This window comes from Pseudomonas sp. (assembly GCF_049653025.1).
In the GTDB taxonomy this organism is placed as follows: Bacteria; Pseudomonadota; Gammaproteobacteria; order Pseudomonadales; family Pseudomonadaceae; genus Aquipseudomonas.
In genome coordinates, this window is the sequence record NZ_JBASFM010000019.1 from 1 (window position 1) to 112221 (window position 112221).

Here is a 112221-nt window from a genome sequence, read left to right on the forward strand (position 1 = left end):
CGCCGATGGTAGTGTGGGGTTTCCCCATGTGAGAGTAGGTCATCGTCAAGCACCTATACCAAAACCCCCGATCAGGAAACTGGTCGGGGGTTTTACTTTGTGCCGCGAAAAACAAACCCCGCACAGATGAGCCTTTGATAGGCAACTAAAGAACGCGTGGCTATCATGCATAGGTGCGCTTATAGCAGAGTCCTTCGAAATGGCCGGTCCACCACGAACATCCTCAGAGTCATTATCCTCACTTGAGATTGAGCAGCTGATCGCCTGTCACGAATGTGATTTGCTGATGCGCAAGCCATCGGCCGGGGCTGGCGAGCGAGTGGAATGCCCGCGCTGCGGTTATGAGCTCTATACCCATCGGCATCAGGTGGTGCGCCGTAGCCTGGCGTTGGTCATAGCCGCCTTACTGCTTTATGTCCCCGCGAATTTCTTGCCGATCATGCAGCTCAATCTGCTCGGTCAGGGCAGCAAGGATACGGTCTGGAGCGGCGTGCTAGGGCTCTACGACAGCGGTATGCAAGGCATCGCCGTGGTGGTGTTTCTCTGCAGCATGGCCGTGCCGTTACTCAAGCTGCTTTGTCAGCTGGCGGTGCTGCTGACGATCCGCTTTGACATTGGCCGTAGCTATGGCCTGCTGCTCTATCGGATTTATCAGCATCTGCGCGAGTGGGGAATGCTTGAGGTGTACTTGATGGGCATCCTGGTGGCGATCGTTAAGTTGATCGAGCTGGCGGATCTCAGTCTGGGTATTGGTTTGTTGTGTTTTATTGCGTTGCTTTTGGTGCAGGTTTGGTTGGAGGTGACGATGTCGCCTCATCAAATATGGGAAGCACTGTCAGGGGAGGGCGTGCATGCGGGCGATTGATGCGGGATTGCTGATTTGCCATGAGTGCCACCAACTCAATGCGCAGCAAATGGATGCCGGGAAGCAGTTCTGCACGCGTTGTGGTGGTCATCTGCATGACCGTCGACCGAACAGCTTGGTGCGCACTTGGGCGCTGTTGCTGACGGCGGCAATTCTGTACATCCCGGCGAATATGCTGCCGATCATGACGGTCAACTCCCTGGGCAAGGGGCAGTCCGACACCATCATGTCGGGCGTTATCGAGTTGGTGAACTACGGAATGCTGCCGATTGCCATTGTGGTATTCGTCGCCAGTATCCTGGTGCCGACCTTCAAGCTGATCGGTATTACCTTGCTGTTGTATTCGGTGCAGCGGCATCAACCGATGTCGGCGCGCCAGCGCATTCTGATGTACCGCTTTATTGAATGGATTGGGCGTTGGTCGATGCTCGATATCTTCGTCATTGCGATTCTGGTGGCTGTGGTCAACTTCGGTAGCTTGGCGAGTATTGAGCCAGGCTATGGAGCGACGGCATTTGCCAGTGTGGTGGTGCTGACGATGTTGGCGGCTTTGACCTTCGACCCGCGCTTGATTTGGGATAACACGGAACCGGATAACGACCATGAATGATTTGCCGATGGCCAAAACGCGTCCAGCTTCAAACTGGTCTGCTATCTGGGTGCTGCCGCTGATTGCCTTGTTGATCGGCGGCTGGTTGGGCTGGCGTGCCTACAACGATGCCGGGATTGTTATTGAAGTGAACTTCGCCAGTGGTGAAGGGCTCCAGGCGGGGAAGACGGAGGTGATCTTCAAGGGCATGCCGATCGGCAAGGTCACTGCTCTGGAGCTGGATGAGACGGGCTCGAAGCGTGGTGTGCGCGCTACCATCGAGATGGATAAGCGGGTCGCGCCGCACCTGCTCAGTAATACCCGTTTCTGGCTGGTCAAGCCCAGCGTGTCACTGGCTGGTATTACCGGGCTGGAGACATTGGTTTCTGGCAACTACATCAGTGCCAGCCCAGGCGATGGTGAGCCGACGCTGAAGTTCACGGCACTGACCGAGCCACCGCCGATGGCTGATGACACTCCGGGCCTGCACCTGACGCTCAAGGCCGAGCGTCTGGGCTCGTTGAACCGTGACAGTCCGGTGTTCTACAAGCAGATTCAGGTTGGCCGGGTAAAAAGTTATGCCCTGATGGAGGGGCAGAACCAGATTGAGGTCAAGGTGTTCATTCAGCCTGAGTTTGCCTCTCTGGTGCGCAAGCACACGCGTTTCTGGAATGCCAGCGGCGTGTCGATTGATGCCGGCCTGTCGGGGGTCAAGGTGCGTACCGAGTCGCTGGCCAGCATTGTTGCGGGGGGCATTGCGTTTGCCACCCCGGAGCACCGCCAAGACAGCCCTCCGACTGACCCGAGCTTGCCGTTCCGTTTATATGAAGATTTTGATGCGGCGCAAGCCGGTATCCGGATAACGCTGCAGTTGCAGGACTTCGAGGGGCTTGAGCCTGGCCGTACCCCGGTGATGTACAAGGGGATTCAGGTCGGACAGATGAAAACCTTCAAGGTCAGCGAGGATTTGAGCAGTGCCCGTATCGAGCTGATGCTGGATCCGCGTACCGAGGATTATCTGGTCGAGGGTACTGATTTCTGGATGGTCAAACCATCGATCTCCCTGGCCGGAATTACCGGTTTGGAGGCATTGGTCAAAGGCAATTACATTGCGCTTCGGCCTGGCGATAAGGGTAATGCCCCACTGCGTGACTTTGTTGCCAGGGCCAAGGCACCTCCGCTTGACCTCGGCGCTCCGGGTTTGCATCTGGTGTTGTTCAGCGATGCGCGCGGCTCGCTTGAGGTGGGTAGCCCGGTGCTGTTCCGTCAGGTCAAAGTGGGTTCGGTGCAGAGCTTCCAGCTGTCGCGCGATGATAAGCAGGTGGCTTTTGGTGTGCATATCGATCCTGAGTACGTCCATCTGGTGAACAGCAGCACGCGCTTCTGGAATGCCAGTGGCGTTACCTTCAAGGGTGGCTTGTCGGGTGTCGAGGTGAAGAGCGAGTCGCTGCAGACCTTGCTGTCGGGTGGTATCGCCTTTGAAACACCAAATCCCAATGCGCCCAAAGGCAGTAAGCGGGTCGAGCGCTTTACCCTCTATGGCAGCCAGGAAGTGGCCCTGCAGAAAGGTGTGGAGCTGACCATTCGCGTGCCCAGCGGCGATGGTTTGAGTCCGGGCACGGCGATTCGCTACAAGGGCCTGGATGTTGGCAAGATCGAAAACATCGAGCTGACGGATGATCTGCAAGCCGTGATCCTGCATGCCCGGGTGACCCAGGCTACTCAGCAGATCGCCCGGGTTGGCACGCAGTTCTGGGTGGTCAAGCCGGAGGTCAGCCTGACCCGTGCGGCCAACCTGGAGACCCTGGTCAGTGGCCAGTATCTGGATGTGCGGCCTTCGAGTAAGCCGGGGGCCGTACAACTCAGCTTTACCGCCAGCGAGTCGCCGCCCAAGGTCAATGTCAGCGAGCAAGGTTTGCGCCTGGTGTTGAGTGCAGCGCGGCGTGGCTCGATCAAGCCCGGCGTAGTGGTCAGTTACCGAGAAGTACCGGTGGGCAAGGTCACCGATTTCGAGCTCGGGCCTACCTCTGATCGCGTATTGATCCATATCCTGATCGAGCCTCGGTATGCCCCGCTGATACGTACGGGCAGCCGCTTCTGGAATGCCAGTGGCATCGGTGTGGATGCCGGGCTGTTCAGCGGGGTGAAGGTGCGTACCGAGTCGCTGGAGGCCTTGCTGGAAGGCGGCATCGCCTTCGCTTCACCGGACAACCCGCAGATGGGCGGGCCGGCGCAGCCGGGGCAGACCTTCGCCTTGTATGACGAGGTGAAGGAAGAGTGGTTGCACTGGGCGCCGAAGATCGCGCTGGAGAAATAACCAACAAGGGCCGCAATTGCGGCCCTTGTGCTTTGTGGCTGGGGTGATGCCAGCCTTAGGCGGGCTCTGCCGCTGCGGTTGTGGTTTCAGTCCTGCTCTTGGCACTGTCGCGGCGCTGGATATATTTCCAATCCGCTTCATCGATATAGATGCCATTCGGCCCGCTGCCACCTTCCAGGTCGATGGCTACATGGGCCGAGACCTGCGGCTTCACCGAGGCCAGGATCGGCACGAAGCCCAGCTGCAGGCTGGTTTCGATCAGCGCCTGCTGGTTCTTCTCGTCGATATCCGCCGCCTCGTCCAGGTAGTAGGGCAGGCGCACCTTGCCGGCCTGGTCGCGGTCCATCAGGTGCAGCAACAGGTACATATTGGTCAGCGCCTTGATGGTCATGGTGGTGCCGTTGGAGGCCGCGCCATCGATGTCGGTGTGGATCACCGGTTGGCCGTGCACCTTGGTGATCTCGAAGGCCAGTTCGAACAAGTCCTTCAATCCCAGCTGGTTGTGGTTGGCCGCCACCAGGCGTGCCAGGTACTCCTTGGCTTCCTCGTTCTTGCTGTCCTGCTCACCGCTCTGCTGCAGGTCGAACACCGACAGGGTTTCGCCTTCCTCGTACTGGCCGGCGCTGTGGATGATCTGATCAATATGCTTGAGCGCGTCCTTGTTCGGCGCGAGAACGATGCGGAAGCTCTCCAGGTTGGACACCTGGCGCTTGTTGATCTCGCGGTTGAACAGCGCCAACTGGTGTTCCAGGTTGTCGTAGTCGCTGCGGATATTGCGCAGGGTGCGAGCGATGTCGGTGACCGCCGCACGGCGCGCCTTGGCCAGGGTGATGGCTTCGTCCTGGCGGTGCGCGTAGGCGTTGACCAGCAGGTGCAGGCGGCGCTCGACATCATCTTCGCTGTCGAACTTGGCCACGCCTTTCAGGCGCACCTGGGCGTACAGCGCCTCGATCTGCCCGTCGATGCGTTGCAGGCCTTGCCAGGCATCCTGATAGTCATTGAGCAGCGGCAACAGGTTGTCCAGCGAGTCGTCGACTGGGTCGGTAAACGGCGTGCCAAACGGCAGGTCGGCCGGCAGCAGTTGCCGGCGACGCAGGGCGTCTTCCAGGGTGCGCTGTTTGGCTTCCAGATCGGCCAGTTGCCGGCCGACCAGTTGCAGCTTGGCGGAGAGTTGCTGCACGCGCTCGGTAAAGGCATCGGAGGCACGCTTGAGTTCATCCTGGGCGGCTTCCAGCTGTGCCAGCTGCTCCAGTTTGTCGCTCTCTTCCACGGCCAGGGTCTGGCTGCGGCGGAAATCTTCCAGGGCCTTCTGCGCATCCAGTACGGCCTGGTACAACTGCTCTGCCTGGGCTTTGCTCGCGGCGCGGTCGGAAGCCACGCTCTGCTGGGTTTTCAGCTGTTTGTATTCGCGGTCGAGGCGGTCCTTCTGGTCACGCAGCGCGGCGCGGTCGGCCAGGGCCTGCAGGGCCGGCGGCTCGATATGGCTGAGGTCGATGGTCAGCCCCGGCACCTCGAAGTGTTCGCCCTTGAATCCATCGAGAATGGCCTCCAGGGATTTGACCCAGGCATCGCCCTCGGCGACCTGAATGCCTTTTTCACCCAATGGTAGGCTGAACAGCTGGCCGTTAAACAGGCGCATCAGGCGGTCGACATCGGCCTGGGAAAACTCCTCGCGCAGGCGCGAGTAGCTGTTGTTGTCGGCGTGTTCGAGCTGTTGCTTGACCGATTTCAGGCGTTTTTCCAGATCGCGCAGGCGCTCATCGAGGTCTTCGGCGGAGAACTGCCGCGACTGCGCCAGGGCACCGGCCAATTCATCGTGGGCGTCCTTGGCCGCGAGCAGTTGCGCTTCCAGCACGCGTACGTCATCGACCAGGGCAAAGCGATTCTTCAATACGGACAGCTCGCCGAGCCAGCGCTGAATCTCGCTGATCTGGCGCTCCATACGCATCAGTTCGGCGGTGCCGCCGCGTTGTTCCTGTTGCAGGCCATCCTGCTCGCCCTGGTAATGCTCGGCCTGGATCACCAGTTCCTCGCGGCGCGCGCCGGCGTAGTCCTGCCAGGTGCCGAGCAGCGAGTCGAGCAGCGGCGAGAGGCGATGCAGCTTGCCGCGCAGTTGTTCGCGCTGGGCCACGCCGGCGGCCAGTGCCTCGATCAGCGGGCCGGCGGTAACCAGCGCCTGGTAGTCCTGCTCCATGCGCCGCACATCGCGGAAGGCTTCTTCGGTGGCGGCGATATAGTCGACGCTGCCGGAGCGCAGGCTGTGCTCGAAGGCATCGAGGAACAGCTGCTTAAGCTTGGCCGCGGTGATCTCGCGCATATGCAGCAGGTTGATAAACAGCGCGCGGAAGGTCTTCAGGCTCTGCTCGCTGGTGGAGCGCAACGGAATCAGGGTCAGGTCCAGCGGAATGCTGGTATGCCCGCCGACCAGCAGGCGGCGCAGCTCTTCGGGTTTCAGCTCGTAGGCCTTGATGCCCTCGCGCTCCAGGTTGTTGAACAGCTCGCGCTGACGCAGGCAGGTGCCGTTCTTCTGGTAGTGCTCAAGATCCAGGGTGCCCTGGTAGGCGAAGAACTGGTGGCCGAAGCCGCCGCCCGGGCCGCGCCCGGCTACGCCAATTACATGCGGGCCGTGGGGCAGGGCGACTTCGACGAGGATATAGCTGGTGTCGCTGGCGAAGTAGAACTTGCGCGACTGCTCCAGGCTGTACTTGCCGAAGCTCATATCCGACATGCGCGCCAGGATCGGGAACTGCAGGGCGTTGATCGAGGCGGATTTACCGAGGTTGTTGGCCCCGTAGACCGACAGCGGGTTCTCCAACGGGAACAGGCCGAGGCTGTAGCCGGCGGTATTCAATAGGGCGAAGCGGCGGATGCCGTAGCGTTCCTGGCTCATACGTCCATCTCCTGGGCGTCGCGTTCTTCGGCCATGGCGCGGGCCAGGGCGTCTTCTTCGGATTCGTCGGTGTCCGTTTCGGCGAGGCTGATGATTTCGTCTTCGGCCTCATCGTTGAGCAGTACCGGTGTCGGCAGCGGCAGGGCGCTGTGCAGCGTGGCGGCCAGATCGCGGTCCTGTTGCACGGAGAGGCACACATCGAGGAAGCGGTGCATCGGCGCGAGGAAGCGGTAGATGCCGTTGTCCTCGCTGGCAAAACCCAGCTGGGTCAGGCGGCGCATAACCTTTTCTTCCAGCTCATCCTGGGTGGTGACTTCGGCCTGGAGGAACAGGTCGCGGTACTTGTCCAGTAGCGCCGGCAGCTCATCGCGGCCGAGGCTGCCGCCATCCAGCACGGCCAGCGGGTCACGACCCTGGTCGGCGAGGTGTTCGACCAGGATAAAGGTGAACAACGCCAGGCGCTGGGCGGTCTTGTTGACCTGCGCGCCCATCTGCTCGGGGACGAAGTAGTAGAAACCACGGCTGTCGCACACCAACTCATAGCCGAGCGCCTTGAACAGCGCGCGATACGGATCCTGCAGATTGGACAGTTGCGCGTACAGCTCCGGGTCGCGGCGGCTGACGTGGTAGCCCTTGAACAGCTCGCGGAAGATCGGGGCCAGGAGGCTCAGTTCGGAAAGATCAAGATGCATGGGATTGGGTCTTCAGCAGGGTGAAGGAACTCAGGCTGAGCTGGTGTTCGGCGGTCAAATAATCACGGCGCTGCAAGCGCTCGCGCTGGAAGCGGGCGTCGCGCGACAGGCGCGAGAACCAGTAGAGCAATTCGTCGGTGGCACCCTCGGGTTCCTGTTCCAGCAGCCAGGCCATCAGGTCCGGCAGTGGCAGCGCCTGTTCGCAGCGCTCGAGCATCTCCCGCGCGGTGCGTGGTGCGCGCGGTGCTTCGCCCTTGCGTGTGGCGTGGGCCTTGGGAAATTGCGCTGGCTTGGGCTGGAAGCGTGCCAGGGCATAGACATAGGCCTCGACCTGGGAGGCGCTACCGAGAAAGGTGCTTTGCGGGCGGCTGAACAGCGGTAGCGAGGCTTGTGGCACCGCGTCCAGGCCTTTACGGCGGATCGCCGCCAGGGCCAGCGCCGCGCCACGGGTCACGGCGTTGTGTCGGCGCGCTTCTTCGCGCAGTGGCAGCAGCAGCTCGCGGGCCTTGCGCAGGGTCAGCTGGGCGGTGGTCTGCATTTCCAGGATGCGTGCGTGGGTACGTAGTAACAGGTCGTCGTCGACCAGTTGGCCGAGGCGCTGCTGTTCACCGAGCAGGCGCAGCAGCACGTGTTCGACGCGGTACACGCCCTGTTCGAAGGCACCGTCGGCGGCCACCAGCTGGATCATCGGCTCGACGTATTCGTCCCAGGTCGCCAGCACTTCGGCGTAGCGCTGGCGCAGCGGAATCTGCCGGTCGCTGGTCTTGGCCCGCTCTGCCACGGCGACCAGTGCCTGTTCGTCGTTGGCCAGCTTCTTCAGCACGTCGCGCACGCGCATATCCAGCAACCGCAGCTGGCGCGCCAAGTCGGCGGCGTCGCGCACCTCGAAGGCGTCCTTGATATAGCCGGCCAGGCGCTCCAGATGGCGCAGGTAGGCCTCGATCTCCAGGCACAGGCCCAGGCGGTGTTCACGGCGCAGGTAGGCGAGAAAATCGTGGATCTGCGCATTCAGCTCGAATCGATTCGGGCTCTTGGCCACCGGCACCAGGATATCCAGGCGAATCCACTGGTCGAGCAGGGCGGTGATGTCCACCGGGGTACTGTCCGGCAGCTGCGCGACGAGCTGGTTGCGCAGCTCGACCAGGCTCAGGGTGCCGGCATCGAAGCGCTCGCACAGCGGCTCGAGCAACGTCCAGTGTTCGGCAAGGGCGCGCAGTACGCGCTTGGGGTCAATCATCGGGGCATCCGCTCCGCGAGCTTTTCGCAAAAAACGCCGATTGTACTGCATGACACGGCCAAGGCTTGAGTGTCAGTCATCGTCTGCCCAGGCCCGCTCGGCGGTGTAACCCCTGGTGTGGTGATGGGTAACAGCGCCGGGCGGTTCGGGGCCGCGAGTGGGGCTGTTTCCAGGGTTTTTCTCGACTATGGGTCGGCCCGCTCAAGCGCTGGGCTTTTTATAGTGCTAATCAAGGCGTGGAGTCCGCAGGGCTCCGCCATTCCAATAAGAAAGACGGGGAATCAGCCATGCGTTCGACCCTTGGTTTTGCCAAAACTGCGCTTGCATTGATCTGTGCTGGGTTACTCAGCAGCACTGCTCACGCCAGGATGGTCGAACTGGAGGATCGCGAACTGTCGGAGGTGACCGGTCAGGCCTTTATCAACCTGACCACCGACAGCAATGCCGGGATCAACTACACCCGAGTTAATTTCGGCATGAATGTCGATACCCAGCTGAATATGAAGAAGCTGCAGCTGGGGCAGTACAACGACTCGGCTACCCGCCCGGGCGAGGCACTGGGTACCTCAGACCTGCTGATCAACAACTTCGCCTTGGGCACGGTTAACGCCGACGACACCATCAACCCGTTCAAGATCGCCAATCCTTTTTTGGAACTGGCTTATTCGGGCAACAAGGTGGTGGGGGTGCGTATAGGTTTTGGTGAGGCCAAGGGGATCCTGTCCGGGGATATCCAGAGTCTGACCGGGAATATTCCCATCAAAATCCAAGGTACAGCTGCGCCGGTATTCGATCAGGCCAGTGGCTGGGAGCAGTTTCTGCTAGGGATCGCCGGTGTCACGCGCAACACACGCCTAGAGGCTGATGCCACGCTGGTGCAGGGCAATGGCACGGCCGATCCGGTGCGCGCCACGTCCGCAGGTATGGTCAATGGGCAGACGCTGGGGTGTGTCAGTGGCTGCAATCTTGGCGGCCTGTCTGATGCATTACTTAGCCTGTTCGCTTCCAATGGTTGCCAGGTTCTGTCGCTGGCAACCTGTTTTCCACTGAGCAACTTCCAGTCCCTGCCTGTGGGCAATATGGCGGTTAATGACTCTGCCGCTACAGCTGCCATCGAGGGCGCGGCTAAGGGCTTCTTTATTTCCATGCAGACCCAGGATGTTGCCTGGCGTGACATGGATAACGCCACGCTGATCAATACCTTGAAAGGGGCCTTTATGAACCTGCCCAAGTACCGCGATGCCAACGGCAATATGGTGGCACCGATCAATATCGACTTCGATCAGGCATTCAATGGTATTCCCCGGCAGGACACCTGCCTGGGCACCGCCACGGCGGGGTGCTGAACATGCGTACGCTGAGTGCTGTTATCTCGTTGCTGCTGCTTTCGGGTGCTGTCCAGGCAGAGCTGCAAGCGTTGGATGATCAGGAGCTGTCAGCTGTTCAGGGGGCCGGTTTTGGCTTTGTACTGGACGGCATTCTGTTGGATGCCTCGGGTTCCACCATCACGGTCAATGACATCAATAACGGTTCCGGGCAGAACGTGCCGATCTCGGTGAAGGAGTTCTACCTGGGGGCGACCGGCAGTAATAAAGGCGCGAACCTCAATCCAGTGAATATCGGTCGTCTGGATCATCCATTCGAGGTGACCCTGGCTACCGGCGAGACCCTGCGCACCCTGCGTGATGACGGCCAGTGGGTGCAGACCACGCCGAACAATGTCACCGTGCTGGAGCTGAAGTTTCCTGAACGTTTGACTGGCGCGGGTGGACAGGCCTGCATCAATGGTTATGCCGGCGCGGGAAGCAACTGTTCCAGTCGGGTGTCTGAACGGGTCGATCTGGGTATTCGCTTCGACTTCCAGGTGGCCGCCGGGCGCACCGACATCATCAATCTCGATATCAGCGAGCTGGTCATGGACGGAACCTACCTGCGTCTGTGGGGCGATGACCCGCGCGGCCAGTTGGTCGGTGAGGCGCGGGTGAATATCTTCGCCAAGAGCCTGCAACTGATGTCCTGTGCCGCCGGTACGGCCAACTGCACCAGCGAGCAAGAGCAGGTGGCGCGCACCCTGACGCTGAGCAATGCCTACGCCAATATTTCCCTGGGTTATGGCAAAAGCCAACCACTGTTGTTCGATGTCAGCAGCAACGGTCAGTTCGTGCTGGAGTTGCCCAATCCGATCACCCGTGCAGCCAATGGCAGCGCGCGCCCGGCTGCCGAGCGCAATGCAATTGCAGCGGATTTCTACACCAATGCGCCGCGCACCAATATCGTCATCGATAACCTCAAGGCCGGCAGCGGCAGTTTCGCTACCGGTGGCTACAACTTTGGCTACAACGCTATCCAGGGTCTCAGCATCAACTACCTGAAGGTGACCAGCCGTGATCTCTAAACTCGGGTTGATAGTCGCAGTCGCGCTTGCTCTGCCGGCGCATGCCGAGATGCAGGCGCTGGATGATGCCACCCTGAGCAGCATGAACGGGCAGGGCGGGGTGTACCTGTCCGGCGAGCTCAGTATCAACAAGGATGGCGGGGTTCTGTGGAGCAAACCCGCCAGCAATGTGCCGAGTACCTGGACCGCCGGGCAACGCAGCTGCGCCACGGCCGGTGCCAGTACCGCGGAAAACTGCGGCATGCGCATGGCGATTCGCTCTGAAGCGGCGGGCGGTTGGTATGTGCTGGATAACCTCAAGGGCGTGTTCAGCTTTGAAGGGCTGACCCTACGTACTCGCACCATCAACAGCGGCTTCAATGGTGACGGTGCGACCTTCAATCAGGACGTGCTCGAGTTCGGCCTGCCCAAGGAAGTGAAGTTCAAGGAAGGCAGTTTTGCCTTCGGCGTGGCGAACCAGGGCGGCTGGCAGAACAAGGCGCTGAGCGTGGCCAATGGCGGTGATCCGACCTACCAGCAGACCAATATCTTCTCGGCGAAGATCGACGGCAGCATCCGCATGCAAGGCAACGTACTGATCTTTCCGCAGAATTGAGGAGCAGGGCCATGCACCGTCCGTCGCTGTTGTTGCTCGCACTCCTGAGTCCATTGGCGCAGGCCATGCAAGCCCTGGATGACCAGACCCTGTCGTCGGTCAGTGGGCGGGATGGCATCAGCCTGCAAACCAGTGGCGGCGGTTGGTCGGCCAGCAGCATCGATTACGGCCAGGACGGTCAGACCCTCAGCCTCAAGGGCGTCAAAAATACCCCGCAAACCGCTGGTAGTAGTTCGACCACCACTATCGATGTAGTGGGCGATCAGCTACAGGTGCAACACAGCGGTGCAGCGCAGATGCTGTCCATCGACAATATCGAGTTGGCCGGCAGCAGCAAGAGCTTCGGTGCTTTTCGCGCCTTCTACACCCTGGGTGGCAGCCTCAAGCTGAGTGGCGGCGGGGCCAGTGGCGTCAGTGGTTTCTCCGTGGATGACAGTCAGCTGTCGCTGAGCGCCGCCACCTTCTATTACCGCGACAATGGCTTCGATTTGATCGTTAACGGCCTGTCCTTCGACACCTACCTGAACAACGCTTACGTCGATATCGTCAGCGGTGGCAGTGGCCAGGAAATAAAACTGGATCTGGGTACTTCGCGCTTTGTCGGTGCGATTGCCGGCATCGGCCTCGACCTCGCACATGGCGACCCCACGCCAGGCGTGGCGGTTACCCCAGGCACCCCGGACCTGCGTGACGCCGATGCCGCGCGCAGTTTTGGCAAGCTCAATATGGACCTGCGCCTGGGCGGCAGTATCAGTATCGGCAGCGGTGGCGCGAGCGGCGAAGGGCTGCGCATCAAGCCCAATATCAGCATCGCCAACAGCCTGTTCCAGTATCGGGACGAAGGCGTGCTGCGTGCCGAGAACTTTGCCGGCAGCCTGATCAGCAACGCCGGCCTGACGTTGGACCTGGAACAGGACGGCGGTGGCAGCTATGCCAAGGTGGCGTTTCAGGACCTCAAGCTCAGCGCCACCCTGGGCGGCCTGATCATGGGCAACCCGACTAACCAGAAGCTCGGCAGCCTGGCCGTGGAGCTGAACTTTCTCGACCAGGGCGCGCGGCAGAACTGGTTGAAGCTGCGTCCGGGCGGCGATCCCAATTCGGGCCTGAAGGGCATCAGTGCGGACCTCAGCTGGAATATGCTCGACAGCTCGCTGTCGCTCACCGATAACGGCAACAGCATGTGGTTCAGCGGTTTGCGCACCCACGGTACAGGGCAGTTCAGTTTCGATCTGACCAAGAGCTGCGCGGCTGGAGCCAGTGCCAGTTGCTATGCCGGTACTAACAGCGACATGAACAGCGGTGGCTACAACGGCCACTTCGATGGCATCCGCCTGGGGCTGAAGAATGTCGTCGGCAGTTACAGCTTCGACGGCCTGCGCGTGGGCAATGCCAACTCGCCGCTGCAGGGCGGCACCGAGTTGCTGGTGCTGATGGAAATTTTCCCGGCCTACGATTTCACCCTCAATGGCCAGATCACCCTCAAGGCCGGTGGTGCGGTGGGCGATGGCCTGCGCTACAACGCCGACTTCTATGTCACCGAAGCCAATGCGGCGGTGACCGTGGATGAGAACGGCCGGGGCCTGTGGCTGTCCGGCAGCAGCTACGACATGCACTTTCGTGAAGGTTCGCTGGATATCAGCAACAACGGCGTTGAGCTGCGCAAGGGCACCTACTGGTCGAAACTGGATGTCGGCAATGTGCGCTGGGGCGATCGGCACACCGGCAGCAGCATCGGCCGCCTGGTGCTCAAGCGCTATGAGCAAGGCTCGACCATGGCAATCAGTTCGGGTGGGGCCGGCGCGCTCTGTGTCGGTGGCAGCGGTGCTTCGGCGGGAGCCTGTACGGCCAGCGGCGGGCGCTGGGAAAACCGGGGCGACGAAGGCATCTCGGTCAAGCTGAAGAACGTCTTCGTGCGTGACACCTCGGGCAACCCGGCCAATGCGGTGTCGAGCAACGAGAAGCGTAACCAGATCATTATCGAAACGGACCGGGTCAATGGTGTGAACGGCACCGGCAGCCAGCTGGTGGTGGATAACTTCCACACCTCGGACGGTAATGCGGCCAACCCGAATGCCAACAGCTATGGCTTCAACGTCGACCTCAACCTCGATGTAGCCCCGACCAAGGTCTGCACCAAAACCGCCTCCGGCTGCACGCCGGTGAGTCCCGACCCGCTGGGATTTGCGGTCAACGGTCGGGTGCATTTCAAGGAAGTGAATATCGACCGGATTCAGCACGTGCACCCCACCGGCGGTGCGGTGACCTCGATGTACGGGGTCAAGCTGCAGAACGCCGATATCCGCGCCAACCTCACCGCGACGCCCATCAACTAGCCGTCATGCCGCTGTAACCCCGGTCCGCCATCCTGCCGGCGGCTGGGTTGCTGCTGCGCGGGTTGCAGCAAGGCGTCGCCAGCGGTCGCTCGGCCGACGAAATATCCCCGTAGCTCTTTCGATATGCACCGGTTGTCGGCACAATTCGCCTCCACTTTTTGGGGGGAGCAGCCTTTGCTCTCCGTTGGCCGACCTTGCATGGGGCACCGAAATGATCAAAACGCCGTACTACCTGATCGACAAACAGAAGCTGCTGGGTAATCTCGAGAAGATCGCCTACGTGCGTGAACATTCCGGTGCCAAGGCGCTGCTGGCGCTCAAGTGCTTCGCCACCTGGTCGGTATTCGACCTGATGCAGCAGTACATGGACGGCACCACCTCATCGTCGCTCTACGAGCTGAAGCTCGGCCGGCAGAAGTTCGCTGGCGAGACTCACGCCTACAGCGTGGCCTGGGCCGATGACGAAATCGAAGAAATGGTCGCCAACTGCGACAAGATCATCTTCAACTCCATCGGCCAGCTTGAGCGCTTTGCCGCCGGTACCGAAGGCACCATTCGCGGCCTGCGCGTCAACCCGCAGGTGAGCAGCTCCGACTACCTGTTGGCCGACCCGGCCCGGCCGTTCAGCCGCCTGGGCGAGTGGGACCCGGTCAAGATCGCCGGGGTGATGGATAAGATTTCCGGCTTTATGTTCCACAACAACTGCGAGAACGGCAGCTTCGAGCTGTTCGACCAGATGCTGACCACCATCGAGGAGCGCTTCGGCCACCTGCTGGAGCAGGTCGAGTGGGTCAGCCTGGGTGGCGGCATTCATTTCACCGGCGAAGGCTACCCGCTGGATCAGTTCTGCGCGCGGCTCAAGGCGTTCTCCGAACGCTTTGGCGTGCAGGTGTATCTGGAGCCGGGCGAAGCCGCGATCACCCTGAGCTCCTCGCTGGAAGTCACGGTGCTCGACACCCTGTTCAATGGCAAGAATCTGGCCGTGGTCGACAGCTCCATCGAAGCGCACATGCTCGATCTGCTGATCTACCGGCTCAACGCCAAGATGGAACCCTCAGGCGGCGAACACACCTACATGGTGTGCGGTAAATCGTGCCTGGCCGGCGACATCTTCGGTGAGTACCAATTCGACCGTCCGCTGACCATCGGCGATCGTCTGTCGTTTATCGACGCAGCGGGTTACACCATGGTCAAGAAGAACTGGTTTAACGGCCTGAAAATGCCGTCCATCGTGGTGAAACAGCTCGACGGCAGCGTCGAGGTGGTTCGCGAATTTGGCTTTGACGACTACCTGTCCAGCCTCTCGTAGGCGGCAGAAAGGAGAGATAAAGAAATTGAAGAAGAATGTTCTGATCATTGGTGCAGGAGGTGTCGCCAAGGTGGTGGCCCACAAGTGCGCGCAGCACAACGACGAACTCGGTCGTATTGCTATCGCGTCGCGCAACATCTCCAAATGCCAGGCCATCATCGACAGCGTTCAAGCCAAAGGCAGCCTCAAGCAGCCGGCTGAAATCAAGGCCTATGCCCTGAATGCGCTGGATATTGAAGCAACCAAGGCGCTGATTCGCGAAACCGAATCGCAGATCGTCATCAACGTGGGTTCGTCCTTCCTCAATATGTCGGTGCTACGCGCCTGCATCGAGACCGGCGTGGCCTACCTCGACACCGCCATCCACGAAGAACCGGGCAAGGTCTGCGAAACGCCGCCTTGGTACGGTAACTACGAGTGGCAGCACCTGGCCGAATGCCAGGATAAAGGCATCACCGCGATCCTCGGCGTCGGTTTCGACCCAGGTGTGGTCAATGCCTACGCTGCGCTGGCGCAACAGCAGTACTTCGACACGATCGAGTCGATCGATATCCTCGACGTCAACGCCGGTTCCCACGGCAAGTACTTCGCCACCAATTTCGATCCGGAAATCAATTTCCGTGAATTCACCGGCCAAGTCTGGAGCTGGCAGAACAGTCAGTGGACCAGCAACAGCATGTTCGAGGTCAAGCGCACCGACGACCTGCCAGTGGTCGGCGAGCAGAACCTCTACCTGACCGGGCATGACGAAGTGCATTCCCTGTCCCAGCACCTGAACGTGCCCAACGTGCGTTTCTGGATGAGCTTCGGCGAGCACTACATCAACGTGTTTACCGTGCTGAACAGCCTCGGCCTGCTCTCCGAGCAACCGGTGAAAACCGCCGAAGGCCTCGACGTCGTGCCGCTGAAAGTGGTCAAGGCCGTGCTGCCTGATCCGAGTTCACTGGCCCCAGGCTACAGCGGCAAAACCTGCATTGGTGATCTGGTCAAAGGCACCAAGGACGGCAAGCCGGCCGAGCTGTTTATCTACAACGTTGCCGACCACAAGGACGCCTTTGTCGAGACCGACAGCCAGGGCATTTCCTACACTGCTGGTGTGCCGCCGGTCGCTGCTGCACTGCTGGTCGCCCGTGGTGATTGGGATGTGGCGCGCATGGCCAACGTTGAAGAGCTGCCGGCCGAGCCGTTCCTCAAACTGCTCGATGTAATGGGCCTGCCGACCCGCATCAAGGACGCCAATGGCGACCGTCCCTGGGATCAAGCCCTCTGATTGGCTGCGCGTCGGCCCTGCTGCGTTAAAAACAGGCTCAGAATGCTCATGTACAAAAGTACACTCCGCTTCTTCGCCTGTTTTTGCCTTGCAGGACTCTAGCTCGCTCAATCAGCCTAACGCCCGCCATTTTGGTGGGCGTTTTGCTTTCTGGCCCGTGGGAGGGGCTTTAGCCGCGACGTGGCATCGATGTGCGCCGCGCTTCCCGCCCGTGGCTTTTCACGCGACAATCAACCCCTATCGACACGCCCCCCAACGTCGGGTGCGTGCTACGGCGACTCCGTGAGGAAACCAGCATGAGCAGCAACGATCGCGTCATTATTTTCGATACCACCCTGCGTGACGGCGAGCAGAGCCCCGGCGCGTCCATGACCGGTGAAGAAAAGCTGCGCATCGCCAAGGCTCTGGAGCGCCTCAAGGTCGATGTGATCGAGGCTGGTTTTGCCATCGCCAGCCCGGGCGACTTTGCCGCGGTCAAGGCGATTGCCGACAGCATCAAGGACAGCACCGTGTGCAGCCTGTCGCGAGCGCTGGATGCCGATATCGACCGCGCCGCCGAAGCGCTCAAGGGCGCCAACTCCGGGCGTATCCACACTTTTATCGCCACCAGCCCGATTCATATGCAGTACAAGCTGCGCATGCAGCCGGATCAGGTGGTCGAGCAGGCCGTGCACGCGGTCAAGCGCGCGCGCAATCTGTGCAGCGATGTCGAGTTCTCCTGCGAGGACGCCGGCCGTTCGGAAATCGATTTCCTCTGCCGCATCATCGAAGCGGCCATCGATGCTGGCGCGCGCACCATCAATATCCCCGATACCGTCGGCTACGCGATTCCGCACCAGTACGCCGAGACCATTCGTCAGCTGCTCAACCGCGTACCCAACGCCGACAAGGCGGTGTTCTCCGTGCATTGCCACAACGACCTGGGCCTGGCCGTGGCCAACTCCCTGGCGGCGGTGGTCGCTGGTGCCCGTCAGGTCGAGTGCACCATCAACGGCCTCGGTGAGCGCGCCGGTAACGCCGCGCTGGAAGAGATCGTCATGGCGATCAAGACCCGCGAAGATCTGCTCGGCGTGCACACCCGCATCGACACCCCGCATATCCTCAGTACCTCGCGCATGGTCTCCGGCATCACCGGTTTTCCGGTGCAACCGAACAAGGCCATCGTCGGCGCCAACGCCTTTGCCCACGAGTCGGGCATTCACCAGGACGGCGTGCTCAAGCACCGCGAAACCTACGAGATCATGTCGGCGCAGTCGGTCGGCTGGCACACCAACAAGCTGTCGCTGGGCAAATTGAGCGGGCGTAACGCCTTCCGTTCGCGCCTGGACGAGCTGGGCATCACCCTGGCCGGCGAGGCTGAACTGAACGCCGCGTTCGCCCGCTTCAAGGACCTGGCCGACAAGAAGCACGAAATCTTCGACGAAGACCTGCAGGCGCTGGTCTCCGACACCCTGGCCACGGATGCGCCGGAGCACTTCAAGCTGGTCACCCTGGAAGTGGCGAGCAAGACCGGTGAAGTGCCGCAGGCCAAACTGGTGGTCAGTGTCGACGGCGTCGAGCAGCATGCCGAGGCCCAGGGTTCCGGCCCGGTGGATGCGACCTTCAAGGCCATCGAGTCGATTGCCAGCTCGGATTCTAGCCTGCAGCTGTACTCGGTGAATGCCATCACCCAGGGCACCGACTCCCAGGGCGAGGTGACCGTGCGCCTGGAGAAGGCCGGGCGCATCGTCAATGGCAATGGGGCCGACACCGATATCCTGGTGGCGTCCGCCAAGGCCTATATCAATGCCTTGAACCTGATGCAGGCCGGGCAGAAGGCGCATCCACAGGTGGCTGACGTTTGATCAACGAGCAGCTACGGCGCGCCTACCTGAGCGCCATGCAGGTCACCAGCTGGTTGCCGCGAGTGGAGCTGCCTTTCGCCGCACCGTCGCGGCCGCAGTTGTTACAGCCACTTAGCGCGTCAGAACCGCCAGCTCCGCCGCCTGCGCTTGCACCTGTGCAGGTCGCTGAAGTCGCGCCGGCCTATGCGGCACCGAACCCTGTGCCGGCTCCCGTGCCACTGGAAGCACGGCCGAAAATCGAAGTGCCACGACCCGCTGCCGTGCAACGCAACGCCAGCCCTGCGCCGACCGAGGCTGCCGATGAACGCGTAGTGACCAAGGTCGCCGCCGTGGCACCGCCACGCTTTGCCCTGCAACTGCTGCGCGCCGGTGCCTGCGCGGTGCTGGTCGAGTTGCCCACCGGCGAGGCGTTGCAAGGGCGCGACCCGGCTTATCTGCTACTCAAGGATTTGCTGCGCGCCGCCGGCCTGCCCGATAGCCCGCAACTGGTCGGCGAACCCGTGCGTTGGCCGCTGCTGGTGCGTGGGCAGATGGATCAGGGGCCACAGGCGGCGCTGGAGTTCGTGCAGAGCTTTGTCAGCGCGCGCCTGGAAGACCAGCCGCCGTGCAGTTGTTTGTGGCTGGTCGGCTTGCCGGCGATTCGCTTTGCCGGTGACGCCGATGCCGATGCCTACAACCGCGAATTGCAGGTGGAAGGCCTGGGGGCCGCCTGGGCGCTGCCTGGCCTGGAATTACTGATGGACGAGCCGCAGCGCAAGCGCGAGCTGTGGCAGGCCATGCGCCGCGTGCGGCAACGCTGGCTAGCAGGCTCTTGAAAACTACCTGCGTTGTCGACACTGCGTTAAAAGTGACCTCGAAGTGCTCATTTACTGCAGTAAACTCCGCCTTCTCGGCCACTTTGACCAGCCTTAGGCTGTTAGTGCCTTGCGCCTTGTCTCGGCTACCTCGCCTACGTTTTCAACAGCCTGCTGAGTCAACCTGAATGAGTGATGCGATCAGTTTTCGCCCGATGACCGAGGCGGATATCGATACCGTGCTGAAGATCGAATACGCCGCCTTCAGCCACCCCTGGACCCGTGGCATCTTTACCGACAGCCTGAAGTCCTACAAATGCTGGGTGATGTTCGAAGGCCAGCAGCAGGTCGGTCATGGCGTGATCCAGGTGATCATGGACGAGGCCCATCTGCTCAATATCACCGTCAAGGCCGAAAGCCAGGGCCGAGGTTTGGGCTTGAAACTGCTCGAGCACCTGATGCAGCAGGCTCAGCAGCAGGGGGCCAATGACTGCTTTCTGGAAGTGCGCGCGAGCAACCAGGTGGCTTACCGTCTGTACGAGCGCTACGGCTTCAACGAAGTCGGCCGCCGCCGCGATTACTACCCGGCTGTCGGTGGGCGCGAGGATGCGCTGGTGATGGTCTGCCCGTTGTTCGATTGAACCCGGCCCGCGCCTCAGGCTAACCCTACGCCCGCCAACCAGCGGCCGGAGTGTCGGTGATTCTGGCGCGTTTGGCTTTGAGTATCCCCGCTGTGATCACGTACCCTCTGTGGCATAACAACAAGAGGGGCGACCATGCACGATGTGATAGTGGTGGGGGCGGGGATCTCCGGGTTGACCGCGGCCTGGCGGCTGGCGCAGGCCGGCAAGCAGGTCAAAGTACTGGAGGCCAACGCGCGAGTGGGTGGGCGCACCCTTAATCATCGGTTCGCCTCAGGTGATGTGGTCGAGGTGGGCGGGCAGTGGGTTGGCCCGACTCAGGATCGTATTCTCGGGTTGCTCGCTGAGCTGAACCTGCAAACCTTCCCGCTGTGGAACCAGGGCGACAACCTGACCCTGTTCGGCGGCGTGCTGAAACCCTACCGCGGCACCATCCCGCGCTTCGCCCCGCATGTACTGTTGGATGTCGCCCAGGCGCAGTGGCGGCTGGACCGCTTAGCGCAACATATCCCCCTCGATGATCCCGCCCAGCATGCCAAGGCTGCGCAGTGGGACCGCATCAGCTTTGCCCAGTGGATCGACCGCAACCTGCACACCGCCCATGGCCGCAAGGTGTTCGAGTTGCTCAGCGGCGCGGTGTTTGCCGCCAGCGCGCAGGAGCTGTCGTTTCTGCATGTGCTGTTTTACATCAAGAGCGGCACCGACCTGGACACCCTGCTCGGTGTTGATAAAGGCGCGCAGCAGGATCGCATTGTCGGCGGTAGCCAGCGCATCTGTGAGGAACTGGCCGCGCGCCTGGGCGATGCCGTGCAACTGGCGCAACCGGTGCGCGCCCTGCGTCAGCATGCCGAGCATGTCGATTTGCTCACTGACAGCGGCAGCCATTCGGCGCGGCGGGTGATCTTTGCCGTACCGCCGACCCTGCTGCTACGCATCACCCAGGAGCCGCTGTTGCCGGGTTGGCGCGACCAGTTGCTGCAACGCCAACCGCAGGGCGCGGTGATCAAATGCATGGCGCACTACGCCACGCCGTTCTGGCGTGAGCGCGGCTTGTCCGGCCAAGCCACCAGCGAAAGCGGGCCGGTGCGCCTGACCTTTGACAACAGCCTGCCGGGCTCACCGCGCGGCGTGCTGATGGGCTTTATCGAAGGCGATGAGGCGCGCCACTGGAGTGCGCAACCGGCCGCGCAACGCCAGGCGGTGGTGCTGGAATGTTTCGCCCGTTATTTCGGCAGCCGCGCGTTGCAGCCCATCGACTATGTCGACAAAAGCTGGATGGACGAGCCGTTTGCCCGTGGCTGTTACGCGGCGCTGTTTCCACCGGGTTTGTGGGGCAATGGCGCGGCGCGTTTGCGTGAGCCGTTGGGGCGTCTGCATTTTGCCGGCACGGAAACCGCCACGCGCTGGATGGGCTACTTCGATGGCGCGGTGCAGGCGGGCGAGCGCGCCGCCCGTGAGGTGTTGGACTGTTGACCCGATTGGCGAGTGGCGGCGGCCTTATCGGTCGCTGCACTGGCTGATCTGCGCGGCCATACTGCCGCATCGTTTGCCCAAGGATGTTGTGATGCGTGTGCTCTGTAGCCTGTTTGCCCTCTGCCTGTGCAGCTCCAGCCTGACCCTGGCCGCCGAGCGCAGCTTTACCATTCTGCACACCAATGACTGGCAGTCGCGGCTGCTCGGCTTTGGCCCGAATAACGAATACACCCCGGCCACTGTCGGCGATGACGACACGGTCGGCGGCGTGGCGCGTCTGGCCACCTTGCTTGAGCAGCGCCGCGCCGCCGCCGGCGAGCAAGCGGTATTGCTGCTCGATGGCGGTGATTTCAGCATGGGCACACTGTTTCATACCGTGACCCGCGAAACCGGCGGCGAGCTGCGCCTGATGAGCGAGCTGGGTTATGACGCCGCGACCCTGGGCAACCACGAATTCGATTTTCGCCCAGCCGGCCTGGCCGCGATGATCAGCTCGGCGCACCAGGTCAAGGGCGAGGCGCTGCTGCCATTGCTGTCGAGCAACCTGGGCTTCGATCCGACGCGCAAGGAAGACGACAGCCTGCAGGCCCACTACGAAGCCGGGCGCATTGCGCCGTACAAGTTGATCGACAAGGGCGGCATCCGCTTCGGCCTGTTCGGTTTGCTCGGCAACAATGCGGTAGCGGTCAGCCCGATGATCAAACCGGCGACCTTTGCCGATCCGCAGGCAACCGCCAAGGCCATGGTCGCCAAGTTGCGCGCGGAGGGTGCCGAGGTGGTCATCCTGCTTTCGCACATGGGTGTGGTGCAGCAGGAGGACGGCAGCTGGCGCGGCGAGGAGGTCGAGCTGGTCGAACAGGTGCCGGGTATCGATATCGTTGTTGGCGGCCATTCGCACACCGCGCTGGCCCAGCCGGTGCTGGTCAACGGGCGCACGCCGGTGATGCAGGCCGGTTCGGAAATCCAGCACCTGGGCGAGTTGCGCATGCGCCTGAGTGACGACGGCAAGCCACAGGTGATCGACTACCAACTGCACCCGATCAACGACCAGATTGCCGGCAAGGCCGCCATCACTGCTCAGGTCGAGGACTTCAAGCAGGTGGTCAGCGAACAGATGCTGGCGCCCAAGGGCTATGCCTTCGATCAGCCGCTGGCCAAGGTCGACAAGACCCTGACCCGTGCGTATGACGATCCGATTCTCGCCAACCTGGTCACCGACGCCCTGCGCCAGGCTACCGGCAGCGATGTGTCGTTTACCGGCAATGGCACCATCCGCGACAACATGATCAAGGGCCGCAATGGTGTGCAGGCGGTGTCCGACCTGTTTCGCATTGCGCCGCTGGGTGTGGGCGAGCTGGACAACGCGCCGGGCTACCCACTGATCAAGGTGTACGTTACCGGCCAGGAGCTGAAGAACCTGCTTGAAGTGCTGTTGCTGGCGTATCAGCTGCGTGAAAGCAAAAGCTATTACCCGCGCGTGTCGGGCCTGCGCTTTGCCTATAACCCCTGGCGCGTGCCGTTTGACCGGGTCAGCCGCATCGAACTCGGCGACCCCAGCAAGGGCTATCAGGCACTGGACCTGCAGGACGAGCGGCTCTACAGCATCGGCGCGACCAGTTATGTCGGCAGCTTTACCTGGCTGGTCAGCGACCTGACCAAGGGCGTGCTCAGTGTGCAGCCCAAGGATGCCCAGGGCCGGCCGCTGGCGGCGATCAAGGACGCGATCATTGACGCCGACTCCGCGCAAGCCGGTGTACAGGAGTACAAGGAGTGGCAAGGCCTGCTCGCGCATATCCGCAGCCTGCCGGACACCGATGGCGATGGCCTGGCCGATATCCCCACCACGGGCGCGGCCGCCGAGCAGCGCATGTTGCGCGAGCCCAGCCTGCACCCGCGGGCCTTGTATCGCTATGCCGGGCCGTTGCAGTGGGGCGTCAGCCTGGTGCTGCTGGCAGGTGTGCTGCTGATGCTCTGGCTGCTGCGCCGCCGCCGTGCCTGAGCGGGCTACTGTGATTGAGAGCCGCGCGTGCTTGTCAAAAGCCCGCAGCGCTCCTATGGTGCGCATCGACGAATCAGGAGCCGGGTGGCCTGTGTGGCTAGTTCAGCTAGCCCATTTCGGTGTCTGCGGCGCTGATACTGCGTTGCCGCTCCTCGCCATAGCCCGCTATGACTCGTCGCGTCGCCTTGTCTGAGCGCCTCAGTCATCCGAACTTGGGCTACCCAACTAACCGTACAGGCCACTAGCCATGAGCGATCTACAACACCTCTTCGACAACAACGCACGTTGGGCCGAGGCGATTAAAGAGGAAGATCCGGAGTTCTTCGCCAAACTGGCCAAGCAACAGGTGCCGGAATACTTGTGGATCGGCTGCTCCGATGCGCGGGTGCCGGCCAACGAGATTGTTGGCCTGCTGCCGGGCGATCTGTTCGTCCATCGCAATGTCGCCAACGTGGTGCTGCACACCGACCTCAACTGCCTGTCGGTGATCCAGTACGCGGTCGATGTGCTCAAGGTCAAACACATCCTGGTCACTGGCCACTATGGCTGCGGCGGCGTGCGCGCCTCGATGCAGGACGGCCAGCTCGGTTTGATCGACGGCTGGCTGCGCAGCATTCGTGACTTGTACTACGAGCACCGCGAGCACCTGGCGCTATTGCCCACTGAAGAAGAGCAGGTTGATCGGCTCTGCGAACTCAACGTGATCCAGCAGGTGGCCAACGTCAGCCACACCACCATCATCCAGAACGCCTGGCATCGCGGTCAGCCGTTGGCGGTGCATGGCTGCATCTACGGGATCAAGGACGGCCGCTGGAAGAGCCTCAACGTCACCGTCAGCGGTATGGAACAACTGCCGCCGCAATACCGCCTGCGGCCACTCGACCAGAGTTGAGGCATGCGCGACTCTGCCCGTTTCGCGATTATCGGCCTGCTGCTGGCGACCCTCTGCTGGTCTGGCAATGCCCTGGTGGCGCGGGCCTTCGCCGGAGAGATACCGCCGTTTGCCCTGTCGTTCTGGCGTTGGAGCCTGGCTTTGGTGCTGTTGCTGCCTTTCGTGGCCAGGCCGCTGTGGCGGCATCGCGCGCAGGTTCGCACGGCCGGCTGGCGGCTGCTGGTGCTCGCCGGGGTCGGCATCGCTGGCTATAACAGCCTGCTCTACAGCGCGGCGCAAAGCACCGCGGCGATCAATCTCACCCTGGTCAATACCTGCCTGCCGCTGATGACGTTTATCGGCGCTGGCCTGCTGCTCGGTGAGTGGCCGCAGCGAAGCGCCTGGTGGGGTATGGGCCTGGCGGCGGTGGGGCTGCTGGTGCTGATCAGCAAGGGCAGCTGGGCTAGCGTCAGCGCCCTGGCCTTTAATAAGGGTGATCTGATCATGCTGCTGGCGGTGGCGGATTGGGCGCTGTATTCGCTGCTGCTCAGGCGCTGGGCGACACATCTGCTGCCGATCCCGCCGCTGGCCTTGCTCGGCATGCTGATGCTGCTCGGCGTGCCGCTGATTCTGCCGTTTTATCTGTATGAGCTGGCCCAGGGCGCGCACTTCAGCCTGACGCCGCGCAACCTCGCCGCCATTGGTTACACGGCGGTGTTTGCCTCGCTGGTCGCTTATCTGGCCTGGAACCACGCCATCCGTGTGCTGGGTGCTGCCAAGGCGGCGCTGTCCAACTACCTGATGCCGGTATTTACTGCGGTATTGGGATGGCTGTTGCTGGGGGAGGGTTTGCAGGGCTATCACTGGCTGGGCGCGTTGCTGATCTTCGCCGGCTTGCTATTAGCTAGCCGCAAGGCGCTCAAGGCTGCCTAGCAGCGGCGCAGGACGGCGTTACGGCGCGATAAGTTGCAGATTGCTCAGCATAAACTTCGTGGCGACAGTCCAGGCAATAAAGCCCAGTACGCCGAGCGCGGTATAGCCGATCACGATGCCCAGGGCGATCTGCTTCCACAGCCCAGCGTATTGCGCCCGCGGATTGCCGCTCTGCAGCGGCCGTTCGCGTTCAGCGCGGATTTCTTCGAAAGCGTTTTTCACCTGTTCTCTCCGCTGTTGGTGGGCTTACTGCGCAGTCTTGTAAGGCTTGAGCGAATCAAACCAGACGGGATCCAGTTGCTGAACGTCGGTGTCCATGCCGAGGGCCAGCATGGCTTCCTGGTGCTGGTTGATCTCCGCGACTAGCTGGATAAGCTCACCGGAATTACCGTCCAGCTGGTGCATCTGCGTGAGGCCCAGGTGATAGAAACGCAGCAGCTTCATCGCCGCCTGATCCTGCGCCGCTATAGCGGTTTTGACGTGGTGCATGACGTTGGTGATGCTCATCAGCCGGCGCTTCAGTTGCCAGCCATAGACGGCCGCCGCCATCCAGGGACGCCGCCAGAACTGCCCGCGCACCAGAGCGATGGTCAGCAACAGCGCGCTAAGAACGCCGCCGAGGTTCCAGCGAAAGTTATCGCCCCCCGGCTCGCCGAACAGCATCACGCTGCCAGTCGACAGCAGCATGGCCAGCAGCAGAAAGAGCAACACAATGATCACGCTGCTGCGGCGCGTTTGCCGTCGGTACTCTTGCGGGTTCAACTGCGTGATCTCGAACATCACGGCCACGGGACTCCTCTGCGAAACGGGTAAAAATCTGCGGCGCATTATCACCCGTCGGCGGCACGCTGGCGCGATTAACTGGGCCGAGGTCAGTGGCTGTAAAAACAGCAGGCAACAAAAAAGGGCTTAGCTTTCGGTAAACCCTTGTTTTGTTTGGTGGCTACGCAGGGACTTGAACCCCGGACCCCAGCATTATGAATGCTATGCTCTAACCAGCTGAGCTACGTAGCCGAGTGGCGCGCATTATTCGCGTCTTGGGGTTGGCTGTCAACCCTGTTGAGTGAAAATTTCTGCGCGCGATCAAGCGCTTAGACGTTAAAGCGGAAATGCATGACGTCGCCGTCTTTAACGATGTAGTCCTTGCCTTCCAGGCGCCATTTGCCGGCTTCCTTGGTGCCGGCTTCGCCCTTGTACTGGATGAAATCGTTGTAGGCGATGACTTCGGCGCGGATAAAGCCTTTTTCGAAGTCGGTGTGGATCACGCCAGCAGCCTGCGGGGCGGTGGCACCGACGCGGACGGTCCAGGCGCGGACTTCTTCGACACCGGCGGTGAAGTAGGTCTGCAGGTGAAGCATTTCGTAGCCGGCGCGGATTACGCGATTGAGGCCGGGCTCTTCGAGGCCCAGGGCTTCGAGGAACATGTCCTTCTCTTCACCATCATCGAGCTCGGCGATTTCCGCTTCGATCTTGTTGCACACCGGCACCACGACGGCACCTTCTTCGTCGGCAATGGCGCGTACGACGTCGAGCAGCGGGTTGTTGTCGAAGCCGTCTTCGGCGACGTTGGCGATGTACATCACCGGCTTGGTGGTGAGCAGGTGGAAGCCGCGGATCACCGCTTTCTCGTCGCTGCTCATGTTCTTCATCAGGCTGCGCGCGGGCTTGCCTTCGGTGAAGTGAGCGATCAACTGCTCCAGCAGACCTTTCTGTACGACTGCGTCCTTGTCACCGCCCTTGGCGTTGCGGCTGACTTTCTGCAGCTGCTTCTCGCAGCTGTCGAGGTCGGCGAAGATCAGTTCCAGGTCGATGATCTCGATATCGCGCTTGGGATCGACGCTGTTGGACACGTGAATCACGTTTTCGTCTTCGAAGCAGCGCACCACGTGGGCGATGGCGTCGGTCTCGCGGATATTGGCGAGGAACTTGTTGCCCAGGCCTTCACCTTTCGATGCGCCAGCAACCAGGCCGGCGATATCGACGAATTCCATGGTGGTCGGTAGGATGCGCTTGGGATTGACGATGGCCGCCAGCGCCGCGAGGCGCGGGTCGGGCATCGGCACGATGCCGCTGTTCGGCTCGATGGTGCAGAACGGGAAGTTCTCTGCCGCAATACCGGATTTGGTGAGGGCGTTGAACAGGGTGGACTTGCCGACGTTGGGTAGGCCGACGATGCCGCAGTTGAATCCCATGATGTGTCCCTCGCGCGAATGGCGGTAAAGAGTTAAGAGGTGGCTTTCTGGCTGTGCAGCTTGTGCATCGCCTTGCTCCAGTCGCCTGCGAGCATTTCCGGCAGTACGCTGAGGGCGAAGTCGATGCTGGTATCCAGCAGCTCCTGTTCGCTGCGCGGGGCGCGGCCGAGGACAAAGTTGGAGACCATGCTGCTGTGCCCGGGATGGCCGATGCCAAGCCGCAGGCGGTAAAAATTATTCTGATTGCCGAGCTGGGCGATGATGTCGCGCAGTCCGTTATGTCCGCCGTGCCCGCCACCCTGTTTGAGTTTGGCGACGCCGGGGGGCATGTCGAGTTCGTCGTGGGCCACCAGAATGGCTTCTGCGGGAATGCGGAAGAAATTCGCCAATGTCGCTACGGCCTGGCCGCTGCGATTCATAAAGGTGGTGGGGATCAGCAAGCGAACATCGCGGCCCTGATGGCTGAATTTGCCAACCAGGCCAAAATACTTTTTGTCGAGGCTCAGGTTGATACGCTGGCTGTCGGCCAGGCGCTCAACGAAAAGGGCCCCTGCATTATGCCGGGTCTGGTCGTATTCAGGGCCGGGGTTACCCAGGCCAACGATCAGTTGTACGGCAGTCATGTCAGGAGCCCTTTGCTGGAAATAGCCCGGCAGAATCGCATGCCGGGCTGGTTTCCGACGCTGCGAGGATTACTCGGCAGCGCCTTCGTCTTTAGCAACGCGGGAGGCGTGGATGTTAGCCACTGCCAGGTCGTTACCGTGAGCCAGTGCAACCAGCTCAACGCCTTTCGGCAGTTTCAGGTCGGCCAGGTGAACGATCTGACCGACTTCAACGGCAGCCATGTCGACTTCGATGAATTCCGGCAGGTCTTTCGGCAGGCAGGAAACTTCTACTTCAGCCAGTACGTGGGAAACTTCGCCACCTTGCTGCTTCACGCCAACCGAGGTTTCCTGGTTGATGAAGTGCAGAGGTACGTGAGCGGTCAGTTTCTGGCCAGCGACAACGCGAACGAAGTCAGCATGCAGCACATAGCCTTTGGCCGGGTGACGCTGCAGGGCTTTGATGATCACGCTTTCGTTGCTGCCGGCGACGTTCAGGCTCAGCACGTGGCTGTAAGCTGCGTCGTTTTCCAGCAGTTTGGCCAGTTCTTTGGCCAGCAGGCTGATCGATTGTGGAGCTTTTTCGCCACCGTAGATTACGGCAGGAACCATGGCAACGTTACGACGCAGGCGGCGGCTCGCACCTTTCCCCAGGTCGGAACGCACTTCGGCATTCAGGGCAAATTCAGTCATTTCACTTCTCCAAAATAACCAAACCGTCCGTTACGCTTGCGACCAGCGACGGGACGGTTGGTTGAAAAGCCTTGCCGTCAGGGCAGGGCGTTTGCGCTCAGGGCGTATTCCGAATTAACGGAACATCGCGCTGATCGATTCTTCATTGCTGATGCGGCGTACCGCTTCAGCGACTACCGGGGCGATATCCAGTTGGCGAATACGCGAACAGGATTGCGCGGCGGCGGACAGCGGGATGGTGTTGGTCACCACCAGCTCGTCGAGTACGGATTTCTCGATGTTTTCGATCGCGCGGCCAGACAGTACAGCGTGCGTGGCATAGGCGAAGACTTTGGACGCGCCGTGTTCTTTCAGCGCTTTGGCCGCGTGGCACAAGGTGCCGGCAGTATCGACCATGTCGTCGACCAGGATGCAGGTGCGGCCTTCCACGTCACCGATGATGTGCATCACTTCGGAGTGGTTGGCTTTCTCGCGGCGCTTGTCGATGATCGCCAGGTCAACACCCAAGGACTTGGCCACGGCGCGAGCACGCACCACGCCGCCGATGTCTGGGGAGACGATCATCAGGTTTTCAAAGCGCTGGTCTTCGATATCGTCCACCAGTACTGGGGAGCCGTAGATGTTGTCTACCGGGATATCGAAGAAGCCTTGGATCTGATCCGCGTGCAGGTCGACGGTCAAAACCCGGTCGATACCTACTACGGTGAGCATGTCAGCCACGACTTTGGCGCTAATGGCCACGCGAGCGGAGCGCGGACGGCGATCCTGGCGGGCATAGCCGAAGTAGGGGATGACTGCAGTAATTCGGGTCGCTGAGGAGCGGCGGAAGGCGTCGGCCATCACTACCAGTTCCATCAGGTTGTCGTTGGTTGGCGCGCACGTCGGTTGAATCAGGAAGACGTCTTTACCGCGGACGTTTTCGTTGATTTCAATCATGATCTCGCCGTCGGAGAATTTACCGACAGAAGCATCACCGAGGGGAATATGCAGCTGACGTACGATACGTCGCGCCAGATCGGGGTTAGCGTTCCCCGTAAAGACCATCATCTTGGACACGCGCAGTACCTGCCGGCTGAGGGTATACCTGGATGGGTACAGAAAATGGCAGGGGCGGCTGGATTCGAACCAACGCATGGCAGGATCAAAACCTGCTGCCTTACCGCTTGGCGACGCCCCTGTATCCTGTGTAACCGAATGCTTTGAGTTGTGTATCCGCTCCAGGACGGAAATGGCAGGGGCGGCTGGATTCGAACCAACGCATGGCAGGATCAAAACCTGCTGCCTTACCGCTTGGCGACGCCCCTACTACCGTACAACTCTGTGCGCTTAATAACTAAGCGCTTGCATTCACTTCCTGACCAATGTTTCGAGCTTGCGGTGCAACATCGAAATGTTACGGCCTTGGGCGATAAAACTTGGCAAAGTGGCTGGAAGTTGGCGGGCGACTTTATCAGCATCGTCCTGGTTTGGGAAGCTCCCAAACACACAAGCTCCAGTGCCGGTTAATCTTGCGGGAACAAATTTGTTCAACAAGATCAAAGCGTTACGAACTTCTGGGTAACGCTTCTGGACCACCGGCTGGCAGTCGTTACGACCACCCCCCTCAAGAAGGCTGCGAACTTTAATGGGCGGCGTATCCCGTGTCAACTCAGGGTCGGAGAAAATTTCCGCTGTACTGACAAGCACTTGCGGAATGGCGACGAGAAACCAGGGTTCTGCCAGTTGCACCGGTTGCAGCTTTTCGCCGACACCTTCGGCAAAGGCCGCGCGGCCGCGCACGAACACGGGCACGTCGGCGCCCAGGCTCAAACCAAGGCTGGCCAGCTGGTCTTCATCGCAATCGAGTTGCCACAAGTGGGCGAGGCCGAGCAGGGTGGTCGCGGCATCCGAGCTGCCGCCGCCAATGCCGCCGCCCATGGGTAGGCGTTTATCCAACCAGATATCGGCACCTAGCGCGCAGTTTGCGTGCTGTTGCAGCAGACGGGCGGCGCGCACGATCAGGTTGCTGTCGTGGGGTACGCCATCGATGGGGCTGTGCAGGCGTATTTCGCCGTCCTGGCGCAGGGCAAAGCCCAGTTCGTCGGCGAAATCGAGAAACTGAAACAGGGTTTGCAGTTCGTGATAACCATCGGCGCGGCGGCCGAGGATATGCAGCATCAGGTTGAGCTTGGCCGGTGCCGGCAGAATCAGTTCGGCAGCGGCGGGGATTGCTGGTGCGGTCATTGGCCGAGCTGGCGCGGTTGCCAGTCCTTGATCACCAGGGTGACTTGCAGGTCGAAGCCGGTCAGCTTGATGCGCTCAGGCAGCCAGAAACCATTCTGCTCGGCGTAGCTCAGGTACTCGACGTACCAGCCGTCCTGGCTCAGTTGCGCCAGGTGGCTTTCGGCATCCAGATTCAGGCGGCTTTTGCTGTCCGGTGAAGGCAGGCCGCGAATCCACCAGAGCAGGTGTGAAACCGGTAGATTCAGGCCTAGCTGCTCTTGTAGTAGCTGTTCCGGCGAGGCGGCTTGGTAGCGGCCCTGGTTGGCTACTTCCAGGAGGATTTCCCCCGGTCGGCCGGTCAGGCGCGCTGCGCCGCGACCCAGTGGGCCAGACAAACGGATGTCGTAGTAGTCCTGGCGTTGCAGCCAGAACAGGGTGCCGCTGCCGGAATCCTTAGGGGCACGGATACCGACCTTGCCGTTGATCTGCCAGGCGTCGAGGCTGCTGATCTGCTGTTTGTGAGCCTGCCAGCGTTGCGGGTCGCCTTTGCCCTCGAGTGATTCGCGAGAGGTCAGGCCGGCGCAACCGGCCAGCAGAGTAATCAGGCTGAAAACGATCAGGTGGCGCGCAAGCATCAAAGCGTCTCTGCTCCGGTCAGGCGCAGCAAGGTGCTGCGCAGAATGGCACTGTCGGGTTGCTGTTTCAGGGCTTCGCGCCAGAGTTTGCGTGCTTCCTTCTGCTTGCCCTGGGCCCACAGCACTTCGCCCAAGTGGGCGGCGACTTCATGATCGGGGAATTCCTGCATGGCCCGGCGCAGCAGGCGCTCGGCTTCATCCAGGTTGCCCAGGCGGAAATTCACCCAGCCGAGGCTGTCGAGAATCGCCGGGTCTTCCGGGTTGAGCTGGTGGGCCTGCTCGATCAGCTGCTTGGCTTCGCTATAGCGGGTGGTGCGGTCGGCCAGGGTGTAGCCCAAGGCATTGAGGGCCATGGCGTTGTCCGGCTCGCGCTCCAGGATAAAACGCAGATCCTGTTCCAGTAGGGCCAGGTCGCCACGCTTCTCCGCCAGCATGGCGCGGGTGTAGAGCAGGTTGAGGTCTTCTGGGAACTGCTCCAGTGCCTGCTTGATCAGTTGCCAGGCGTGTTCGACGTCATTCTGGGTTGACCAGGCTTCCGCCTCGATCAGGTACAGCTGGATGGCGTAGTCGGGCTGGACTTCGCGCGCCTGGCTCAGGCGTTTGGCCGCTTCGGCACCGCGTTGCTGTTTGAACAGCAGCTCGGTTTGCCGCGCCTGGGCCGGTAGGTAGTCGTTGCCGGGGCCGACCATGGCGTATTCGATCAATGCGCTGGGTTGGTCGCCGAGCTCTTCATAGGCGCGCGCCAGGTTGTAGTGCGCCGCCTCGACATGGCTGCCGCGCTCGACCAGTTCTTCCAGGTAGACAATTGCCTCTTCCCAGGCTTCGGCTTCCAGGCAGACCAGGGCCAGGGAGAAGCGCAGGTCGTCGTCAGTGGGGTATTGCTGCAGCAATGAGGCAAACTCGCCCTTGGCGTCATTCAGGCGCTCTTCTGCCACCAGCAGGCGCGCGTAACTCAGGCGCAGGCGCTTGTCGTCGGGGTGTTGCTCGATGCCCTTTTCCAGCAGGGACAGGGCGTCGTCGTTGCGCTCAAGGCTTTGCAGCAGGCGCGCGTGCAGCAGAATCGAGGCGATAGGGCGGTCTTTGCGGGGTTGTTGCTCCAGCAGCTCAAGCGCTTCTTGCGAGCGACCATCCTGTTGCAGCAGCAGGGCTTTGCCGAACAGCAGCTGGCTGTTGTCCGGGTACTTGGCTTGCAGGCGATCGAAGCTTTGCAGCAGGCCGGCGCGGGTGTCCGGGTCGGTCTCGGCGGCAGACAGGGCGAGGAAGTCGAAATGGGTGTCGCCCTGACGCTGCAGCACGCTCTCCATAAAGGTCATGGATTCGTCATAGCGCCCGGCGCGGGCCAGTTGCACGGCGGCGGCGCGCTGGGCATCGATGTTCTCCGGCGCGTTCTTTGCCCACAGCAGGCTGGTTTCCAGCGCCGGCTGCTCGGCCCCCAGGTATTCGGCGATGCGAAAGCCGCGCTCGGCGACGCCAGCATCCTGGGTGGCATTGGCCTGTTGCACGTAGTTGCCCAGGGCAATGTCGAAGCGGTTGCGTTGCCCGGCCAGTTCGGCGATCAGCAGCGACAGCAGGGTTTCCTCGCTGAAGGTGCGATAAACCTTGGGCTGTTCCTTTTGCGCGAGAACGGCAGGGTCTTCCACCGGTGGCGTGCCATCCGGGGCAGTCGGAGCAAATGTCTGGCAACCGCTCAACAAGGCAGCGGCAGTCAGCAACGCGAAGGATCTATTCATAGGGGGAGTATGTGGCCAACCTGCGGTCAGGGCATCATGACACAAGCGCTGGGGCAAGCCCATGGGCTGCAATGATGCGGATTGAGAGATAAATCTGGCTATTGGGACAATCGGCCGCAGTGGTTGTTCTCGCTTTGCCGAAGTAGGACAATTGCCGGCTTCCACTCCCTGTCAGCGATCGTGCATGGCCTTTATTGCCCTCGGTATCAACCATAAGACCGCCTCGGTGGACGTCCGCGAACGCGTGGCTTTCACTCCAGAGCAGTTGGTTGAGGCATTGCAGCAGCTGTGCGAACGCACCAGTAGCCGCGAAGCGGCGATTCTCTCGACCTGCAATCGCAGCGAGTTGTACCTTGAGCAGGACAGCCTGAGCGCCGATGAGGTGTTGGCCTGGCTGGCCAATTATCACCGGCTAAGCCTAGAAGAGCTGCGCGCCTGTGCCTATGTTCATGCCGACGACGAGGCGGTGCGGCACATGATGCGCGTGGCATCCGGGCTGGACTCCATGGTCCTCGGCGAGCCGCAGATTCTCGGCCAGATGAAGTCGGCCTTTGCCGTGGCCCGCGAGGCCGGCACCCTTGGTCCACTGCTCGGGCGCTTGTTTCAGGCCACCTTCAGCACCGCCAAGACGGTGCGCACCGATACCGCAATTGGCGAGAATCCGGTGTCCGTGGCCTTTGCCGCGGTCAGCCTGGCCAAGCAGATCTTCGCCGATCTGCACCGCAGTCAGGCGCTGCTGATCGGTGCCGGCGAGACCATCAGCCTGGTCGCCCGCCATCTGCACGACCAGGGCATCAAGCGCATCGTGGTGGCCAACCGCACTCTGGAACGCGCCAGCAGCCTGGCTGAACAATTCGGCGCGCACGCGGTGCTGCTGTCGGAGATTCCCGACGAGCTGATCAACAGCGATATCGTCATCAGCTCCACGGCCAGCCAGCTGCCGATTCTCGGCAAGGGCGCGGTGGAGCGTGCGCTGAAGCAGCGCAAGCACAAGCCGATCTTTATGGTCGATATCGCCGTGCCGCGGGATATCGAGCCGCAAGTCGGTGAGCTGGATGACGTCTACCTGTATACCGTCGATGACCTGCATGAGGTGATCGCGGAAAACCTCAAGAGTCGCCAGGGCGCGGCCCAGGCCGCCGAAGAGCTGGTCAGCGTCGGCGCGCAGGAGTTTATGCAGCGCCTGCGTGAGCTGGCGGCGGTGGACGTGCTCAAGGCCTATCGACAGCAGGCCGAGCGCTTGCGCGACGAGGAGCTAAACAAGGCCCTGCGTCTGCTCAGTAACGGCAGTTCGGCCGAGGATGTGCTGGCGCAGATGGCCCGTGGCCTGACCAACAAACTGTTGCATGCGCCCAGCGTGCAGCTGAAAAAATTCTCTGCTGACGGCCGCGTCGATGCGCTGGGCGTGGCCCAAGAACTGTTTGCCCTCGACGAGGGCGCGCCGCCGGCTTCGACCCATAGCGGCTCGGCCAATAAATAAAGGTCTGCAATGAAAGCGTCACTGATCAATAAACTCGACCTGTTGCAGGATCGTTTCGAAGAGCTGACCGCGCTGCTCGGCGATGCCGAAGTGATCAGCAACCAGCCGCAGTTCCGCGCCTATTCCAAGGAGTACGCCGAGATCGAGCCGGTGTACCAGGCGTTCAGTGCGTTCCGCAAAGTCCAGGCCGACCTTGAAGGCGCGCAGGCGCTGCTGAAAGACAGCGACCCGGATATGCGCGAGATGGCCGAAGAAGAAGTCGCCGAGGCCAAGGAACAGCTGATCGAGCTGGAAGCCAGGCTGCAGCGCATGCTGCTGCCCAAGGACCCGAATGACGGCCGCAACGTGTTCCTCGAAGTGCGCGCCGGTACCGGTGGCGACGAGGCGGCGATCTTCTCCGGCGACCTGTTCCGTATGTATTCGCGTTATGCCGAGAAGCAGGGCTGGCGCGTTGAAGTGTTGTCGGCCAGCGAAGGCGAGCACGGCGGTTATAAAGAAGTGATTGCCCGGGTCGAGGGCGATAATGTCTACGGCAAGCTCAAGTTCGAGTCAGGCGCGCACCGCGTGCAGCGCGTGCCGGAGACCGAATCCCAGGGCCGCATCCACACCTCGGCCTGCACCGTCGCCGTGCTGCCTGAGCCGGATGAGCAGATGGCCATCGACATCAACCCGGCCGATTTGCGCGTGGACACCTACCGCAGCTCCGGTGCCGGCGGCCAGCACGTCAACACCACCGACTCGGCGATCCGCATCACCCACATTCCCACCGGTACCGTGGTGGAATGTCAGGAAGAGCGTTCACAGCACAAGAACCGCGCCAAGGCCATGGCCTGGCTGGCGGCGAAATTGAAAGACCAACAGGAAGCCGCCGCGCACAAGGAAATTTCCGACTCGCGCAAGCTGCTGGTGGGCTCTGGCGACCGTTCCGAGCGCATCCGCACCTACAACTTCCCGCAAGGGCGGGTCACCGATCACCGCATCAACCTGACCCTGTATTCGCTCAACGAAGTGATTGCAGGCGGCGTTGAGGCGATCATCGAACCGCTGCTGGTCGAGTACCAGGCCGATCAGTTGGCCGCGCTGGGCGATTGAGTCCTGCGGTGCGCCACGTAGGGTGGATGACGCTTTTTTCATCCACCAGAAGTCTGCGGTGGATCGATAAAGCGCGATCCACCCTACGAGAAAAATATGGTCACCATCGAAACCCTGCTTAACACCGCCGAACTGCCCGACTCGCCGACCCCACGGCTGGACGCTGAGTTGTTGCTCGCCCACGTCCTGGGCAAGTCGCGCAGCTATCTGCACACCTGGCCGGAGCGCGAACTTGAGACCGAGCAGCTTGAGCGTTATCAGACCGCAATCGTTCGGCGTCAGGCCGGCGAGCCGGTGGCCTATATCCTCGGTCAGCAAGGTTTCTGGAGCCTGGATCTGGAGGTCGCGGCGCATACCCTGATTCCGCGCCCGGATACCGAGCTGCTGGTGGAAACTGTTCTCGCGCTGCTGCCAGCTACGCCTGCTGCGCTGCTGGATCTCGGTACCGGCACCGGTGCGATTGCCCTGGCCCTGGCCAGCGAGCGCCCAGCCTGGCGACTAACCGGTGTGGATCGTGTACCCGATGCGGTGGTCCTGGCCGAGCGCAATCGCATACGGCTCAAGTTGGATAACTCGGCTTTCGTCGAAAGCCACTGGTTTAGTGCCCTGGCCGGCCAGCGTTATCAGCTGATCGTCAGCAACCCGCCTTATATCGCCGCCGATGATCGCCATCTGGCTGAGGGCGATGTGCGCTTCGAGCCGAGCAGTGCCCTAGTCGCAGGCGCGGACGGGTTGGATGATATTCGCCTGATCATTGTCCAGGCACCGGACTATCTTGAAGCGGGCGGCTGGCTGCTGCTGGAGCATGGCTTCGATCAGGCGGCGGCGGTGCGCGAGCTGCTTAGCACGCGTGGCTTTAGCGCGGTGGAAAGCCGCCGTGACCTGGGCGGCCATGAGCGCATCAGTCTGGGACGCTTCGATAATGAGTGACGCCATGAGTGCGCAGGACATGCTGAATGACGAGGAGCTGCTGCGCTATAGCCGGCAGATCCTCCTGCAACAGATCGACATCGACGGCCAGCTGCGCCTGAAAAACAGCCGCGCGTTGATCATCGGCCTCGGCGGCTTGGGCTCGCCGGTGGCGCTCTATCTGGCGGCCGCGGGGGTTGGCGAGTTGCACCTAGCGGACTTCGATACGGTCGATTTGACCAATCTGCAGCGGCAGATCGCTCACGACACGGCGAGCATCGGCCTGAGTAAGGTCGACTCTGCAAGCAAACGCCTGCTGGCGATCAACCCGCAGCTGCGCCTGCAAACTCACCGCCAGGGCCTGGACAGCGATTCTTTGGCCGCCGCCGTGGCAGCGGTGGACCTGGTGCTGGACTGCTCGGACAACTTCGGCACCCGCGAGGCGGTCAATGCCGCCTGTGTAGCGGCCAAGGTGCCGCTGGTCAGCGGCGCGGCGATTCGCCTGGAAGGCCAGCTCTCGGTGTTCGACCCGCGCCGTGACGACAGCCCCTGCTACCACTGCATCTACGGCCACGGCAGTGAGGCCGAGCTGACCTGCAGCGAAGCCGGGGTGGTTGGTCCGCTGGTAGGACTGGTCGGTAGTCTGCAGGCACTGGAAGCTTTGAAGCTGCTGGCGCAGTTCGGCGAACCGCTGGTCGGTCGCTTGCTATTGATCGATGCCTTGGGCAGTCGTTTCCGTGAGCTGCGGGTCAAGCGCGATCCGGGCTGCAGCGTGTGTGGAGTGGCCAGCGGTGAGTAATGCGCCGATTGGCGTATTCGATTCCGGCGTCGGCGGCCTGTCGGTGCTACGCGAGATTCGCACGCTGCTACCGAATGAGTCGCTGCTGTATGTGGCCGACAGCGGCCATGTGCCCTACGGCGAGAAGAGCCCGGAATTTATCCGCGAGCGCTGCCGGGTATTGGCTGAGTTTCTTTTGGCCCAGGGCACCAAGGCGCTGGTGCTGGCCTGCAATACCGCCACGGTGGCGGGAGTGGCCGAGTTGCGTGAGCTGTATCCGCAGCTGCCATTGGTGGGCATGGAGCCGGCGGTCAAGCCTGCGGCGGCAGCGACCCAGAGCGGCGTGGTTGGCGTGCTGGCCACCACCGGCACACTGAAAAGCGCCAAGTTCGCCGCACTGCTGGACCGGTTCGCCAGCGATGTGCGGGTGATTACTCAGCCCTGTCCGGGGCTGGTCGAGCGTATCGAGGCCGGTGAGCTGGACAGCGCTGCTACCCGCGAATTGCTGCAGGGCTTGGTCGCACCGCTGTTGGCCGAAGGCTGCGACACGCTGATTCTCGGTTGCACCCATTACCCCTTTATCAAGCCGCTGCTGCGCACCCTGGTGCCCGAGTCGGTCAGCCTGATCGATACCGGCGCTGCGGTTGCCCGGCAGTTGCAGCGGCTGCTGGAGGCGCGTGATCTGCGCGCCGCTGGGCCAGCGCAACCGACGCAATTCTGGTCAAGTGCTGCGCCATTGGCGATGCAGCAGGTGCTGCCGTTGCTCTGGGGTGAGGCGGCCACGGTCAGTGGCCTGCCCGACACGACTTAGCAGTAAGTCGGCTTTCGTAACGGCTAAATATTTCTATACTCTGCCTTAGCGTCATGTCGCTTTAAATGGGTGGATAAGGATTATTACCATGAGCAAAATCGTTACCTTGGCTGCGTTTGCGGCCTTAGCGTTGGGGCAAGTGAGTGCATTGCAGGCAGCAGATCTGAGTGTCGCGGTTGGCCAGACAGGCGACTCGACCATGACCTATCGCCTGGGCACGCAGTTCGATTTCAACCGCAGCTGGTTTGCCAGTGATGTCGGTCGCCTGACCGGTTACTGGGATGCTGCGTATACCTACTGGGACGGTGACGAAACCGCCAGCAATCACAGCCTGTCACTGACCCCGGTGTTCGTCTACGAATTTGCCGGTGAGCGCTTTAAGCCCTATATCGAGGCGGGCATCGGTGTGGCCGCATTTTCCAGCACCGAGCTGGAAGACAACGACCTGGCTTCGTCCTTCCAGTTTGAAGACCGCATCGGGTTCGGCGTGCGTTTCTCTGGCCAGGAAGTGGGCGTGCGCGCACTGCACTATTCAAACGCCGGGATTAAGCAGCCCAATGATGGGGTTGAGAGTTACAGCCTGCATTACCGCATAAGCTTCTAGCGGTTTGTGGCGTTAACAAGAAACCGGATTGCGATCCGGTTTTTTTATGGCCTGCCATCCATGGCGGCCACCCCTTTGGGGCCGTCGCTACGCGACGTTAAAAATCGTTCCTGACGATTTTTGATGGCCCGCCACTCCTTGCCTCCACCCTCCGGGCCGTTGCCGTGCGATGTTAAAAGCCGTTCCCGACGATTTTTTGTATCGGCAGTAAGGCGCGCTTAGCGGTAGATGCTGCTCATGCCTTTGCGTTCTTCCAGGCATTCGGGCGAGGCGGTTTCGAATTCGCGGCAGATCAGTGGGCGCACCTCGTAGATGGTGCAGCGCATGCTGTTGCGGTCCAGCGCCGCGCACCAACCGTCGTCCAGGCGCAGCATGACTTCGCCGCCCCAGTCGTCGGTGTCGATATAGCGTGGCGGCACGCCGGTGTCGGTGATCAGCATGACTTCCAGCTGGCAGCAGCAGGCCGCGCAGTTGGAGCAACTGACGGCTTCTTCGCTGGGTAACTGGATATGGGGAATGCTTTCGCTCATGCCGCGCAGTGTACGCCATCACTGCTTTGGCGAGGCCTGCTGCCGACGTAGGGCGTTCTGCTTAGGTCGATTCGGGTGTGCGCAGGTTCTGCTCGTATTGCGCACGATAGAGCTTGGCAAAGCCGTGCAGCACCGGCATTACCAGCGCCCAGAGTGCACCGAGTAGCAGCAGGCTGGGCCAGGTGCCGTAGGGCAGGCTGACGCCGGCCAGTTGCGCGCCGGCGTAGTAGGACAGCGGCGCGCCGATCAAGCCCAGCAGGCTGGCGCGCCACCAGGGCTGCGCGGTCCAGGCCAGGCAGTGGTTGAGCGTGGTGGCCAGCAGCAGCCACAGGCAGGCCAGCCACAGCGGGATCAGGCTGCGCGGTTGGCCAAAGTCGAACACGCCGAGGTTGAGCAGAAGGCTGTCCAGGGTGCTGCCAACGATCAGCACGCTGACCAGCAGCCTGCCTTCCGCCACCCAGCTACTGACCCACAGCAGATGCACCGCGAGTATTGCGGCAACCACGATCAGCAGCAGCCACAGGCGCTCGCCGGCGAAGATGCAGGAGAACCAGCCGAGCTGGAACAGCAGGGTGTTGGCGATCAGCTTAGCCATCGAACCGGGCCAGTAACGGGGCGGGGCGCGCCGCAGGTTTGGCCAGCAGCAGTTGCGCGGTGCCGATGGTGCGCTCGATAAAACCGCCCTCGCAGTAGCACAGGTAGAACTCCCACAGCCGGTAGAAGTAGTCGTCGTAGCCGCGTTGTTCGAGGTTGTGCCGCGCCTGGCGCAGGTTGTTGTGCCACAGGCGCAGGGTGCGCGCGTAGTGCAGGCCGAAATCCTCCATATGGTGCAGGGTCATGTCGGTCTTGGCGGTGACGATTCCCAGCATCTTGTTCACCGAGGGCAGCGCACCGCCGGGGAAGATATAGCGCTGGATAAAGTCCACAGCCGATTTCGCCTGCTCATAGCGCTGGTCGCGGATGGTGATGGCCTGCAGCAGCATCAGCCCGTCGGGTTTGAGCAGGCTGGCGCATTGCTCGAAATAGGTGGGCAGGAATCGATGGCCGACTGCCTCGATCATCTCGATCGACACCAGCTTGTCGAACTGACCGGCGAGGTCGCGGTAATCCTCCAGCAGCAGGGTGATCTGCCCTTGCAGACCCTGCTCGGCAATGCGCTGCTGGGTGTAGACGAACTGCTCCTTGGACAACGTGGTGGTGGTGACCTTGCAGCCGTAATGAGTAGCGGCGTAGATCGCCATGCTGCCCCAGCCGGTGCCGATTTCCAGCAGGTGGTCGCTGGGCTTGAGGGCGAGCTTCTGGCAGATGCGTTCGAGCTTGTGCAGCTGCGCCTGCTCCAGGCTGTCGTCGGCGCTTTGGAACATCGCCGCCGAGTACATCATGGTCGGGTCGAGGAACTGCTCGAACAGGTCGTTGCCCAGGTCGTAATGTGCCGAGATGTTCTTGCGTGAGCCCTTGCGGGTGTTGCGGTTGAGCCAGTGCAGGCCCTGGATCAGCGGCCGCCCAAGCTGGGCCAGGCCGCGCTCCATGGCGTCCAGCACGTCGAGGTTGCTGACAAACACGCGGATCACCGCGGTCAGGTCCGGGGTCGTCCAGTAACCATGGATATAGGCCTCGCCCGAGCCGATCGAGCCATTGCCCGCCACCAGGCCCCAGACTGCGCAATCCTGCACCTGGATCTCGGCGCACAGGCTGGAGTGGGCATCGCCGAACTCCAGGCGTTCGTCACCTTCAACGATCACCAGTTGGCCGTGGCGCAGCTGTTTGAGCTGACGCAGCACCGCGCGGCGCAACAGGCTGGCACCGATGCCGCTGCCGGCGCGCACGCTTTCCTTGGCTGAAACAAGGTTAGGACTCTTCATGGGGGACTTCCTTTGCTGCGGTGCGGGCGACGCGGAAATCACCTTCAGCGGCCCGGTGGGTGAACAGGGGGATACGTTTGAGCAGCAGGCGCAGCGCCTGCCAGTAGATGGCGACAACGGTTTTGCCGGTCATCCAGGGGAAATCGATCAGGTAGCGGTGCAGACTGGCGCGGGTAAGCGGGGTGCGCTGCAGGCTGAGGCTGGCGTCGAAGACCTTTTCGTCCGCCTGCCAGTCGGCCATATGAATGCCCAGGCGCTCGCCGGCCGGGCTGAAACTCATGCGGTATTCCAGGTCGCGCGGCAGAAACGGCGAGACGTGAAACGCCTTGGCCATAGCCACATGCTGATGGCCCGTGCCTTCGGCTGGCAGCACGTAGTGGTAACGCTCACGGAACGGCGTGTTGCTGACTTCGCAGAGAATCGCCGCCAGGCTGCCGTCGGCCTTATGGCAGTAGAAGAAACTCGCCGGGTTGAACGCCAGGCCCCAGCTGCGCGGCTGGGTCAGCAAACAGATAGGCCCCAGCGGCGTGCGCCCCAGTGCCTCGCCGACGCGCTGGCGTACCGCGTCGATCAAACGCATGCCCGTGTGGGTGAACTGCGGCAGGTAATCGCTCTCGCGAAAGGCAAAGGGCGCGAAACGGCCACTGCCAGCCAGCGGCGACAGTGCGAGCACGGCCTCCTGCTCGCTCAGGTCGAGGTAGAGCAGGCCCATGCGGTAGCGGAAGTTGTGCAGACGCGGCGCAAAACGCCGGTGCTGCACCCAGCCGCTGTACAGGGCGCTGTTCATTACCGTTGGGCTGTTCACTACAGCGCCTCACCGAATTCACGGGCCACGCGCAGCGCGCTGACCACGCCGTCTTCGTGGAAGCCATTGGCCCAGTACGCGCCGCAGAAGTAGCTGTGATTGAGCCCCAGCAACTCTTCCCAGCGCGTCTGCGCGGCCATGCCGGCCAGGCTGTATTGCGGGTGGGCGTAGGTATAGCGGGCGAGAATCTTGCTCGGGTCGATGGCGGCGGTCTGGTTCAGGCTGACGCAGAAGGTGGTGTCGCTCTGAATGCCCTGCAGGATATTCATGTTGTAAGTCACCGCTGCCGACTGGTCGGCATGCTGCTGCAGCGCTACTGCGCTCGGCCTGGCGGAGTTGAAATCAGGCTCTGAATGCTCATTTACACCCAGTAAACTGCGCTTCCTCGCCTGATTTCGCCTTGCCAGTCCTTCGCTCGCTACGCCCTGCAGCGGCATGCCTGGCCCGCCCAGGCGGTAGTTCCAGCTGGCCCAGGCCAGTGGCCGTTGCGGCAGCAGGCGGGTGTCGGTGTGCAGCACCACATCGTTGTCGGCATAGGGCAGCGCGCCGAGGATTTCCTTCTCGATGCGCGTGGGTTCGGCCAGCAGCGCCAGGGCCTGGTCGCTGTGACAGGCGAAGATCACCTTGTCGAAGCGCTCGGCTCCGGCGGCGCTGTGCAGGGTCACACCGTCGGCATCACGTTCGACCCGGCTAACCGCGCAGTTGAGGCGGATGTGTTGCTTGAAGGATTCGATCAGCGGCGCAACGTAGCTGCTGGAACCACCCTCAATCACGCACCACTGCGGGCGATCACTGACCGAGAGCAGGCCGTGGTTCTTGAAGAAGCGTACGAAGAATTGCAGCGGGAAACCGATCATGTCCTGCAGCGACATCGACCAGATCGCCGCGCCCATGGGCACGATGTAATGCTGGGTGAAGCGCTCGCTGTAGCCGTTGCTGCGCAGGTAGTCGCCGAGGGTGACGTTGGCGGCGATGCGCTGGTTATTGAGGTCGTCCAGGGCTTCACGGTTGAAGCGCAGGATGTCGCGCAGCATGCCCCAGAACTTCGGTGAAATCAGGTTGCGGCGCTGGGCGAACAGGCTGTTGAGGTTGTGCCCGTTGTACTCCACGCCACTGCGCGGGTCGCTGACCGAGAAGCTCATCTCGGTGTCCTTGAAACCCACGCCAAGCTGTTTCAGCAGGCGGATAAAGTTCGGGTAGGTCCAGTCGTTGAACACGATAAACCCGGTGTCCACGGCATAGTGCTGGCCGCCCACCTCGACATCCACGGTGTGGGTGTGGCCGCCGATCCAGTCACTGGCCTCGAAGACGGTGATGTCGTGGCGGCGGTTGAGCAGGTAGGCGCTGGTCAAACCGGCGATACCGCTGCCGATAATGGCAGTCTTCATGGCGCGTCCTTGGTCTTGGCTTCGCTGCGGGCCATGCGTGCGCCCAGCGCCACTTGCAGGCGCTTGGGCAGGTGGCCGAGCAGTTTCAGAATGGCGATAAAAGCGCCGGGGAAGCTTATTTCAAACGGCTGCTGGTGCAGGCGCTCGGCGATATAACGGGCGGCTTTGTCCACCGGCCAGCGCATGGGCATGGGGAAGTCGTTTTTCTGTGTCAGTGGGGTGTCGACAAAGCCCGGGCTGACCAGGGTCACGGCAATCCCTTCGGCGTGCAGGTCGATGCGCAGGGTTTCCAGCAGGTAGCGCATGGCTGCCTTGGACGCGCCATAGGCTTCGGCGCGCGGCAGCGGCAGGTAGGTCACCGAACTGCCTACGCCGACCAATTGCGCCTGTTTGCCTAGAAGCAGCAAGGGCAGGGCGGCTTCGATGCAGTAGCTGGCGGAGAACAGATTGGCGCGCATCACCCGTTCGACCATGGCCGCCTCGAAGGCGCTGACTTCAACGTATTCGCAGGTGCCGGCATTGAGGATGGCGCAATCCAGCGCGCCCCAGACCTCGGCGATATGGCTGCCGATGGCGCGCACTTGAGTCGCGTCGCTGAGGTCGCCGGGTAGCACCAGCACCTGAGTGGGAAAGCGCTTGGCCAGCGCCTCCAGTGGTGCCACCGTGCGCGCGCTCAAGGCCAGGCGATGGCCCTGCTGCAACAACTGCTCGGCCAGTGCCGCGCCGATCCCGCTGCTGGCGCCGGTGAGCCAGATCCGCCGTGCGCTTGCGTTCATGCGAGCCTCCGTTTCAGCCAGCGAATCGCCTGGCCGAGCAAGGGCAGATGCTCATAGAGCAGGCTGCCGGCGTCGAAATAGTCGCGGTGTTGGTAAACCTTGCCGTGCCAGAGCAGGTGCGAGCAGCCTTCCACGCGAATCAGCTGGCCTGCCGCCAGGCGCGGGTGGCGGTAGCTCATGGTCCAGCGCAGGTAGCCTTCACCGTCGCGCACCTGGTCAAAGCCATGGAAGTCGAAGCGCAGCTCACTGACGTTGGCGTACAGCTCGGCGAAGTAGCGCTGCATATTGGCCAGGCCGCGCACCTCATGCAGCGGGTCGCGGAACAGCGCGTCGTCGCTGTACAGCAGGCTCAGGCGGTCGAGGTTGTGCGTGTTCAGCCCGGTAAAGTCCTGGGCGAACTGGCGCAGAAAGTCGCTCACAGCACCTCCTCGCCGGCAAAGTGCGGCAGGCTCTTGAATGCCGCTAGGGCGCGGGTGCGGCTCTTGCTCAGGTCGACGATCGGCGCGGGGTAATCGGCGATGCCAAACAACCCGCCGATGGCCGCCGGGTTATGGATATTGGTTTTATTCAGGCCGACCAGCTCGGGCAGCCACTGGCGGATAAAGCGGCCGTCCGGGTCGAATTTCTGCGACTGACTCAGCGGGTTGAAAATACGGAAGTAGGGGGCCGAATCGGTGCCGGTGGAGGAGCTCCACTGCCAGCCGCCGTTGTTCGCCGCCAGGTCGCCATCGATTAGGTGGCGCATAAAGAAGCGCTCGCCTTCGCGCCAGTCGATCAGCAGGTTCTTGGTCAGGAACATCGCCACGATCATGCGCAGGCGGTTGTGCATCCAGCCGGTGGCCAGCAACTGGCGCATGGCCGCATCGATGATCGGGAAGCCGGTGCGGCCTTGCTGCCAGGCTTTCAGCTCCTGCGGGGCATCACGCCAGGCCACAGCCTCGGTTTCCGCGCGGAAGGCGCGGTGCATCGAAACGCGCGGGTAGCCGACCAGAATATGTTTGTAGAACTCGCGCCAGAGCAGCTCGTTGATCCAGGTGATGGCCCCGATATTGCCGCTGTCGAACTCGCCCTGGTTGGCCTGCAAGGCCGCATGCAGGCACTGGCGCGGCGAAATTACCCCGGCGGCCAGGTAGGCGGACAGCTGGCTGGTGCCGGGCTGGGCGGGGAAGTCGCGGGCGCTTTGGTAGAATTCGATTTGCTGCGCGGCAAAATCATCCAAACGCCGCGCCGCCTCGGCTTCCCCGGCCGGCCACAGCTCACGCAGCTCGGCGCTGGGCAGAGCAAAGCCTGCGACCTGCTCAGGAATGGCATCGCTTTGGATGGCCAGCGGCGCCTGCGCCTTGGGCGTGGCGATCCGCGCCGGTAAGGCGGTGTGCAGGCGCTGGTAGCAGACCTTGCGGAACTGGCTATAGACCTGGAAGTAGTTGCCGGCCTGGGTCAGCACGCTGCCAGGTTTGAAGAACAGCTGATCGAGGTGGCTGTGGAAGTTCACGCCAAGGCCGTCGAGTGCCTGTGCCACCGCCTGATCGCGACGGCTTTCGTGCACGCCGTATTCTTCGTTGACCTGCACGCAGCGCACCTGCAGCTGCTGGCACAGCTCGCCAATCACCTGTGGCGCGGCGCTCCAATCATCGGCTTCGCGCACCAGCAGCGGCACATTGAGTTTGCCCAGCTCAGTGGCCAGCTCCTTGAGGTTGCGCAGCCAGAAGTCGACCTTGCTCGGCGCGTCATCGTGCATCAGCCACTGGCCGGGGCTGAGCAGGTACAGCGCCACGGTCGGGCCGCTGCTCATGGCGGCGGCCAGGGCGTTGTTGTCCTGCACGCGCAGGTCGGTACGAAACCAGATCAATTGCAGCATGTTCAATTCCGTCAGCTGTGCAGCAGGTTGAGGTCGGTAAGGTTGTGCAGCGCGGCCAGTGGGTCGGCGGCCAGGCTCAGTTCGGCGTTCTGCGCGGTGATGGCGACTAATTCTTCGGCGTGGATCTGCACCACCTGACCGACCAGCAGGCAGGGGCAGTCGTAACCGGCGAGCAGGCGTTGCAGCTGTGTGCTGTTCAGCGCCTGGCTGGAATACAGCAGCACTGCACGCGGCTGGATATGCTCGACCGCCAGGGCCAGCTCGGTGGGTGGTAGTGGCCAATCGAACACCTCCACCGCGCAGCCGGCGCTGCTCGCCAGCCAGGCGGTCAGCCACAGGCCGGCGGCCATCGGCAGCTCGGAGACGTTGATCAGCAGCAGTGGTGCGCCGCTGCATTGGCGGTTGTTGTGGTACAGCCGCGCGCCGAGCTTGCTGCGCAGCCAGGAATAGAAGAACACCCGCTCGGCCTGGGCACCGAACTGGTTGCGCCAGCGTAGCTCCAGTTCTTCGAGCAGCGGCAGCAGCAACTGTTGGCACAGGGTAGGCGGCGGGTAGAGCGCCAGTGCAGTGTTGAAACAGTCGTCCAGACGGCGCTCGTTGAGGTTGCAGATGGCTTCCAGCAAGTGCTGGCGCGTCTCCTCCCACTGCGAGCTGGTTTCGGTCAGCGCCGGTTGGTCAGCGCGCAGCAGGCCCTTGACTTGGCTGACCGCAACGCCGCGATTAAGCCAGGTGAGAATCGCCTGAATACGCGCGACATGTTCATCCGCATACAGGCGATGACCCTTGGGCGTGCGATGCGGCAGGATCAGTCCGTAACGCCGCTCCCAGGCGCGCAGGGTCACGGCGTTGACCCCGGTGATGCGCGCCACATCGCGGATCGGCATAAATCCTTGGGCAATCGCCGCCTGGTAGTCGTCGGTGGCCGCGCCTGCGCTGATTGGCTCAAGACTCATAGGGCATTACGCAGGCTGAGGTTTTCCGGGTGCGGTTGCAGGTAAACCTGCTGCGCGATGTAGTGGTCCGGATGGCGGCGGAAGTGATGCTTGAGCAGGGTCATGGGCACCACCAACGGCACCACGCCATGGCGGTACTGGCCGATCAGCTGCTGCATTTCCTGCTTCTCTTCACTGCTTAGCGATTGCTTGAGGTAGCCGCTGAGGTGCTGCAGCACGTTGCTGTGGGTGCGGCGGGTGGCGCAGCTTTTCAGCGCACTCATCAGCTCACTGAAATAGTGCGGGGCCAGCTCTTTGATGTCGTGCTGGTTGAGGTTGCCGAGCATGCGCCCGAGCAGCTTGTACTGCGCGGGGTGGGTGGCCATCAGCAGGTATTTGTAGCGCGAGTGGAAGTCGATCAGGCGCTTGCGCGTTAGGCCGTCACGCAGCAGCTGTTGCCACTCGGCGTAGGCGAACACGCGGGTGATAAAGTTCTCGCGCAGGATCGGGTCGTTGAGGCGACCATCTTCTTCCACCGGCAGGTTCGGCTGCCTGGCGCAGAACGCCTGGGCAAACAGGCCGCGACCCGGTTCGCTGGGGCGGCCATTGTCCTGGTAGACCTTGACCCGGTGCAGCCCGCAGGACGGCGACTGCTGCATAAAGATGTAGCCGCAGATATCCGTCAGCTCGCCGGCCATGCGCTCGCCGTAGGCGGTCAGAGGCGCGCTGACATCCACTTCGCGGCTGACCGTACCGACGGCGCGCGGCGCGAGCGGGTCGCCCACCAGGCGGATCGGCTCGCGCGGGATACCCATGCCAATGGCCACTTCGGGGCACAGCGGCACGAAATCGAAATACTCATTCAGGGTCCGGCTGCACAGCCGCGACTCCTTGTGGCCGCCGTTGTAGCGCACCTCTGCCCCCAGCAGGCAGGCGCTGATGCCCAGTTTGGGTTTGCCGCCGAGGGTTTCGCTTGGATGCATGGGGCGACCTCTGATGATTACTTGTACAGATTTCGTGATCTGTACAATGTGTATGCATCATAGGACTGTAGTTGTACAAGTCAATTTGTTTGTACAGTTTGTGTATGGGTCTATGCGCGGGGAGGTCGGTTATTTCCAGCCCATAAGCCAGCGTTCGCCGTCTTCCAGCACGCGCCAGTCCAGGCACTGGTTGCGCTTGCTGAGGATGGCCTGCAGTTCGATCTGCAGCACAGCGCCGTCTTCGTCACAGAGCAGTTCGGTAACCAGGAAATGCTTTTCGCGGTTCTGTGGCTGCGCTGCTGTCCATTTCGACAGCAGCAGCTTGCGCGGGTTAAGGCGGTGCTTGCTCTTGATCTGGCTGGCGTGGGCGTTCACTGCAAGTGTTCCAGCAAACGCCGCGCGGCTTCCTGGCCGCTGAGCCAGGCACCTTCAACGCGGCCGGACAGGCACCAGTCGCCGCAGGCATACAGGCCCAGGTCGGCATCGGCCAGCACGCCCCACTCATGTGCGCTGGCGGGCCGTGCATACAGCCAGCGGTGCGCCAGGCTCAGGGCTGGGGCCGGCACGGCGCAGCCGATCAGCTCGGCAAAGGCCCCGTGCAGGTGCTCGATCACCGCTTCCTTGGGCAGGTCCAGATGCTGTTTGCTCCAGGCGCTGCTGGCGTGCAGTACCCAGGTGTCCAGGGCGGTTTCCCGGCCGGGTTTGCTGCGATTGCGCGCCAGCCAGTCAAGTGGGCTGTCCTGCACAAAGCAGCCTTCAACCTGAGTGGCCAGCGGCGCAGCGAAGGCCAGGGCGACTGCCCAGGTGGGTTCCATGGCGACACTGGCGGCGGCACCGGCAAGTTTCGGCGCGCTGGACAATAGCGCCGTAGCTTGCGGCGCTGGGGTGGCGACGATCACGTGGCTGAACGGGCCGTGGTTGTTGCCTTCGGCATCCTGCAGGTGCCAGTGCTGCTCACCGCGAAACACTTCGGTGATGCGGCAGGAGAAGTTCACCGGCAGAGCACCGAGCATCGCGCGGGTGATCGCACTCATACGCGGGCTGCCGACCCAGCGCACTTGTTCGTCCGGCGAGGCGCTGAGCTGGCCATTGTTGGCGTGGTACAGGCTCGGGCTCCACTCGGCGACCCAGCCACGCGCCTGCCATTGCTGCACCACCTCGACGAAGCGCCGATCACGCGCCGTGAAGTACTGCGCGCCAAGGTCCAGCGCGCCGGCGTCACTGCGCTTGCTGGCCATGCGGCCGCCGCTGCCGCGGCTTTTATCGAACAGCTGCACGGGGTGACCCGCGGCATGCAGGGCTTGCGCGGCCGACAGGCCGGCGATGCCGGTGCCGATAATGGCGATAGGGTGGAGTGCGCTCATGGCTGACCTCGTGTGTGCAAGCGCTAGGCTACGCTGTGGGCAAAAGCTATACAAACTGGTTTTTATGTATAGGATGTGCCGGTTTCGATGATGCCTTCCTATAGTTAAGACAACCTGTGGCCGGTTTGAAGCCACAGAGCGGGATAAATCAGCTAGCCGTGAAATTAAATCAACGGCAGGGCCACGCGAGGAAGCTGTCATGCACATTCTTTTGACCGGCGGTACTGGCTTGATCGGGCGAGCGCTGTGTCGGCACTGGCTGCAGCAGGGCCATCAGCTGACGGTCTGGAGTCGCCGCCCCGAGCAGGTGAAGGCGCTCTGTGGCGGGGCCGTGTGCGGCATTGGCCGGCTCGATGAGCTGGCTGAGGAGTCGCTGGATGCCGTGGTCAATCTGGCTGGCGCGCCGATTGCCGACCGGCCCTGGACGCGCAAGCGCAAGGCGCTGTTGTGGGCCAGCCGGGTCAGCCTCACCGAGCAGCTACTGGCCTGGCTGGAGACGCGTGAGCAGAAACCGCGGGTGCTGTTGTCCGGTTCGGCGGTGGGCTGGTATGGCGATGGCGGCGAGCGCGAGTTGCACGAGGACACGCCGCCGGTCAGCGAGGACTTTGCCGCGCAACTCTGCGGGGCCTGGGAAGAAACCGCGCAGCGCGCCGAAGAGCTGGGGATGCGCGTGGTGCTGCTGCGCACCGGGCTGGTGCTGAGCGCCGACGGCGGTTTGCTCAAGCGCCTGTTGTTGCCGTTCAAACTGGGCCTGGGTGGGCCGCTGGGCAGCGGTCGGCAATGGATGCCGTGGATTCATCTTGCCGATCAAATTGCCCTGATTGATTTTCTCCTGCAGCAGGAGGGGGCCAGCGGTCCTTATAATGCCTGCGCGCCGACGCCTGTGCGTAACCGCGAATTCAGCCAGGCGCTGGGCCGCGCGCTGCACCGCCCGGCGTTTCTGCCGGCCCCGGCGTTTGCCCTGCGCCTGGGCTTGGGCGAGCTGTCCGGGCTGCTGCTCGGTGGCCAGCGCGCGCTGCCGCTGCGCTTGAGCGCGGCGGGTTTCAGTTTTCGTTTCACCCAACTCGACGTGGCCCTGGCAGACTTGCTGAGCCATCACTGATTAGGATTTTGCATGACCGATCACGCGTTGCTGCTGGTTAACCTGGGCTCGCCGGCTTCTACGGAAGTTGCCGACGTACGCCGCTATCTCAACCAGTTTCTGATGGACCCGCATGTCGTCGACCTGCCCTGGCCGCTGCGCCGGCTGCTGGTCTCGCTGATTCTGATCAAGCGTCCGGCAGCCTCGGCGCATGCCTATGCCTCGATCTGGTGGGACGAAGGTTCGCCGCTGGTGGTGCTGAGCAAGCGTCTGCAACAGGCGATGAAAGCCGCCTGGAAGCATGGCCCTGTGGAGTTGGCCATGCGCTATGGCGAGCCATCGCTGCAGACTGTGTTGACCCGCCTGGCCGCCCAGGGCATCAAGCAGGTGACCCTGGCACCGCTGTACCCGCAATTTGCCGACAGCACCACCACCACGGTGATCGAAGAAGCCAAGCGGGTGGTGCGTGAGCAGCAGTTGCCGATGCGTTTCTCGGTGCTGCCGCCGTTCTACGATCAGGCGGAATACCTCGACGCCCTGGTCGACAGCGCCAGGCCACACCTTGAGCAAGGGTTCGATCACCTGTTGTTGAGCTTTCACGGCCTGCCCGAGCGGCATTTGCACAAGCTCGACCCCAGTGGCCATTGCCTGAAAGGCGCGGATTGCTGCCGCACGGCATCGCCTGAAGTACTGGCCAGCTGTTACCGCGCCCAGTGCCTGCGCAGCGCCGAGCTGTTTTCCCAGCGCATGGGGCTCAAACCCGAGCAGTGGTCGCTGTCGTTCCAGTCGCGCCTGGGTCGGGCCAAGTGGATTGAGCCCTATACCGAAACGCGTCTGGACGAGCTGGGCAGGCAGGGCGTGAAGAAGCTGTTGGTGATGTGCCCGGCGTTTGTCGCCGACTGCATCGAAACCCTGGAAGAGATCGGCGACCGTGGCCGCGAGCAGTTTGTCGCGGCCGGCGGCGAGAGCCTGCAGCTGGTGCCGTGCCTGAATGATCACCCAAGCTGGGTCGCGGCCTTGAAGACGCTCAGTGAGCGCGCACCACTGATGCTCTAACGAAATACGCTGTGGTTGTCATTCGCCCGAAAGGATGCCGCGCATTCGCCTGACTGATAACACCTCCGGGCGATACTCAGCGCCCTGCAACTCGGCCTAAGCTGGCAGCTCTTTTAACCGTCGCGCACCGCGCCAGCGGTGCCGAGGAGACTGCCAGTGCCTAACAACAATAACGGCTATCCCTCCAGTGCTCGAGCCTGGGCCACTGTCGCCATCCTGATGGTGGCGTATGTCCTGTCGTTTATCGACCGGCAGATTCTCAACCTGCTGGTGGGACCCATCCGCCGTGACCTGATGATCAGCGATACGCAGATGAGCCTGCTGATGGGCCTGTCCTTCGCGCTGTTCTACACCGTGTGCGGAATCCCGCTGGGGCGTCTGGCCGATACCAAGAGTCGGCGCGGGCTGATCGCCATTGGCGTGCTGTTCTGGAGTGCGGCCACTGCGGCGTGCGGCATGGCCAAGTTGTACTGGCAGTTCCTGATCTGCCGCATCGGTGTGGGTGTGGGCGAGGCGGCCTTGTCGCCGGCGGCCTACTCGCTGATTGCCGACAGTTTCCCGGCCGAGCGCCGCGCCACTGCGATCAGCGTGTATTCAATGGGGGTTTACCTCGGCTCCGGTATCGCGTTTTTGCTCGGCGGGCTGGTGATTCAATTTGCCTCGGCCCAGGGCGATGTGGTGCTGCCGGTGCTCGGCGAAGTGCGGCCCTGGCAGTTGATCTTCCTGATCCTCGGCGCGGCCGGGGTGTTGTTCACCCTGCTGATGCTGGCGGTCAAGGAACCGGCGCGGCGCGGTGTGGGTGCCGGGGTCGCGGTGCCACTGGTCGACGTCGGCCGTTATATCCGCGCCAACCGGCGCACCGTGCTGTGCCATAACTTCGGTTTTGCCGGACTGGCCTTCGCCGGTTACGGCAGCGCGGCCTGGGTGCCGACCTTCTTTATTCGCACCTATGGTTGGGACGCCGGTCAGGTCGGTATCGTCTACGGCAGCATCGTCGCGGTGTTCGGTTGCCTGGGCATCGTCTTCGGCGGCCGTCTGGCGGACTGGATGGCCAAACGCGGCAGCAGCGACGCCAATCTGCGCGTCGGCCTGTATGCCGCCATTGGCGCGGTGCCTTGCGTGCTGGCGTTCCCGTTGATGGACAGCGCGCTGTGGGCGGCAGTGCTGATGGCCCCGACGGTGTTCTGTCTGAGCATGCCGTTCGGCGTGGCCCCGGCGGCGATCCAGGAAATCATGCCCAACTCGATGCGCGGCCAGGCCTCGGCGATCTACCTGTTTGTGATCACCCTGATCGGCCTGGGCATCGGCCCGACTGCGGTGGCGTTGGTGACCGACTACGTGTTCGGCGACGACCAGGCGCTGCGTTATTCGCTGCTGATCGTCACCGCAGTGGCGGTGTTCAGTTCCATCGTGCTGTTGAGCATGGGCCTCAGGCCGTATCGCGAGAGTGTGGTGCGGTTGCAGGGATGGTCGGCCAACCCGGCTTAAGTGTTGCCATGTGGCATAAAAAAGCCCCGCAGTGCGGGGCTTTTTTGTGGGCGCGGTTTACAGGTCCGGCTCTTCCAGCACGGTCTTGTCGCGCCAGCCATGCCCACCTGGCAGCAGCAGGTTGAGCAGCAGGGCGCAGATGGCGCACAGAGAGATGCCGGAGAGGGCGAAGTCCGTGTTGCCGATCACCATGCCGCCGATGCCGAACACCAGGGTCACCGAGACGATGATCAGGTTACGCGCCTCGGACAGGTCGACCTGGTGGCGGATCAGGGTGTTTAAACCGACCACTGCGATGGAACCGAACAGCAGGCAGAGAATACCGCCCATCACCGGCACCGGGATGCTCTGCAGTGCGGTGCCGAACTTGCCGACAAAGGCCAGGCCGATAGCGAAGCAGGCTGCCCAGGTCATGACTTTCGGGTTGTAGTTCTTGGTCAGCATCACCGCACCGGTGACTTCCGCGTAGGTGGTATTGGGCGGGCCGCCGAACAGGCCGGCGGCCGAGGTGGCCAGGCCGTCGCCGAGCAGGGTGCGGTGCAGGCCAGGCTTCTTGATAAAGTTCTTGCCGGTTACGCTGCCGATCGCCACCACGCCGCCGATGTGTTCGATGGCCGGAGCCAAGGCCACTGGGACGATGTAGAGGATCGCACCCCAATGCAGCTCGGGCGTCACGAATGCTGGAATCGCCAGCCAGGGGGCGGCGGCGACATTGCTGGTGTCGATCACCCCGCAGAATGCCGCGACGATGCAACCGACGATAATCCCCGCGAGGATCGGTACCAGGCGCAGCAGGCCGCGGCCCATGGCCGCAACCAGCACGGTGGTGACCAGCGCCGACATGGAAATCAGCATGGCGGTTGTGTATGGCACCAGTTGCGCACTGCCGTCGCCAGCCTTGCCCATGGCCATGTTCACCGCCACGGGCGACAGCGCCAGGCCGATGGAAATGATCACCGGGGCAATCACCACCGGCGGCAGCAGGCGGTCAATAAAGCCGGCCCCTTTGATCCGCACCACGGCGCTGAGCAGGATATACACCAGGCCCGAGGCGACGATGCCACCGAGCACGGCCGGCAGGCCGAATTCACCCTTGGCAGCGAGAATCGGCGCGATAAAGGCAAAGCTGGACGCCAGGAAAACCGGCACCTGGCGGCCAGTCACCAGCTGGAACAGCAGGGTGCCGATACCAGCGGTAAACAGCGCGACGTTGGGGTCCATGCCAGTGATCAGCGGCATCAACACCAGGGCACCGAAGGCGACGAACAGCATCTGCGCGCCGGAAATGCCCTGACGCCAGAGTGGGTCGTTGAATTCATCCTGCATGCTAGGCATCCTTCTGTTTGGTGCCGAAAATCTTGTCGCCGGCATCACCGAGGCCGGGAATGATGTAGCCGTGCTCGTTCAAACGTTGATCGATGGAGGCGGTGTAAATGATCACATCCGGGTGCGCATCGTTGACCACCTTGATCCCTTCCGGGGCGGCGACCAGCACCATGGCGCGGATTTCCTTGCAGCCAGCCTTCTTCAGCAAATCGATGGTGGCGACCATCGAACCACCGGTGGCGAGCATCGGGTCGATGATCATCGCCAGGCGCTCGTCGATTTCCGGCACCAGTTTCTCCAGGTAGGTGTGCGCCTCCAGCGTTTCCTCGTTGCGCGCCACGCCCACGGCGCTGACCTTGGCCCCCGGGATCAGGCTGAGCACGCCTTCGAGCATGCCGATGCCGGCGCGCAGGATCGGCACCACGGTGATCTTCTTGCCGGAAATTTTTTCCACCTGTACGGTGCCGCACCAACCTTCGATCTCGTAGTTTTCCAGCGGCAGGTCCTTGGTCGCCTCATAGGTCAGCAGCGCGCCGACTTCCTGGGCCAGCTCGCGAAAGTTCTTCGTGCTGATATCGGCGCGGCGCATCAGGCCGAGTTTGTGGCGGATCAGCGGGTGGCGGATCTCGAGGATGGGCATGGCAGGGTCTCCGGCAGGACGGCGAAAAATTGCCTTAGATTAAAGCATTGGCTATGCCAATAGCTGCGCCCCGCGCGCGTTATGGCGGCAATTTTCCGGGAAATGTCGCCGATTGCGTGCAATTGTCGCAGTTGGTCTGCCGGGGCTTGCTCTGTCAGGGACGGATGCGTACCTTTGCCGGCTTTTATTTTGACGCATTGATCAGGATTTCTGGTTTTTGCAGCGTTCGCTCATTCAAGAGGAAACAGCATGTCCGTCGATCTCGCGCATATCCGCCAAGTCATGGCCGAAGCCGATTGCCTGCACAGCAATGCCGAGGTCGAAGTGGCCATCGACGCCATGGCGGCCGCCATCAACAGCGAAATGGCCGACAGCAACCCCGTGGTGTTCTGCGTGATGAACGGCGGGCTGATCTTCTCAGGCAAGCTGTTGCCCAAGCTCAACTTCCCGTTGGAATTGTCCTACCTGCACGCCACCCGCTACCGCAATGAAACCAGCGGCGGCGAGCTGTTCTGGAAGGCCAAGCCGGAAATCTCCTTTATCGACCGCGACGTGCTGATCATCGACGACATCCTCGATGAAGGGCACACCCTCGGTGCAATCATAGATTTCTGTCGCCATGCCGGTGCCAAGAACGTGCGCATTGCCGTGCTGGTAGACAAGACCCACGACCGCAAGGCGCGCCCCGACCTCAAGGCCGATTACGTCGGCATGCCCTGCGTTGATCGCTATGTGTTTGGCTATGGCATGGACTACAAGGGCTACTGGCGTAATGCGCCGGGGATCTACGCGGTCAAAGGGCTGTAAGGCTGCCTTTGTAAGGTAGGGTGGAAAACCGCGAAGCGTTTCCCACCATCAAGCGCCAAGATGGATAAGCTGCGCGCTATCCACCCTACGTTTGCTACAAAATCGCGGTGTTTCTTTAGGCGTGGCCTTGGCTGCGATAGTAGTTTTCAGCTCCCCTGTAGCCAACGTAGCGCCTTTTCTCTGGCCTGGACCAGGTCGCGTACATAGGCCAGTTGCCCTTCAACCCGTACGATCCCGGCGCGGCGTAATTGCAGGCGCACCTGCGCGGTTGGCCCGCTGAGTATCAGGGCGACGTGCTGCTCACGGTAGTCGCGCAGCACATTGTCCAGTGCGGCGATGGCGGTCATGTCCAACAGCGGTACGGCGCTGATATCGACGATCACCACCTTCACCCCAGGAGTAAAGCGCCTGAGCACGCTCAGGGCCTTTTCTGCTGCGCCGAAGAACAGCGGGCCGCGAATGGCGTAGGCCAACACATGTTCGGGTAGATCATTAAGCGCCTGGTGAAAGTGCTTGGGCAGCGCTTCGGTATCGGTCAAATCGCTCATGCGCTTGATAAACAGCCCGGCAGCCAGCAGCAGACCGACGCCCACCGCCAGCACCATGTCGAACAGCACGGTGAGGATCAGGCAGGTCAGCAGCACCAGCACGTCACTGCGTGGGGCAATGCGCAGGGTATGGCGCACATGCCGCGGCTCGCTCATGTTCCACGCTACCACCAGCAGCAGGGCGGCCAGCGCGGCCATTGGCAGGTAACTGAACAACGGCGCGAGAAACAGGATGGCGATCAGCACTACGCCGGCATGAGCAATCGCAGCCAGCGGCGAGTAAGCCCCGGCGCGCACGTTGGCGGCGCTGCGGGCAATCGCGGCAGTGGCGGTGATGCCGCCGAACAGCGGCGCAATCAGATTACCGATGCCCTGGCCGATCAACTCGCCATTGGGGTCGTGCTTGCTGCCGGTCATGCCATCGGCAACCACCGCGCACAGCAGCGATTCGATCGCGCCGAGCATGGCGATGGCAAAAGCCGGGGCGAGCAGTTGGCGGAACAGCTCGAAGCTCACCACCAGCGGTTGGCCATCGGCTCCGGGTAGCTGCCAGGGCCAGATAAAACTCGGCAGAAACGGCGGAATACCCGGGTGCTCAACGCCATTCAGGCTGTAGCTGAAGCGCTCGCCAATGGTCGCCACGGGAATCTGCAGACTTTCCAGCAGCAGCCCGAGCAGTGCGCCAATGGTCAGTGCCACCAGATGCCCCGGTATTTTCGGCACCCAGCGCGGCCAGATCAGCAGCGTCGCCAGACACACCAGCGCCACCAGGCTGTCGCCCAGTTGCAGGCCGGGCAGGGCATGCAGCAGGCCATTGAGCTGTTCGATGTAGTTGTTCGGCTGGCTGCTGAGCTGCAGGCCGAACAGGTCCTTGATCTGCAGGGTGGCGATGACGATGCCGATACCAGCGGTAAAACCCAGCGTCACCGGGTAGGGGATAAATTCGATCAGCCGCCCGGCGCGCATCAGCCCCAGGGCAATCAGGATCAATCCCGCCATCAGGGTGCACAGCAGCAGGCCACCGAGGCCGAATTGCTGGGTGATCGGCAACAGAATCACCACAAAGGCGGCGGTCGGCCCGGAGACGTTAAAGCGCGAGCCGCCAAACAGGCCGATCAGCGTGCCGGCCACCAGCACCGTATACAGGCCGTGCTGTGGCGCGACGCCGACGGCAATCGCCAGCGCCATGGCCAGCGGAATGGCGATAATCCCCACCGTGACCCCGGCGCTCAGGTCGCTGCGCAGGTTTTTCCAGCCGTAGCCGGCGCGTAAGGTCTGTCGCCAGGCGGAGAACAGCGGTGGTAAGGGCCGCGACATAAGGACTCCCAACTCGATGGGCGCAGTATAGGGCTAGGGCGCGGCGGCCTGTGTTGACCTAAGTCGGCTGTTGCCCACACTCGGTGCGTGTTAGAACGCTCGGCTGAGCTGCATCCGTTGAGCCGTGCCCGCCCCGGCGGTACACTGCCGGCCCCGTGTGGCCTGGTTAGCTGGAGTGAACGATGCGTAAAGACAAGAAACAGGTGATTGGCGAAGAGATTGGTGACGAGCCGATCAAGCTGTTCCTCGGTGTGGAGCCGGCCGATGCCACGCCGCCGTCGCTGCACAAACTGGTCAAGGCCTACCGCGGCCTGCGTATCGACGACTTCGAGCGCTTTGTCGGCTTCTTCGTTGCCGCCGGCTACGACCTGAATGCCAAGGACGCCGAGGGTAATGACTTTATCGCGCTGATCCAGGATCAACGCTTTGCCGAACCCTATATCGACGTGATAAAAGCCGCTCGCAGCTAACTTCGAGTCAGCGCATGCCGCGCTGATTAAGGCTCACGCCTGCCCACAAAGCCGCGACTTGCTCGCGGCTTTGTCGTTTCTAAAACCCGTTCTGCTTCTTGCTGATAATCACGCAAATCAATAGTGCTGGGCGGGGCGAGACGACCGGTCATATTCTTGCCGGCATGAACTCCAGTATCCGACTCGACAAGCGTGACCTGATCCTCGCCAAAGGTGCCGAGGTGATGACCCGACGTGGTTATCACGGTGCCGGCGTGCAGGAAATCGTGCAGGCGGCGGGGGTGCCGAAAGGCTCCTTCTACCACTACTTTGCGAGCAAAGAAGACTTTGCCCTGCAGGCCCTGCAGCAGGTCTACCAGCCGCGCCTGGCGCGTTATGCCGAAGCCCTGGCCAATCCGGCGCTCAGCCCGCGCGAACGCATCCTCGGCTATTACGCCGAACTGGTGGAACACTTCGCCCGCCAGGAACGTCTGGAATACCACTGCTTTATTGGCAGCCTGAGCTTCGAGATGGCTGAGCTGTCGCCGACGCTGGGGGCGCAGGTCGATGCGATTCTGCAGGCCTCGGCGGACATCCTGCAGGGCTGCCTGGAACAGGCGCAGGCCGCTGGCGAACTGCCCGCCGATGAGGATTGCCGCAACCTGGCGAGCTTTATCGCCAACGCCTGGCAAGGCGCACTGACCCGCCTCAAGGTGGCGAACAACACCCGCGCCCTGGCCGACTTTATCCAACGCCTGCAGCTGCTGTTGCAGGCCTGATCGCAACCCCCTTTAACCAGTTGCGGCGCTCTGGCCGCCCCGAGGAATGATGATGACCGATCCCGTTAAAGCGCTGTTCCAACCCTTTACCCTGGGCAACCTGGAGCTGCCGACCCGTGTGGTCATGGCGCCGATGACCCGTTCCTTCTCCCCGGGCGGCGTACCCAACAGCAAAGTCATCGAGTACTACCGCCGCCGCGCTGCTGCCGGTGTCGGCCTGATCGTTACCGAAGGCACCACCGTCGGTCACAAGGCATCCAACGGTTACCCGAACGTGCCACGTTTCTACGGCGAAGACGCCCTGGCCGGCTGGCAGAAAGTGGTCGAGGCGGTGCACGCCGAAGGCGGCAAGATCGTTCCGCAGCTGTGGCACGTGGGCAATGTGCGCAAGCTGGGCACCGAGCCGGACGCCGGCGTGCCAGGCTACGGCCCGAGCGAAAAAATCAAAGAAGGCAATGTGCTTGTGCACGGCATGACCCAGGACGACATCAGCGAGGTGATCGCCGCCTTCGCCCAAGCCGCCAAGGATGCCAAGGCTATCGGCATGGATGGCGTGGAAATCCACGGTGCCCACGGTTACCTGGTCGACCAGTTCTTCTGGGCCGGCAGCAACCAACGTACCGATGAATACGGTGGTGATCTGGCGCAGCGCTCGCGCTTCGCCATCGAGCTGATCCAGGCCGTACGCGCCGCAGTGGGCCCAGACTTCCCGATTATCTTCCGCTTCTCGCAGTGGAAGCAGCAGGACTACAGCGCCCGCCTGGTGGAGACTCCAGAAGCCCTGGAAGCCTTCCTCAAGCCATTGGCTGACGCCGGCGTGGATATCTTCCATTGCTCGACTCGGCGCTTCTGGGAGCCGGAGTTCGACGGCTCCGAGCTGAACCTGGCGGGCTGGACCCGCAAGCTGACTGGCAAGCCAACCATCACCGTCGGCAGCGTCGGCCTGGACGGCGAGTTCCTGCAGTTTATGGTCAACACCGACAAGGTGGCTCAGCCGGCCAGCCTGGAAAACCTGCTGGAGCGCCTGAACAAGCAGGAGTTCGACCTGGTGGCCGTAGGCCGCGCCCTGCTGGTCGACCCGGATTGGGCGGTAAAAGTACGCGATGGCCGCGAGCAGGACATTCTGCCGTTTAGTCGTGATGCGTTGACTAGCCTGGTCTAAGAACCTATCTCGAATCTGCTGCGCGTCGGCGATACGGCGTTAAAAACAGGCTCGGAATGCTCATGTACAGCTCGTACACTCCGCTTCCTCGCCTGTTTTTGCCTTGTCTCGCTCTAGCTCGCGAGATCCGAAACAGGTTCTAAATACCCGTTTTATCGTGTGCGCCGCAAAACGGCGCAACACTCCTCAGCCCCGGCACATCGGGGCTTTTTTTCGCCTACGGGAAAGTGCCAGCCCCTCTACTACTATTGGCTATACGCGTTATTTCCCCGTTATGTACTGGCAAGGATTCGTCGATGAAGCGATTGCTGCAGATTGTCCTGACCCTGGTGTTGTTACTGCTGCTGGCTCTGGCGGCGGCTGTTGCCTGGAGCTGGGCACCGGATCGGCCCCTGGCGGATCTGAAGCCGCGCTGGGCCTTGCCGCCGTCGCAGTTCGTGGCCATCGACGGCATGCTGGTGCACCTGCGCGATCAGGGTCCGCGCGACGACCCCGCGCCTATCGTGCTGCTGCATGGCACTTCGGCCAGCTTGCACACCTGGGAAGGCTGGGTCGCCGCCTTGCAGGCGCAGCGGCGGGTTATCAGTCTGGATCTGCCAGGCTTCGGCCTGACCGGGCCGTTCCCCGATGGCGATTACCGCATCGGCCACTACAGCGCCTTTCTGGGCAAGGTGCTCGATCAGCTGCGGGTGCCGCGCGCCGTGGTCGCGGGCAACAGTTTCGGCGGTCAACTGGCCTGGCAGTTCGCCCTGGATTATCCGCAGCGGGTCGAGCGCCTGGTGCTGGTCGATGCGGCCGGCTACCCGCGCAATGCCACTTCGGTGCCCATCGGCTTTCGCCTGGCGCAGATTCCCGCCTTGGCACCGCTGATGGCCAACGTGCTGCCGCGGCAGATGATCGAATCGAGTATTCGCAATGTCTACGGCGATCCGGGCAAGGTCACGCCTGAGCTGATCGACCGCTATTACGAGCTGACCCTGCGCGCCGGCAACCGTGAGGCGTTGCGCCAGCGTTTCCTGCAGGTATCCGCGGGTGATGACTCCCGGCGTATTGCCGAGCTGAAGCTGCCGACCCTGATTATCTGGGGTGGCCGCGACGGGTTGATCCCGCCGGATAACGCCGAGCGCTTTAATCTCGATATTGCCGGCAGCCGCCTGGTGGTCTTCCCCGACCTCGGCCATGTGCCCCAGGAAGAAGACCCCGCGCGCACGGTGGCGCAGGTGCAGCGCTTCCTTGGCGAATAGCGGCGCATCGGCTACAGCCCCGATGGACCGTGCCATTGGCGCGTAGTGGGGATTGCGCGGTCTTGGTCTAGGCTGTTCGAAAGCCATCACTCGACAGGTAGCGTTATGCCCAAGGCCATCCGGGTTTTTGTGCACGCCGTGGAAGCGCTGAATCGGCGGGTCGGCCGCTTCGCCATGTACCTGATCTTCGCCATGCTCGGCGTGCTGCTGTACTCCTCGATCAGCAAGACCTTCTTCGTGCCGGCGGTCTGGACGCTGGAGTCGGCGCAGTTCCTGATGGTCGCCTATTTTCTGCTCGGCGGGGCCTATTCCATGCAGCTCGATGCCCATGTGCGCATGGACCTGTTCTATTGCCGCTGGTCAGCGAAAACCCGTGCGGCGATCGATGTGCTGACCATCGGCTTTCTGCTTTTTTACCTGGTGTTGCTGCTCTACGGCGGCCTTTCCTCGACCCTGTATGCCCTTGAGTACAACGAAACCAGTTACTCGTCCTGGGCCCCGGCGATGGCTCCGATCAAGATCGTCATGTGTGTCGGCATCGCGTTGATGCTGCTGCAGGCCATCGCCACGCTGTTTCGTGATATCGCCGTGATGCGCGGGGAAAGCCTGTAATGGAATACGAACTGCTGGCCGTACTGATGTTCTCCTCGATGATGTTGCTGCTGCTCACCGGCAAGCGTGTATTCGGTGCCATTGGGTTTGTCGCCGTGGCGTCGGCCCTGCTGCTGTGGGGCGATGGCGGGGCGGAGATGGCCTTCAGCGCGGCGATGAAATTGATGAAGTGGTACCCGTTGCTGACCCTGCCGATGTTCGTGTTTATGGGCTACATGCTCTCCGAGTCGGGCCTGGCCGAAGACCTCTACAAGATGTTTCACGTCTGGATGGGGCCGCTCAATGGCGGCCTGGCGATTGGCACCATCGGCCTGATGGTGGCGATCTCGGCGATGAACGGCCTGAGCGTGGCCGGCATGGCTATTGGCGCGAGCATCGCTTTGCCCGAGCTGTTGCGTCGGGGTTACGACAAGATCATGGTCACCGGGGTGATCCAGGCCGGCAGCTCGCTGGGCATTCTGATTCCGCCGAGCGTGGTGCTGGTGCTGTACGGCATGATCGCCCGTCAGCCGGTGGGCCAGTTGTGGCTGGCCGGGGTGTTTCCCGGGTTGATGATGGCCGGCCTGTTTGTGCTGTATATCGCCATTCGCTGCCGCTTGCAGCCCGGGCTGGGGCCGGCCTTGTCCGAGGAGGAGCGCGGGCAGATCAGCCGGCGCGAGAAGCTGCTGTTGCTCAAGGCCGGGATTGCCCCGCTGTTTATCTTCTTCTGCATGACCGGGCTGTTTCTGCTGGGCATCACCAGCCTGGTGGAAAGCTCGGCGGTGGGCGCGGCCGCAGCCACCCTGATGGCCTGGCTCAAGGGCCGCTTGAACCGCAGCGTGATGGAAGAAACCCTGCGCAAGACGCTGGCGATCAGCTGCATGTTTATGTGGATCATCCTTGCGGCGTTGTGTTTCGGCGCGGTGTTCGACGGCCTCGGCGCGGTCAAGGCGATTGAGGCGTTCTTTCTCGAAAGCCTGGGGCTGGGGCCTTGGCAGGTGCTGATCCTGATGCAGGTGTCGTTCATCATTATGGGCATGTTCCTCGATGACACGGCCATGCTGGTGATCGTCGCGCCGCTGTATATCCCCTTGGTCGGTGCGCTGGGCTTCGACCTGGTCTGGTATGGCGTGCTCTACACCATCACCTGCCAGATCGCCTATATGACCCCGCCGTTCGGCTACAACCTGTTTCTGATGCGCGCCATGGCTCCGCCCGAGGTGTCACTGCGCGATATCTATGTCTCGGTGACCCCATTCGTCCTGATCATGATCCTGGCGCTGGTGCTGGTCATGGTCTTCCCGCAGCTCGCCCTGTGGTTGCCGCAGTGGCACTACGGCAGTTGAAAACCCGTTTCAGCAGTAGGTAAGCGCAGTCGTGCCGGTCACAGCCGCCGATTCACAAGGGGCTCAGGCAATACCAGGTACAGGTTGCCCGTCTGAAAACCCTGCGCGCCCATCCGGGCCGTGCAGTGCGGTTGTATGCCATCTGAATCGACACGTCTGGAGATAACAGCATGAGTACGAGACGCAGTTTTCTGAAAACCGCCGCGGTGGCCACCGGGGCAGCCGGGGCCACGGCGCTGGGCTCGGCACATATCTACGCCGCCGAGCCGAAGAAGATCACCTGGCGCCTGCAGACCTACGCCGGCCCGGCCCTGGGCGAGCATGTGATCAAACCGTCCATCGACGCCTTCAACAAGGCCGCCAACGGCGAGATGGAAATCCAGCTGTATTACGCCGACCAGCTGGTGCCCACCGGCGAGCTGTTCCGCGCCATGCAGAAGGGCACCATCGATGCGGTGCAGAGCGATGACGACTCCATCGCCGCGCCCGTGGATATCTCGGTGTTCGGTGGCTACTTCCCGTTTGCTACCCGCTACAGCCTGGATATCCCGGTGCTATTCAACCAGTACGGGCTCAATGAAATCTGGGCCGAGGCCTATGGCGAAGTCAAAGGCGTGACCTGGCTCGGTGCCGGTGCCTGGGACCCGTGCCACTTCGCCACGGTCAAACCGGTGACTTCGCTCGCCGACCTCAAGGGCAAGCGCATCTTCACCTTTCCCACTGCCGGTAAGTTCCTCACCCGTTTCGGCGTGATTCCGGTGACCCTGCCCTGGGAGGATGTCGAGGTGGCAATCCAGACCGGTGAGCTGGACGGCATTGCCTGGTCCGGCATCACCGAGGACTACACCGTTGGCTGGGCCAACGTGACCAAATACTTCCTGACCAACAACATTTCTGGCGCTTGGTGCGGTTCCTACTTCGCCAACTCGGACAAGTGGGCCGAGGTGCCGCCGCATCTGCAGACCCTGTTCAAGCTGTGCATGGACAGCTCCAACTACTACCGCCAGCACTGGTACTGGGGCGGCGAGGCGCAACTGCGGGTCGAGGGCGGCAAACTGCAATTGACCTCCATCCCGGCCGCAGAATGGGCCACGGTGGAAGCCGAGGCGCAGAAGTTCTGGGACGAAATCGCCAAGACCAGCCCGCGCTGCGCCCGTGTGGTGGAGATATTCAAGAAGTACAACGCCCTGATGGCCAAGGCCGGCGCACCGTATCGCGGCTAGTAGGCTAAGCACGCTCCGCTACAACCCACGCCCGCGCCGCAAGGTGCGGGCGTGATTGTTTGCGCCGGGGCGAGGCACGACCACCGGCTATCCGGGTTCAGGCAGCGCCATTGATGAGGCTGGTCAGGTTGTCACTAGTTTGCGTAGCGATTGTGCAGGGCCTGGAAGCGGCCATCCTGTTTAACCCTGTGCAGGGCTTCGCGCCAGCGCACGATATCCTGCTCCGGCATCCCGCGGGACAGGGCTATATAGCCTTCGTCGCGGCCGAGTTGCACGGCCGTCGGGCGTACCGTGTCGGCGGCGATGCCGGCCTCGCGCAGCTTCTGGGCAAGGCCGGCATCGGCCGAGGCGACCAGTGCGACCCGGCCGGCTGCGAGCATGTTGAAACAGGTGCTGTAGGCGTTATTGCGCTTCAACTGCGAGAACCCCATGGCCGCCAGGCGTTCGTCATGGGAGCTGCCGTTCAGCACGCACACCGCCAGATCCTTGGCATCCTGCAGGCGTTGGATGCCGGTGGGGCGTTGGGCGTTTTCGTAGAGCCAGTCGGTCTCCTCCCAGATAGGCCCGACCCAGTGTGCCATGGGCAGGCGCTCCGGCGTTTTGCTGAGGTTGAAGAGCACCACATCGTCGCGCTGCTGGAGTTGCGCCAGGCCACGCGCAAGGGGCACCTCCTGGATCGGCAGTGGTTTGGCCATGTCGGCTAGCAGCGTATGCACCAGCTCCAGATAAAACGCGCGCTTGCCGGCATGTTCGCGGCCGCGCAATTGCCCTTCGATAAGTTCGGCCTGGCTGTCCAGGCTGTGGGTGTAGATCAGCCAGTCACGCGCCAGGCAGGCCGTGGGGGCGAGCAAGGACATCAGGCTCAGACCCAGCGCCAGCCCTGCGGCACCAGGGATTTTATGGCGCGTCTGGCCGGGCCCTGGCGTACGGCTGAAAATCGACTTCAAACAACCTCCGGTATGAGCCCTTGAGCAGTTTCATCCGCTCATGCAACCAGACTTTAGCCGAGGCGCGGGCCTGGCGCTTTACCGTGGGCGACACGGCGTTGCCATCTAATGACTGTGCGCCTCAGGTGTAAAGCGCTATCCGCCCCTGAGTGTGCCGCCAAACGATTGTGTCAACGCGCTGTTTTATCCATTCGGCCTGCCAGCCCGACAAATCTGTACCACACTGAACAGGCTTTTTGCCGGGTGTTCTAACAGGCGTTGGGTAGTAGTCGGGGCGCGTTGTGCGGTGGTTGTGGGGATGCGCTTGAGACTCTGTTGTTGCCTGCAGGACTGACACCGGACGTCGGCCATAACGACAGTCATAACAACAAGACACAGGTGCATTTATGCTCAATCCGCGAGACGTGAAAACCGTTCTGGATGCCAAGCGCATTGTCGAGGAGCGGGGCCTCAGCCATATCAAGGTCGGGGTGTTCGACAACGATGGGGTGATGCGCGGCAAATACCTCAGCCGCAGCAAGTTCTTTTCTGCCCTGGAACACGGCTTTGCCTTCTGCGATGTGGTGCTCGGCTGGGACGTCAAGGACCAGCTCTACGACAACGCCCAGTACACCGGCTGGCACACCGGCTACCCGGATGCCCCCGTGCGGGTGCTGCCGCATACCTGCCGCGACCTGCCATTTGAAAACGGCATGCTGCTGTTTATCTGCGAGTTTGCCGGGGCGGCCGAACAGGTCTGCCCACGCGCCACCCTGCGCCGCGTGCTGGAGCGCGGCAAGGCCATGGGCTTCGACGTCTTTGCCGCGCTCGAATATGAATTCTTTATGTTCGAGGAAACCCCGGAATCGGCGCGTGAGAAGGGCTTTCGCAACCTCAAGCCCTTCACTCCGGACTGGTTCGGCTACTCGATGATCCGCAACTCGGTGCACGCCGAGCTGTATCACGAGATTCTCGACATGGCCGAGCGCATGGACTTTCCCATCGAGGGCCTGCACACCGAAACCGGCCCCGGCGTGCTGGAAGCGGCGATTGCCTACGATCAGGCCGAGGCCGCCGCCGACAAGGGCGCGCTGTTCAAAACCTTTATGAAGGTGCTGGCCCAGCGCAACGGCCTGATGGCCACCTTTATGGCCAAGTGGTCGGGTAAGTACCCGGGGCAGAGCGGGCATATGCACGTGTCGCTGCGTGATCTGGCCAGCGGTAAATCGGCGTTCTACGACCCGAGCCAGGCGCACAACATGAGCACGATTCAGCGGCACTTTCTCGCCGGCCAGCAGCGCCTGATGCCGGAATTTCTGTGCATGGTCGCGCCGACGCTGAACAGCTACCGCCGGCTGATTCCTGGCTTCTGGGCCCCCACCGATGCCACCTGGGGTGTGGAGAACCGCACTGCGGCGTTGCGGGTTATTCCCGGCGGCGACAAGTCCCAGCGCCAGGAATATCGCCTCGGCGCGGCGGATGGCAATCCGTACCTGGCGTTGTCGGTGGCCATCGGCTCCGGCCTGTATGGCGTTATGCAGCAATGGCAACCGACTGACCCAGTGGTGGGCAATGCCTACGCGATAAAGCATCCGGAAGAGCTGGCCCTGCCACGCACCCTGTGGGATGCCGCGCAGCGCCTGAAGAACTCCCCGGCTGCCCGTGAGCTGTTCGGCGATGCCTTTGTCGAGCACTTCGCCGCCAGCCGTGAGTGGGAAGAGCGCGAATACCGCCGGCATGTCAGCGATTGGGAATTGGATCGCTACTTCGAAATCATTTAGATCACGCGGCCCGCTGACTCGGGCTGCCGGAGCCTTCCCATGAGCAAACTGCAATGCATATCCCCCATCGATGGCTCGGTGTATGTCGAGCGCCATCTGGCCTCCAATCCGGAGATCCAGGCGGCGCTGGCCAAGGCCGAACTGGCGCAGCAGGCCTGGAAAAACACCCCGCTGGCCGCGCGTATTGCCATCGGCCGCAAGGCGATTGCCGCGTTCGCCGCCAAGGAAAGCCAGCTGGCCGAAGAGCTGTGCTGGATGATGGGCCGGCCGATCCGCTATGCCGCCGGCGAGGTGCGCGGCTTTGTCGAGCGTGCCAGTTATATGGCCGATATTGCCGAACAGGCCTTGGCCGATATCCAGGTGCCGGACAAGCCCGGTTTTATCCGCTTTATCCGCCGTGAACCGCTCGGCGTGGCGCTGGTGATCGCACCCTGGAATTATCCCTACCTGACGGCCGTGAATGCGGTAATGCCGGCGTTGTTGGCCGGCAATGCGGTGCTGCTGAAACACTCGGCGCAAACCCCGCTGTGCGCCGAACGCATGGTCGAGGCCTTTAGCGAAGCCGGTTTGCCGGACGGGGTATTCCAGTACCTGCACCTGAGCCACGGCGAAACCGAGGCGCTGATCCAGGCCCCGACCATCGCCCACGTGGCGTTCACCGGCTCGGTGCCGGGTGGTGCCATGGTCGAGCGGGTGGCGGCAGGGCGCTTTCTCAGTGTCGGCCTGGAACTGGGCGGCAAGGATCCGGCCTACGTGCGGGCCGATGCCGACCTGGCCCATGCGGTGGAAACCACGATTGATGGAGCCTTCTTCAACTCAGGGCAATCCTGCTGCGGCATCGAACGTATCTATGTGCATGAGTCGCTCTTTGCGGCCTTTGTCGAGCAGGCGGTGGCGCTGGTCAAACAGTACAAGCTCGAGCGTTCCGATGACCCGGATACCACCCTCGGCCCGCTGGTGCGGGCGGAGGCGGCGGATTTCGTCCGCGGGCAGATCCATGACGCCGTCAGGCAGGGGGCGATCGCCCATCTGGTGCCGGCCGACTTCCCCCTGGACCAGCCCGGTACGCCCTACCTCGCGCCGCAGGTGCTGACCAATGTGCACCACGGTATGCGGGTGATGACCGAGGAATCCTTCGGCCCGGTGGTGGGCATCCAGCAGGTCAAGGATGACGAAGAAGCCCTGGCGCTGATGAACGACAGCGAATTCGGCCTGACCGCCGCGATCTTCAGCCGTGACGTGGATGCGGCCATGGCCCTGGCCGACCGGGTACAGGCCGGCACGGTGTTTCTCAATCGCTGTGATTACCTCGATCCGGCCCTGGCCTGGACCGGGGTGAAGAACTCCGGGCGCGGCTGCACCCTTTCCAGCGTCGGCTTCGAGCATGTTACTCGGCCGAAATCCTTCAATTTCAAGACTCAGTTGTGAGGCGCGCCATGGACCTGAACCACTACCGCATGAACTGGAATTACCCGACCTCGGTGCGTGTCGGCGCGGGCCGCATCAGCGAACTGCCGGCGGCCTGCCGGCAACTGGGCATGAGCGCGCCGCTGCTGGTCACCGACCCTGGCCTGGCAGCCTTGCCGATGATCGACCGCACGCTGCTGCACTGCCGCGATGATGGCCTCAAGGCCGGGTTGTTCCATGGCATCAAGGGCAACCCCACCGGCGGCAACGTGATGGATGGAGTGGCCGCGTTCAAGGCCGGCAAGCATGACGGGGTGATCGCCTTTGGCGGCGGCTCGGCGCTGGATGCCGGCAAGGCCATCGCCCTGATGGTCGGGCAGGACCGCCCGTTGTGGGATTTCGAGGACATCGGCGACAACTGCAACCGCGTCAATGTCGCCGGCATGGCTCCGGTAGTCGCGGTGCCGACCACCGCTGGCACCGGCTCGGAAGTCGGCCGCGCCTCGGTGATCACCGATGACGCCGCGCATATCAAACGCATCATTTTCCATGCGCGCATGCTGCCGGCGCTGGTGATCCTTGATCCCGAGCTGACCCTCGGCCTGCCGGCCAAGATCACCGCCGCCACCGGTATGGACGCGCTGTCGCACAGCTTGGAAGCCTTCTGCTCACCGCTGTTTCACCCGATGGCAGAAGGCATCGCCCTGGAAGGCATGCGCCTGGTGCAGCAATACCTGCCGCGTTCGGTGGCGCAGGGCGCGGATGTTGAGGCGCGCTTGCAGATGCTGGTGGCCTCGAGCATGGGCGCGACTGCATTCCAGCGCGGCCTGGGGGCCATGCATGCCCTGGCTCATCCGCTGGGCGCGCTGTACGACGCCCATCACGGCCTGCTCAATGCGGTGCTGATGCCCTATGTGCTGGTGGCCAACCGCGAGCGCATCGAGCCGCAGATGGAGAAAATGGCGCGTTATCTGAACCTGGCCAAGCCGGGCTTCAACGGCGTGCTGGACTGGGTGATGGCACTGCGTGAGCAGGTCGGCATACCGCACAGCCTGGGCGAAATAGGCATTGATGACACGCGCATCGCGCAGGTCGGGCAGATGGCCGAGGTTGACCCATCCGCCGGCACCAACCCGATTGCCTTTACCGCGCAGCAGTACAGCCAGCTTTTCGAAAAAGCCCTGCGCGGCACGCTCTAATCTCCTGACTTGCCAGCGTTGCTCACTTAGGCGAGCAGCGCTGTAGCGAACAGATACAGACCCGCCGGTTCTTGGCTTGCGCTGCCCGCGTGTGACTCCTTATAGTCCGCCGGCACTTAAGCGCCCGGCTTGCGTCAGTACCGGCTGCAAGCAGGGCCTGTTACCGCAATGGTGAGAGGCCATGATCGAAATAAAAAAACTAACCAAGCGTTTTGCGCAGCACACCGCCGTCGACGACCTGTCCTTCAGCGTTCAGCCCGGTGAAGTGCTGGGCTTTCTCGGCCCCAACGGTGCCGGCAAATCCACCACCATGAAGATGCTCACCGGCTTTCTTGCGCCGACGGCAGGCTCAGCCAGCATCCTTGGTTTCGATATCCAGAAAGATACCCTCAAGGCCCAGCGCCTGATCGGCTATCTGCCCGAAGGCGCGCCGTGCTACGGCGATATGACGGTGCGTGGCTTCCTCGAATTTATCGCCGAGGTGCGTGGCTTCAAGGGTGCCGCGAAGCGTGAGCGGGTAGCCAAGGCGGTGGCCCAGGTCGAACTGGAAGCCGTTCTGGAACAGTCCATCGAGACTCTGTCGAAAGGCTTCAAGCGCCGCGTCGGCCTGGCCCAGGCGATTCTGCACGACCCCAAGGTGCTGATCCTCGACGAGCCTACCGATGGCCTCGACCCGAACCAGAAGCACCAGGTGCGCAAGCTGATCCAGAGCCTGGCCTACGACAAGATCGTGATCATCTCCACCCACATCCTTGAAGAGGTTTCCGCGGTGTGCACCCGCGCCGTGGTGATCGCCCACGGCAAGCTGCTGGCCGATGGTACGCCGCTGGAGCTGGAAAGCCGCTCGCGTTACCACCAGGCCGTGACCCTGGTGGCCGAAGAGCCGCTGGATCAGACCGAACTGGCTGCGCTGCCGGGGGTTGCCGGGGTGGAAGAAAACCACCTGGAACACAGCCTGAGCATCCTGGCCAAGCCGGGCGAGGTGATCTTCCCGCAGGTCAATGCGCTGATCGCTGCGCGCGGTTGGCAGGTCAAGGAGTTGAATGTCGAACGCGGTCGGCTGGACGAAGTGTTCCGCAGCCTGACCCGTGGGGAGGTGGTATGAGTCAGTTACCGGTGATTTTCAAACGCGAACTGGCGAGCTACTTCGCCACGCCGCTGGCTTACGTATTTATCCTGATCTTTCTGGTGCTGTCCGGGGTGTTTACCTTCTACCTCGGCGGCTTCTTCGAGAGCGGCCAGGCAAACCTGTCACCGTTCTTCAATTTCCATCCCTGGCTCTACCTGTTCCTGGTGCCGGCCATCGCCATGCGCCTGTGGGCCGAGGAGCGCAAGAGCGGCACCATCGAGCTGCTGATGACCCTGCCGATCACCCGTTTCGATGCGGTTACCGGCAAGTTCCTCGCCGCCTGGGTGTTTGCCGGTTTGGCGCTGCTGCTGACCTTCCCGATGATCATCACCGTCAACTACCTCGGTGAGCCGGACAACGGCGCGATCATCACCGGTTATATCGGCAGCTGGCTGCTGGCGGGCGCTTACCTGGCCATCGGCTCGTGCATGTCGGCCCTGGCGAAGAACCAGGTGATCGCCTTTATCCTGGCGGTCAGCGTGTGCTTCCTGTTTATCGTCAGCGGTTTTCCCATGGTGCTCGACGGTTTCAGTGGCTGGGCGCCGCAATGGCTGGTGGATGCGGTGGCTTCGCTGAGCTTCCTGACCCGTTTCGATGCGATCAGCAAGGGCGTGATCGACCTGCGCGACCTGCTGTATTTCCTCACCCTGATTGCCGCCTGGTTGGCTGCGACGGCGGTGGTTATCGACCTGAAGAAAGCTGACTGAGGCCGCCCATGAAAAAGCTGATGGTTTCCAGCGCCGGGCTCGCACTCATTGCCCTGGCGTTTCTCGCGTTCAACCTGTTCTCCAGCCTGAGCCTCAGTGGCGCACGGCTGGATCTGACCGAGCAGAAGCTCTACACCCTCTCAAGCGGAACCGAGCAGATCCTTGCCGAGCTGGATAAACCGGTGGAGCTGAACTTCTTCTACTCCGACACCGCCAGCAAGGACCTGCCGGCGCTGCGCACCTACGCCAAGCGCGTCGAGGAAATGCTCAAGGCTTATCAGCGCGAGGCCGGCGACAAGCTCAAGCTGACGATCATCGACCCGGCACCGTTCTCGGCAGACGAAGACAAAGCCACCGAATCCGGCCTGCAGGGTATTCCGCTGCAGCAGGGCGGCGACTCGATCTACTTCGGCCTGGCCGGCAAGAATGCCGAAGGTCAGACCCAGGTGATCCCGTTCTTCGCCCTGGATCAGGAAGAGTTCCTTGAATACGAACTCAGCCGCCTGGTGCAGAGCCTGGCCAAACCCGAGCGGCCGGTGGTCGGCGTGCTGTCTGGCCTGCAGGTCAACGGCGGTTTCGATATGGCCGCGCGTCAGCCGACGCCAGCCTGGATGCTGATCGAGGAAATCCGCCAGCTGTTCCAGATCGAAAGCCTCAAGCGTGATGTTGACCTGATTCCCGAGAAGGTCTCGGTGTTGCTGTTGATTCACCCGAAAAACCTGCCGCAGCAGACCCTCTACGCCATCGACCAGTTCGTCCTGCGTGGCGGCAAGCTGCTGACCTTCGTCGACCCGTTCAGCGAGGCCGATACCCAGGCCGAAATGCCCGGCGAGATGGTGGTCGACAAGGCCTCCGACCTGCCGGAACTGTTCAAGGCCTGGGGCCTGCGCATGGTGCCGGACAAGGTACTCGGGGACGGTTCCTACGCCATGTCGGTCAGCATGGGCGAAGGCCAGCGCCCGGTGCGCCACGCCGCCTGGTTGAACCTGCCGAAGAACGCCCTGGATGCCGAGGACATCAGCACCGCCTCGCTGGAAACCGTTACGGTCGCCACCGCCGGCATGCTGGAACCCCTGGAAGGCGCGAAAACCCAGTTCACCCCGCTGATCCGCAGTTCGCAGTACGCCATGCCGTTTGATGCCAAACGCTTTGGCATGCTGGCCAACCCGGAAGAGCTGATCCGCGAGCTGGAACCCACCGGTGAGCGCTATACCCTGGCCGCACGTATCAGCGGTCCGGCGCAAACGGCCTTCCCGGAGGGCATCGAGGGGCAGAAGGATGGCCTCAAGCAGGCGGACACGATCAACGTGATTGTGGTGGCCGACACCGACATGCTCACCGACCGCATGTGGGTGCAGGTGCAAGACTTCTTCGGTCAGCGTATTCCGCAGCCGTGGGCGGATAACGCCGGTTTTGCGATCAACGCCCTGGACAACCTGGCCGGCTCCGAAGCACTGATCAGCGTGCGTTCGCGCGGTCGCTTCACCCGGCCGTTCGAGGTGGTGGACGCCATTCAGCGTGAAGCCGAGGTCAAGTTCCGCGAGAAGGAGCAAGCCCTGCAAACGCAACTGGCCGACACCGAGCAGAAGCTGGCAGCCTTGCAGCAGAGCGATGATCCGAGCAAAGCCCTGGAGCTGACCCCTGAGCAGCAGGCGGCGGTGCAGCAGTTTGTGCAACAGAAACTGGCAATTCGCAAGGAGCTGCGCGATGTGCGCTATCAGCTGAATGCCGATATCGAGGCCCTGGGCAGCAAGCTCAAGTTCCTCAATATCGCCCTGGTGCCGCTGGTGCTGACCCTCGGCGTGCTGGCGCTGTGGCTGTGGCGTCGGCGCAAGCACGGCTGATTCCGTCTGTACCTGCAAAGGGCCGCTTAATGCGGCCCTTTGTTTTTCTGTCATCCCGGTCAGATAATGCCCCCGCGCATATGCGCCAAGCGGATCGCCGTGACCGATCTAACCAGTCCTGTTTCACCTGTTATGAGGATTATTAGATGCCTACCCTTCTGGTCAAAATATTCGAAGGCCGCAGCGATGAGATCAAGCGCGAGTACGCCAAAGCCTTGACCGATGCCTCGACCAAAGTGCTTGGCTGCGATGCCAGCGCGGTTGATGTGATCTTCGAAGAAGTGAAAAAGGGCGACTGGGCCACCGGCGGCGTGATGTGGTCTGAGCGCGACTAGCGTTGAGCCTGGGGTGGGTTATCCGTTGCACGGTGAGCCCATCCTGTTGCCTGCTTTCTTCTCCGTGAATATCGCTGCATAGCTTGTCCTGTATGGCCTGTAGCCTGCCGGAAAAAAGTCCTTTTCAGTCATAAACGCTGTTTTATACTCGGCCTTCGACGGCTGCCGGAGCCTCCGGTCTCAGGTCGTCGCCACAATAAAAACTGCATGCTGGAGACACCGATAATGGCTGAGCGCGAGACAGGCACCGTCAAGTGGTTCAATGATTCCAAGGGCTATGGTTTTATTCAGCGCGAGAGCGGCGCGGATGTATTCGTGCATTTCCGCGCCATCCGTGGCGAAGGCCATCGCACCCTGCTCGAAGGGCAGAAGGTCGAGTACACGGTAACCCAGGGGCAGAAGGGCCTGCAGGCCGATGATGTCGATGCTGTTTAAGACTATGCCCTGAGGTAAGAAGCCCATCGCCGATGGGCTTTTTGCTTTCTGCCCTTCGGTCGTTTTCCCCTAGGCAAAAATGCGACAATCGCCGCCTTCCTGCTCTTCCCCTTGACCCCACCCCGCGATTACCCGATGACCGACGCCACGCCCGCCGTTGACCAACTGCTGAAAAACCTCGACCAGACCCTGCTGGGCGACCGTCATCGCCTGCGCCGACAGTTGCATGAGTTGCGCAAGCAGAGCCCGGTGGACGAGGCCAAGCTGGCGCAATGGCTGGAGCGCTTCGAGGCGTCCCGCGCCAAGGTCGAGGCGCGCAGGCTCAGCGTGCCGCCCATGCGTTACGACGATGCGCTGCCGATTGCCGCCAAGCGCGACGAGATCAAGGCCGCCATCAGCCAGCACCAGGTGGTGGTGATCGCCGGGGAAACCGGTTCGGGCAAGACCACCCAGCTGCCGAAGATCTGCCTGGAGCTGGGGCGTGGCGTACACGGCCTGATCGGCCATACCCAGCCGCGCCGTCTGGCGGCACGCAGCGTGGCGACTCGGGTTGCTGAGGAAATCGGCACGCCGCTGGGCGAGCTGGTCGGTTATCAGGTGCGTTTCGAGGACCAGAGCAACGAGCGCAGCCTGATCAAGCTGATGACCGACGGCATCCTGCTGGCGGAAACCCAGCACGACCGTTACCTGGAAAAGTACGACACCATCATCGTCGACGAAGCCCACGAACGCAGCCTGAACATCGACTTCCTGCTGGGCTTTCTGAAAACCCTGCTGGTGCGTCGCCCTGACCTGAAACTGATCATCACCTCGGCGACCATCGACTTGCAGCGCTTCTCCGAGCACTTCGGCGGTGCGCCGATTGTCGAGGTGTCTGGCCGCACCTTCCCGGTGGACACCTGGTACCGGCCGCTGGCCGCCGAGCAGGACGAAGACGGCAACCGGGTCGAAGAAGACCTGTCCGCCGATCAGGCTATTCTCTCCACCCTGGATGAAATCAGCGCCCTCGAGAAAGCCGAAGGCAAGCGACCCGGCGATGTGCTGGTATTCCTGCCCGGCGAGCGCGAAATTCGCGACGCCGCCGAGGTGCTGCGCAAGGCCAACCTGCGCCTGACCGAAGTGCTGCCGCTGTATGCGCGGCTGACCCCGGCCGAGCAGCAGAAGATTTTCGCGCCTATGGGCGCACGCAAGATCGTCCTCGCCACCAACGTCGCCGAGACCTCGCTCACCGTGCCGGGCATTCGCTATGTGATCGACAGCGGCACGGCGCGCATCAGTCGTTACAGCTACCGCGCCAAGGTGCAGCGCCTGCCCATTGAGGCCGTGTCCCAGGCCAGCGCCAACCAGCGCAAGGGCCGCTGTGGGCGGGTCGAGCCGGGCATCTGCATTCGCCTGTACAGCGAGGAAGATTTCAACGGTCGTCCGGCCTTTACCGATCCGGAAATTCTGCGCACTAACCTCGCGGCGGTAATCCTGCAGATGCTCCATCTGCGTTTGGGCGAAATCGAGGCCTTCCCCTTTATCGAGCCGCCGGATGGCAAGGCCATCAGCGATGGCTTCAACCTGTTGCAGGAGCTGTCGGCGGTTAATCGCGAAGGTCAGCTGACGCCGCTGGGTCGCCAGTTGGCGCGTCTGCCTGTTGATCCCCGTTTAGGCCGTATGGTGCTGGAAGGGGCCAAGCAGGGCAGTCTGGAAGAAATCCTGATTATCGCCAGCGCCTTGTCGGTGCAGGATGTGCGCGAGCGCCCGTCCGACCGTCAGCAGGCCGCCGACCAGGCCCATGCGCAGTGGAAGGATGTCGATTCCGACTTCGCCGCGCTGATCAATCTGTGGCGCGGCTTTGAGCAGCAGCGCCAGGAGCTGGGTTCCAGCGCGCTGCGCAGCTGGTGCCGGAAGAACTTCCTTAACTACCTGCGTCTTCGCGAGTGGCGGGACGCACACCGCCAACTGGTGCTGATTACTCGTGATTTGCAGCTATCGCCAGGTCACAGCGCACAGGGTAGGAGCGAGCTTGCTCGCGATCCGGTTGCTCAGGCGACTAAGTCATCGAGTCCAACAAATGATCGCCAGCAAGCTGGCTCCTACAAAGAACGGGAGCTGGCCGAAAAAGACCAGGCCGCCCTGCGCGCCAAAGGCTACGCCGCCGTGCATAAGGCGATTCTCGCCGGTCTGCTTAGCCAGATCGGCCAGAAGACTGAAGACGGCGACTACCAGGGCGCGCGTCAGCGGCGCTTCTGGGTGCATCCGTCCTCGGTGATCGGGCGCAAGAAACCGGTCTGGCTGATGGCCGCCGAGCTGGTGGAAACCACCAAGCTGTTTGCGCGCATGGTGGCGAAGATCGAGCCGGACTGGATCGAGCCGCTAGCCGGCCATCTGATCAAGAAAAATCACTTCGAACCGCACTGGGAGAAGAAACGCGGCCAGGTGGTGGCCTTCGAACAGATCAGCCTCTACGGCCTGATCGTGGTCGGTCGTCGCCCGGTGCATTTCGGCCCCATCGAACCGGTGGTCTGCCGCGAGCTGTTTATCCGTGAGGGCCTGGTCGGTGGCGAAATCAACTCGCGCGCCAAGTGCCTGACGGCCAACCGCCTGCTGCTGGAGAAACTCGACGAACTGGAAGCCAAGGCGCGCCGCCGTGACATTCTGGCCGACGATGAAACCCTGTTCGCCTACTACGAGGCGCGCCTGCCGGCGGATATCTACCAGAGCGCGACGTTCGACAGCTGGTACAAAACCGAAAGCGCGAAAAATCCGCAGCTGCTGATCATGCGCGAAGAGGACGTACTGGCCCGCGACGCCAAGGAGGTCACCGCCGCGCAGTACCCGGATACCCTGCGCCTGGGCGAACTGACCCTGCCGCTTTCCTATCACTTCGAACCCAATCACCCGCGTGACGGGGTAACCCTGCGCGTGCCGGCACCGCTATTGCCGCAACTGCCGCCGGAGCGTCTGGAATGGCTGGTGCCGGGCCTGCTGGAGGCCAAGTGCATGGCCTTGGTACGCGGCCTGCCCAAGGCGCTGCGGAAGAACTTTGTGCCGGTGCCGGATTTTGTCGGCGCAGCACTGAGCAAGATCAGCTTTGCCGACGGCAGCCTGCCGGAAGCACTCGGCCGCGAGCTGACGCGCATGACCGGTACGCGGGTCAGCGAGGAAGCCTGGGCTGAGTCTGCGTCCCAGATCGAAAGCCATCTGCGCATGAATATCGAAGTGGTCGACAACCAGGGCAAGCCCTTGGGTGAAGGTCGCGATCTGGCCGAGCTGACCGCGCGCTTTAGCGAGGCGACCCAAGCCGGCCTGGCCCTGCCGAAAACCGCCAAGAGCCAGCAGCCGGTGGAAGCCAAGGCCTTTAGCGAAGTGGCGGCGAAGACCCAACAGCAGGTCGCCGGCTTGTCCATGACCGTTTACCCGGCGCTGGTGGAGGAGGCGGGCGTGGTCAAGGAAGGGCGTTTCCCGACTCTGGCCGAAGCCGAGTTCCAGCACCGTCGTGCCTTGCAGCGCTTGCTGCTGCAGCAACTGGCTGAGCAGGCCAAGTTTCTGCGCGGCAAGCTGCCGGGGCTGACCGAGCTGGCGCTGCTGTACCGCGACATGGGCCGTGTCGATGCGCTGGTCGAAGACATCCTGCTGGCCAGCCTCGACAGCTGCATCCTCGAAGGCAGTGAGCCGCTCCCGCGTGACGGCGCTGGCCTGGCTGCTCTAGCCGAGCGCAAGCGTGGTGACTGGACAGGCGAAGCCGAACGCCTGGCCAAGCTGACCTTGGAAATTCTCAAGTTGTGGCACGGTCTGCAGAAACGCTTTAAAGGCAAGATCGATCTGGCCCAGGCGATGGCGCTGAATGACATCAAGCTGCAGCTGAGCAATCTGGTCTATCCCGGCTTCGTCCGCGAAACCCCGGGCGAGTGGCTCAAGGAAGTGCCGCGTTATCTGAAAGCCATCGAACAGCGCCTAGACAAGATCGTCGGCCAGGTGCAACGCGACCGCGTCTGGGCTGGCGAGTTGGCCGGTTACTGGGAGCAGTACCAGGCGCGCCTGGGCAAACACGGTCAGGAAGGCAAGCGCGACCCGCAGCTCACGCTGTATCGCTGGATGCTTGAGGAGTACCGCGTTTCGCTGTTCGCCCAGCAGCTCGGCACCAAGCTAGCGGTGTCGGACAAACGCCTGAGCAAACAATGGAGCAGCGTCGAGGGCTGAGTAATCAGGCGCGGCATGCCCCCGTTCAGGTGAGTTGCTTGACCGTGGGATATGCCTGTTAGACTCGGCTGAAACCTTGCCGAAGTCAGCGCGAGTAATGCTCTTGATTGCAGCCGATGTCCGCCGCTCACCCTTGCCGCGCCACCGCTTATTGCTTGCTCTGCTGCTGGCGCTGCTGCCTGGCCTGGCGGTAGCCGCCTGCGAGAAGACCCTGCGCTGGGACGATGATCCGCCGTTCAGCATGCAAACGGCGGATGGCGCGGTGGTCGGCATTTATGTCGATGTCAATCGCGCGGCCCTCGAACGCCTCGGCTGCCAGACCACATTGCGCAAGCTACCTTGGGCGCGCGCGCTCAAGGAGCTGGAGATGGGCCGCCTGGATATTCTGCCTGGTGCCTTCCGCCGGCCAGAACGTGAGGTCTATGCGCATTTCTCCGGCCCGACTCTGCCGCGCTCACGCAATATCCTGTTTATGTATGTGCAGGCCATGCAGCGTTGGCCTGCCACGCGGCTGCTGGAGTTGCAGCACACCGAGTTCCGCCTGGGCGCGCAGATTAACGTGGCCTACGGTGCGGACTACGAGCAACTGATGAATGATCCGGCGTTTGCCGCGCGGGTGGCGTTGGTGGCCAACCGTAGCAACCTCTGGCGTATGGTCGGCAAGGGCCGTATCGATGGTGTGATTGCCGACGAAAACACCGGTGCCTACGAAATCCAGCAGCTCGGCCTCAGCGACCGGATCAAACCCACGGCTGTGGTGGTGTCCAGCGATGCTGCGGAGGTGGCGTTCAGCAAGCGCTCGACCGCCCCCGAGTTTGTTCAGGCCTATGCCGATGCGCTACGTGAGTTGGTGCTTGATGGCAGTTATGCGCGGATTGTGCAGCGCTATATCAAGCCGAAGGCGCTGCCGTCTCCTTTGTAGAAGCGGACATGGCCGCGATGCGGTAGTAACCAGGCTTTCCCCGATTAAGCTCTTACCCCACAACTAAGCACTCAGCCTGTCGGGGCTGCCATGAATAGCACGATTGAATCCATCATCCAGATAGCCCTATGTCACTCGAACGAGAGACATAGGGCTTTGACGCATAACTGGGTTTTAACAGACCCGGCTAGTAGGACTGCTTGACCTATCGCCAACGCGGCCGTTGGCGATAGGTAGAAATCGGCCGGCAGCGCTTAAACAAATACCTGGCGAGCCATCCCGCGCGGGATGCGGTTTCTACCCGGCAGTTGCTCCAGGCGTTGCTGCCATTCGGCTCGGGGTTTCAGGGTGGCGCTTGGCTTTACCATTTCAGCCGTTGCGGCAGCGGCCTTCGCAGCTTTAGCGGCGGCTCGGAGTTCAGCAAGGCTTGGGGTTTTACGCACAGGTTCGGCAGTGCCTTTTTCAACGCTGCGCAGGCACAGCTTGCATGAAACCTGAGTGACATCCTGGGTGCTGCTCAGGTTCGAGCCGGTGCGTCCACATGCGACATGTTCCGCGGACGCGGTGTAGTGAATAGCCAACGTGTTGTCTCCTGCATTTTTGGGGCGCGGGATTCTACACGGCCGTCCGAAAGCAGCCCATCACTTAGGCAAACTGCCGGTTGCCTCCTAGGCCAAGATTTGGGGAAGTCCCATAGCGCTGGTCGCCGGGATTTGCCATGCACGGCGTTGCTCGACAGAATCGCGCTCCGATTTGGCCCAACGGCCGGACGCCGATGCTGAGAAGGGGTTGGAGTTGAACGAGCAGACATTGTCTATGCGCCTGGAACGTGTGGCGGCGCATGTGCCGGCAGGGGCGCGGCTGGCTGATATTGGCTCGGATCACGCCTATCTGCCGGTGGCATTGATGCGCCGTGGTGCCATCGAGGCTGCGGTGGCGGGGGAAGTGGCTTTGACGCCGTTCCACGCGGCTGAGTGCAGCGTGTGTGAGAGCGACCTGAGTCAACGCATCAGCGTGCGTCTGGCAGATGGTTTGGCGGCGATTGAGGCGGGCGACGCAATTACGGCAATCAGCATCTGTGGCATGGGCGGCGAGAGTATTCGCGACATCCTCGACAGCGGTAAGGCGCGCCTGAGCGGTCAGGAGCGTTTGATCCTGCAGCCCAACGGCGGCGAGCAGCCGCTGCGCCAATGGCTGATGGAAAATGGCTACCGCATTCTCTTTGAGGAAGTGCTGCGGGAGAATCGCTTTGCCTACGAAATCATCGTGGCCGAATGCTCTGGCCCTGTGCTGTACAGCGCCGAGGAGCTGTACTTTGGCCCGCTACAGATGCAGACGCGCAGCCCGGCGTTCCTGGCCAAGTGGCAACGCATGTTGCGTTTGAAGCAGCAGACCCTGGCCGACTTCGCTCAAGCGCGGCAGGCGGTGCCCGAGGAGAAGGTGCAGACGGTTGCCCGGCAGACGCAGTGGATTATCGAACTGTTGGCGTAACCGCGCCTGGCCAGGAGTGGCTGTTTATATTCAGGCGCGGTTGGCGAAGGGCTGGCTTAACGCAGCCGATGTTCTGCCCACGCCCTTGGCAAGGTGGCTGCGATCAATTGAGCCTGTAGCTGGCCAGTTCCTGCGCTGACAGCACACGCATCTTGTGCGGCGCGATGCTCTGCATCTCATCCGCCAGGCGGTCGGGGATGTTCATTTCGCGGAAGTAGGCGGCGGGGCTGTAGCGCACGTTGTGCTGGGTTATTTTCGACAGGGCGGACTCGCCGCTGGGGTAGTGCGGGCGATGCAGGCCGACGAAGCCGCTGACGGTCTTTTTACGGCCGGCGGCCAGCAGGTAGATGCAACTGCCTTGGCATACGCCGTTGCTCGGCACCAGGGCGTCGAAGCCGGTTTCGCGCAGCAGGCGACCCATGCGGATGGCCTCGGGTGCGCTGCCGCCGATGTTGTCGAGCAGGACGATCTTGCGGTTGAACTGGCCGGGGTGAGCCTTGAGACCTTTGAGCAGCGCTTCATAGTCGCCGGGGGCGATGTCCTCGGAGACCTTCGCGGCCAGTACGCGGCCCAGGGTTTTGTGCTGCGCGGCTTCAACCTCGACCTTGGCGTGCGTGGTGGCGGCGTACAGCGTGGCGGCGCAGAGAAGGGCGGCAGAAAAAAGGGACGGGCGCATGGTGGCAACGGAATCCTGGATAAACGCGGTACGCAGATTACCTTTCGGCTCCGGCCTGCGCACCCGTTGAATTGGCGGCCCGACGGATATCCGCCGACCGCCGTGCGGACTCAGCCGCGCGAGGGGATGGCCAGGCCGCGAATCACGGCGGGCCTGGCGACAAAGGCCTGCAGTACACGTTGCACATGGCTGAAACGCTCGAACTCCACCAACTCGCCGGCCTCGTAGAAACCCACCAGGTTGCGCACCCAGGGGAACACGGCGATATCGGCAATGCCGTACGCCTCGCCCATGATCCAGGCGCGGTCTTGCAGGCGTTGGTCGAGGACGCCGAGCAGGCGCTGGGCTTCGGCGACGTAACGGTCACGCGGGCGTTTGTCTTCATATTCGCGGCCGGCGAATTTATGGAAGAAACCCAGCTGGCCGAACATCGGGCCGAGACCGCCCATCTGCCACATCAGCCATTGCAGGGTTTCGTAGCGGCTTGCGGCGTCCTCGGCTAATAACTGGCCGGTTTTCTCCGCCAGGTAGAGCAGAATCGCCCCGGACTCGAACAGTGCCAGCGGTTTGCCGCCTGGGCCGTTGGGGTCGAGGATCGCCGGAATCTTGTTGTTAGGGTTGAGCGAGAGGAATTCGGCGCTGAGCTGATCATTGCTGTCGAAGCTGACCAGGTGCGGCTCGTAGGCCAGGCCGGTCTCCTCCAGCATGATCGACACCTTGACCCCGTTGGGCGTGGGCAGCGAGTAAAGCTGCAGGCGCTCGGGCTGGGTGGCGGGCCATTTGCGTATGATCGGGTAAGCGGAAAGGTCTGACATGGGCGCTCCGGCCTGAGTGACGAAAGGGCCAGGATAGCGGCGATTGGCCAATTGGTCAGGTCATGGGTTTTTCCCGCAGGCGAGAAACCGCTATGGTTGAGCCCATCTCAACCGCTGGTTAACGGAGAACCCTGATGAGCCTGCACGGTATCTACGATCCGCAGAACATCTTTGCCCAGATCATTCGTGGCGAAGCGCCTTGCTACAAGCTGTACGAGGATGAGGATGTGCTGGCCTTCCTCGATGTGTTTCCGCAGTCCTATGGCCATACGCTGGTGATCCCCAAGCGCGCGGCGGCGCGCAATATCCTGGAGATCGATAGCGACAGCCTGGCCAAGGTGATGGTGGTGGTGCAGCAGCTGACCCGCGTGCTGATTGATGAGCTCGAGCCGGCCGGGGTGCAGGTGGCGCAGTTCAATGGCGCGCCGGCTGGGCAGACGGTGTTTCACATTCATATGCATATCGTGCCGCGCTTCGCGGGTGAGACGCTCAGCGTGCATGCCGGCGGCAAGGCTTCGCCGGAAGAGTTGGCCGCGTTGCAGGCGCGCCTGTTGCAACGCATCGCCGGCTGAGTCGGCGGCGTGCGTATCGGTACTTGAGGCCGGCTGCGGCTGGGGCAATACTCAAGCGCGTTTTCCTTTGCTATTCCTTGCGCCCATGGAGGGCTCCCATGCGATTGATTGGTGCCGCTTTATCGCTGTTGCTGTTGGCTGGCTGCTCATCCTGGAAGGCTGCCCCGGAACATATCAAACAGGTGCCGGGCGACCGTCTACTCGGTTACCAGCAGCCGCTGAGCAAGGGCGGGCAGCTACGCGTCAACCGGGATTTTGGCGGCATGGGTGCAGGCTGCTATGTGGCGATTCTGGTAGACCGCAAGGTGGCCGCGCGGATCGGCGTGGGCGAAGAAGCCAACTTCCAAGTCCCGGTGGGTACACGGGTACTGGGCATCGGCATCGATGAAATGGACGACACACTGTGCGGCATGGGCCGCCTGCGCCGTGAGCTAGCGGTGAAAGTGGAAGCCGGCTCGCAGCAGGATTTCCGCATCATCAGCGAGAACCGCAAGGGTTTCGATATCTTGCCGGCCAAGCAGTAAGTCGCGCCGCCGGTGCCTGCCTGTCAGGTGCCGGTGTGCTCGGCCAGCAAGGCTTCCAGCCAGTGCATAAATACCCGCACCCGCTGCGGCTGATGGCGGCGCTGGGCATAGAGCAGGCTGAGCGGCATGGGCGGTGGCAGGTAATCCGGCAACAGGCTATGCAGCTGCCCGCTGGCCAGTAGCTCGCTGACGCCAAGCAGCGGTGCCTGAATAATGCCCAGGCCACCCAGGCACGCGCCTTCATAGGCATCGACGTTATTCACCGTGACATTCCCCGCCATCGGCAGCTGTTGCAGCGTGTCGCCGGCCAGGTATTCGAAACCGTCTGAGCGGCTGCCGAGCACCGGCACGTAATGGATCAGCCGATGCTCAGCCAGGTCGCTGAGGCTCTGCGGCGTGCCATAACGCGCCAGGTAAGCGCTGCTGGCGCAGTTGACCATGGGCAACTGGCCGAGCGGCCGCACGATCAGGTTGGGCTCGTTGACCACGCCGATGCGCAGCACGCAGTCGAAGCCTTCACGCACCAGGTCGACACGTCGATCACTGCTGCTGATCTCCAGTTCGATGCCGGGATGCAGCGCGGTAAATTCGCCCAGGCGCGGTGCCACCAAGCGCCGCGCCAGGCCGGTGGGCATATCGATGCGCAGGCGGCCGCTAAGCTGCGCGCCGTCCTGGCGGAACAGGCTTTCCAGCTCATCCATATTGGCCAGCATGTCCTTGCTGCGCTCATACAGCACCAGGCCGTCCTGGGTTGGCTGCACCTTGCGCGTGGTGCGGTGCAGCAGGCGGGTGCCGAGCAGGGTTTCCAGGCTCTGCACCTGCTGCGACACGCTCGACCTGGGCAGGCCGAGGCTGTCGGCGGCCTGGGTAAAACTGGCCAGCTCGCTGACACGGACAAAGGTGCGCAGCAGTTCCAGGGTATTCATGGGCAGCGGCTCCGCTGGATTGTTCGTTATTGATGATCAGTGTTTTCAGTTTTGTTGAGTTTATCCGGTTAGATGCGATCAATAACCTGTGCTCACTGATTTCAACCACGACACGACTAGTCACTGACTCAAGGGAGCACGCACATGACCCGTAAAATCGCATTGATCACCGGCGCAAGCCGCGGCCTGGGGCGCAACACGGCGCTGCATCTGGCGGCGCAGGGCATCGACATCATCGGCACCTATCACAGCCAGGCGGTTGATGCGCAGAGCCTGGCGACTGAGATCGAGCAGCTCGGCGCGCGTGCGCTGATGCTGCAGCTGGATGTCAGCCAGAGCAGCAGTTTTTCCGCGTTTTCCAGCACCGTGGCAGCGGGGTTGCAGAGCACTTTCGGCCGCAGCGATTTCGACTTTCTAATCAACAACGCCGGTATCGGCATTCACGCCAGCTTTGCTGAAACCAGCGAGGCGCAGTTCGATCAGCTGGTGAATATCCAGCTCAAGGGCCCATTCTTCCTCACTCAGCAGCTGCTGCCGCTGATTGCCGAGCAGGGCCGTATCGTCAATATTTCCACCGGCCTGGCGCGTTTCAGCCTGCCGGGCTATGCCGCCTATGCGGCGATGAAGGGCGGCATCGAAGTGTGGACGCGCTACTTGGCCAAGGAGCTGGGCCCGCGTGGCATCAGCGTCAATGTGCTGGCTCCGGGTGCCATCGAGACCGACTTCGGTGGCGGTATGGTGCGCGACAACAGCCAGGTCAATGCCTTTATTGCGGCCAATACGGCCCTGGGCCGGGTCGGCCTGCCGGACGATATCGGCGGGGCGATTGCCATGCTGTTAAGCGACGGTGGTCGCTGGATCACCGGGCAGCGGATAGAAGCCTCGGGCGGCATGTTCCTCTGAGAACCTACTTACGATCTGCTGCGCGTCGGCGATACGGCGTTAGAAATGGCCTCGGGCTGCTCATTTACAACCCGTAAACTCCGCGCCCTCGGCCATTTCTGCCTTGTCTCGCTCTAGCTCGCGAGATCGTAAGCAGGTTCTGAAGCGCTGCGCTGATGTGCGCGGGCGCTCAGGCAAGCGGCAAGGGTAGAATCCGCTCGGTTAATTAACGGAGACGGATCGTGAAGGGATTTCCGATTGCCATTGTCGGGGCTGGTACGGCGGGGTTGGCCACCGCGCTGTTTCTCGCTCGCCAGGGTTTTAGCGTGCGTCTGCTGGAACGGGTAGCGGAGTTGCAGCCGGTGGGTGCCGGGGTGTTGTTGCAACCCTCGGGGCTGGCGGTGTTGCAGCAGCTCGGGCTGTTTGCCGAATGCAGCAGCCTGGGCGCTCCTGTCAGCCGCTTATATGGCACGGCGGGCAATGGCCGGGTGATTCTCGATACCCGTTACGCGCACTGGCAGCCCGGCAGTTTCGGTATGGGCATTCATCGCAGTGTATTGCTGACGGCTTTGTTCAATGCGGCGCGGCAGGCCGGTGTGCAGGTTGAAACCGGCGTGCATATCAGTCGTTTCAGGCAGCACGGTAGCCATGTGCAGCTGTATCGCCAGGACGAACAGGGTGTCGAGCAGCCATTCGGCGAGTTCGCCGCGCTGGTGCTGGCCGATGGCGTGCGCTCGGTATTGCGTGGGCAGATGCAGGTCAAACAATGGCTGCAGCCTTATCCCTGGGGCGCGCTGTGGAGCATTGTGCCGACCCCGGCGGACAGCGACTCCAGCGACCTGCGCCAGTGGTACCGGCACTGTGCGCAGATGTTCGGCATCATGCCCACCGGGCGCACCCACCATAACCGCGAGCAAGCATTAAGCAGCCTGTTCTGGAGCCTGCCGGTGGCGCAATTCGATGCCTGGCGCACGGCCGGGCTGATGGCCTGGAAAGCCCAGGTTCGGCAACTGGCCGGCAGCGCTGCCGAGCCCTTTCTACAGTTGATCGAGCAGCCTGAACAACTGAGCCAAGCGGTGTATGCCGATGTGCGCATGCAGCGCTGGCACGACGGCCGGGTAATCGCCATCGGCGACTGCGCCCACGCCATGAGCCCACAGCTGGGCCAGGGCGCGAATATGGCGCTGGTCGATGCGGCAGCATTGTCCGCCGCAGTCACTACACAGCGCGCAGCAATCGACTGCGACTGGTCTGCAGTATTTACTGCCTACGCCAGCAGCCGGCGTGATCACCTGCGTTACTACCGTCAGGCCAGCCGCTTGCTTACGCCGCTGTTCCAATCCCATAGCCGCAGCCTTGCCTGGCTGCGCGACAGCGTGTTGTTGCTGGCGCGGCACAACCCGCTGGGCCGCGCGCATGCCGTCAGCACCCTGGTGGGCGGTCGTAGTGGCTGGCTGCTGAATGGCGCGGCGAGGCCGCTGCAAGTGTGGGATGGGCAGGCTGAGGCGGCCGCTGCTCAGTCCGAACCGGCAGACAGCGCTCTGGTGAGCCCTGCGTGATAGCGCTCGGCTGCGCTGTACCTCAGCGGTAACGCGCCAATATGGCGTCGAATTCGCCGGCCTGTTTCATCTGCACCATGGCGCGTAGCAGCTCCATGGTCGGTACGTCCGGGGCGTCGCGGATGATACAGGCGATCGGGTCGGAGGCTATTTCGCTGAGTTCGTGGAGTTTGTCTGCGGCGCGACGGGTGCGGTTGAACCAGTGCAGCGCCAGGTCGTTGCTGACCGCATAGCGATAGCGCTTGGCGCTCAGTTTGAGTAGCACCTGATCCTGGGTGCGGGCATCTTCACGTTGTATCTGGCCACTGGCGAACAAAGGGTCGAGGCGCAAGTAGGTAAAGCCGAGCACGGTGCCGAGGCGCTCATTGAGCAGTTGTTCGGGTTGCAGAGTTGCGGCTTTGCTGCCTACCAGCAGGTCGCGCTGGGTCATAAAGGGCAGGCTCCAGATATAGCGGTAGTGGCCGCTGTTGACCCAGTTCGGGCTGACATAGCAACGCACATCAATTTCGTTGGTTTCCAGCGCGTGCTGCACGCGCATGCGTGGCATCACCAGCAGTTCGGCCTGGCGTCCGACTTTGGCGGCCATGCGCCTTTGCAGGTCGACCAGGATGCCGCTGACCGCACGGCCGTTTTCGATGTGCACCATGGGCATGGCCCAGCTGTCATTGATCGAGAAACGCAGCGCTCGCTCTGCGGCGCTGGCATTGCCACTCAGCACCAGCCAGAGGAGTGCAGACAGCAGCTTGGGCACCAGGACTGATCCTTATCGGCTAGGGCTCGGCATGTGCCGTGGCGCGTGGCGGGTTCAGCGGGCGATAGGCAGTGCGGCACCCATCAGCGCAAACATGCCACCGCAGCAACGGTTGAAGCCTTTGCCGGTGCGTTGCAGCCACGGTCGAATGCGGTGGGCCATGCGCGCCAGCAGGTATTCGACACCGCCTTCGACCACGGCAAAGGTCAGTGCCATCACCGCGAACTGCAGCCAGAGGTCGCCGCGCGGGTCGAGAAACTGTGGCAGAAACGCGCCGAAGAACAGAATCACCTTGGGGTTGGACAGGGCCGACAGCAGGCCTTGGCGAAACAGCTTCGCGCCGCTGCTGTCTGCCGCTTTGTCGGCCATGCTCAGGTGCAGCGCCGGCGCACGCCAGAGTTGAATGCCGAGCCAGATCAGGTACGCGCCGCCGAGCCACTTGAGGATGGTCAGGGCCTGCGCCGAGGCTTGCAGCAAGGTGCCGATGCCGAGCATCGACAGCGCCATCAGCAGGGTAAAGCCGAGTACGCCGCCGCTGACCGTCCACAGGGTGCGTCTATGACCATAGAGCGCGCCGTGGCTTAGGGCTAGCAAACTATTGGGGCCGGGCGTCAGGGCCAGACCGGTGACGGCAAACAGGTACAGCAGCCAGGTGTGCAGGGCCATGCTCAAGTCGTCGCTAGGAGAGGTTCCGCAAATTGGGGCCGCTTACTCCGGCCCCGGTTGGCGACAGCTTAAGGCGCTCAGTGCCAGTTTGCCATCGCCGATCCTGACGCGACCCGTGGAGTCGCGAGAGGGCCAGCCGAAAGTTGGGTTAGCGGGGAATGTCATGCGCGGTTAACAAAAGCTGTTTAGCGTTTACACACCCCTGACTCTTGGGGCGTGGTCATTCCAAAAACAATATCCACAAGGACAATCCTCATGCGTGCACTCGCACTCTTCACCCTGCTTGCCGTCAGTGCCAATGTCGGCGCGCAGTGTCCCGACTTCACCAGCCCCGCCAATCCGCCCAGTTTTAGCAAGCCGACGAAGAAGAGCTTTCGTAGCTTTGGTAACACGGTGCTGGCTGGCCTGTACAAACCCTGGCATATGGCGCACGACCAGATGGTGCGTAGCGGCCAGGCGGCGACCATCACCGCCAAGTTTGACTACGACGCGGTGCTGCACAAGGATCTCGAGGGCGAGTATGTGCATGCCTACCTGTATGGCACCGGCATGAGCGGCTGGAGTTACCTGGGCCGCTACACCACCGACAGCGATGGCAAGATCCAGGTCAACGCCGGCCCCCGTGCGGTGGGCGAGTACCGCGTACGCCTGGTGGTTGAGGGCGACCTCAGCCAGGTGGATGGCTACCTCAGTGTGGTCGACCCGAACCGTCCGGCGGTGCTCTTCGATATCGACGGCACCCTGACCATCAACGACTTCGAGGCCTACGCCGACTACCTCGGGGTCAAGACCGCGCAGGCCTATTACTACGCTGCCGAGACGGTGCGCGCCTACCGCGACAAGGGTTACCAGCTGGTGTTTCTCACCGCGCGGCCGTACTGGGTAACCAAGGATGCCCGTGAGTGGTTCACTTATCAGCAGTTGCCGCAGTGGCATTACCGCGCCAACCCCTACGGCGCTGGCCCCATTCCGCCGGATACCCAGGCGCACAAGACCAACTACGTGAAGTACCTGCGTGAGCAGGTCGGGCTGAACATCGTGCGCGCCTACGGTAATGCCACGACCGATATCGCCGCCTATGCCGATGGCGGTATCCCCAAGGCGCAGACTTGGATCATCGGTGAGAATGCCGGTGCCAGTGGCACCCAGCCTATCTATGGCGACTACAGTTACCACTTCAGTAGCGTGGTGGCCGGCACCCCGAACGCCAGCTGCAACTGATCAGTGAGCGGTCCGCTCGCGCAAGGCGAGCGGGCCATTGGGGTCGGCGTTAGGGGCTGTCTGCAGCATTCGGCAGGGAGAAGATCAGCCGGGTCTGGTCGGTCTGGTCATCGGCCTGCAACTCCAGCCGGCCGCGCTGCGCCTCGCTGAGCAGCTTCGCCGAGTAGGTGCCGAGGCCGGTGCCCCCCTGTTTGCCGTAGGTGGCGAACTTGTCGAAGAAACGCTCGCGGATCTCGGCCGGCACGGCCGGGTGGTTCTCCATGCACACCTGCACCCATCCCTGCTCCTGGTTCAGTCGGACGCTCACCTGGCTCTGTGGTGGGGCGGCCTCGCAGGCGTTCTTCAGTAGATTCTGCAGCAGCGAGTAGCACAGCATCGCATCGCCCAGCCCCTGTGGGGGATTGCCCGGCGGCAGTTGCAGGTCCAGTTGCAGCTCCTTTTCGGCGAAGGCCGCTCCGGTGATTTGCAGCAGGCGGCGGAGCATCTGAGCCAGCTCGACCGGTTTGGCGTCCAGCTGGAAGCGGCCGGTTTCGATCTTGTACAGCTCGTTGGACAGGTTGACCATCTGCAGCAGCTGCAGGCTGCTTTCTTCCACCAGGCGCATCATTTCGGCCTGCTGCGGCTTCAGCGTGCATTCGCTGGCCAGGTTCTGCACCAGGCCGATGATCCCCGCCAGCGGGCCCTTGAGGTCGTGACGGGTGATGCGTTCGACATCCTCGCGCAGGCGGCTGAGTTCCAGCATGTTGTCGTAGTCGGTCTGCAGGTTCTTGTGCAATTCCACATAGCGCAGCAGGTTGCGTACCCGCAGTTGCAGCAGCACGGGGTCGATCGGCTTGCTGACGAAGTCTACGGCCCCCAGCTCCAGGCCCTTCAGGCGGGACGCGGAATCGGTCATGGCGGTGATGAACAGCAGTGGCAGATTGCAGGCCGTGGGGTGCTCGCGCAGCTGCTGGGCCACCTGGAAACCGTCCATGCCGGGCATCATGATGTCGAGCAGCAGCAGGTCCGGCGGGTCGTCCGAGGTGCAGATGTCCAGCGCCTTCTGGCCGTTGTGGGCGATCCGCACGCGGAACTCGTCCTGGAACAGGCCGGAGATCAGCAGCAGGTTGTCCGGCATGTCGTCCACCACCAGCAGGGTGGGGCGCTGCTTCGCGCGCGGTTGTGCCACCGGCTCTGGCGGGGCCGCGGATCCCTCGGGGCTGGCTGCTGTGGTGCGGGTCGCAGCGGGCTCGCGCGGTAGCCGCTGCATGGCGCGCTCGACCCGCAGGCCCATCTCCTGGTTGGTATAGGGCTTGAGCAGGATGTCGCTGACGCCGGCTTCTGCCGCTTGAATGATCTGGGCGCGGTCGGATTCGGCGGTGATCATGATAAACGGCAGGTGCGCCAGGCGCGGGTGGGCGCGCACCGTCTGCAGCAGCTCCAGGCCGTCCATCACCGGCATGTTCCAGTCCGAGAGGATCACGTGCACCGGCTGGCGGGTGAGGATGCGCAAGGCCTCGGCACCATTGTTGGCCAGGAGTATCTGGTTGGCACCGAGGGTGCGCAGCTGGGCGGCGTTGATCTTGCGCATGGATTCGACATCGTCGACCACTAGGAAAATGGTATTTGCGGCGAACATGTCGGCATCCTCGGTGGGGGTGTTGGCGCAGCAGTCAGGGTGGTCCAGCCATCTCCCACTGGCGTGTGTTCTGCCTGATGCAGGTTCAGCTCAGTCTGGATCAGAATTTGCGCGGCGTCCTGCACGATGGGGAGCGATCAGCTGCTGGCATTCTGTGGGGGCATGCTTGGCCGGAAGCCGCAGGGGAATGCCTGACAGCACCCTGAAAACGCCTTTTGTGCGGGCCTGCCTGAGGGGCTGGAATTGCTCTGCAAATTTGCTGAAATACCGTTACTTTCCCGATAATGCCCGCAGTGTGCTGTGTCTTCGCCGCGTGATCGGGCATCTTTACAACAAGCAGCATAGCGGCCGTCAGTCTGTTGCCGCTTTAGCATGGCAGCGTCATGGGCCCGGGCTATGGCACACTCTGCATTTTGCAGTGCTGTGTGTCCTGCTGGTCTCGAACCGCACCTGCTCCGTATTCGCACCACTGGCTAGTCGCCGGAGTGCAACCGTCATCCAGTCGCCACGGGCGTCGAAGAACAAGAGGAATGAGCGTGTATAACGTCGTGATCAGTGGTACCGGCCTCTATACCCCGGCAAACAGTATTTCCAACGATGAGTTGGTCGAGTCGTTCAACGCCTATGTGCAGCAATTCAATGCCGACAACGCCGCCGCCATCGCCCGCGGCGAAGTCGAAGCGCTGAGCGAGTCGAGCAGCGGCTTTATCGAAAAGGCCTCGGGCATCAAGAGCCGCTTTGTCATGGATAAGGCCGGCATTCTTGACCCCAAGCGCATGGCCCCGCGCCTCCCTGAGCGCAGCAATGACGAGTGGGGCATCCTCTGTGAGATGGCCGTCGGCGCAGCCAAGCAAGCGCTGGAGCGTGCCGGCAAGACCGCCGCCGATATCGACGGGGTGATCGTCGCTTGCTCGAATTTGCAACGCGCCTACCCGGCGGTAGCCGTTGAAGTTCAAGCGGCACTGGGCATTCAGGGCTTCGGCTATGACATGAACGTGGCCTGCTCCTCGGCCACCTTCGGCATCCAGGCCGCCGCCAACAGCGTGCAGCTGGGTCAGGCCCGCGCGATTCTGATGGTCAACCCGGAAATCTGCACTGGCCACCTGAACTTCCGCGACCGCGACAGCCACTTTATCTTTGGTGACGGTGCCACCGCGGTGATCATCGAGCGCGCCGACCTGGCTACCTCGAACTACCAGTTCGATATCGTCGGCACCAAGCTGATCACCCAGTTCAGCAACAACATCCGCAACAACTTCGGCTTCCTCAACCGCTGCGCGGAAGAGGGCATCGGCGCGCGCGACAAGCTGTTCGTCCAGGAAGGCCGCAAGGTGTTCAAGGACGTCTGCCCGATGGTCGCCGAGCTGATTGCCGCGCACCTGGCGGAAAACCAGCTGAACGTCGGCGATGTGAAGCGCTTCTGGCTGCACCAGGCCAACCTCAACATGAACCTGCTGATCGCGCGCAAGCTGCTCGGCCGCGACGCCGAGCCAGGCGAAGCGCCGGTGATTCTCGACACCTACGCCAACACCAGCTCGGCCGGCTCGGTGATTGCCCTGCACAAACATCAGGACGACCTGCCAAGCGGTGCCCTGGGCGTGCTCAGCTCGTTCGGCGCGGGCTATTCGATTGGTAGCGTGATCCTGCGCAAGCATTAAAAATCACCTTAATGTCTACTGCGCTTGGGGATGCTGCGTTGAAAACAGGCTCGGACTGCTCATTTACAACTCGTAAACTCCGCGTCCTCGCCTGTTTGAACAGCCTTCGGCTGTTACTGCGTTTCGCGGCCTGCCCTGCGCTCGCTACGCCCTTAAGGCGATTTTGACTATGCCGGTAGATGAAGCTGACCTACTTCCCCGCCTGCGGGCTGGTGAGCAGAAGGCCTTTCGCGAGCTGGTCGCCACCTATCAGGGGGCGATGCGTGCGGTGGCGTTTGCCATAGTCGGTAGTCGTAATGCCGATGAAGTGGTGCAGGACGCCTGGTTGGCCGTGGTGCGCAATCTGGACGGCTTTCAGGGCCGTTCCAGCCTGAAAACCTGGTTACTGACCATCACCGCCAACACCGCGAAAACCCGGCTCAAGCACAACCGCCGCGAAGTGCTGCTGGATGACATTCCGTCGCCCCACGGCACGATCGGTGATGAGCGCTTCAGTGGCGATGGCCACTGGCTGCTGGCCCCGCATGCCTGGCACCACGACTCGCCGGAGGCACTGCTGACCGAGGACGAGTTGCGCGAATGCTTGGAGAAAACCCTGGCCAGCCTGTCCGAACTGCAGGGCAGCGTATTGCACCTGCGTGAGCGTGAAGGACTGGAGTTGGAGGAGATCTGTAATCTTTTACAGGTCTCGCTCTCCAATGTGCGGGTGCTGCTGCACCGCGCGCGGCTCAAGGTATTCGCCACCCTGGAGCATTTTGAGGAGACCGGCCAATGTTGAGCTGTAAGGAATTGGTGGCCCGCTCCAGTGAGTTCCTCGATGGTCAGCTCGGCCTGCGCAAGCGCATGTCGGTGCGCCTGCACCTGGCCATGTGTCAGCATTGCCGGCGGTTTATCCGGCAGATGCGCCTGAGCCAGGCGGTATTGCGGCAACTGCCGCCAGGGCAGAGCGCCGAGCTGGATGCGTTGGCCGCCAAGCTGGCCGAGTTGCGCCGCAATAACTCCTGATAGCCAGGTCGTCGGCCTGGCTCACTTGTCGCTTTACTCGGCTTCTTGCGCGGCTTTTAGCGCCTCATAGGCCGGTGCGGCGTAGATGCCGACTTCCACTGCCAGCTCCATCACCCGCACCAGGTCAGTGCTGTAAACCAGTACGACCTGTAGTTCGTCGTCCAGCGGCTCGCTGAAATCCAGCAACACATAGCCCTGGGTTTCCGGCGACAGGCTTGCGAGCTGTACCTGGATGCGGTTTAGCGCTTTCAGTGGCTCGACTTTCACCAGTTGCTTGGGCTTGAGTACAAAGCTCACTTCCGGGCCGAACGAATCGGTGATTTGCTGGAACAGCGCGTCGTAGCTGTCGGCCTGGAACAGCACGGTTTCCGGCAGGCTGCCGACCACCACCCATTCGCCCAGCGGAATCGGGAAGCTGTCGTCGTAGTTGATGTCCGGGTTGGCGGCGAGAAAGGCCTGCGGGTCGGCATAGGCTTGCGCCGCTTCATCGGCGATGCGCGCGACGTCTTCCGCCAGCATGCAGCCCGAGCTTATTTTGCTGATCAGTTCTTCGAGCTGGGCTTTCATGGGGCGGTCATCCTGCGGCATAAGAAATGGGTCGCAAGGATAGCCTAATCCCGTCTGGAGGCGCTGCGTTTAGGCACGATGGCCTGTTAAGCTTGCGCACTTTTGCTGGGTTCTATCCTCCTCGGAGTTTCTGTGAGCGCGCGTATCCATCCCTTGGCCGGTCAGCCGGCTCCTGTTTCGTTGTTGACCGATATAACCGCGTTGCTGGCGGCCTATTACGAGCTGCAGCCTGACCTCAGCGTGGCCAGTCAGCGCGTGGCTTTTGGCACCTCCGGGCACCGCGGTAGCTCCCTGGCCCACAGCTTCAACCAGGCGCATGTGCTGGCGATCAGCCAGGCCATCTGCGATTACCGCAGCAGCCAGGGCATCAGCGGCCCGCTGTTTATCGGTGCGGATACCCATGCGTTGTCGCAGCCGGCGCTGGACAGCGCCCTGGAAGTGCTGGCGGCTAATGGCGTGCAGACCATGATCTCCGCCGGCGGTGAGTTCACCCCGACCCCGGCGATCAGCCAGGCCATCCTGGTGCACAACCAGGGCCGCAGCAGCGGCCTGGCCGATGGCATCGTCATCACCCCGTCGCACAACCCGCCGGACAGCGGCGGCTTCAAGTACAACCCAAGCAATGGCGGCCCGGCCGACAGCGATATCACCACCTGGGTGCAGAACCGCGCCAATGCGCTGCTCGAAGGCGGTTTGCGTGAGGTCAAGCGCATGCCCCTGGCGCAGGCGCGGCAGGCGGCCAATGTGCAGCCATACGATTACCTCGGCAGTTATGTGAGTGACCTGGGCAATGTCATCGATTTCGCCCCGATCCGTGCGGCCGGCCTGCGCCTGGGCGTCGATCCGCTGGGCGGCGCCGGGGTGCACTACTGGGCGCGCATCGCCGAGCAGTACGGGCTCAACCTGGATGTGGTGAGCCAGACCATCGACCCGCAGTTCGCCTTTATGAGCCTGGACTGGGACGGGCAGATCCGTATGGACCCATCCTCCAGCCATGCCATGCAGCGCCTGATCGGCCTGAAAAACGGCTACGACATCGCCTTCGCCTGCGACACCGACTATGACCGTCATGGCATCGTTGCGCCGAGCGTCGGCCTGCTGCCGGCCAACCACTTCCTCAGTGTGGCCATCGATTACCTGTTCCAGCATCGTTCGCAGTGGAGCCCGACGGCGGCGGTGGGCAAGACGCTGGTCAGCAGCGCCATGATCGACCGCATCGCTGCGCGCCTGGGCCGCCCGTTGCAGGAAGTGCCGGTGGGCTTCAAATGGTTTGCCGGTGGTCTGTTCGACGGCAGCCTGGGTTTTGGCGGCGAAGAAAGTGCCGGGGCGACCTTCCTGCGTCGTGACGGCCGGGTCTGGACCACCGACAAGGACGGCATCGCCCTGGCGCTGCTGGCCGCGGAAATGACGGCCGTCAGCGGGCGTGACCCAGGTGAGCTGTACCAGGGCCTGAGCGACGAGTTTGGCGCGATCTACGCCGACCGCGTCGATGCACCGGCGACCCCGGCGCAGAAGAAAGTCCTGGGCAAACTCTCGCCCGCGCAGATCAGCAGTCGCGAGCTGGCCGGTGACGCCATCACCCAGGTGCTCGACAAGGCCCCTGGCAATGGCGCGGCGATTGGCGGCATCAAGGTAATCAGTGAGGGCGGCTGGTTTGCCGCACGGCCGTCGGGCACCGAGGACATCTACAAGATCTACGCCGAGAGCTTCCGCGATAAGGCCCATCTGCAGCGTATCTTCAGCGAGGCGCAGCAGATCGTTGATGCGGCCTTGATCACTCCGTAACCCGCTAGGTGGGTCTACCTATGTACCGCCTCGATCTGAAAATCCGCCTGCATAACGGCAGTGACATTGCGCTCGGCCCTGGCAAGGCCGATCTGCTCGACGCGATTGCCCAGCATGGTTCGATCAGTGCTGCGGCCCGGGCCCTGGGCATGTCGTACCGGCGCGCCTGGCTGCTGGTGGAAACCATGAACCGCAGTTTCCGCCAGCCGCTGGTCAGCGCCCTGGCCGGCGGCAAGCACGGCGGCGGTACGCAGCTGACTGCTACGGGCGAGCTGATTCTGCAGCGCTATCGTACGTTGTGCGCTCAGGCGCTGGCGGCGGTGCAGGTTGGTTGTGATGAGTTGGCCGAGTTATTGGCCGAGACTTCTCCCAGCGTTTCTTGATACCGAGTTACTTAGAGCCTTTTTACGATCTCGCGAGCTAGAGCCATGCAAGGCAAAAACAGGCGAGGAAGCGGAGTTTACGAGCTGTAAATGAGCAGTCCGAGCCTGTTTTTAACGCAGCAGGGCCGACGCGCAGCAGATCGTAAACGGCTCTCAGCGCAGCTGCGCTTCCGCCAGGGTACGGCTGCGCGGAATGCGTGTGGCGTCCCAGTGCTGGCTGGCCCAGCGCAGCAGTTCAGCGGGCTGGCCGTAGCTGGCACCTTCCGGTAGCTCCTGACCCAGCGCGCGCAGGGCGCGGATCAGCAGCGGAGTGGCCTGGTCGGCCGGCAGCGGTGGCGAGCGGTAGGATTTGCCCAGCTTATGGCCATCCGGCTGGATGATCAGCGGCACATGCAGGTAGCGCGGTTGCGCGAAGCCGAGCAGCTCCTGCAGGTATAGCTGGCGCGGGGTGGAGTCGAGCAGGTCGGCACCGCGCACCACATCGGTCACGCCCTGCCAGGCATCGTCGAGCACCACCGCCAACTGATAGGCATACAGGCCATCGCGGCGCTGGATGACGAAATCGCCGACCTCGCGACCCAGGTGCTGGCGGTAGTCACCCTGCACCCGGTCGATAAACGCGTAGCTCAACTCCGGCACGCGCAGGCGAATCGCCGCATCGGCAAAGCTGTGGCCGGCGTTGCGGCAGGTGCCGGGGTAGATGCCCTGAGTGCCTTCCAGTTGCTTGCGCGAGCAGATGCAGGCGTAGGCCAGGCCCTGGCTGAGCAGGCGCTCGACCAGCGCGGCGTATTCGTCATGCCGACTGCTCTGGCGTACCAGCTCGCCATCCCACTCGAAACCGTAGCTTTCCAGGGTGCTGAGAATACCGTCTTGAGCGCCGGCGACTTCCCGCGGCGGGTCGAGGTCTTCCATACGCAGCAGCCAGCGGCCATTTACCGCGCGCGCGTCGAGGTAGGACGCAAGCGCAGCAACCAATGAGCCGAAGTGCAGATAACCGCTAGGGGTGGGAGCGAAGCGGCCGATATAGGCGGGTGTGTTCATGTGTGGCGCACACAGGGAGACAGAAACAACAGAGGGTGCCGAAGCACCCTCTGGGTCAGATCAGGAACCGATCTGTTTTTCCTTGATTTCCGCCAGCGTCTTGCAATCGATGCACAACGTGGCGGTGGGGCGGGCTTCCAGTCGGCGGATGCCGATTTCTACGCCGCAGGAATCGCACCAGCCGTAGTCGTTGTCTTCGATTAGTTGCAGAGTTTCGTCGATCTTCTTGATCAGCTTGCGCTCGCGATCACGGGCACGCAGTTCCAGGCTGAATTCTTCTTCCTGGCTGGCGCGATCCGCTGGATCGGGGAAGTTGGCTGCTTCGTCCTGCATATGGTGCACAGTACGATCAACTTCCTGCATCAATTCCAGCTTCCACTTGTTGAGGATGCCGGTGAAGTGGGCGCGCATCGGCTCACCCATGTATTCCTCGCCCTTAGTTTCTTTATAGGGCTCGAAACCACGAGTCAGTTGGCTGCTTTTTGCTTTTGCTTTGGTGGGCATGGATGACCGCCTCTCACTCTTTCTAATCCACTGCGCAGGACGGTGTCCCTTGCCGATCCTACGTCGAGTAGAACTGGCCCTGCGGCTGCAAGCGGGCGAACTTACCAGAACAACTCAGCCCGCGCCACTCCCGGTTGTCGAAGCCGCGCCGGGTATGCTTTAGAATCCGCGGCTTAATCCAGATTAAGGCAGCTCCATGGCTCAGTCCTACAGTGCGCGCAGCCGCGCCATAGAACCTTTTCACGTGATGGCGCTGCTGGCTCGGGCCAATCAGCTGCAGGCGGCTGGGCACGATGTGATTCACCTGGAAATCGGTGAGCCGGACTTCACCACCGCCGCGCCCATCGTCGCGGCCGGGCAAGCGGCCTTGGCCGATGGCCACACCCGTTACACCGCGGCGCGCGGTTTGCCGGCGCTGCGCGAGGCGATTGCCGGTTTCTACGCGCAACGCTATCAATTAAGCATAGACCCCGAACGCATCCTGATTACCCCGGGTGGCTCCGGGGCCTTGCTGCTGGCCACCAGCCTGCTGGTCGACCCTGGCAAGCACTGGCTGCTAGCCGACCCGGGCTACCCCTGCAACCGCCACTTTCTGCGCCTGGTCGAAGGCGCGGCGCAGCTGGTGCCGGTGGGACCTGAGGTGCGTTATCAGCTGACGCCTGATTTGGTGGCGCGGCATTGGGACCAGGACAGCGTCGGCGCGCTGGTGGCGTCGCCGGCCAACCCGACCGGCACCTTGCTCTCGCGTGACGAGCTGGCGGGCCTGTCTACGGCGCTCAAGGCTCGTGGTGGGCACCTGGTAGTCGATGAGATCTATCACGGCCTAACCTACGGCGTTGAGGCCGCCAGCGTGCTGGAAGTGGACGATGAGGCCTTCGTGCTCAACAGCTTCTCCAAATACTTCGGTATGACCGGCTGGCGCCTGGGCTGGCTGGTGGCACCGCCAGCCGCCGTGGCGGAACTGGAGAAACTGGCGCAGAACCTCTACATCAGCGCGCCGAGCATGGCTCAGCATGCTGCGCTGGCGTGTTTTCAGCCGCAGACCCTGGAAATCCTTGAGCAGCGCCGTCACGAGTTTCAGCGCCGCCGCGACTTCCTGCTGCCGGCGCTGCGTGAACTGGGCTTCAAGATCGCCGTGGAGCCGGAGGGTGCTTTCTATTTATATGCCGATATCAGCGCCTTTGGCGGCGATGCCTTTGCCTTCTGCCAGCACTTTCTGGAAACCGAGCACGTAGCCTTTACCCCTGGCTTGGATTTTGGTCGCCATCTGGCCGCGCAGCACGTGCGTTTTGCCTACACCCAGGACCTGCCGCGCCTGCAACAGGCGGTGGATCGGATCAAACGTGGGCTGAACAGCTGGAAGCCCCATGCAGTTTGAGCCGCCGCTGGAAGAAGGCCGCCTGCTGCGCCGTTACAAGCGCTTTCTCGCCGATATCGAAACCGCCAGCGGCGAGCTGCTGACTATCCACTGCGCCAATACTGGCTCGATGCTTAATTGCATGAGCGAGGGCGCACGGGTCTGGTTTAGCCGCAGCAATGACCCCAAACGCAAGCTGCCCGGCACCTGGGAGATCGGCGAGACGCCCCACGGCCGCCTGGCGGTGATCAACACCGGGCGCGCCAATGCTCTGGTGGAGGAGGCGTTGCGCGCTGGACTGATCACCGAGCTGAACGGCTTTGCCGGCCTCAAGCGCGAAGTGCCTTACGGTCAGGAGCGCAGCCGTATCGATTTTCGCCTGGACTACCCGGCAGGTCCGGCGTTTGTCGAAGTTAAGAGCGTCACCCTGGGCTTTGCCGACAGTCGCGTTGCCGCCTTTCCCGATGCGCGCACCGAGCGCGGCAGCAAGCACCTGCGCGAACTGGCTGCGTTGGCCCGTGAAGGGATTCGCGCGGTGCAGCTGTATTGCGTCAACCTGACCGACATCGATGCGGTACGTCCGGCCGAGGAAATCGACCCGGCCTATGCCGCCGCACTGCGTGAGGCGGTTAGCGCCGGTGTTGAAGTGCTGGCTTACGGCGCAGCCATCAGCGCGCAGGCTGTGCGCCTGGTCAAACGTCTGGATGTGCTGCTTTAAGCATTGTCTGCGGTTGCATGGCGCTGCGCAGATGCAGCTCGAACAGTTCGACAATCGCCGCCCAGCCTTGCCGTGAGGCATGTTGCCGGGCATTTAGGCGGACTCGGCGCAGGCTCTCTTTATCCGCCAGCAACCAACTGGCGGCGTCGATAAAGCCCTGCTGATCTTCGGCTACCGCCAGCGCGCCGTTATGCCCGTGGCGGATATGCTGCCCGGCGGCCGCCTGATCGAAGGCCACCACGCCGAGGCCGGAGGCCAGGGCTTCGAGCACCACGTTGCCGAAGGTTTCCGACAGGCTGGGAAACAGGAACAGGTCGCCCGAGGCGTAGTGCGCGGCCAATTCTTCGCCGCGTTGCAAGCCGCAGAAGATCGCGTCGGGCAATTGCTGCTGCAGGCTGGCGCGCTGCGGCCCATCGCCGACCAGGATCAGTTTCAGGCGCTGTTGCGGGTGCGTCTGTTGCAGGGCGTGAACGCTTTTCACCAGCAGGGCCAGGTTCTTCTCTGCGGCCAGACGGCCGACGTGCAGCACTGCCAGGTCGCCCTCGGCCAGCCCCCAGCGCTCACGCAATGCGGCGCAGCGCTTGGCCGGGTGAAACAACTGGCTGTCGACGCCGCGTGCCAGCAACTCCAGGCGCTCGAAGCCACGGCGTTGCAGTTCGATCTGCTGACTGACGCTGGGCACCAGGGTCAACTGTGAGCGGTTATGGAACCAGCGCAGGTAGTTGGTCAGCGCGCGGGTCAGCAGGCCGAAGCCGTAATGCCCGGTGTACTGCTGGAAGTTGGTGTGAAAGCCGCTGACCACCGGAATCTGCAAGCGCCGCGCGGCGCGCAATGCCGAGAGCCCCAGCGGCCCCTCGGTGGCGATATACAGCACATCCGGACGCTGGCGTTGCCAGCTGCGCAGCAGCTTGTGCAGGGACGACTGGCCCCACTGCAAGCCAGGATAGCCCGGCAGCGGCCAGCCACGGGTCAACAGCAGGTGTTCATCGCTCTTACGGCCCTGGTCACTGCTCTGCCGGGGGCGTACCAGCTGCAGGCGATGACCGCGCGCGCGCAGGCCTTCGCTGAGGCGGCCAAGGGTGTTGGCTACGCCATTGATTTCGGGCGGGAAGGTTTCGGTGATCAGCGTAATCGCGAGGGAAGGTAGGCTCATGACGGCAGTGTCGGCTGCCGCCATGTAGCCGGTGTGACGTTAGCGTTGCGGATTTGTGACCGGCGCATCCCCGCGTTCGCGCACCCAGAACACCGTCGCCCCAGCCACCGCCGCCGGCATCATCAGGATATTCAGCCCCGGCACCAGCAAGGCGGCGTAGGTGATGCCGCCAAAACCCAGGCTCTGCCAGCGCTTCTCACGCAGCCAGGCGAGCATGTCCTGCCAGCTCATCTTGTTGTTGTCCGCTGGGTAATCGATGTACTGAATCGCCATCATCCAAACGCCGAACAGCAGCCACAGCGGCGCGGCGATCAGGTTGAGCACCGGGATAAAGGTCAGGATCAGCAGGGCGATGGCGCGTGGCAGAAAGTAGCCCAGTTTGCGCAGCTCGCGGCTCAGGGTGCGCGGCACCATGGCCATCAGCTCGGCCCAGCTGAACGGTGGAAAGTCGTCCTGGCCGCGCACCACCACTTCGACTTTCTCCGCGAGAAAGCCGTTAAACGGCGCGGCGATGATATTGGCCAGCAGGGTGAAGGTGAAAAACACCATCAGCAGCACCAGCACCACAAACAGCGGCCACAGCACGTATTCGAGAAAACTCAGCCAGCTCGGCAGGCTGGGCATAAAGGTGTCGACCCAGCCACCGAACTGCTGCATGGCCACGCCGATCAGGGCGCTAAACAGGATCAGGTTGATGCTCAGCGGCAGCAGCACGAATAGCCGCAAACCGGGGCTCAGGACCAGTTTCAGGCCTTCGCTGAGGTATTGCGGGCCGGTCAGTACGGGGGCAGACATGGCAAGTCTCCGCGAGATGAAAGTCGCGCCGACCTTACCGGCTTTGTGTGGCAGGGGAAAGCGCCGGCAATAGCTGCTAACGATTGCAGGGGGCCTTCATAGGGCTTGCCTATACAGGGCATTGGCAAAGCATATTTCCGCCGTGCTGCAGGTGGGCATAGGCTGCGCGGCATCCCTTTGCGGGGCTTCCGACCTTACTGCCTTCCCCTAGGTACTCGCGGAAGTCCCTTTTTATTGCTGCCGGCGCTGCCGGGAGGAGTTGCTGATGTCTGCCAATCGTCATGCCCGCGTGATTATTCTGGGCTCCGGCCCTGCCGGCTATAGCGCTGCGGTGTACGCCGCCCGGGCCAATCTGAAGCCGTTGCTGATTACCGGCATGCAGGCCGGCGGCCAGCTGACCACCACCACCGAGGTGGATAACTGGCCGGGCGATGTACACGGCCTGACCGGGCCTGCACTGATGCAGCGTATGCAGGAGCACGCCGAGCGCTTCGAGACCGAGATCGTCTATGACCATATCAATGCCGTGGACCTGGCCGGCAAACCGTTCACCCTGGTCGGCGACAGCGGCACCTACAGCTGCGATGCGTTGATCATCGCCACCGGAGCCAGTGCCCGTTACCTGGGCTTGCCCAGCGAAGAACGCTTTATGGGCAAGGGCGTTTCCGCTTGCGCCACCTGCGATGGGTTCTTCTACCGCAACCGCGAAGTGGCGGTGGTCGGTGGTGGCAACACCGCGGTGGAGGAGGCGCTGTACCTGGCCAATATCGCCAGCAAGGTGACCCTGGTACACCGCCGTGAAACCTTCCGCGCCGAGAAGATCCTGCAGGACAAGCTGCAGGCGCGGGTCGCCGAAGGCAAGATCGTGCTCAAGCTCAACGCCGAAGTGGACGAAGTGCTCGGCAACAATATGGGCGTAACCGGCGTGCGGGTGAAGAACAACGATGGCAGCTTCGATGAGTTGAGCGTTGACGGCCTGTTCGTCGCCATCGGCCATACGCCGAACACCTCGTTGTTCGAGGGGCAGCTGGCGCTCAAGGACGGCTATCTGGTGGTTAACGGTGGCCGCGAAGGCAATGCCACCGCTACCAGCATTCCCGGTGTGTTTGCCGCTGGCGATGTGGCCGATCATGTCTACCGCCAGGCGATCACCTCAGCCGGTGCCGGCTGCATGGCGGCGCTGGATGTGGAGCGTTATCTCGACGGTCAGTAGGTCTGAGAATGCAAAGACCTTGATGTGAACCGCAATGCCGTCGACCTGAATCAGGTCGGCGGCATTTTTATTTGTCCGAGAAAAGCATCTTATAAGAGGCGATACGGGCTTCGTAGGAGGCGCTTTAGCGGCGAGCTTTTAGTGGTCGTATCGCGGCTAAAGCCCCTCCCACATCAGCGGTGGCTTCTCAGACCCAAGTGTTGAGCTTCAAGTCCCGCGAGCTCATCCGCAGGAACTGGTCACTGGCCTTGACCAGTAGGGCGTGTTCATCGACGGTCAGTTCGCTGCTCTTTTTGCCCTGCGCCTCGCTGCGGTACAGGGTTTTGTCACCTTCTTCGCGCAGGCGTTGGTAGCGCTGGCTGCGCGCCTCGACCTTGAGCGTTAGTAGGTCAACATAGGCGACCTGCATCTGCTCGCTTTGCCCGGTTTCCAGGGCGCAGCGCTGCAGGGCCGGGGTGTGGGTGAAGGGTGAGTCGGAGAGCATCACCTGCTGGCATTCGCTGAGGTCCGGGCGCGGCTCGCCGTTGTGGAACCAGTTGCCACGAATGTCGCGCTTGAGGTTGAGGCTGCGCTGGCCGTGATTGTCGACCTTTAGCCACAGGCGGCGAAAGCGCCAGCGCGGGTCACAGTTGAGCACGTAGGTGGCGGCGATGCTGTTGCCGCGCAGGTTCTGCATCAGGTGGCTGGTGGCGTTGATGCCGTGCTCATCGGTGCTCAGGCGCAGGTTTTCCACGCCGGGGTTGTGCCATGGTTTCCATACCAAGGTCTGCTGCATGCAAGCGACTCCAAGCCAGGTAGGGGGCGAGTACGGGGAAGGGCGGCCAAGGTGCTGGACGAAACACCTTCCCTGGCGTTCTCGTTCGACTGATGGCGCGCAGCATAAGGCGGTTGGACTGTGATGTCTGTCAGCTTTTGCCGACAGTTGCGCAACTTTCTGCGCGCTGTTTTGGTGCGTGCGACCCGCCTGGGACCTGGCTTACAGCGCCTTGCGTTGCAGCGAAGGCTGGTCGAAGCGTACGCCGGCCAGGCCGGTGCTGATCAGGGCGCGGATATTGCCGTGGTCGTTGCCGTCCGGGGTGGCCAGCACGCTGCGGTAGTGTTCGCCAAAGCACAGCAGGGTTTCTTCCAGGCTCAGGCCTTCGAGCAGGGCCAGGCCGAGGGTCTTGCATGAGCCTTCGTTCTGCCCGGCAGCGTTCGCCACGTTGCCATTGCTGAAGGCGCTGGGTTGGTATTGGTAGTGTTCGCTAATAAAAGTCAGGGTTTCGGCGAAGGTGAAGTGCTCGCTGCGCAGGTGTGCGCGGAAATCGTTGAGGCTGTTCATGCGTTTTTTCCTTTGCTGAAGGCGGCCTGCTGCTCGGCGCTGGCTTCCTTCTGGTATTTGGCTTTCCACTCGGCATACGGCATGCCGTAGACCTCTTCACGCGCCTCATCCGGGGTGATGGCGACGCCAATATCGTCGGCTGCCGCCTTGAACCATTTGGACAGGCAGTTACGGCAGAAACCGGCGAGGTTCATCATGTCGATGTTCTGCACATCGGGGCGCGAACGCAGGTGATGGACCAGGCTGCGAAAGGCGGCGGCTTCGAGTTCGAGGCGTTCTTGCTCGGTCATAGCGATGTTCTCAGAGGCGGGTGGGGCGGTGGCGGCGATGATAAGAGCATGGGGCGTGCTGTCAATTATTTCCCCGGACGCAGGCCTGATCTGGCGCGGCCCTAGTGAGCGAATCGAACGATTTGCACCGTCGGTTAGCCTTCAGGAACGCCCCAATCTCGATTGCTAGCTCGGCAGGGCTAGCGCTGCTGAGGAAACGTTTACATTGAAAGCCCATGAACATTGGAAGGCGGTAGCGTATTCGAGCTTCTTCTCTCTCTCGATTGCAGTCCAAGTACGAACGTTGCAGTTGCCGGTTCACGATGAGCGCAACACATTCCTCAGTTTCAAAGGATGGTAGGAGTAGTGCGCTTAGGGGGTGACGTGAAATTGCCGTCACAAGTTCTGAGTAACCAGCATCGAGATCAGAAGGGTAGGTCATGAAACCGGACGAAAGCACAACGACCGTTGGGTCGAGAGTTTTTTTCAATAATTGCCCGGTAATTCAGAACATTTTTGCGCGCATACGCAACATAGCCATGAGTTCTAATGAAGTGAGAGATGTCCCCGACGTTCTCGATGAAGTAAATGTCTAGATCAACCACCGGAATGCCAAAATTCGTCGACAGCAACGCGCCAACCGTCGACTTTCCTGCCCCACCTGGGCCAAGGATATGCGCAGTAGTAGTTGTCATAACGGCTAACAGGTTCTTAGCGGTGGCCGGCGAGGGTGATCGACACCGATTCGGCAAAGCGCAGGGCGTGCAGCTTGTCGACTTCCACTTCGGCGTAGCGTACGGCGGGGTTGGCCATGACCAGGTCGAGAATTTCCTGGGTCAGGCGTTCGAGGAGGGCGAAGCGATTCTCCTCGACATGGCGGATCACCGCCTTAGTAATGGTGCGGTAGTTGAGGGCGTGGTCGATATCGTTATCGCGCACCGCTTCTACTGCCGGGTAAAGGATGGTCAGGTTGATCAGCACGTCCTGCTTGTTGTTGATCTCCTCTTCCTTGATTCCGATATAGGTGCGCAGGCGCAGGTCCTTGACGCGGATGCGCGCCATCCCAGGTTCCAGTCGCGGCATTACTTGTTCCGTCCAATCAGTTGCAGGAATTCGTGGCGAGTGTTGCACGATTCGCGGAAGGCGCCGAGCATCACCGAGGAGGTCATCACCGAGTTCTGTTTCTCCACCCCGCGCATCATCATGCACATGTGCTTGGCTTCGATCACCACGGCCACGCCGGCGGCGTTGGTGACCTGCTGGATGGCATCGGCGATCTGCTTGGTCAGGCTCTCCTGGATCTGCAGGCGACGGGCGAACATGTCGACGATCCGCGCCACTTTCGACAGGCCGAGCACCTTGCCGGTCGGGATATAGGCCACGTGGGCCTTGCCGATAAACGGCAGCATGTGGTGCTCGCACAGCGAGTACAGCTCAATCTCACGCACGATCACCATCTCGTCGTTATCCGACTCGAACAATGCACCGTTGACCACTTCTTCCAGGCTCTGCTGGTAGCCGTTACACAGGTACTGCATGGCCTTGGCCGCGCGTTCTGGCGTGTCGAGCAGGCCTTCGCGTTCAGGGTTCTCACCGACGCCGAGAAGAATTTCGCGGTAGTGGTCGGGCAATTCTGGGTTCATCGCAGGGGTCCTCGCGGCCAGGCTCATTTGAGCTGGCGGCCGCCGTTGACAGTCAAAGTGGTGCCGGTGACGTAGGGGTTGTCGAGCAGGTAGCGCAAGCTTTGGTAGATCACCTGTGGCCCGGGTTCGATGCCCAGTGCCGATTTATTCAGGGTGTTAGTGCGGTAGTCGGCGTCGTCGTCCGGGTTGAACATGATCAGCGCTGGGGCAATGCCGTTGACCTTGATCTGCGGCGCAAAGCGCGCAGCCAGCGACAGCGTCAGGCTCTCCAGCCCAGCCTTGCTGGCGCAGTAGGCCGGCCGCTTGGCGCTGCCTTTGCGGGTTACGTCATCGCTGATATGGATGATGTCGGCGGGCGTTGAGCGACGCAGCAGCGCCTCGCAGTGCAGGTTGATCAGGTAGGGCGCAAGCATGTGGACGCTGAACAGCTGTTGGAAGGCTGCGGCTTCCTCGCCCGGCGTTTCGTCCAGCCAGTCGGAGGCGTTGTGCACGATCGCGCGCAGGCAGTCGGTGTGGCTTTTCAGCTGTTCAATAAACGCCAGAATGCCGGCTTCGCTGGAAAAGTCCGCCGGCAGTGCCAGCGCGCCGCGCTGCCTGAGCGCGGCAATGCCCTCCCGCTCGCTGCGGTAGGTGACGATCAGCGCGTGACCGTCATCCAGCAGGCGCTCGGCGCAATGCAGGCCGATGCGCTGGCTGGCTCCGGTAATCAGAATGGGGGCGGCGCTGATGTTCATGCGGGCTCTGCCGAGAGAAAAGGACGCTGCGCTGGGAGGGGCAGGCCAGCACGGCACGACGTGGATTGGGGTCTGCACGACGTTATACCAGCAGTACGCACTGTACAACCGCGTGGGTAGCGTAGGCCTTCGCTGCAGGTGCACGAATACGGCCAGCAGCTGGGTTACACTGCGGGCAATCTTCGCCGTGATACCTGCCGCCATGCCTGATCTTGCCGCTGCTTCGTCCCTGGTTTCGAGTGCCCTCAGGCAGGAGGAGTTGTTCCCCATTCGCGAGGTGTCGCGTCTGACCGGCGTCAACCCGGTGACCTTGCGGGCCTGGGAACGGCGCTATGGGCTGATTCAGCCGACGCGTACCGACAGTGGTCATCGTCTGTATTCGCAGGCCGATATCGAGGCGGTACGTAGCATCCTGGCGTGGATCGAGCGCGGTGTGGCGGTGAGCAAGGTCGGCAAGATTCTGGCCAAAAGCGGCTCGATCAAAACTGCCAGTGCGCCGCTGTATGGCGAGGTTGGCGGCAGCGAATGGGGCGAATGGCAGGCCCAGTTGCGCCGTGCCATCGGTGCGTTTGACGAGGTGAAACTGGATCGCCTGTACGGCCAGATATTCTCCAGCTATCCACTGCCTGTGGCGTTTCAGGACATCCTGATGCCGCTGTGGCAGGAGCTGCTGCTGCGTCAGGATGATTACGGCCAGACCAGCGAATGGCTGTTCCTCGATACCTTCCTGCGGGCCCGCACCCTGCAGCGCCTACAGGTGCTGCGCGGCCAGGCCGACGCGCGGGTGCTGCTTGCCGCCTTGCCAGGGCATTGCCGCGAGCTGGAGTTGCTGGTCGCCGGCTTGCTGCTGAGCAGCTCGGAGATGGCGGTCAGCGTGCTGGGGCTGGGGCAGCCGCTGGCAGAGTTGACCTTGGTGTGCGAGAAGATGCAGCCGCAAGCGCTGGTGCTGTTTTCCAACCAGCCGCCCAGTGATGATTTGCCGCGCTTGCTGGCGCGTCTGGCCTTGGCGCTGGATTGCCCGCTGCTGATGGCTGGTGACGGTGCCGACCTGGCACAAGAGAGCCTCAGCGGCTCGCCAATTGCCTGCCTGGGCAATGAAGGACGCATGATGCAGCGCCGCTTGCAGCAGTTCCTGGCGGGCCACCTCGACACCTGATTACTCCCGCGCAACACCTGATGCGCTTTCTTTACGACTGAGCGGGCGAGGCGTGCCTATGCCGCTCGATCAGCCGTGCGGCGCAGCGCGTTGCCGGTACGGCTGGTTGCACTGCTCCAGGTTCTCGCGCAGGTCGAAAGTCAGATGCTGATTTGCGACCTGCGCATGGATGCTCAGTGGCTTGCCAATACTCACGGCCAGGCGGGGCGGGCTGCGTTGTTCTGCCGCTGCGCCGGGTTGGTAGAGTTGGCGAATAAACGCCAGTTCTGCTTGGGTCAGGAGGGCCTGTTCTTGCATGGGAACGGTCTGTTTAAAGCTCTTGGTGCTGTTGTGACCCTACCTGTTTGGATTAGTTACTACCGCTCGTCGCCTGCAGTCGTGCCAGTTCGGCCTTGAGGGTGGCCAGTTCGGCCTCCAGCTGGATGACCCGTTCCTGTGCTTCTACCTGCTCGGTGACGTTCTTCTGGATGCCGATGAAGTAGGTCAGCTGGTCGGCTTCATTGTGCACTGGGGTGATCGACAGTTCGTTCCAGAACGGGCTGCCATCCTTGCGGTAGTTGCGGATGATCTGTCGGCAGGGGCGCTGGCTTTTCACCGCTTCGCGGATGATCGCCAGGCCGGGCTGATCGCGGTCGTCGCCCTGGAGGAAGCGGCAGTCCTGATAGAGGATGTCTTCGCTGGTATAGCCGGTGAGTTTCTCAAAGGCGGGGTTGGCATAGATCAGGATGTTGTCGTCGCCTTCCTGTTCGGCCACCACAATGCCGTCGTTGGAGGCGTTGATCACCAGTTGCAGCAGTTTGGCGTTGATCATGAGGCGATTTCCCGGTCTATGTTCGCGATGTCGCTGCAGTCTAAAACATCCAGGCGGGCGGTTCACTTGCGGCATAATGCCCGCCGTTACTGACTTGGTTCTGACTGTTGCGGAGTTGTGTATGAAAATCGCCATCCTTTCCGGCTCGGTGTACGGCACCGCCGAGGAAGTTGCCCGTCACGCCGAGCGCGTGCTCAACAATGCCGGCTTCGAAGCCTGGCACAACCCCCGCGCCAGTTTGGCCGATGTGCAGGCGTTTGCGCCCCAGGCGTTTCTGGCGGTGACTTCGACCACCGGCATGGGCGAACTGCCGGATAACCTGCAGCCCCTGTATTTTGCCATTCGTGACCACCTGCCGGCCTGGAGCGGCCTGCCAGGCGGGGTGATCGCCCTGGGCGATTCCAGCTATGGCGACACCTTCTGTGGCGGCGGCGAGCTGGTACGCGAGCTGTATGCCGAGCTGGGCATTCGCGAGATACAACCCATGCTGCGCCTGGACAGTAGCGAAAGCGTGACCCCGGAAAGCGACGCCGAGCCCTGGCTGGCCGAGTTTATCGCCGCGCTGCAAGGCTGAAGGCTTCCCCAAACAGCTTGGTGACCTGCAAGGCCACCAAGCTGGCCGCCAGAGCGACTCACCTTTGCCGCATCCCTCGCTAGACTCCTTGGCACTTCAATAAGAAAGCCGAGGAATCCGTCATGACCGTTGCCCACGCACTGCCTTCCTTTAATGTCAAAACCCAGGTGTCCGCCGCCGAATGGCAGGCCCGCGTCGACCTGGCGGCGTGTTATCGGTTGATCGCGCTGCACGGCTGGGATGACCTGATCTTCACCCATATCTCGGCGAAGATTCCCGGCAGCGAAGAGTTCCTGATCAACCCCTTCGGCCTGATGTTTCACGAGATCACCGCCTCTAGCCTGGTAAAGATCGATATTTCCGGCAAGAAGCTGATGGACAGCCCGTACGACATCAACCCGGCCGGCTACACCATTCATAGCGCCGTGCACGAGGTGCGCCATGATGTGGCCTGTGTGCTGCACATCCACACCCCGGCCGGCATCGCCGTATCGGCGCAGAAACAGGGTTTGTTGCCGCTGTCGCAGCAGTCGCTGTTCGTTCTCGCCAGCCTGGCTTACCACGGCTATGAAGGCGTGGCGCTGAACCATGACGAGAAGGCGCGTCTGCAGGCGGACCTGGGCGAGAAGAACTTTATGATCCTGCCCAACCACGGCCTGCTCACCGCCGGTGGCAGCATCGCCGACACCTTCCTGATGATGTTCACCTTGCAGCGCGCCTGCGAAGTGCAGGTCATGGCGCAGAGCGGCGGCACCGAGCTGATCCATATTCCGCCGCAGATTCTCGACGGGGCCCGCGCGATGATCGCCGGCGTGATGAAAAGTCCGCAGGGCATGGGCGGCCAACTGGCCTGGCCGTCGCTGTTGCGCAAGCTGGATCAGCAAATGCCAGGTTACGACGCGTGACCGCGCTGCCAGGTATCGCCCTGGAGGCCTGGCGTGGCCTGGGCCAAAGCTTCAACTTCAACGGCCATGCCGTGCGCTACTGGACGGCGGGCGACCCCGCTGCCGAGCCGTTGCTGCTGATCCATGGCTTTCCCACCGCCAGCTGGGACTGGCATTACCTGTGGCAGCCGCTGGCGCAGAAATATCGGGTAATCGCCTGCGACATGCTCGGTTTTGGCTATTCGGCCAAGCCGCGCGGGCATGCCTACAGCCTGCTGGAGCAAGCCGATTTGCAACAGGCCTTGCTCGAGCATTTGGCGATTCAGGGGCCGCTGCATGTGCTGGCCCATGACTACGGCGACAGTGTGGCCCAGGAACTGTTGGCGCGACACCACGAGGGGCGCATCCAACTGGCCAGCTGCGTGTTTCTCAATGGTGGTCTGTTTCCGGAAACCCATCATCCGGTGCTGGTGCAGAAGCTGTTGCTTAGCCCCATTGGCTCGCTGATTGGCCGGCTATTTAGCCGCAAAAAGCTGGCAGCCAGCTTTGCCCAGGTATTCGGCCCGCACACTCAGCCAAGCGCCCGCGAGCTGGATGATTTCTGGAGCCTGATTGCCGCCAATAATGGCCCCGCGGTGATGCATCGACTGATCCGCTATATCCTCGACCGCCGCGTCAACCGCGATCGTTGGGTGGCGGCGATGCAGAGCACTGCCGTGCCGCTGCGGGTGATCGACGGCGCGCGCGATCCGATTTCCGGGGCGCATATGGTGGCGCGTTATCGCGAGCTGATTGCCAACGCCGACACCGTGCTGCTGGAGCAGATCGGCCACTATCCGCAAACCGAGGCACCCGCAGAGGTGCTGGCGCATTACCTGCAATTCCGTGAACGGCTAGCAGGCGGTTGAAAAACTACCTGCGTTGGCAATACGGCGTTAAAAACGGCCTCGGAATGCTCATTTACAGCTCGTAAACTCCGCTTCCTCGGCCGTTTTTGCCTTGTCTTGCCGGCCTCGCCTACGTTTTTCAACTGCCTGCTGGAGGCCACTAGATGCAACGACGTACTGTCCTGAAAGGAGCCGCTCTCGGCGGTGTAGCGGTGTTGGGCGCGGGGTTCTGGGCATTGCCCAGTGGTGTGGCACCGGCTGCGGTGAGCCTGCAAGGCGCGCAGCAGGTGTTGGCTGGGCTGGTCGATAAACCGCTGGCGAGCCTCAAGGGCTGGAGCCCGGCCGAGGTGTTCAACCACTGCGCGCAGAGCATCGAGTATTCCATCAGCGGTTATCCCGAACTCAAACCCGGCTGGTTTCGCAGCAGCGTCGGCCCGCTGGCGTTCAGCGTATTTGCCGCGCGCGGGGCCATGCGTCATCCGCTGCAGGAGGCCATTCCCGGCGCTGCGGCGCTCAGTGAACCGGCCAGCCAGGCGCTGGCGCTCAGCCGTTTACAGCAGGCCTTTGCCGATTTCGCCGCCTATCAGGGTGACTTGCAGCCGCATTTTGCCTATGGCGTGCTTAGCCATGGCGATTACGCTCAGGCCCATGTGCTGCATCTCTACAATCACTTGAGCCTGATTAGACCTGCCTGACTATCCCGCTGCTTTATTGCGCACCATTCAGCGCTGCTCGTGTCTATTGTGACCAGAGCACGTCTGCTGGACACTCAGGGCATTGTTAATCTGCCGAGGAATGCTGCATGAGCGACGCCATCCGTTTTCAAGATCAGGTTGTAATCGTCACCGGGGCCGGCGGC

The 112221-nt window shown here is 62.3% G+C and carries 111 protein-coding genes, 3 tRNA genes and 2 pseudogenes (1 of these 116 only partly in view); 63 read left to right on the top strand and 53 right to left on the bottom strand.

Going from position 1 to position 112221, the window contains the following annotated elements; translation table 11 throughout:
* Positions 1 to 199 precede the first annotated feature (199 nt).
* The 3 genes from WBK23_RS15900 to WBK23_RS15910 are packed head-to-tail and all read left to right on the top strand — an operon-like array spanning position 200 to position 3771.
* A complete protein-coding gene (locus WBK23_RS15900) occupies positions 200 to 865 on the top strand; it encodes a paraquat-inducible protein A (protein WP_424484905.1) in 666 nt (221 codons plus the stop codon).
* The gene (locus WBK23_RS15905) at positions 852 to 1475 is read left to right on the top strand and encodes a paraquat-inducible protein A (protein ID WP_424484906.1); all 624 of its coding nucleotides are present in this window, start codon (positions 852 to 854) and stop codon (positions 1473 to 1475) included. The genes WBK23_RS15900 and WBK23_RS15905 overlap by 14 nt, the downstream gene beginning before the upstream one ends.
* Positions 1468 to 3771: an MlaD family protein gene (locus WBK23_RS15910; protein WP_424484907.1), complete on the top strand. Its 2304-nt coding sequence runs from the start codon at positions 1468 to 1470 to the stop codon at positions 3769 to 3771. The genes WBK23_RS15905 and WBK23_RS15910 overlap by 8 nt, the downstream gene beginning before the upstream one ends.
* A 55-nt stretch (positions 3772 to 3826) precedes the next feature.
* Here WBK23_RS15910 and mksF read toward each other — a convergent pair whose 3' ends face one another.
* From mksF to mksB, 3 genes are read right to left on the bottom strand one after another with little or no spacing between them, the layout of a single operon-like run.
* A complete protein-coding gene (gene mksF, locus WBK23_RS15915) occupies positions 3827 to 6661 on the bottom strand; it encodes an Mks condensin complex protein MksF (protein ID WP_424484908.1) in 2835 nt (944 codons plus the stop codon).
* Entirely contained in the window at positions 6658 to 7353 is a 696-nt protein-coding gene (gene mksE, locus WBK23_RS15920; protein WP_424484909.1) for an Mks condensin complex protein MksE, read from the bottom strand. The genes mksF and mksE overlap by 4 nt, the downstream gene beginning before the upstream one ends.
* Positions 7343 to 8590, bottom strand: coding sequence for an Mks condensin complex protein MksB (mksB, locus tag WBK23_RS15925; protein ID WP_424484910.1), 1248 nt, complete (start codon positions 8588 to 8590; stop codon positions 7343 to 7345). Before mksB ends, mksE begins: the two co-directional genes overlap by 11 nt.
* Before the next feature lie 287 nt (positions 8591 to 8877).
* Here mksB and WBK23_RS15930 point away from each other — a divergent pair, with 287 nt between their 5' ends.
* The 13 genes from WBK23_RS15930 to WBK23_RS15990 all read left to right on the top strand — a co-directional run bounded on the left by WBK23_RS15930 (position 8878) and on the right by WBK23_RS15990 (position 25047).
* Positions 8878 to 9936, top strand: coding sequence for a DUF6160 family protein (locus tag WBK23_RS15930; RefSeq protein ID WP_424484911.1), 1059 nt, complete (start codon positions 8878 to 8880; stop codon positions 9934 to 9936).
* Between the two features lie 2 nt (positions 9937 to 9938).
* Positions 9939 to 10985 (top strand): hypothetical protein, encoded by a 1047-nt coding sequence (locus tag WBK23_RS15935; RefSeq protein ID WP_424484912.1) that lies wholly within the window; start codon positions 9939 to 9941, stop codon positions 10983 to 10985.
* Positions 10975 to 11580: a DUF6160 family protein gene (locus WBK23_RS15940; protein WP_424484913.1), complete on the top strand. Its 606-nt coding sequence runs from the start codon at positions 10975 to 10977 to the stop codon at positions 11578 to 11580. Before WBK23_RS15935 ends, WBK23_RS15940 begins: the two co-directional genes overlap by 11 nt.
* Positions 11581 to 11591: 11 nt before the next feature.
* On the top strand, positions 11592 to 13913 hold the full coding sequence (locus WBK23_RS15945; protein ID WP_424484914.1) for a DUF6160 family protein: 2322 nt from the start codon (positions 11592 to 11594) through the stop codon (positions 13911 to 13913).
* 211 nt (positions 13914 to 14124) lie between these two features.
* Positions 14125 to 15222 carry a carboxynorspermidine decarboxylase gene (locus WBK23_RS15950; RefSeq protein WP_424484915.1) on the top strand — a complete coding sequence of 366 codons (1098 nt, stop codon included), beginning with the start codon at positions 14125 to 14127 and terminating at the stop codon, positions 15220 to 15222.
* Between the two features lie 25 nt (positions 15223 to 15247).
* Positions 15248 to 16492, top strand: a complete 1245-nt coding sequence (locus WBK23_RS15955; protein ID WP_424484916.1) for a saccharopine dehydrogenase family protein — start codon at positions 15248 to 15250, stop codon at positions 16490 to 16492.
* 296 nt (positions 16493 to 16788) lie between these two features.
* Positions 16789 to 18336 (top strand): 2-isopropylmalate synthase, encoded by a 1548-nt coding sequence (locus tag WBK23_RS15960; RefSeq protein WP_424484917.1) that lies wholly within the window; start codon positions 16789 to 16791, stop codon positions 18334 to 18336.
* A complete protein-coding gene (locus WBK23_RS15965) occupies positions 18333 to 19151 on the top strand; it encodes an energy transducer TonB (RefSeq protein ID WP_424484918.1) in 819 nt (272 codons plus the stop codon). The genes WBK23_RS15960 and WBK23_RS15965 overlap by 4 nt, the downstream gene beginning before the upstream one ends.
* Positions 19152 to 19318: 167 nt before the next feature.
* On the top strand, positions 19319 to 19771 hold the full coding sequence (rimI, locus tag WBK23_RS15970; RefSeq protein WP_424484919.1) for a ribosomal protein S18-alanine N-acetyltransferase: 453 nt from the start codon (positions 19319 to 19321) through the stop codon (positions 19769 to 19771).
* Between the two features lie 135 nt (positions 19772 to 19906).
* A complete protein-coding gene (locus WBK23_RS15975) occupies positions 19907 to 21244 on the top strand; it encodes a flavin monoamine oxidase family protein (RefSeq protein WP_424484920.1) in 1338 nt (445 codons plus the stop codon).
* A gap of 91 nt (positions 21245 to 21335) precedes the next feature.
* Entirely contained in the window at positions 21336 to 23243 is a 1908-nt protein-coding gene (locus WBK23_RS15980) for a bifunctional metallophosphatase/5'-nucleotidase (protein WP_424484921.1), read from the top strand.
* 247 nt (positions 23244 to 23490) lie between these two features.
* Positions 23491 to 24135 (top strand): carbonate dehydratase, encoded by a 645-nt coding sequence (can, locus tag WBK23_RS15985; RefSeq protein WP_424484922.1) that lies wholly within the window; start codon positions 23491 to 23493, stop codon positions 24133 to 24135.
* Between the two features lie 3 nt (positions 24136 to 24138).
* Positions 24139 to 25047, top strand: coding sequence for a DMT family transporter (locus tag WBK23_RS15990; protein ID WP_424484923.1), 909 nt, complete (start codon positions 24139 to 24141; stop codon positions 25045 to 25047).
* An 18-nt stretch (positions 25048 to 25065) separates the two neighbouring features.
* On the opposite strand, the gene WBK23_RS15995 is transcribed toward WBK23_RS15990, so the two are convergent.
* The 12 genes from WBK23_RS15995 to WBK23_RS16050 form a co-directional block, all read right to left on the bottom strand.
* Positions 25066 to 25269, bottom strand: a complete 204-nt coding sequence (locus WBK23_RS15995) for a hypothetical protein (RefSeq protein ID WP_424484924.1) — start codon at positions 25267 to 25269, stop codon at positions 25066 to 25068.
* A gap of 24 nt (positions 25270 to 25293) precedes the next feature.
* On the bottom strand, positions 25294 to 25827 hold the full coding sequence (locus WBK23_RS16000) for a DUF3087 family protein (RefSeq protein ID WP_424484925.1): 534 nt from the start codon (positions 25825 to 25827) through the stop codon (positions 25294 to 25296).
* A gap of 157 nt (positions 25828 to 25984) precedes the next feature.
* Positions 25985 to 26061, bottom strand: a tRNA-Met gene (locus WBK23_RS16005).
* A gap of 77 nt (positions 26062 to 26138) precedes the next feature.
* The gene (gene ychF / locus WBK23_RS16010) at positions 26139 to 27239 is read right to left on the bottom strand and encodes a redox-regulated ATPase YchF (protein ID WP_424484926.1); all 1101 of its coding nucleotides are present in this window, start codon (positions 27237 to 27239) and stop codon (positions 26139 to 26141) included.
* A 32-nt stretch (positions 27240 to 27271) separates the two neighbouring features.
* Positions 27272 to 27862: an aminoacyl-tRNA hydrolase gene (gene pth / locus WBK23_RS16015; protein WP_424484927.1), complete on the bottom strand. Its 591-nt coding sequence runs from the start codon at positions 27860 to 27862 to the stop codon at positions 27272 to 27274.
* A gap of 69 nt (positions 27863 to 27931) precedes the next feature.
* Positions 27932 to 28534 (bottom strand): 50S ribosomal protein L25/general stress protein Ctc, encoded by a 603-nt coding sequence (locus tag WBK23_RS16020; protein WP_424484928.1) that lies wholly within the window; start codon positions 28532 to 28534, stop codon positions 27932 to 27934.
* A gap of 114 nt (positions 28535 to 28648) precedes the next feature.
* Positions 28649 to 29590, bottom strand: a complete 942-nt coding sequence (locus WBK23_RS16025) for a ribose-phosphate pyrophosphokinase (protein WP_090251437.1) — start codon at positions 29588 to 29590, stop codon at positions 28649 to 28651.
* 46 nt (positions 29591 to 29636) lie between these two features.
* Positions 29637 to 29711: transfer RNA gene (locus WBK23_RS16030), tRNA-Gln, on the bottom strand.
* A 52-nt stretch (positions 29712 to 29763) separates the two neighbouring features.
* Positions 29764 to 29838, bottom strand: a tRNA-Gln gene (locus WBK23_RS16035).
* A gap of 43 nt (positions 29839 to 29881) precedes the next feature.
* A complete protein-coding gene (gene ispE, locus WBK23_RS16040; protein WP_424484929.1) occupies positions 29882 to 30757 on the bottom strand; it encodes a 4-(cytidine 5'-diphospho)-2-C-methyl-D-erythritol kinase in 876 nt (291 codons plus the stop codon).
* Positions 30754 to 31371, bottom strand: a complete 618-nt coding sequence (lolB, locus tag WBK23_RS16045) for a lipoprotein insertase outer membrane protein LolB (RefSeq protein ID WP_424484930.1) — start codon at positions 31369 to 31371, stop codon at positions 30754 to 30756. Before lolB ends, ispE begins: the two co-directional genes overlap by 4 nt.
* On the bottom strand, positions 31371 to 33101 hold the full coding sequence (locus tag WBK23_RS16050; protein ID WP_424484931.1) for a tetratricopeptide repeat protein: 1731 nt from the start codon (positions 33099 to 33101) through the stop codon (positions 31371 to 31373). The genes lolB and WBK23_RS16050 overlap by 1 nt, the downstream gene beginning before the upstream one ends.
* Before the next feature lie 184 nt (positions 33102 to 33285).
* Between WBK23_RS16050 and hemA the strand changes: the two genes are divergently transcribed.
* The 6 genes from hemA to WBK23_RS16080 all read left to right on the top strand — a co-directional run bounded on the left by hemA (position 33286) and on the right by WBK23_RS16080 (position 38775).
* Positions 33286 to 34581 (top strand): glutamyl-tRNA reductase, encoded by a 1296-nt coding sequence (hemA, locus tag WBK23_RS16055; RefSeq protein WP_424484932.1) that lies wholly within the window; start codon positions 33286 to 33288, stop codon positions 34579 to 34581.
* Positions 34582 to 34590: 9 nt separating this feature from the next.
* Positions 34591 to 35673 carry a peptide chain release factor 1 gene (prfA, locus tag WBK23_RS16060; protein WP_341437027.1) on the top strand — a complete coding sequence of 361 codons (1083 nt, stop codon included), beginning with the start codon at positions 34591 to 34593 and terminating at the stop codon, positions 35671 to 35673.
* 96 nt (positions 35674 to 35769) lie between these two features.
* Positions 35770 to 36603, top strand: coding sequence for a peptide chain release factor N(5)-glutamine methyltransferase (prmC, locus tag WBK23_RS16065; RefSeq protein ID WP_424484933.1), 834 nt, complete (start codon positions 35770 to 35772; stop codon positions 36601 to 36603).
* A 19-nt stretch (positions 36604 to 36622) separates the two neighbouring features.
* The gene (locus tag WBK23_RS16070; RefSeq protein ID WP_424485033.1) at positions 36623 to 37381 is read left to right on the top strand and encodes a molybdopterin-synthase adenylyltransferase MoeB; all 759 of its coding nucleotides are present in this window, start codon (positions 36623 to 36625) and stop codon (positions 37379 to 37381) included.
* The gene (murI, locus tag WBK23_RS16075) at positions 37374 to 38171 is read left to right on the top strand and encodes a glutamate racemase (protein ID WP_424484934.1); all 798 of its coding nucleotides are present in this window, start codon (positions 37374 to 37376) and stop codon (positions 38169 to 38171) included. Before WBK23_RS16070 ends, murI begins: the two co-directional genes overlap by 8 nt.
* 88 nt (positions 38172 to 38259) lie before the next feature.
* The gene (locus WBK23_RS16080; RefSeq protein ID WP_424484935.1) at positions 38260 to 38775 is read left to right on the top strand and encodes an acyloxyacyl hydrolase; all 516 of its coding nucleotides are present in this window, start codon (positions 38260 to 38262) and stop codon (positions 38773 to 38775) included.
* Positions 38776 to 38993: 218 nt separating this feature from the next.
* Here the strand turns inward: WBK23_RS16080 and WBK23_RS16085 are convergent, their stop codons facing one another.
* The 13 genes and pseudogenes from WBK23_RS16085 to WBK23_RS16145 all read right to left on the bottom strand — a co-directional run bounded on the left by WBK23_RS16085 (position 38994) and on the right by WBK23_RS16145 (position 49273).
* Positions 38994 to 39305 carry a YkgJ family cysteine cluster protein gene (locus tag WBK23_RS16085; protein WP_424484936.1) on the bottom strand — a complete coding sequence of 104 codons (312 nt, stop codon included), beginning with the start codon at positions 39303 to 39305 and terminating at the stop codon, positions 38994 to 38996.
* A gap of 61 nt (positions 39306 to 39366) precedes the next feature.
* Positions 39367 to 39900 (bottom strand): DUF2878 domain-containing protein, encoded by a 534-nt coding sequence (locus WBK23_RS16090; protein WP_424484937.1) that lies wholly within the window; start codon positions 39898 to 39900, stop codon positions 39367 to 39369.
* The gene (locus WBK23_RS16095; RefSeq protein ID WP_424484938.1) at positions 39893 to 41167 is read right to left on the bottom strand and encodes a class I SAM-dependent methyltransferase; all 1275 of its coding nucleotides are present in this window, start codon (positions 41165 to 41167) and stop codon (positions 39893 to 39895) included. The genes WBK23_RS16090 and WBK23_RS16095 overlap by 8 nt, the downstream gene beginning before the upstream one ends.
* The gene (locus tag WBK23_RS16100; protein WP_424485034.1) at positions 41154 to 41954 is read right to left on the bottom strand and encodes a DUF1365 domain-containing protein; all 801 of its coding nucleotides are present in this window, start codon (positions 41952 to 41954) and stop codon (positions 41154 to 41156) included. The genes WBK23_RS16095 and WBK23_RS16100 overlap by 14 nt, the downstream gene beginning before the upstream one ends.
* Before the next feature lie 17 nt (positions 41955 to 41971).
* Positions 41972 to 42274: pseudogene (locus WBK23_RS16105) on the bottom strand (FAD-dependent oxidoreductase); the annotation flags it as partial.
* Positions 42275 to 42415: 141 nt separating this feature from the next.
* Positions 42416 to 43360 (bottom strand): annotated as a pseudogene (locus WBK23_RS16110) (NAD(P)/FAD-dependent oxidoreductase); the annotation flags it as partial.
* Entirely contained in the window at positions 43357 to 44136 is a 780-nt protein-coding gene (locus WBK23_RS16115; protein WP_424484939.1) for an SDR family NAD(P)-dependent oxidoreductase, read from the bottom strand. The pseudogene WBK23_RS16110 and the gene WBK23_RS16115, both read right to left, overlap by 4 nt.
* On the bottom strand, positions 44133 to 44555 hold the full coding sequence (locus WBK23_RS16120; protein ID WP_424484940.1) for a nuclear transport factor 2 family protein: 423 nt from the start codon (positions 44553 to 44555) through the stop codon (positions 44133 to 44135). The genes WBK23_RS16115 and WBK23_RS16120 overlap by 4 nt, the downstream gene beginning before the upstream one ends.
* Complete coding sequence (gene phrB, locus WBK23_RS16125) at positions 44552 to 45991, bottom strand: deoxyribodipyrimidine photo-lyase (RefSeq protein ID WP_424485035.1); 1440 nt, start codon at positions 45989 to 45991, stop codon at positions 44552 to 44554. Before phrB ends, WBK23_RS16120 begins: the two co-directional genes overlap by 4 nt.
* Before the next feature lie 14 nt (positions 45992 to 46005).
* Positions 46006 to 46947 carry a MerR family transcriptional regulator gene (locus WBK23_RS16130; protein WP_424484941.1) on the bottom strand — a complete coding sequence of 314 codons (942 nt, stop codon included), beginning with the start codon at positions 46945 to 46947 and terminating at the stop codon, positions 46006 to 46008.
* On the bottom strand, positions 46944 to 47909 hold the full coding sequence (locus WBK23_RS16135) for a YbgA family protein (RefSeq protein WP_424484942.1): 966 nt from the start codon (positions 47907 to 47909) through the stop codon (positions 46944 to 46946). Before WBK23_RS16135 ends, WBK23_RS16130 begins: the two co-directional genes overlap by 4 nt.
* Positions 47910 to 48038: 129 nt before the next feature.
* Complete coding sequence (locus tag WBK23_RS16140) at positions 48039 to 48284, bottom strand: TIGR02450 family Trp-rich protein (protein WP_424484943.1); 246 nt, start codon at positions 48282 to 48284, stop codon at positions 48039 to 48041.
* Entirely contained in the window at positions 48281 to 49273 is a 993-nt protein-coding gene (locus tag WBK23_RS16145) for an NAD(P)/FAD-dependent oxidoreductase (protein ID WP_424484944.1), read from the bottom strand. Before WBK23_RS16145 ends, WBK23_RS16140 begins: the two co-directional genes overlap by 4 nt.
* A 199-nt stretch (positions 49274 to 49472) precedes the next feature.
* Here WBK23_RS16145 and WBK23_RS16150 point away from each other — a divergent pair, with 199 nt between their 5' ends.
* From WBK23_RS16150 to WBK23_RS16160, 3 genes are all read left to right on the top strand, one after another.
* Positions 49473 to 50375, top strand: coding sequence for a TIGR01777 family oxidoreductase (locus WBK23_RS16150; protein ID WP_424484945.1), 903 nt, complete (start codon positions 49473 to 49475; stop codon positions 50373 to 50375).
* Between the two features lie 12 nt (positions 50376 to 50387).
* Complete coding sequence (gene hemH / locus WBK23_RS16155) at positions 50388 to 51410, top strand: ferrochelatase (protein ID WP_424484946.1); 1023 nt, start codon at positions 50388 to 50390, stop codon at positions 51408 to 51410.
* Positions 51411 to 51566: 156 nt separating this feature from the next.
* Positions 51567 to 52898 (top strand): spinster family MFS transporter, encoded by a 1332-nt coding sequence (locus tag WBK23_RS16160; protein WP_424484947.1) that lies wholly within the window; start codon positions 51567 to 51569, stop codon positions 52896 to 52898.
* A 57-nt stretch (positions 52899 to 52955) separates the two neighbouring features.
* Here the strand turns inward: WBK23_RS16160 and WBK23_RS16165 are convergent, their stop codons facing one another.
* Positions 52956 to 54224, bottom strand: a complete 1269-nt coding sequence (locus WBK23_RS16165; RefSeq protein ID WP_424484948.1) for a uracil-xanthine permease family protein — start codon at positions 54222 to 54224, stop codon at positions 52956 to 52958.
* Between the two features lies 1 nt (position 54225).
* Positions 54226 to 54864, bottom strand: a complete 639-nt coding sequence (gene upp / locus WBK23_RS16170) for a uracil phosphoribosyltransferase (RefSeq protein WP_424484949.1) — start codon at positions 54862 to 54864, stop codon at positions 54226 to 54228.
* A 249-nt stretch (positions 54865 to 55113) separates the two neighbouring features.
* On the opposite strand from upp, the gene WBK23_RS16175 reads away from it, so the two are divergent.
* Positions 55114 to 55671, top strand: coding sequence for a hypoxanthine-guanine phosphoribosyltransferase (locus WBK23_RS16175; protein ID WP_424484950.1), 558 nt, complete (start codon positions 55114 to 55116; stop codon positions 55669 to 55671).
* A gap of 146 nt (positions 55672 to 55817) precedes the next feature.
* On the opposite strand, the gene dauA is transcribed toward WBK23_RS16175, so the two are convergent.
* The gene (dauA, locus tag WBK23_RS16180) at positions 55818 to 57536 is read right to left on the bottom strand and encodes a C4-dicarboxylic acid transporter DauA (RefSeq protein ID WP_424484951.1); all 1719 of its coding nucleotides are present in this window, start codon (positions 57534 to 57536) and stop codon (positions 55818 to 55820) included.
* 182 nt (positions 57537 to 57718) lie between these two features.
* On the opposite strand from dauA, the gene WBK23_RS16185 reads away from it, so the two are divergent.
* From WBK23_RS16185 to WBK23_RS16215, 7 genes are all read left to right on the top strand, one after another.
* The gene (locus WBK23_RS16185) at positions 57719 to 58006 is read left to right on the top strand and encodes a PA4642 family protein (protein ID WP_424484952.1); all 288 of its coding nucleotides are present in this window, start codon (positions 57719 to 57721) and stop codon (positions 58004 to 58006) included.
* A 164-nt stretch (positions 58007 to 58170) separates the two neighbouring features.
* Complete coding sequence (locus tag WBK23_RS16190; protein WP_424484953.1) at positions 58171 to 58764, top strand: TetR/AcrR family transcriptional regulator; 594 nt, start codon at positions 58171 to 58173, stop codon at positions 58762 to 58764.
* Positions 58765 to 58816: 52 nt separating this feature from the next.
* Positions 58817 to 59926, top strand: coding sequence for an NADH:flavin oxidoreductase (locus tag WBK23_RS16195; RefSeq protein WP_424484954.1), 1110 nt, complete (start codon positions 58817 to 58819; stop codon positions 59924 to 59926).
* A 296-nt stretch (positions 59927 to 60222) separates the two neighbouring features.
* A complete protein-coding gene (locus tag WBK23_RS16200; protein ID WP_424484955.1) occupies positions 60223 to 61170 on the top strand; it encodes an alpha/beta fold hydrolase in 948 nt (315 codons plus the stop codon).
* Positions 61171 to 61275: 105 nt separating this feature from the next.
* Entirely contained in the window at positions 61276 to 61782 is a 507-nt protein-coding gene (locus tag WBK23_RS16205; protein ID WP_424484956.1) for a TRAP transporter small permease subunit, read from the top strand.
* The gene (locus WBK23_RS16210) at positions 61782 to 63107 is read left to right on the top strand and encodes a TRAP transporter large permease (protein WP_424484957.1); all 1326 of its coding nucleotides are present in this window, start codon (positions 61782 to 61784) and stop codon (positions 63105 to 63107) included. The genes WBK23_RS16205 and WBK23_RS16210 overlap by 1 nt, the downstream gene beginning before the upstream one ends.
* A 170-nt stretch (positions 63108 to 63277) precedes the next feature.
* Entirely contained in the window at positions 63278 to 64330 is a 1053-nt protein-coding gene (locus tag WBK23_RS16215; RefSeq protein WP_424484958.1) for a TRAP transporter substrate-binding protein, read from the top strand.
* Between the two features lie 134 nt (positions 64331 to 64464).
* Here WBK23_RS16215 and WBK23_RS16220 read toward each other — a convergent pair whose 3' ends face one another.
* Positions 64465 to 65277: a substrate-binding periplasmic protein gene (locus WBK23_RS16220; RefSeq protein WP_424484959.1), complete on the bottom strand. Its 813-nt coding sequence runs from the start codon at positions 65275 to 65277 to the stop codon at positions 64465 to 64467.
* Between the two features lie 386 nt (positions 65278 to 65663).
* On the opposite strand from WBK23_RS16220, the gene WBK23_RS16225 reads away from it, so the two are divergent.
* The 10 genes from WBK23_RS16225 to WBK23_RS16270 all read left to right on the top strand — a co-directional run bounded on the left by WBK23_RS16225 (position 65664) and on the right by WBK23_RS16270 (position 79203).
* Positions 65664 to 67037: a glutamine synthetase family protein gene (locus WBK23_RS16225; RefSeq protein WP_424484960.1), complete on the top strand. Its 1374-nt coding sequence runs from the start codon at positions 65664 to 65666 to the stop codon at positions 67035 to 67037.
* A gap of 39 nt (positions 67038 to 67076) precedes the next feature.
* Positions 67077 to 68465 carry an aldehyde dehydrogenase family protein gene (locus WBK23_RS16230; protein WP_424484961.1) on the top strand — a complete coding sequence of 463 codons (1389 nt, stop codon included), beginning with the start codon at positions 67077 to 67079 and terminating at the stop codon, positions 68463 to 68465.
* 8 nt (positions 68466 to 68473) lie between these two features.
* On the top strand, positions 68474 to 69643 hold the full coding sequence (locus WBK23_RS16235; RefSeq protein ID WP_424484962.1) for an iron-containing alcohol dehydrogenase: 1170 nt from the start codon (positions 68474 to 68476) through the stop codon (positions 69641 to 69643).
* A 181-nt stretch (positions 69644 to 69824) separates the two neighbouring features.
* Positions 69825 to 70748: an ABC transporter ATP-binding protein gene (locus WBK23_RS16240; RefSeq protein ID WP_424484963.1), complete on the top strand. Its 924-nt coding sequence runs from the start codon at positions 69825 to 69827 to the stop codon at positions 70746 to 70748.
* Positions 70745 to 71479, top strand: a complete 735-nt coding sequence (locus WBK23_RS16245; protein WP_424484964.1) for an ABC transporter permease subunit — start codon at positions 70745 to 70747, stop codon at positions 71477 to 71479. Before WBK23_RS16240 ends, WBK23_RS16245 begins: the two co-directional genes overlap by 4 nt.
* An 8-nt stretch (positions 71480 to 71487) precedes the next feature.
* Entirely contained in the window at positions 71488 to 73323 is a 1836-nt protein-coding gene (locus WBK23_RS16250) for a GldG family protein (protein ID WP_424484965.1), read from the top strand.
* Positions 73324 to 73469: 146 nt separating this feature from the next.
* Positions 73470 to 73658, top strand: a complete 189-nt coding sequence (locus WBK23_RS16255) for a 4-oxalocrotonate tautomerase (protein ID WP_090251538.1) — start codon at positions 73470 to 73472, stop codon at positions 73656 to 73658.
* A gap of 225 nt (positions 73659 to 73883) precedes the next feature.
* Entirely contained in the window at positions 73884 to 74093 is a 210-nt protein-coding gene (locus WBK23_RS16260) for a cold-shock protein (protein ID WP_424484966.1), read from the top strand.
* Between the two features lie 135 nt (positions 74094 to 74228).
* Complete coding sequence (hrpA, locus tag WBK23_RS16265; protein ID WP_424485036.1) at positions 74229 to 78281, top strand: ATP-dependent RNA helicase HrpA; 4053 nt, start codon at positions 74229 to 74231, stop codon at positions 78279 to 78281.
* Positions 78282 to 78378: 97 nt separating this feature from the next.
* Positions 78379 to 79203 (top strand): substrate-binding periplasmic protein, encoded by an 825-nt coding sequence (locus WBK23_RS16270; RefSeq protein WP_424484967.1) that lies wholly within the window; start codon positions 78379 to 78381, stop codon positions 79201 to 79203.
* A 254-nt stretch (positions 79204 to 79457) separates the two neighbouring features.
* Here the strand turns inward: WBK23_RS16270 and WBK23_RS16275 are convergent, their stop codons facing one another.
* Positions 79458 to 79784 carry a hypothetical protein gene (locus tag WBK23_RS16275; protein WP_424484968.1) on the bottom strand — a complete coding sequence of 109 codons (327 nt, stop codon included), beginning with the start codon at positions 79782 to 79784 and terminating at the stop codon, positions 79458 to 79460.
* 214 nt (positions 79785 to 79998) lie between these two features.
* Here WBK23_RS16275 and WBK23_RS16280 point away from each other — a divergent pair, with 214 nt between their 5' ends.
* Positions 79999 to 80694 carry a tRNA (adenine(22)-N(1))-methyltransferase gene (locus tag WBK23_RS16280; RefSeq protein ID WP_424484969.1) on the top strand — a complete coding sequence of 232 codons (696 nt, stop codon included), beginning with the start codon at positions 79999 to 80001 and terminating at the stop codon, positions 80692 to 80694.
* 103 nt (positions 80695 to 80797) lie between these two features.
* Here WBK23_RS16280 and WBK23_RS16285 read toward each other — a convergent pair whose 3' ends face one another.
* Both WBK23_RS16285 and WBK23_RS16290 read right to left on the bottom strand, forming a co-directional pair.
* Entirely contained in the window at positions 80798 to 81370 is a 573-nt protein-coding gene (locus tag WBK23_RS16285; protein WP_424484970.1) for a hypothetical protein, read from the bottom strand.
* Between the two features lie 110 nt (positions 81371 to 81480).
* A complete protein-coding gene (locus WBK23_RS16290) occupies positions 81481 to 82185 on the bottom strand; it encodes a glutathione S-transferase N-terminal domain-containing protein (protein WP_424484971.1) in 705 nt (234 codons plus the stop codon).
* Between the two features lie 134 nt (positions 82186 to 82319).
* Here WBK23_RS16290 and WBK23_RS16295 point away from each other — a divergent pair, with 134 nt between their 5' ends.
* Together WBK23_RS16295 and WBK23_RS16300 are read left to right on the top strand one after the other, a co-directional pair.
* A complete protein-coding gene (locus WBK23_RS16295) occupies positions 82320 to 82757 on the top strand; it encodes an HIT family protein (RefSeq protein WP_424484972.1) in 438 nt (145 codons plus the stop codon).
* A gap of 98 nt (positions 82758 to 82855) precedes the next feature.
* Positions 82856 to 83281, top strand: coding sequence for a 3-isopropylmalate dehydratase (locus WBK23_RS16300; protein ID WP_424484973.1), 426 nt, complete (start codon positions 82856 to 82858; stop codon positions 83279 to 83281).
* Positions 83282 to 83304: 23 nt separating this feature from the next.
* On the opposite strand, the gene WBK23_RS16305 is transcribed toward WBK23_RS16300, so the two are convergent.
* Positions 83305 to 84207, bottom strand: a complete 903-nt coding sequence (locus tag WBK23_RS16305; protein ID WP_424484974.1) for a LysR family transcriptional regulator — start codon at positions 84205 to 84207, stop codon at positions 83305 to 83307.
* Positions 84208 to 84351: 144 nt separating this feature from the next.
* Here WBK23_RS16305 and WBK23_RS16310 point away from each other — a divergent pair, with 144 nt between their 5' ends.
* Positions 84352 to 85110: an SDR family NAD(P)-dependent oxidoreductase gene (locus WBK23_RS16310; RefSeq protein ID WP_424484975.1), complete on the top strand. Its 759-nt coding sequence runs from the start codon at positions 84352 to 84354 to the stop codon at positions 85108 to 85110.
* A 221-nt stretch (positions 85111 to 85331) separates the two neighbouring features.
* Entirely contained in the window at positions 85332 to 86648 is a 1317-nt protein-coding gene (locus tag WBK23_RS16315) for an FAD-dependent oxidoreductase (RefSeq protein WP_424484976.1), read from the top strand.
* A gap of 22 nt (positions 86649 to 86670) precedes the next feature.
* On the opposite strand, the gene WBK23_RS16320 is transcribed toward WBK23_RS16315, so the two are convergent.
* Together WBK23_RS16320 and WBK23_RS16325 are read right to left on the bottom strand one after the other, a co-directional pair.
* Positions 86671 to 87399 (bottom strand): substrate-binding periplasmic protein, encoded by a 729-nt coding sequence (locus WBK23_RS16320; RefSeq protein ID WP_424484977.1) that lies wholly within the window; start codon positions 87397 to 87399, stop codon positions 86671 to 86673.
* 54 nt (positions 87400 to 87453) lie between these two features.
* Positions 87454 to 88065, bottom strand: coding sequence for a LysE family translocator (locus WBK23_RS16325; protein WP_424484978.1), 612 nt, complete (start codon positions 88063 to 88065; stop codon positions 87454 to 87456).
* A 255-nt stretch (positions 88066 to 88320) separates the two neighbouring features.
* Here WBK23_RS16325 and WBK23_RS16330 point away from each other — a divergent pair, with 255 nt between their 5' ends.
* Entirely contained in the window at positions 88321 to 89286 is a 966-nt protein-coding gene (locus tag WBK23_RS16330) for a lipin/Ned1/Smp2 family protein (RefSeq protein ID WP_424484979.1), read from the top strand.
* A 49-nt stretch (positions 89287 to 89335) separates the two neighbouring features.
* Here the strand turns inward: WBK23_RS16330 and WBK23_RS16335 are convergent, their stop codons facing one another.
* A complete protein-coding gene (locus WBK23_RS16335) occupies positions 89336 to 90904 on the bottom strand; it encodes a response regulator (protein ID WP_424484980.1) in 1569 nt (522 codons plus the stop codon).
* A gap of 536 nt (positions 90905 to 91440) precedes the next feature.
* On the opposite strand from WBK23_RS16335, the gene WBK23_RS16340 reads away from it, so the two are divergent.
* The 3 genes from WBK23_RS16340 (at position 91441) to WBK23_RS16350 (ending at position 93567) form a co-directional block, all read left to right on the top strand.
* The gene (locus WBK23_RS16340) at positions 91441 to 92562 is read left to right on the top strand and encodes a beta-ketoacyl-ACP synthase III (RefSeq protein ID WP_424485037.1); all 1122 of its coding nucleotides are present in this window, start codon (positions 91441 to 91443) and stop codon (positions 92560 to 92562) included.
* Positions 92563 to 92731: 169 nt separating this feature from the next.
* The gene (locus WBK23_RS16345) at positions 92732 to 93340 is read left to right on the top strand and encodes an RNA polymerase sigma factor (RefSeq protein ID WP_424484981.1); all 609 of its coding nucleotides are present in this window, start codon (positions 92732 to 92734) and stop codon (positions 93338 to 93340) included.
* Complete coding sequence (locus WBK23_RS16350; RefSeq protein ID WP_424484982.1) at positions 93334 to 93567, top strand: anti-sigma factor family protein; 234 nt, start codon at positions 93334 to 93336, stop codon at positions 93565 to 93567. The genes WBK23_RS16345 and WBK23_RS16350 overlap by 7 nt, the downstream gene beginning before the upstream one ends.
* Before the next feature lie 33 nt (positions 93568 to 93600).
* Here WBK23_RS16350 and WBK23_RS16355 read toward each other — a convergent pair whose 3' ends face one another.
* Positions 93601 to 94134 carry a hypothetical protein gene (locus WBK23_RS16355; RefSeq protein ID WP_424484983.1) on the bottom strand — a complete coding sequence of 178 codons (534 nt, stop codon included), beginning with the start codon at positions 94132 to 94134 and terminating at the stop codon, positions 93601 to 93603.
* Between the two features lie 132 nt (positions 94135 to 94266).
* Here WBK23_RS16355 and pgm point away from each other — a divergent pair, with 132 nt between their 5' ends.
* Together pgm and WBK23_RS16365 are read left to right on the top strand one after the other, a co-directional pair.
* On the top strand, positions 94267 to 95919 hold the full coding sequence (pgm, locus tag WBK23_RS16360) for a phosphoglucomutase (alpha-D-glucose-1,6-bisphosphate-dependent) (RefSeq protein WP_424484984.1): 1653 nt from the start codon (positions 94267 to 94269) through the stop codon (positions 95917 to 95919).
* A 20-nt stretch (positions 95920 to 95939) separates the two neighbouring features.
* Positions 95940 to 96302 carry a winged helix-turn-helix domain-containing protein gene (locus WBK23_RS16365; protein WP_424484985.1) on the top strand — a complete coding sequence of 121 codons (363 nt, stop codon included), beginning with the start codon at positions 95940 to 95942 and terminating at the stop codon, positions 96300 to 96302.
* 153 nt (positions 96303 to 96455) lie between these two features.
* Here WBK23_RS16365 and gluQRS read toward each other — a convergent pair whose 3' ends face one another.
* Positions 96456 to 97343, bottom strand: a complete 888-nt coding sequence (gene gluQRS / locus WBK23_RS16370) for a tRNA glutamyl-Q(34) synthetase GluQRS (protein WP_424484986.1) — start codon at positions 97341 to 97343, stop codon at positions 96456 to 96458.
* 60 nt (positions 97344 to 97403) lie between these two features.
* Positions 97404 to 97847 carry an RNA polymerase-binding protein DksA gene (dksA, locus tag WBK23_RS16375; RefSeq protein WP_090251641.1) on the bottom strand — a complete coding sequence of 148 codons (444 nt, stop codon included), beginning with the start codon at positions 97845 to 97847 and terminating at the stop codon, positions 97404 to 97406.
* A gap of 196 nt (positions 97848 to 98043) precedes the next feature.
* Here dksA and WBK23_RS16380 point away from each other — a divergent pair, with 196 nt between their 5' ends.
* Complete coding sequence (locus WBK23_RS16380) at positions 98044 to 99225, top strand: pyridoxal phosphate-dependent aminotransferase (RefSeq protein WP_424484987.1); 1182 nt, start codon at positions 98044 to 98046, stop codon at positions 99223 to 99225.
* A complete protein-coding gene (gene sfsA, locus WBK23_RS16385; protein ID WP_424484988.1) occupies positions 99215 to 99922 on the top strand; it encodes a DNA/RNA nuclease SfsA in 708 nt (235 codons plus the stop codon). The genes WBK23_RS16380 and sfsA overlap by 11 nt, the downstream gene beginning before the upstream one ends.
* Here the strand turns inward: sfsA and WBK23_RS16390 are convergent.
* Positions 99897 to 101075: a glycosyltransferase family 4 protein gene (locus WBK23_RS16390; protein ID WP_424484989.1), complete on the bottom strand. Its 1179-nt coding sequence runs from the start codon at positions 101073 to 101075 to the stop codon at positions 99897 to 99899. The genes sfsA and WBK23_RS16390 overlap by 26 nt on opposite strands.
* Before the next feature lie 39 nt (positions 101076 to 101114).
* The gene (gene cysZ, locus WBK23_RS16395) at positions 101115 to 101870 is read right to left on the bottom strand and encodes a sulfate transporter CysZ (protein ID WP_424484990.1); all 756 of its coding nucleotides are present in this window, start codon (positions 101868 to 101870) and stop codon (positions 101115 to 101117) included.
* A gap of 265 nt (positions 101871 to 102135) precedes the next feature.
* Between cysZ and trxB the strand changes: the two genes are divergently transcribed.
* The gene (gene trxB, locus WBK23_RS16400) at positions 102136 to 103083 is read left to right on the top strand and encodes a thioredoxin-disulfide reductase (protein WP_424484991.1); all 948 of its coding nucleotides are present in this window, start codon (positions 102136 to 102138) and stop codon (positions 103081 to 103083) included.
* A gap of 187 nt (positions 103084 to 103270) precedes the next feature.
* On the opposite strand, the gene WBK23_RS16405 is transcribed toward trxB, so the two are convergent.
* The 7 genes from WBK23_RS16405 to folM form a co-directional block, all read right to left on the bottom strand.
* Positions 103271 to 103858, bottom strand: coding sequence for a putative glycolipid-binding domain-containing protein (locus WBK23_RS16405; RefSeq protein ID WP_424484992.1), 588 nt, complete (start codon positions 103856 to 103858; stop codon positions 103271 to 103273).
* 201 nt (positions 103859 to 104059) lie between these two features.
* Positions 104060 to 104404, bottom strand: coding sequence for a HopJ type III effector protein (locus WBK23_RS16410; protein ID WP_424484993.1), 345 nt, complete (start codon positions 104402 to 104404; stop codon positions 104060 to 104062).
* A complete protein-coding gene (locus WBK23_RS16415; RefSeq protein ID WP_424484994.1) occupies positions 104401 to 104694 on the bottom strand; it encodes a DUF1244 domain-containing protein in 294 nt (97 codons plus the stop codon). Before WBK23_RS16415 ends, WBK23_RS16410 begins: the two co-directional genes overlap by 4 nt.
* A gap of 404 nt (positions 104695 to 105098) precedes the next feature.
* Positions 105099 to 105368, bottom strand: a complete 270-nt coding sequence (locus tag WBK23_RS16420; protein ID WP_424484995.1) for a shikimate kinase — start codon at positions 105366 to 105368, stop codon at positions 105099 to 105101.
* 16 nt (positions 105369 to 105384) lie between these two features.
* Positions 105385 to 105756 carry a dihydroneopterin triphosphate 2'-epimerase gene (folX, locus tag WBK23_RS16425; protein ID WP_424484996.1) on the bottom strand — a complete coding sequence of 124 codons (372 nt, stop codon included), beginning with the start codon at positions 105754 to 105756 and terminating at the stop codon, positions 105385 to 105387.
* On the bottom strand, positions 105756 to 106316 hold the full coding sequence (gene folE, locus WBK23_RS16430) for a GTP cyclohydrolase I FolE (protein ID WP_424484997.1): 561 nt from the start codon (positions 106314 to 106316) through the stop codon (positions 105756 to 105758). The genes folX and folE overlap by 1 nt, the downstream gene beginning before the upstream one ends.
* A gap of 23 nt (positions 106317 to 106339) precedes the next feature.
* Entirely contained in the window at positions 106340 to 107044 is a 705-nt protein-coding gene (folM, locus tag WBK23_RS16435; RefSeq protein WP_424485038.1) for a dihydromonapterin reductase, read from the bottom strand.
* A gap of 208 nt (positions 107045 to 107252) precedes the next feature.
* Between folM and WBK23_RS16440 the strand changes: the two genes are divergently transcribed.
* Positions 107253 to 108206: a MerR family transcriptional regulator gene (locus tag WBK23_RS16440; RefSeq protein ID WP_424484998.1), complete on the top strand. Its 954-nt coding sequence runs from the start codon at positions 107253 to 107255 to the stop codon at positions 108204 to 108206.
* Positions 108207 to 108275: 69 nt separating this feature from the next.
* Here the strand turns inward: WBK23_RS16440 and WBK23_RS16445 are convergent, their stop codons facing one another.
* The gene (locus WBK23_RS16445) at positions 108276 to 108503 is read right to left on the bottom strand and encodes a hypothetical protein (protein ID WP_424484999.1); all 228 of its coding nucleotides are present in this window, start codon (positions 108501 to 108503) and stop codon (positions 108276 to 108278) included.
* A 52-nt stretch (positions 108504 to 108555) separates the two neighbouring features.
* On the bottom strand, positions 108556 to 109017 hold the full coding sequence (locus WBK23_RS16450; RefSeq protein ID WP_424485000.1) for a PAS domain-containing protein: 462 nt from the start codon (positions 109015 to 109017) through the stop codon (positions 108556 to 108558).
* 121 nt (positions 109018 to 109138) lie between these two features.
* Between WBK23_RS16450 and WBK23_RS16455 the strand changes: the two genes are divergently transcribed.
* The 5 genes from WBK23_RS16455 to WBK23_RS16475 all read left to right on the top strand — a co-directional run.
* A complete protein-coding gene (locus WBK23_RS16455; protein ID WP_424485001.1) occupies positions 109139 to 109591 on the top strand; it encodes a flavodoxin in 453 nt (150 codons plus the stop codon).
* A 122-nt stretch (positions 109592 to 109713) separates the two neighbouring features.
* Positions 109714 to 110496, top strand: coding sequence for a class II aldolase/adducin family protein (locus tag WBK23_RS16460; RefSeq protein WP_424485002.1), 783 nt, complete (start codon positions 109714 to 109716; stop codon positions 110494 to 110496).
* The gene (locus WBK23_RS16465) at positions 110493 to 111383 is read left to right on the top strand and encodes an alpha/beta fold hydrolase (RefSeq protein ID WP_424485003.1); all 891 of its coding nucleotides are present in this window, start codon (positions 110493 to 110495) and stop codon (positions 111381 to 111383) included. The genes WBK23_RS16460 and WBK23_RS16465 overlap by 4 nt, the downstream gene beginning before the upstream one ends.
* 143 nt (positions 111384 to 111526) lie before the next feature.
* Positions 111527 to 112057, top strand: coding sequence for a DUF1569 domain-containing protein (locus WBK23_RS16470; protein ID WP_424485004.1), 531 nt, complete (start codon positions 111527 to 111529; stop codon positions 112055 to 112057).
* A gap of 107 nt (positions 112058 to 112164) precedes the next feature.
* Positions 112165 to 112221, top strand: the start of a protein-coding gene (locus WBK23_RS16475; RefSeq protein ID WP_424485005.1) for an SDR family oxidoreductase. It continues 855 nt past the right edge of the window; 57 of the gene's 912 nt are visible here — the first part of the coding sequence; it begins with the start codon at positions 112165 to 112167; its stop codon lies beyond the right edge, outside the window.

Bases quoted from the DNA above. Each gene is read 5' to 3' on its own strand.
- WBK23_RS15900 (WP_424484905.1), top strand. From the start codon at position 200: ATGGCCGGTCCACCACGAACATCCTCAGAGTCATTATCCTCACTTGAG.
- WBK23_RS15905 (WP_424484906.1), top strand. From the start codon at position 852: ATGCGGGCGATTGATGCGGGATTGCTGATTTGCCATGAGTGCCACCAA.
- WBK23_RS15910 (WP_424484907.1), top strand. From the start codon at position 1,468: ATGAATGATTTGCCGATGGCCAAAACGCGTCCAGCTTCAAACTGGTCT.
- mksF (WP_424484908.1), bottom strand. From the start codon at position 6,661: ATGAGCCAGGAACGCTACGGCATCCGCCGCTTCGCCCTATTGAATACC.
- mksE (WP_424484909.1), bottom strand. From the start codon at position 7,353: ATGCATCTTGATCTTTCCGAACTGAGCCTCCTGGCCCCGATCTTCCGC.
- mksB (WP_424484910.1), bottom strand. From the start codon at position 8,590: ATGATTGACCCCAAGCGCGTACTGCGCGCCCTTGCCGAACACTGGACG.
- WBK23_RS15930 (WP_424484911.1), top strand. From the start codon at position 8,878: ATGCGTTCGACCCTTGGTTTTGCCAAAACTGCGCTTGCATTGATCTGT.
- WBK23_RS15935 (WP_424484912.1), top strand. From the start codon at position 9,939: ATGCGTACGCTGAGTGCTGTTATCTCGTTGCTGCTGCTTTCGGGTGCT.
- WBK23_RS15945 (WP_424484914.1), top strand. From the start codon at position 11,592: ATGCACCGTCCGTCGCTGTTGTTGCTCGCACTCCTGAGTCCATTGGCG.
- WBK23_RS15950 (WP_424484915.1), top strand. From the start codon at position 14,125: ATGATCAAAACGCCGTACTACCTGATCGACAAACAGAAGCTGCTGGGT.
- WBK23_RS15960 (WP_424484917.1), top strand. From the start codon at position 16,789: ATGAGCAGCAACGATCGCGTCATTATTTTCGATACCACCCTGCGTGAC.
- rimI (WP_424484919.1), top strand. From the start codon at position 19,319: ATGAGTGATGCGATCAGTTTTCGCCCGATGACCGAGGCGGATATCGAT.
- WBK23_RS15975 (WP_424484920.1), top strand. From the start codon at position 19,907: ATGCACGATGTGATAGTGGTGGGGGCGGGGATCTCCGGGTTGACCGCG.
- WBK23_RS15980 (WP_424484921.1), top strand. From the start codon at position 21,336: ATGCGTGTGCTCTGTAGCCTGTTTGCCCTCTGCCTGTGCAGCTCCAGC.
- can (WP_424484922.1), top strand. From the start codon at position 23,491: ATGAGCGATCTACAACACCTCTTCGACAACAACGCACGTTGGGCCGAG.
- WBK23_RS15990 (WP_424484923.1), top strand. From the start codon at position 24,139: ATGCGCGACTCTGCCCGTTTCGCGATTATCGGCCTGCTGCTGGCGACC.
- WBK23_RS16000 (WP_424484925.1), bottom strand. From the start codon at position 25,827: ATGTTCGAGATCACGCAGTTGAACCCGCAAGAGTACCGACGGCAAACG.
- ychF (WP_424484926.1), bottom strand. From the start codon at position 27,239: ATGGGATTCAACTGCGGCATCGTCGGCCTACCCAACGTCGGCAAGTCC.
- pth (WP_424484927.1), bottom strand. From the start codon at position 27,862: ATGACTGCCGTACAACTGATCGTTGGCCTGGGTAACCCCGGCCCTGAA.
- WBK23_RS16020 (WP_424484928.1), bottom strand. From the start codon at position 28,534: ATGACTGAATTTGCCCTGAATGCCGAAGTGCGTTCCGACCTGGGGAAA.
- ispE (WP_424484929.1), bottom strand. From the start codon at position 30,757: ATGACCGCACCAGCAATCCCCGCCGCTGCCGAACTGATTCTGCCGGCA.
- lolB (WP_424484930.1), bottom strand. From the start codon at position 31,371: ATGCTTGCGCGCCACCTGATCGTTTTCAGCCTGATTACTCTGCTGGCC.
- WBK23_RS16050 (WP_424484931.1), bottom strand. From the start codon at position 33,101: ATGAATAGATCCTTCGCGTTGCTGACTGCCGCTGCCTTGTTGAGCGGT.
- hemA (WP_424484932.1), top strand. From the start codon at position 33,286: ATGGCCTTTATTGCCCTCGGTATCAACCATAAGACCGCCTCGGTGGAC.
- prfA (WP_341437027.1), top strand. From the start codon at position 34,591: ATGAAAGCGTCACTGATCAATAAACTCGACCTGTTGCAGGATCGTTTC.
- prmC (WP_424484933.1), top strand. From the start codon at position 35,770: ATGGTCACCATCGAAACCCTGCTTAACACCGCCGAACTGCCCGACTCG.
- WBK23_RS16070 (WP_424485033.1), top strand. From the start codon at position 36,623: ATGCTGAATGACGAGGAGCTGCTGCGCTATAGCCGGCAGATCCTCCTG.
- WBK23_RS16080 (WP_424484935.1), top strand. From the start codon at position 38,260: ATGAGCAAAATCGTTACCTTGGCTGCGTTTGCGGCCTTAGCGTTGGGG.
- WBK23_RS16085 (WP_424484936.1), bottom strand. From the start codon at position 39,305: ATGAGCGAAAGCATTCCCCATATCCAGTTACCCAGCGAAGAAGCCGTC.
- WBK23_RS16090 (WP_424484937.1), bottom strand. From the start codon at position 39,900: ATGGCTAAGCTGATCGCCAACACCCTGCTGTTCCAGCTCGGCTGGTTC.
- WBK23_RS16095 (WP_424484938.1), bottom strand. From the start codon at position 41,167: ATGAAGAGTCCTAACCTTGTTTCAGCCAAGGAAAGCGTGCGCGCCGGC.
- WBK23_RS16100 (WP_424485034.1), bottom strand. From the start codon at position 41,954: ATGAACAGCGCCCTGTACAGCGGCTGGGTGCAGCACCGGCGTTTTGCG.
- WBK23_RS16115 (WP_424484939.1), bottom strand. From the start codon at position 44,136: ATGAACGCAAGCGCACGGCGGATCTGGCTCACCGGCGCCAGCAGCGGG.
- WBK23_RS16130 (WP_424484941.1), bottom strand. From the start codon at position 46,947: ATGAGTCTTGAGCCAATCAGCGCAGGCGCGGCCACCGACGACTACCAG.
- WBK23_RS16135 (WP_424484942.1), bottom strand. From the start codon at position 47,909: ATGCATCCAAGCGAAACCCTCGGCGGCAAACCCAAACTGGGCATCAGC.
- WBK23_RS16145 (WP_424484944.1), bottom strand. From the start codon at position 49,273: ATGAGCGCACTCCACCCTATCGCCATTATCGGCACCGGCATCGCCGGC.
- WBK23_RS16150 (WP_424484945.1), top strand. From the start codon at position 49,473: ATGCACATTCTTTTGACCGGCGGTACTGGCTTGATCGGGCGAGCGCTG.
- hemH (WP_424484946.1), top strand. From the start codon at position 50,388: ATGACCGATCACGCGTTGCTGCTGGTTAACCTGGGCTCGCCGGCTTCT.
- WBK23_RS16165 (WP_424484948.1), bottom strand. From the start codon at position 54,224: ATGCAGGATGAATTCAACGACCCACTCTGGCGTCAGGGCATTTCCGGC.
- upp (WP_424484949.1), bottom strand. From the start codon at position 54,864: ATGCCCATCCTCGAGATCCGCCACCCGCTGATCCGCCACAAACTCGGC.
- WBK23_RS16175 (WP_424484950.1), top strand. From the start codon at position 55,114: ATGTCCGTCGATCTCGCGCATATCCGCCAAGTCATGGCCGAAGCCGAT.
- dauA (WP_424484951.1), bottom strand. From the start codon at position 57,536: ATGTCGCGGCCCTTACCACCGCTGTTCTCCGCCTGGCGACAGACCTTA.
- WBK23_RS16185 (WP_424484952.1), top strand. From the start codon at position 57,719: ATGCGTAAAGACAAGAAACAGGTGATTGGCGAAGAGATTGGTGACGAG.
- WBK23_RS16190 (WP_424484953.1), top strand. From the start codon at position 58,171: ATGAACTCCAGTATCCGACTCGACAAGCGTGACCTGATCCTCGCCAAA.
- WBK23_RS16195 (WP_424484954.1), top strand. From the start codon at position 58,817: ATGACCGATCCCGTTAAAGCGCTGTTCCAACCCTTTACCCTGGGCAAC.
- WBK23_RS16200 (WP_424484955.1), top strand. From the start codon at position 60,223: ATGAAGCGATTGCTGCAGATTGTCCTGACCCTGGTGTTGTTACTGCTG.
- WBK23_RS16205 (WP_424484956.1), top strand. From the start codon at position 61,276: ATGCCCAAGGCCATCCGGGTTTTTGTGCACGCCGTGGAAGCGCTGAAT.
- WBK23_RS16210 (WP_424484957.1), top strand. From the start codon at position 61,782: ATGGAATACGAACTGCTGGCCGTACTGATGTTCTCCTCGATGATGTTG.
- WBK23_RS16215 (WP_424484958.1), top strand. From the start codon at position 63,278: ATGAGTACGAGACGCAGTTTTCTGAAAACCGCCGCGGTGGCCACCGGG.
- WBK23_RS16225 (WP_424484960.1), top strand. From the start codon at position 65,664: ATGCTCAATCCGCGAGACGTGAAAACCGTTCTGGATGCCAAGCGCATT.
- WBK23_RS16230 (WP_424484961.1), top strand. From the start codon at position 67,077: ATGAGCAAACTGCAATGCATATCCCCCATCGATGGCTCGGTGTATGTC.
- WBK23_RS16235 (WP_424484962.1), top strand. From the start codon at position 68,474: ATGGACCTGAACCACTACCGCATGAACTGGAATTACCCGACCTCGGTG.
- WBK23_RS16240 (WP_424484963.1), top strand. From the start codon at position 69,825: ATGATCGAAATAAAAAAACTAACCAAGCGTTTTGCGCAGCACACCGCC.
- WBK23_RS16245 (WP_424484964.1), top strand. From the start codon at position 70,745: ATGAGTCAGTTACCGGTGATTTTCAAACGCGAACTGGCGAGCTACTTC.
- WBK23_RS16250 (WP_424484965.1), top strand. From the start codon at position 71,488: ATGAAAAAGCTGATGGTTTCCAGCGCCGGGCTCGCACTCATTGCCCTG.
- WBK23_RS16255 (WP_090251538.1), top strand. From the start codon at position 73,470: ATGCCTACCCTTCTGGTCAAAATATTCGAAGGCCGCAGCGATGAGATC.
- WBK23_RS16260 (WP_424484966.1), top strand. From the start codon at position 73,884: ATGGCTGAGCGCGAGACAGGCACCGTCAAGTGGTTCAATGATTCCAAG.
- hrpA (WP_424485036.1), top strand. From the start codon at position 74,229: ATGACCGACGCCACGCCCGCCGTTGACCAACTGCTGAAAAACCTCGAC.
- WBK23_RS16270 (WP_424484967.1), top strand. From the start codon at position 78,379: ATGCTCTTGATTGCAGCCGATGTCCGCCGCTCACCCTTGCCGCGCCAC.
- WBK23_RS16285 (WP_424484970.1), bottom strand. From the start codon at position 81,370: ATGCGCCCGTCCCTTTTTTCTGCCGCCCTTCTCTGCGCCGCCACGCTG.
- WBK23_RS16290 (WP_424484971.1), bottom strand. From the start codon at position 82,185: ATGTCAGACCTTTCCGCTTACCCGATCATACGCAAATGGCCCGCCACC.
- WBK23_RS16295 (WP_424484972.1), top strand. From the start codon at position 82,320: ATGAGCCTGCACGGTATCTACGATCCGCAGAACATCTTTGCCCAGATC.
- WBK23_RS16300 (WP_424484973.1), top strand. From the start codon at position 82,856: ATGCGATTGATTGGTGCCGCTTTATCGCTGTTGCTGTTGGCTGGCTGC.
- WBK23_RS16305 (WP_424484974.1), bottom strand. From the start codon at position 84,207: ATGAATACCCTGGAACTGCTGCGCACCTTTGTCCGTGTCAGCGAGCTG.
- WBK23_RS16310 (WP_424484975.1), top strand. From the start codon at position 84,352: ATGACCCGTAAAATCGCATTGATCACCGGCGCAAGCCGCGGCCTGGGG.
- WBK23_RS16325 (WP_424484978.1), bottom strand. From the start codon at position 88,065: ATGGCCCTGCACACCTGGCTGCTGTACCTGTTTGCCGTCACCGGTCTG.
- WBK23_RS16330 (WP_424484979.1), top strand. From the start codon at position 88,321: ATGCGTGCACTCGCACTCTTCACCCTGCTTGCCGTCAGTGCCAATGTC.
- WBK23_RS16335 (WP_424484980.1), bottom strand. From the start codon at position 90,904: ATGTTCGCCGCAAATACCATTTTCCTAGTGGTCGACGATGTCGAATCC.
- WBK23_RS16345 (WP_424484981.1), top strand. From the start codon at position 92,732: ATGCCGGTAGATGAAGCTGACCTACTTCCCCGCCTGCGGGCTGGTGAG.
- WBK23_RS16350 (WP_424484982.1), top strand. From the start codon at position 93,334: ATGTTGAGCTGTAAGGAATTGGTGGCCCGCTCCAGTGAGTTCCTCGAT.
- WBK23_RS16355 (WP_424484983.1), bottom strand. From the start codon at position 94,134: ATGAAAGCCCAGCTCGAAGAACTGATCAGCAAAATAAGCTCGGGCTGC.
- WBK23_RS16365 (WP_424484985.1), top strand. From the start codon at position 95,940: ATGTACCGCCTCGATCTGAAAATCCGCCTGCATAACGGCAGTGACATT.
- gluQRS (WP_424484986.1), bottom strand. From the start codon at position 97,343: ATGAACACACCCGCCTATATCGGCCGCTTCGCTCCCACCCCTAGCGGT.
- dksA (WP_090251641.1), bottom strand. From the start codon at position 97,847: ATGCCCACCAAAGCAAAAGCAAAAAGCAGCCAACTGACTCGTGGTTTC.
- WBK23_RS16380 (WP_424484987.1), top strand. From the start codon at position 98,044: ATGGCTCAGTCCTACAGTGCGCGCAGCCGCGCCATAGAACCTTTTCAC.
- sfsA (WP_424484988.1), top strand. From the start codon at position 99,215: ATGCAGTTTGAGCCGCCGCTGGAAGAAGGCCGCCTGCTGCGCCGTTAC.
- WBK23_RS16390 (WP_424484989.1), bottom strand. From the start codon at position 101,075: ATGAGCCTACCTTCCCTCGCGATTACGCTGATCACCGAAACCTTCCCG.
- cysZ (WP_424484990.1), bottom strand. From the start codon at position 101,870: ATGTCTGCCCCCGTACTGACCGGCCCGCAATACCTCAGCGAAGGCCTG.
- trxB (WP_424484991.1), top strand. From the start codon at position 102,136: ATGTCTGCCAATCGTCATGCCCGCGTGATTATTCTGGGCTCCGGCCCT.
- WBK23_RS16405 (WP_424484992.1), bottom strand. From the start codon at position 103,858: ATGCAGCAGACCTTGGTATGGAAACCATGGCACAACCCCGGCGTGGAA.
- WBK23_RS16410 (WP_424484993.1), bottom strand. From the start codon at position 104,404: ATGAACAGCCTCAACGATTTCCGCGCACACCTGCGCAGCGAGCACTTC.
- WBK23_RS16415 (WP_424484994.1), bottom strand. From the start codon at position 104,694: ATGACCGAGCAAGAACGCCTCGAACTCGAAGCCGCCGCCTTTCGCAGC.
- WBK23_RS16420 (WP_424484995.1), bottom strand. From the start codon at position 105,368: ATGACAACTACTACTGCGCATATCCTTGGCCCAGGTGGGGCAGGAAAG.
- folX (WP_424484996.1), bottom strand. From the start codon at position 105,756: ATGCCGCGACTGGAACCTGGGATGGCGCGCATCCGCGTCAAGGACCTG.
- folE (WP_424484997.1), bottom strand. From the start codon at position 106,316: ATGAACCCAGAATTGCCCGACCACTACCGCGAAATTCTTCTCGGCGTC.
- WBK23_RS16440 (WP_424484998.1), top strand. From the start codon at position 107,253: ATGCCTGATCTTGCCGCTGCTTCGTCCCTGGTTTCGAGTGCCCTCAGG.
- WBK23_RS16445 (WP_424484999.1), bottom strand. From the start codon at position 108,503: ATGCAAGAACAGGCCCTCCTGACCCAAGCAGAACTGGCGTTTATTCGC.
- WBK23_RS16450 (WP_424485000.1), bottom strand. From the start codon at position 109,017: ATGATCAACGCCAAACTGCTGCAACTGGTGATCAACGCCTCCAACGAC.
- WBK23_RS16455 (WP_424485001.1), top strand. From the start codon at position 109,139: ATGAAAATCGCCATCCTTTCCGGCTCGGTGTACGGCACCGCCGAGGAA.
- WBK23_RS16460 (WP_424485002.1), top strand. From the start codon at position 109,714: ATGACCGTTGCCCACGCACTGCCTTCCTTTAATGTCAAAACCCAGGTG.
- WBK23_RS16470 (WP_424485004.1), top strand. From the start codon at position 111,527: ATGCAACGACGTACTGTCCTGAAAGGAGCCGCTCTCGGCGGTGTAGCG.